The organism is Microbacterium sp. CH12i (assembly GCF_000685355.1).
GTDB lineage: Bacteria > Actinomycetota > Actinomycetes > Actinomycetales > Microbacteriaceae > Microbacterium.
In genome coordinates, this window is sequence record NZ_JHET01000007.1 from 227,409 (window position 1) to 342,751 (window position 115,343).

Annotated in this window: 87 protein-coding genes, 2 tRNA genes and 24 pseudogenes (2 of these 113 cut by a window edge); 69 read left to right on the forward strand and 44 right to left on the reverse strand. The window is 63.5% G+C overall.

Annotation, left to right across the window (positions count from 1 at the left end; genetic code table 11):
• The 31 genes and pseudogenes from DC31_RS09550 to pyk form a co-directional block, all read left to right on the forward strand.
• Window positions 1-240, forward strand: partial view of a DEAD/DEAH box helicase gene (locus DC31_RS09550; protein ID WP_051606694.1) — the 3' end only. The gene continues 3,033 nt to the left of window position 1, outside the view; the window shows 240 of its 3,273 coding nt (coding positions 3,034-3,273); its start codon lies off the left edge, out of view; the stop codon is at window positions 238-240.
• Between the two features lie 65 nt (window positions 241-305).
• Window positions 306-1,883 carry a Rieske 2Fe-2S domain-containing protein gene (locus tag DC31_RS09555; protein ID WP_036279342.1) on the forward strand — a complete coding sequence of 526 codons (1,578 nt, stop codon included), beginning with the start codon at window positions 306-308 and terminating at the stop codon, window positions 1,881-1,883.
• A gap of 86 nt (window positions 1,884-1,969) precedes the next feature.
• Window positions 1,970-2,500 (forward strand): bifunctional pyr operon transcriptional regulator/uracil phosphoribosyltransferase PyrR, encoded by a 531-nt coding sequence (pyrR, locus tag DC31_RS09560; protein ID WP_036279343.1) that lies wholly within the window; start codon window positions 1,970-1,972, stop codon window positions 2,498-2,500.
• Window positions 2,497-3,461 (forward strand): annotated as a pseudogene (locus tag DC31_RS09565) (aspartate carbamoyltransferase catalytic subunit). The gene pyrR and the pseudogene DC31_RS09565 overlap by 4 nt, the downstream one beginning before the upstream one ends.
• Window positions 3,458-4,760 (forward strand): annotated as a pseudogene (locus DC31_RS09570) (dihydroorotase). Before DC31_RS09565 ends, DC31_RS09570 begins: the two co-directional pseudogenes overlap by 4 nt.
• Window positions 4,757-5,266 carry a PH-like domain-containing protein gene (locus tag DC31_RS09575; protein WP_036279344.1) on the forward strand — a complete coding sequence of 170 codons (510 nt, stop codon included), beginning with the start codon at window positions 4,757-4,759 and terminating at the stop codon, window positions 5,264-5,266. The pseudogene DC31_RS09570 and the gene DC31_RS09575 overlap by 4 nt, the downstream one beginning before the upstream one ends.
• Window positions 5,263-6,405: a glutamine-hydrolyzing carbamoyl-phosphate synthase small subunit gene (gene carA, locus DC31_RS09580; protein ID WP_036279345.1), complete on the forward strand. Its 1,143-nt coding sequence runs from the start codon at window positions 5,263-5,265 to the stop codon at window positions 6,403-6,405. Before DC31_RS09575 ends, carA begins: the two co-directional genes overlap by 4 nt.
• A pseudogene (carB, locus tag DC31_RS09585) lies at window positions 6,405-9,727 on the forward strand (carbamoyl-phosphate synthase large subunit). The gene carA and the pseudogene carB overlap by 1 nt, the downstream one beginning before the upstream one ends.
• Entirely contained in the window at window positions 9,724-10,569 is an 846-nt protein-coding gene (gene pyrF / locus DC31_RS09590; protein WP_051606697.1) for an orotidine-5'-phosphate decarboxylase, read from the forward strand. The pseudogene carB and the gene pyrF overlap by 4 nt, the downstream one beginning before the upstream one ends.
• The gene (gmk, locus tag DC31_RS09595; protein ID WP_036279347.1) at window positions 10,562-11,467 is read left to right on the forward strand and encodes a guanylate kinase; all 906 of its coding nucleotides are present in this window, start codon (window positions 10,562-10,564) and stop codon (window positions 11,465-11,467) included. Before pyrF ends, gmk begins: the two co-directional genes overlap by 8 nt.
• 66 nt (window positions 11,468-11,533) lie before the next feature.
• Window positions 11,534-11,791 carry a DNA-directed RNA polymerase subunit omega gene (rpoZ, locus tag DC31_RS09600; RefSeq protein WP_036279349.1) on the forward strand — a complete coding sequence of 86 codons (258 nt, stop codon included), beginning with the start codon at window positions 11,534-11,536 and terminating at the stop codon, window positions 11,789-11,791.
• Window positions 11,792-11,805: 14 nt separating this feature from the next.
• Window positions 11,806-13,001 (forward strand): annotated as a pseudogene (gene metK / locus DC31_RS09605) (methionine adenosyltransferase).
• Window positions 13,002-13,023: 22 nt separating this feature from the next.
• A pseudogene (locus DC31_RS09610) lies at window positions 13,024-14,963 on the forward strand (primosomal protein N').
• Window positions 14,964-14,987: 24 nt separating this feature from the next.
• A pseudogene (gene fmt / locus DC31_RS09615) lies at window positions 14,988-15,903 on the forward strand (methionyl-tRNA formyltransferase).
• Window positions 15,900-17,401: pseudogene (locus tag DC31_RS09620) on the forward strand (RsmB/NOP family class I SAM-dependent RNA methyltransferase). Before fmt ends, DC31_RS09620 begins: the two co-directional pseudogenes overlap by 4 nt.
• Window positions 17,402-17,406: 5 nt before the next feature.
• A pseudogene (rpe, locus tag DC31_RS09625) lies at window positions 17,407-18,086 on the forward strand (ribulose-phosphate 3-epimerase).
• Window positions 18,083-18,346: a phosphoribosyl-ATP diphosphatase gene (locus tag DC31_RS09630; RefSeq protein WP_036279352.1), complete on the forward strand. Its 264-nt coding sequence runs from the start codon at window positions 18,083-18,085 to the stop codon at window positions 18,344-18,346. Before rpe ends, DC31_RS09630 begins: the two are co-directional and overlap by 4 nt.
• 37 nt (window positions 18,347-18,383) lie before the next feature.
• Window positions 18,384-19,223: an ATP phosphoribosyltransferase gene (gene hisG, locus DC31_RS09635; RefSeq protein ID WP_036279355.1), complete on the forward strand. Its 840-nt coding sequence runs from the start codon at window positions 18,384-18,386 to the stop codon at window positions 19,221-19,223.
• Window positions 19,223-19,984, forward strand: coding sequence for an imidazole glycerol phosphate synthase subunit HisF (gene hisF, locus DC31_RS09640; RefSeq protein WP_036279357.1), 762 nt, complete (start codon window positions 19,223-19,225; stop codon window positions 19,982-19,984). Before hisG ends, hisF begins: the two co-directional genes overlap by 1 nt.
• A complete protein-coding gene (gene hisI / locus DC31_RS09645) occupies window positions 19,981-20,361 on the forward strand; it encodes a phosphoribosyl-AMP cyclohydrolase (RefSeq protein WP_036279359.1) in 381 nt (126 codons plus the stop codon). Before hisF ends, hisI begins: the two co-directional genes overlap by 4 nt.
• Before the next feature lie 23 nt (window positions 20,362-20,384).
• On the forward strand, window positions 20,385-20,729 hold the full coding sequence (locus tag DC31_RS19930; RefSeq protein ID WP_268748234.1) for a Trp biosynthesis-associated membrane protein: 345 nt from the start codon (window positions 20,385-20,387) through the stop codon (window positions 20,727-20,729).
• A complete protein-coding gene (locus tag DC31_RS19935) occupies window positions 20,630-20,947 on the forward strand; it encodes a Trp biosynthesis-associated membrane protein (protein ID WP_268748232.1) in 318 nt (105 codons plus the stop codon). Before DC31_RS19930 ends, DC31_RS19935 begins: the two co-directional genes overlap by 100 nt.
• A 47-nt stretch (window positions 20,948-20,994) precedes the next feature.
• Window positions 20,995-21,225, forward strand: coding sequence for an HGxxPAAW family protein (locus tag DC31_RS09655; protein WP_036279362.1), 231 nt, complete (start codon window positions 20,995-20,997; stop codon window positions 21,223-21,225).
• 2 nt (window positions 21,226-21,227) lie between these two features.
• Window positions 21,228-21,999 (forward strand): annotated as a pseudogene (gene trpC / locus DC31_RS09660) (indole-3-glycerol phosphate synthase TrpC).
• Window positions 21,996-23,219: a tryptophan synthase subunit beta gene (trpB, locus tag DC31_RS09665; protein ID WP_036279364.1), complete on the forward strand. Its 1,224-nt coding sequence runs from the start codon at window positions 21,996-21,998 to the stop codon at window positions 23,217-23,219. Before trpC ends, trpB begins: the two are co-directional and overlap by 4 nt.
• On the forward strand, window positions 23,216-24,019 hold the full coding sequence (trpA, locus tag DC31_RS09670; protein ID WP_036279365.1) for a tryptophan synthase subunit alpha: 804 nt from the start codon (window positions 23,216-23,218) through the stop codon (window positions 24,017-24,019). The genes trpB and trpA overlap by 4 nt, the downstream gene beginning before the upstream one ends.
• Before the next feature lie 136 nt (window positions 24,020-24,155).
• Window positions 24,156-25,051: pseudogene (gene lgt, locus DC31_RS09675) on the forward strand (prolipoprotein diacylglyceryl transferase).
• A gap of 90 nt (window positions 25,052-25,141) precedes the next feature.
• Window positions 25,142-29,719 carry a glutamate synthase large subunit gene (gene gltB / locus DC31_RS09680; RefSeq protein WP_036279368.1) on the forward strand — a complete coding sequence of 1,526 codons (4,578 nt, stop codon included), beginning with the start codon at window positions 25,142-25,144 and terminating at the stop codon, window positions 29,717-29,719.
• A 67-nt stretch (window positions 29,720-29,786) separates the two neighbouring features.
• Window positions 29,787-30,263 (forward strand): annotated as a pseudogene (locus tag DC31_RS20530) (FAD-dependent oxidoreductase); the annotation flags it as partial.
• A gap of 56 nt (window positions 30,264-30,319) precedes the next feature.
• Entirely contained in the window at window positions 30,320-31,168 is an 849-nt protein-coding gene (locus DC31_RS20535; RefSeq protein ID WP_442921889.1) for an FAD-dependent oxidoreductase, read from the forward strand.
• A 65-nt stretch (window positions 31,169-31,233) separates the two neighbouring features.
• The gene (gene pyk / locus DC31_RS09690) at window positions 31,234-32,682 is read left to right on the forward strand and encodes a pyruvate kinase (RefSeq protein WP_036279369.1); all 1,449 of its coding nucleotides are present in this window, start codon (window positions 31,234-31,236) and stop codon (window positions 32,680-32,682) included.
• Between the two features lie 55 nt (window positions 32,683-32,737).
• Here pyk and DC31_RS09695 read toward each other — a convergent pair.
• Window positions 32,738-32,820: transfer RNA gene (locus DC31_RS09695), tRNA-Leu, on the reverse strand.
• Between the two features lie 101 nt (window positions 32,821-32,921).
• Here DC31_RS09695 and DC31_RS09700 point away from each other — a divergent pair.
• The gene (locus tag DC31_RS09700; protein ID WP_036279371.1) at window positions 32,922-33,542 is read left to right on the forward strand and encodes an ANTAR domain-containing response regulator; all 621 of its coding nucleotides are present in this window, start codon (window positions 32,922-32,924) and stop codon (window positions 33,540-33,542) included.
• Between the two features lie 66 nt (window positions 33,543-33,608).
• On the opposite strand, the gene DC31_RS09705 is transcribed toward DC31_RS09700, so the two are convergent.
• Window positions 33,609-34,016 carry a hotdog fold thioesterase gene (locus DC31_RS09705; protein ID WP_036279838.1) on the reverse strand — a complete coding sequence of 136 codons (408 nt, stop codon included), beginning with the start codon at window positions 34,014-34,016 and terminating at the stop codon, window positions 33,609-33,611.
• 63 nt (window positions 34,017-34,079) lie between these two features.
• Between DC31_RS09705 and polA the strand changes: the two genes are divergently transcribed.
• The 8 genes and pseudogenes from polA to DC31_RS09745 all read left to right on the forward strand — a co-directional run bounded on the left by polA (window position 34,080) and on the right by DC31_RS09745 (window position 43,229).
• Window positions 34,080-36,713 carry a DNA polymerase I gene (gene polA, locus DC31_RS09710; protein WP_036279374.1) on the forward strand — a complete coding sequence of 878 codons (2,634 nt, stop codon included), beginning with the start codon at window positions 34,080-34,082 and terminating at the stop codon, window positions 36,711-36,713.
• A gap of 35 nt (window positions 36,714-36,748) precedes the next feature.
• A pseudogene (locus DC31_RS09715) lies at window positions 36,749-38,424 on the forward strand (DUF885 domain-containing protein).
• A gap of 7 nt (window positions 38,425-38,431) precedes the next feature.
• Window positions 38,432-39,457, forward strand: a complete 1,026-nt coding sequence (locus DC31_RS09720) for an LLM class flavin-dependent oxidoreductase (RefSeq protein WP_036279377.1) — start codon at window positions 38,432-38,434, stop codon at window positions 39,455-39,457.
• On the forward strand, window positions 39,454-40,803 hold the full coding sequence (locus tag DC31_RS09725) for an MFS transporter (RefSeq protein ID WP_036279379.1): 1,350 nt from the start codon (window positions 39,454-39,456) through the stop codon (window positions 40,801-40,803). The genes DC31_RS09720 and DC31_RS09725 overlap by 4 nt, the downstream gene beginning before the upstream one ends.
• Before the next feature lie 44 nt (window positions 40,804-40,847).
• The gene (locus DC31_RS09730; protein WP_036279841.1) at window positions 40,848-41,594 is read left to right on the forward strand and encodes an SGNH/GDSL hydrolase family protein; all 747 of its coding nucleotides are present in this window, start codon (window positions 40,848-40,850) and stop codon (window positions 41,592-41,594) included.
• Between the two features lie 35 nt (window positions 41,595-41,629).
• Window positions 41,630-42,217: a membrane protein YczE gene (yczE, locus tag DC31_RS09735; RefSeq protein WP_235201425.1), complete on the forward strand. Its 588-nt coding sequence runs from the start codon at window positions 41,630-41,632 to the stop codon at window positions 42,215-42,217.
• On the forward strand, window positions 42,214-42,960 hold the full coding sequence (locus DC31_RS09740; protein WP_036279380.1) for a formylglycine-generating enzyme family protein: 747 nt from the start codon (window positions 42,214-42,216) through the stop codon (window positions 42,958-42,960). The genes yczE and DC31_RS09740 overlap by 4 nt, the downstream gene beginning before the upstream one ends.
• Before the next feature lie 68 nt (window positions 42,961-43,028).
• Window positions 43,029-43,229, forward strand: a complete 201-nt coding sequence (locus DC31_RS09745; RefSeq protein ID WP_036279382.1) for a DUF6458 family protein — start codon at window positions 43,029-43,031, stop codon at window positions 43,227-43,229.
• 12 nt (window positions 43,230-43,241) lie between these two features.
• On the opposite strand, the gene DC31_RS09750 is transcribed toward DC31_RS09745, so the two are convergent.
• Window positions 43,242-44,489 (reverse strand): MFS transporter, encoded by a 1,248-nt coding sequence (locus DC31_RS09750; RefSeq protein ID WP_152545401.1) that lies wholly within the window; start codon window positions 44,487-44,489, stop codon window positions 43,242-43,244.
• A 191-nt stretch (window positions 44,490-44,680) separates the two neighbouring features.
• Between DC31_RS09750 and DC31_RS09755 the strand changes: the two genes are divergently transcribed.
• On the forward strand, window positions 44,681-44,935 hold the full coding sequence (locus DC31_RS09755) for a hypothetical protein (protein WP_036279387.1): 255 nt from the start codon (window positions 44,681-44,683) through the stop codon (window positions 44,933-44,935).
• On the forward strand, window positions 44,932-45,369 hold the full coding sequence (locus tag DC31_RS09760) for a type II toxin-antitoxin system VapC family toxin (protein WP_036279388.1): 438 nt from the start codon (window positions 44,932-44,934) through the stop codon (window positions 45,367-45,369). Before DC31_RS09755 ends, DC31_RS09760 begins: the two co-directional genes overlap by 4 nt.
• 395 nt (window positions 45,370-45,764) lie before the next feature.
• Here DC31_RS09760 and DC31_RS09765 read toward each other — a convergent pair whose 3' ends face one another.
• Window positions 45,765-48,122 (reverse strand): ATP-binding cassette domain-containing protein, encoded by a 2,358-nt coding sequence (locus DC31_RS09765; protein WP_036279389.1) that lies wholly within the window; start codon window positions 48,120-48,122, stop codon window positions 45,765-45,767.
• A gap of 143 nt (window positions 48,123-48,265) precedes the next feature.
• On the opposite strand from DC31_RS09765, the gene DC31_RS09770 reads away from it, so the two are divergent.
• Window positions 48,266-48,868: an HdeD family acid-resistance protein gene (locus DC31_RS09770; RefSeq protein ID WP_036279390.1), complete on the forward strand. Its 603-nt coding sequence runs from the start codon at window positions 48,266-48,268 to the stop codon at window positions 48,866-48,868.
• 60 nt (window positions 48,869-48,928) lie between these two features.
• On the opposite strand, the gene DC31_RS09775 is transcribed toward DC31_RS09770, so the two are convergent.
• Complete coding sequence (locus DC31_RS09775) at window positions 48,929-49,693, reverse strand: SDR family oxidoreductase (protein ID WP_036279844.1); 765 nt, start codon at window positions 49,691-49,693, stop codon at window positions 48,929-48,931.
• 121 nt (window positions 49,694-49,814) lie between these two features.
• Here DC31_RS09775 and DC31_RS09780 point away from each other — a divergent pair, with 121 nt between their 5' ends.
• From DC31_RS09780 to DC31_RS09795, 4 genes and pseudogenes are all read left to right on the forward strand, one after another.
• Window positions 49,815-50,288 (forward strand): NfeD family protein, encoded by a 474-nt coding sequence (locus DC31_RS09780; protein ID WP_036279391.1) that lies wholly within the window; start codon window positions 49,815-49,817, stop codon window positions 50,286-50,288.
• Between the two features lie 8 nt (window positions 50,289-50,296).
• A pseudogene (locus DC31_RS09785) lies at window positions 50,297-51,228 on the forward strand (SPFH domain-containing protein).
• Window positions 51,225-52,025 (forward strand): glycerophosphodiester phosphodiesterase family protein, encoded by an 801-nt coding sequence (locus tag DC31_RS09790; RefSeq protein WP_036279393.1) that lies wholly within the window; start codon window positions 51,225-51,227, stop codon window positions 52,023-52,025. Before DC31_RS09785 ends, DC31_RS09790 begins: the two are co-directional and overlap by 4 nt.
• Before the next feature lie 113 nt (window positions 52,026-52,138).
• A complete protein-coding gene (locus DC31_RS09795) occupies window positions 52,139-52,510 on the forward strand; it encodes an RNA polymerase-binding protein RbpA (protein WP_036279396.1) in 372 nt (123 codons plus the stop codon).
• Here the strand turns inward: DC31_RS09795 and lnt are convergent.
• From lnt to DC31_RS09840, 9 genes are all read right to left on the reverse strand, one after another.
• Complete coding sequence (gene lnt / locus DC31_RS09800) at window positions 52,507-54,045, reverse strand: apolipoprotein N-acyltransferase (RefSeq protein ID WP_051606699.1); 1,539 nt, start codon at window positions 54,043-54,045, stop codon at window positions 52,507-52,509. The two genes, DC31_RS09795 and lnt, sit on opposite strands and share 4 nt — an antisense overlap.
• An 11-nt stretch (window positions 54,046-54,056) precedes the next feature.
• Complete coding sequence (locus DC31_RS09805; RefSeq protein ID WP_036279399.1) at window positions 54,057-56,531, reverse strand: DEAD/DEAH box helicase; 2,475 nt, start codon at window positions 56,529-56,531, stop codon at window positions 54,057-54,059.
• Window positions 56,528-57,289 carry a twin-arginine translocase subunit TatC gene (gene tatC / locus DC31_RS09810; protein ID WP_051606772.1) on the reverse strand — a complete coding sequence of 254 codons (762 nt, stop codon included), beginning with the start codon at window positions 57,287-57,289 and terminating at the stop codon, window positions 56,528-56,530. Before tatC ends, DC31_RS09805 begins: the two co-directional genes overlap by 4 nt.
• A 62-nt stretch (window positions 57,290-57,351) precedes the next feature.
• A complete protein-coding gene (gene tatA / locus DC31_RS09815; RefSeq protein WP_036279403.1) occupies window positions 57,352-57,603 on the reverse strand; it encodes a twin-arginine translocase TatA/TatE family subunit in 252 nt (83 codons plus the stop codon).
• Window positions 57,604-57,651: 48 nt separating this feature from the next.
• A complete protein-coding gene (locus DC31_RS09820; protein WP_036279404.1) occupies window positions 57,652-58,623 on the reverse strand; it encodes a helix-turn-helix transcriptional regulator in 972 nt (323 codons plus the stop codon).
• The gene (locus tag DC31_RS09825) at window positions 58,623-59,558 is read right to left on the reverse strand and encodes a helix-turn-helix transcriptional regulator (protein ID WP_235201426.1); all 936 of its coding nucleotides are present in this window, start codon (window positions 59,556-59,558) and stop codon (window positions 58,623-58,625) included. The genes DC31_RS09820 and DC31_RS09825 overlap by 1 nt, the downstream gene beginning before the upstream one ends.
• Window positions 59,443-60,585: an FKBP-type peptidyl-prolyl cis-trans isomerase gene (locus DC31_RS19420; protein WP_160173219.1), complete on the reverse strand. Its 1,143-nt coding sequence runs from the start codon at window positions 60,583-60,585 to the stop codon at window positions 59,443-59,445. The genes DC31_RS09825 and DC31_RS19420 overlap by 116 nt, the downstream gene beginning before the upstream one ends.
• Window positions 60,586-60,595: 10 nt before the next feature.
• A complete protein-coding gene (locus tag DC31_RS09835; RefSeq protein ID WP_036279406.1) occupies window positions 60,596-61,612 on the reverse strand; it encodes a tRNA (adenine-N1)-methyltransferase in 1,017 nt (338 codons plus the stop codon).
• Window positions 61,609-62,298 (reverse strand): HAD family hydrolase, encoded by a 690-nt coding sequence (locus tag DC31_RS09840; RefSeq protein WP_268748233.1) that lies wholly within the window; start codon window positions 62,296-62,298, stop codon window positions 61,609-61,611. The genes DC31_RS09835 and DC31_RS09840 overlap by 4 nt, the downstream gene beginning before the upstream one ends.
• An 87-nt stretch (window positions 62,299-62,385) precedes the next feature.
• Between DC31_RS09840 and DC31_RS09845 the strand changes: the two genes are divergently transcribed.
• Window positions 62,386-63,240, forward strand: coding sequence for a PAC2 family protein (locus tag DC31_RS09845; RefSeq protein WP_036279412.1), 855 nt, complete (start codon window positions 62,386-62,388; stop codon window positions 63,238-63,240).
• On the opposite strand, the pseudogene DC31_RS17625 reads toward DC31_RS09845, so the two are convergent.
• The 3 genes and pseudogenes from DC31_RS17625 to DC31_RS09860 all read right to left on the reverse strand — a co-directional run bounded on the left by DC31_RS17625 (window position 63,237) and on the right by DC31_RS09860 (window position 66,487).
• Window positions 63,237-64,239 (reverse strand): annotated as a pseudogene (locus DC31_RS17625) (IS481 family transposase). The gene DC31_RS09845 and the pseudogene DC31_RS17625 sit on opposite strands and share 4 nt — an antisense overlap.
• 96 nt (window positions 64,240-64,335) lie before the next feature.
• On the reverse strand, window positions 64,336-65,163 hold the full coding sequence (locus DC31_RS09855) for an undecaprenyl-diphosphate phosphatase (RefSeq protein WP_036279414.1): 828 nt from the start codon (window positions 65,161-65,163) through the stop codon (window positions 64,336-64,338).
• Between the two features lie 28 nt (window positions 65,164-65,191).
• Window positions 65,192-66,487 (reverse strand): M20/M25/M40 family metallo-hydrolase, encoded by a 1,296-nt coding sequence (locus DC31_RS09860; protein WP_036279416.1) that lies wholly within the window; start codon window positions 66,485-66,487, stop codon window positions 65,192-65,194.
• Window positions 66,488-66,597: 110 nt separating this feature from the next.
• Between DC31_RS09860 and DC31_RS09865 the strand changes: the two genes are divergently transcribed.
• Window positions 66,598-66,680, forward strand: a tRNA-Leu gene (locus DC31_RS09865).
• Between the two features lie 64 nt (window positions 66,681-66,744).
• Here the strand turns inward: DC31_RS09865 and DC31_RS09870 are convergent.
• Complete coding sequence (locus DC31_RS09870; protein ID WP_036279418.1) at window positions 66,745-67,842, reverse strand: VIT1/CCC1 transporter family protein; 1,098 nt, start codon at window positions 67,840-67,842, stop codon at window positions 66,745-66,747.
• Window positions 67,843-67,990: 148 nt separating this feature from the next.
• Window positions 67,991-69,733 carry a DEAD/DEAH box helicase gene (locus DC31_RS09875; protein WP_200872896.1) on the reverse strand — a complete coding sequence of 581 codons (1,743 nt, stop codon included), beginning with the start codon at window positions 69,731-69,733 and terminating at the stop codon, window positions 67,991-67,993.
• 81 nt (window positions 69,734-69,814) lie between these two features.
• Here DC31_RS09875 and DC31_RS09880 point away from each other — a divergent pair, with 81 nt between their 5' ends.
• Window positions 69,815-70,639 (forward strand): SGNH/GDSL hydrolase family protein, encoded by an 825-nt coding sequence (locus DC31_RS09880; protein ID WP_051606701.1) that lies wholly within the window; start codon window positions 69,815-69,817, stop codon window positions 70,637-70,639.
• Here the strand turns inward: DC31_RS09880 and DC31_RS09885 are convergent, their stop codons facing one another.
• Window positions 70,640-71,440: a TrmH family RNA methyltransferase gene (locus DC31_RS09885; protein WP_036279421.1), complete on the reverse strand. Its 801-nt coding sequence runs from the start codon at window positions 71,438-71,440 to the stop codon at window positions 70,640-70,642.
• A gap of 80 nt (window positions 71,441-71,520) precedes the next feature.
• On the opposite strand from DC31_RS09885, the gene DC31_RS09890 reads away from it, so the two are divergent.
• Together DC31_RS09890 and DC31_RS09895 are read left to right on the forward strand one after the other, a co-directional pair.
• Window positions 71,521-72,360: a Sir2 family NAD-dependent protein deacetylase gene (locus DC31_RS09890; protein ID WP_200872897.1), complete on the forward strand. Its 840-nt coding sequence runs from the start codon at window positions 71,521-71,523 to the stop codon at window positions 72,358-72,360.
• Window positions 72,357-72,941: a histidine phosphatase family protein gene (locus tag DC31_RS09895; RefSeq protein ID WP_036279427.1), complete on the forward strand. Its 585-nt coding sequence runs from the start codon at window positions 72,357-72,359 to the stop codon at window positions 72,939-72,941. Before DC31_RS09890 ends, DC31_RS09895 begins: the two co-directional genes overlap by 4 nt.
• Here the strand turns inward: DC31_RS09895 and DC31_RS09900 are convergent.
• The 5 genes and pseudogenes from DC31_RS09900 to DC31_RS09920 all read right to left on the reverse strand — a co-directional run bounded on the left by DC31_RS09900 (window position 72,938) and on the right by DC31_RS09920 (window position 78,896).
• A complete protein-coding gene (locus DC31_RS09900; RefSeq protein WP_036279429.1) occupies window positions 72,938-73,765 on the reverse strand; it encodes an HpcH/HpaI aldolase/citrate lyase family protein in 828 nt (275 codons plus the stop codon). The two genes, DC31_RS09895 and DC31_RS09900, sit on opposite strands and share 4 nt — an antisense overlap.
• Window positions 73,755-74,240 (reverse strand): MaoC family dehydratase, encoded by a 486-nt coding sequence (locus DC31_RS09905; protein ID WP_036279431.1) that lies wholly within the window; start codon window positions 74,238-74,240, stop codon window positions 73,755-73,757. Before DC31_RS09905 ends, DC31_RS09900 begins: the two co-directional genes overlap by 11 nt.
• Before the next feature lie 9 nt (window positions 74,241-74,249).
• Complete coding sequence (locus DC31_RS09910; RefSeq protein WP_036279435.1) at window positions 74,250-75,401, reverse strand: acyl-CoA dehydrogenase family protein; 1,152 nt, start codon at window positions 75,399-75,401, stop codon at window positions 74,250-74,252.
• Window positions 75,398-77,338, reverse strand: a complete 1,941-nt coding sequence (locus DC31_RS09915; protein WP_036279438.1) for an acetyl/propionyl/methylcrotonyl-CoA carboxylase subunit alpha — start codon at window positions 77,336-77,338, stop codon at window positions 75,398-75,400. The genes DC31_RS09910 and DC31_RS09915 overlap by 4 nt, the downstream gene beginning before the upstream one ends.
• A 5-nt stretch (window positions 77,339-77,343) precedes the next feature.
• A pseudogene (locus DC31_RS09920) lies at window positions 77,344-78,896 on the reverse strand (carboxyl transferase domain-containing protein).
• A 108-nt stretch (window positions 78,897-79,004) separates the two neighbouring features.
• Here DC31_RS09920 and DC31_RS09925 point away from each other — a divergent pair.
• Window positions 79,005-79,580 (forward strand): TetR/AcrR family transcriptional regulator, encoded by a 576-nt coding sequence (locus tag DC31_RS09925; RefSeq protein WP_235201427.1) that lies wholly within the window; start codon window positions 79,005-79,007, stop codon window positions 79,578-79,580.
• A 2-nt stretch (window positions 79,581-79,582) separates the two neighbouring features.
• Here the strand turns inward: DC31_RS09925 and DC31_RS09930 are convergent.
• The 3 genes and pseudogenes from DC31_RS09930 to pdhA all read right to left on the reverse strand — a co-directional run bounded on the left by DC31_RS09930 (window position 79,583) and on the right by pdhA (window position 83,042).
• Window positions 79,583-80,919: pseudogene (locus DC31_RS09930) on the reverse strand (dihydrolipoamide acetyltransferase family protein).
• Window positions 80,916-81,926, reverse strand: a complete 1,011-nt coding sequence (locus DC31_RS09935) for an alpha-ketoacid dehydrogenase subunit beta (RefSeq protein ID WP_036279445.1) — start codon at window positions 81,924-81,926, stop codon at window positions 80,916-80,918. The pseudogene DC31_RS09930 and the gene DC31_RS09935 overlap by 4 nt, the downstream one beginning before the upstream one ends.
• 1 nt (window position 81,927) lies before the next feature.
• A pseudogene (pdhA, locus tag DC31_RS09940) lies at window positions 81,928-83,042 on the reverse strand (pyruvate dehydrogenase (acetyl-transferring) E1 component subunit alpha).
• Between the two features lie 165 nt (window positions 83,043-83,207).
• Between pdhA and DC31_RS09945 the strand changes: the two are divergent.
• Window positions 83,208-83,681: an Lrp/AsnC family transcriptional regulator gene (locus DC31_RS09945; RefSeq protein ID WP_036279855.1), complete on the forward strand. Its 474-nt coding sequence runs from the start codon at window positions 83,208-83,210 to the stop codon at window positions 83,679-83,681.
• Here the strand turns inward: DC31_RS09945 and DC31_RS09950 are convergent.
• Window positions 83,653-84,587, reverse strand: a pseudogene (locus tag DC31_RS09950) (alpha/beta fold hydrolase). The gene DC31_RS09945 and the pseudogene DC31_RS09950 sit on opposite strands and share 29 nt — an antisense overlap.
• A 61-nt stretch (window positions 84,588-84,648) precedes the next feature.
• On the opposite strand from DC31_RS09950, the gene DC31_RS09955 reads away from it, so the two are divergent.
• Window positions 84,649-85,365 carry an exonuclease domain-containing protein gene (locus tag DC31_RS09955; protein WP_051606703.1) on the forward strand — a complete coding sequence of 239 codons (717 nt, stop codon included), beginning with the start codon at window positions 84,649-84,651 and terminating at the stop codon, window positions 85,363-85,365.
• A 79-nt stretch (window positions 85,366-85,444) separates the two neighbouring features.
• Here the strand turns inward: DC31_RS09955 and DC31_RS09960 are convergent, their stop codons facing one another.
• From DC31_RS09960 to glgA, 3 genes and pseudogenes are all read right to left on the reverse strand, one after another.
• Window positions 85,445-85,699: a type B 50S ribosomal protein L31 gene (locus tag DC31_RS09960; RefSeq protein ID WP_036279448.1), complete on the reverse strand. Its 255-nt coding sequence runs from the start codon at window positions 85,697-85,699 to the stop codon at window positions 85,445-85,447.
• An 86-nt stretch (window positions 85,700-85,785) separates the two neighbouring features.
• Window positions 85,786-86,571, reverse strand: coding sequence for an ABC transporter ATP-binding protein (locus tag DC31_RS09965; protein WP_036279451.1), 786 nt, complete (start codon window positions 86,569-86,571; stop codon window positions 85,786-85,788).
• Window positions 86,572-86,588: 17 nt separating this feature from the next.
• Window positions 86,589-87,772 (reverse strand): annotated as a pseudogene (gene glgA / locus DC31_RS09970) (glycogen synthase).
• Window positions 87,773-87,818: 46 nt separating this feature from the next.
• Here glgA and glgC point away from each other — a divergent pair.
• Both glgC and serB read left to right on the forward strand, forming a co-directional pair.
• A pseudogene (glgC, locus tag DC31_RS09975) lies at window positions 87,819-89,062 on the forward strand (glucose-1-phosphate adenylyltransferase).
• A 22-nt stretch (window positions 89,063-89,084) separates the two neighbouring features.
• The gene (gene serB / locus DC31_RS09980; protein WP_036279453.1) at window positions 89,085-89,720 is read left to right on the forward strand and encodes a phosphoserine phosphatase SerB; all 636 of its coding nucleotides are present in this window, start codon (window positions 89,085-89,087) and stop codon (window positions 89,718-89,720) included.
• Window positions 89,721-89,732: 12 nt separating this feature from the next.
• Here serB and DC31_RS09985 read toward each other — a convergent pair whose 3' ends face one another.
• Window positions 89,733-90,443, reverse strand: a complete 711-nt coding sequence (locus tag DC31_RS09985; protein WP_036279456.1) for a beta-ketoacyl-ACP reductase — start codon at window positions 90,441-90,443, stop codon at window positions 89,733-89,735.
• Between the two features lie 113 nt (window positions 90,444-90,556).
• Here DC31_RS09985 and DC31_RS09990 point away from each other — a divergent pair, with 113 nt between their 5' ends.
• The 3 genes from DC31_RS09990 to DC31_RS10000 are packed head-to-tail and all read left to right on the forward strand — an operon-like array spanning window position 90,557 to window position 91,925.
• A complete protein-coding gene (locus DC31_RS09990; RefSeq protein WP_081813796.1) occupies window positions 90,557-90,910 on the forward strand; it encodes a DUF3099 domain-containing protein in 354 nt (117 codons plus the stop codon).
• A complete protein-coding gene (locus DC31_RS09995; RefSeq protein WP_036279459.1) occupies window positions 90,907-91,104 on the forward strand; it encodes a hypothetical protein in 198 nt (65 codons plus the stop codon). Before DC31_RS09990 ends, DC31_RS09995 begins: the two co-directional genes overlap by 4 nt.
• Window positions 91,101-91,925, forward strand: a complete 825-nt coding sequence (locus DC31_RS10000) for an SURF1 family cytochrome oxidase biogenesis protein (protein WP_036279461.1) — start codon at window positions 91,101-91,103, stop codon at window positions 91,923-91,925. Before DC31_RS09995 ends, DC31_RS10000 begins: the two co-directional genes overlap by 4 nt.
• Window positions 91,926-91,985: 60 nt before the next feature.
• Here DC31_RS10000 and trmD read toward each other — a convergent pair whose 3' ends face one another.
• The 4 genes and pseudogenes from trmD to rpsP form a co-directional block, all read right to left on the reverse strand.
• Window positions 91,986-92,684, reverse strand: coding sequence for a tRNA (guanosine(37)-N1)-methyltransferase TrmD (gene trmD, locus DC31_RS10005; RefSeq protein ID WP_036279864.1), 699 nt, complete (start codon window positions 92,682-92,684; stop codon window positions 91,986-91,988).
• 20 nt (window positions 92,685-92,704) lie between these two features.
• On the reverse strand, window positions 92,705-93,325 hold the full coding sequence (gene rimM / locus DC31_RS10010) for a ribosome maturation factor RimM (protein WP_081813797.1): 621 nt from the start codon (window positions 93,323-93,325) through the stop codon (window positions 92,705-92,707).
• A 1-nt stretch (window position 93,326) separates the two neighbouring features.
• A pseudogene (locus tag DC31_RS10015) lies at window positions 93,327-93,558 on the reverse strand (RNA-binding protein).
• A gap of 5 nt (window positions 93,559-93,563) precedes the next feature.
• Window positions 93,564-93,995 (reverse strand): 30S ribosomal protein S16, encoded by a 432-nt coding sequence (gene rpsP / locus DC31_RS10020; protein WP_036279467.1) that lies wholly within the window; start codon window positions 93,993-93,995, stop codon window positions 93,564-93,566.
• A 210-nt stretch (window positions 93,996-94,205) separates the two neighbouring features.
• On the opposite strand from rpsP, the gene DC31_RS10025 reads away from it, so the two are divergent.
• Window positions 94,206-95,351 (forward strand): glutamate--cysteine ligase, encoded by a 1,146-nt coding sequence (locus tag DC31_RS10025; RefSeq protein WP_036279870.1) that lies wholly within the window; start codon window positions 94,206-94,208, stop codon window positions 95,349-95,351.
• 4 nt (window positions 95,352-95,355) lie between these two features.
• Here the strand turns inward: DC31_RS10025 and glpK are convergent.
• Both glpK and DC31_RS10035 read right to left on the reverse strand, forming a co-directional pair.
• Window positions 95,356-96,865: pseudogene (gene glpK / locus DC31_RS10030) on the reverse strand (glycerol kinase GlpK).
• A 109-nt stretch (window positions 96,866-96,974) separates the two neighbouring features.
• Window positions 96,975-97,940 carry a sugar-binding transcriptional regulator gene (locus tag DC31_RS10035; RefSeq protein ID WP_036279468.1) on the reverse strand — a complete coding sequence of 322 codons (966 nt, stop codon included), beginning with the start codon at window positions 97,938-97,940 and terminating at the stop codon, window positions 96,975-96,977.
• Between the two features lie 86 nt (window positions 97,941-98,026).
• Between DC31_RS10035 and DC31_RS19940 the strand changes: the two are divergent.
• A pseudogene (locus tag DC31_RS19940) lies at window positions 98,027-99,744 on the forward strand (FAD-dependent oxidoreductase).
• 150 nt (window positions 99,745-99,894) lie between these two features.
• Window positions 99,895-101,742 carry an alpha/beta hydrolase family protein gene (locus tag DC31_RS10045; protein WP_051606706.1) on the forward strand — a complete coding sequence of 616 codons (1,848 nt, stop codon included), beginning with the start codon at window positions 99,895-99,897 and terminating at the stop codon, window positions 101,740-101,742.
• A gap of 58 nt (window positions 101,743-101,800) precedes the next feature.
• On the opposite strand, the gene ffh is transcribed toward DC31_RS10045, so the two are convergent.
• Both ffh and DC31_RS10055 read right to left on the reverse strand, forming a co-directional pair.
• Window positions 101,801-103,351 carry a signal recognition particle protein gene (gene ffh, locus DC31_RS10050; RefSeq protein ID WP_036279469.1) on the reverse strand — a complete coding sequence of 517 codons (1,551 nt, stop codon included), beginning with the start codon at window positions 103,349-103,351 and terminating at the stop codon, window positions 101,801-101,803.
• A gap of 48 nt (window positions 103,352-103,399) precedes the next feature.
• Window positions 103,400-103,987 (reverse strand): TetR/AcrR family transcriptional regulator, encoded by a 588-nt coding sequence (locus tag DC31_RS10055; protein ID WP_036279876.1) that lies wholly within the window; start codon window positions 103,985-103,987, stop codon window positions 103,400-103,402.
• A gap of 78 nt (window positions 103,988-104,065) precedes the next feature.
• Here DC31_RS10055 and lipB point away from each other — a divergent pair, with 78 nt between their 5' ends.
• The 4 genes from lipB to DC31_RS10075 are packed head-to-tail and all read left to right on the forward strand — an operon-like array spanning window position 104,066 to window position 108,942.
• The gene (gene lipB, locus DC31_RS10060) at window positions 104,066-104,737 is read left to right on the forward strand and encodes a lipoyl(octanoyl) transferase LipB (RefSeq protein ID WP_036279473.1); all 672 of its coding nucleotides are present in this window, start codon (window positions 104,066-104,068) and stop codon (window positions 104,735-104,737) included.
• On the forward strand, window positions 104,734-105,720 hold the full coding sequence (gene lipA / locus DC31_RS10065; RefSeq protein ID WP_036279475.1) for a lipoyl synthase: 987 nt from the start codon (window positions 104,734-104,736) through the stop codon (window positions 105,718-105,720). Before lipB ends, lipA begins: the two co-directional genes overlap by 4 nt.
• Window positions 105,721-105,775: 55 nt before the next feature.
• Window positions 105,776-108,202, forward strand: a complete 2,427-nt coding sequence (locus tag DC31_RS10070) for a hypothetical protein (protein ID WP_036279477.1) — start codon at window positions 105,776-105,778, stop codon at window positions 108,200-108,202.
• Complete coding sequence (locus DC31_RS10075; RefSeq protein ID WP_036279480.1) at window positions 108,199-108,942, forward strand: GNAT family N-acetyltransferase; 744 nt, start codon at window positions 108,199-108,201, stop codon at window positions 108,940-108,942. The genes DC31_RS10070 and DC31_RS10075 overlap by 4 nt, the downstream gene beginning before the upstream one ends.
• On the opposite strand, the gene DC31_RS10080 is transcribed toward DC31_RS10075, so the two are convergent.
• The 3 genes and pseudogenes from DC31_RS10080 to smc form a co-directional block, all read right to left on the reverse strand.
• Window positions 108,926-109,426 carry a DUF2004 domain-containing protein gene (locus DC31_RS10080; protein WP_036279482.1) on the reverse strand — a complete coding sequence of 167 codons (501 nt, stop codon included), beginning with the start codon at window positions 109,424-109,426 and terminating at the stop codon, window positions 108,926-108,928. The genes DC31_RS10075 and DC31_RS10080 overlap by 17 nt on opposite strands.
• Before the next feature lie 21 nt (window positions 109,427-109,447).
• Window positions 109,448-110,323, reverse strand: a complete 876-nt coding sequence (ftsY, locus tag DC31_RS10085; RefSeq protein ID WP_036279484.1) for a signal recognition particle-docking protein FtsY — start codon at window positions 110,321-110,323, stop codon at window positions 109,448-109,450.
• 172 nt (window positions 110,324-110,495) lie between these two features.
• Window positions 110,496-114,046 (reverse strand): annotated as a pseudogene (gene smc / locus DC31_RS10090) (chromosome segregation protein SMC).
• 491 nt (window positions 114,047-114,537) lie between these two features.
• Between smc and DC31_RS10095 the strand changes: the two are divergent.
• Together DC31_RS10095 and DC31_RS19435 are read left to right on the forward strand one after the other, a co-directional pair.
• Entirely contained in the window at window positions 114,538-114,819 is a 282-nt protein-coding gene (locus DC31_RS10095) for a hypothetical protein (protein ID WP_036279488.1), read from the forward strand.
• A 17-nt stretch (window positions 114,820-114,836) separates the two neighbouring features.
• Window positions 114,837-115,343, forward strand: partial view of a GNAT family N-acetyltransferase gene (locus tag DC31_RS19435; protein ID WP_235201428.1) — the 5' portion only. 150 nt of this gene lie beyond the right edge of the window; 507 of the gene's 657 nt are visible here — the first part of the coding sequence; the start codon lies at window positions 114,837-114,839; its stop codon lies off the right edge, out of view.

Sequence of the window (115,343 nt, forward strand, 5' to 3'; positions counted from 1 at the left end):
TTCATGCTCGACCCCTGGTGGAACCCCGCCGCTGAGGCGCAAGCGGTCGATCGCACCCATCGCATCGGGCAGGACAAACAGGTGTTCGTCTACCGGATGATCTCGACCGGAACCATCGAGGAGAAAGTGTTGGCGTTGCAGCAGCGAAAGGCTCGCCTTTTCACTGCTGTACTCGATGACGAGGCGCTGTTCGCCCAGGCACTCACCGCAGACGACATCCGCGGACTGTTCGACGCGTGAGGCTGTCTGGGCGGGTGCGTATACGCGCCGGTTAGAATTGGGGCGTCCACTTCAGAAGGAGCACAATGCGGATCACGGGACTCGGCCACGCCGGAATGTTCATCGAGACGGTCGGCGGAAACATCATCTGCGATCCTGTGCTCGGTCCGTCATTCTTCGGCTCCTGGTTTCCGTTCCCCGACAACCGCGGCCTCGACTGGGAGCGATTCGGACGCGAAGCAGACTTCCTCTACATCTCGCACCGACACCGTGACCACTTCGACCCCGTGCTCCTCGAGCGCTACATCCGTAAGGACATCGAGGTGCTGCTGCCGGACTACCCGATCGATGACCTCGAAAAGGATATTCGTGCGCTCGGATACACGAACATCACGTACGCGCCCGCTGGCGAGGTGATCCAGCGCGGCGATCTGAAGATCATGATCACTCCGTTGCGCGCGCCGAGCGACGGGCCGATCGGTGACTCGTCGCTCAGCGTGGATGACGGTACCGCTTCGGTGCTCAACCAGAACGACTCGCATCCACTCGACCTCGACACGCTCCTGAGCTTCGGCAAGCCCGACGCCTACTTCACGCAGACGTCCGGCGCGATCTGGTGGCCGATGGTCTACGACCTGCCCCAGGACGCCAAGCAGAACTTCGCGCGGCTCAAGCGCGATGCGCAGAACAAGCGTGCGATGTTCTACATCGAAAAGGTTGATGCCCCGCACGTGTTCCCGATGGCGGGTCCGCCGATGTTCCTGCGTGATGACCTGTTCAAGTACAACGGCTTCGGGCTCGACAACGACTCGATCTTCACCGACCAGAAGCAGTTCTTGGCCCACCTCAAAGAGCAGGCGCCGCAGTATGACGGTCAGCTTTTCGTGCCGGGCACCGTTGTCGAACTCGACCATGCCGAACAGACGATTTCGCAGACGCTGTACACGGATGCCGAGATCGCACACATCTTCGATGAGAAATGGGAGTACCTCGAATCTCAGCGCGTCAGCCGTAAGGAAGAGGTGCATGCGGAGGAAGCCTCGCGTGCTGCGGTCATGCCTCCGGCAGAGATGATCGCTGAGCTGAAGGCCTGGTGGGAGCCGCTGCTGAAGAAGTCGCGCACGATCCGTCTTGGCGTCGGCGGGTGCGTACGATTCCAAATCGGTGAGCTCGATATGGTCGTCGACTTCCCACGGGCCAAGGTTCGCGAGTACGCGGGGGAGGAGTGCATCTATTGGTACACGATTCCCGCAGATCTCGTCTCCACGAACATTCGCGACCATGAGATCGACTGGTCGAACTCGATCTTCCTGTCGATGCAGTTCCAGGTCGGCCGCAGCGGCAAGTTCAATGAGTTCCTGACGACCTTCCTCAAGTGCCTCTCGGTCGACCGGATCGAGTACGTCGAAAACTGGTACTCCGAGCAAACCGACCAGACTGAAGATGCCGACATCGGTGACTGGGTCGTGCAGCGCCGCTGCCCTCATCTGCGTGCCGACCTGACCAAGACCGGCAAGGTCGACGAGGACGGCATCCTCACGTGCAGCATGCACGACTGGAAGTGGGACCTCAAGACCGGTCGTTGTCTGTCGACCAGCGGCCATCCGATCCGCGCGTCCAAGGGCGACGAACGCACTGACGCCGTGCTGCGCGCGGCTCCCTGAAGATGACCTCTCTGTCTTTAGCCCATAGACTGAAGAGAGTAAGCAACCTTTAACACCGTCCAGAGAGGCGGAGAAGGGAGCGGCGAATGAGCACGCGCACTGTGCTGCAAGAAGCCGATATCTCGCGGGCATTGACCCGTATCGCGCATGAGATCCTCGAATCCAACCGCGGCGCCGAGAACCTCGTTCTCCTCGGCATCCCCACTCGAGGAGTCGCTCTCGCAGAGCGCCTCGGAACGCTCATCAACGGCATCTCCGAGCGTCCGGTCGCCGTCGGCGCCCTCGATGTCACACTGTTTCGCGATGATCTCTCCAAGCATCCGACGCGTTCTCCGCGTCCGACCGAGATCCCGCACGGCGGCATCGACGGTAAGACCGTGGTCCTCGTTGACGACGTACTGTTCTCTGGTCGCAGCATCCGCGCCGCCCTCGACGCCATCCAGTCGATCGGGCGCCCCGCGGTGGTCCGCCTCGCGATACTCGTAGATCGCGGCCACCGTGAACTGCCGATCCGCCCTGACTTCGTCGGTAAGAACATCCCATCCTCACGGCAGGAGCGCGTCAATGTTCGCCTGCGCGAATACGATGGCGCCGAGGAAGTGACGATCGAAGCATGAGACACCTTCTCGACACTCACACGCTCGACCGCGAGGCCGCCCTTCGCATTCTCGATGTTGCGGAAGACATGTCCGACACGCAGTCGCGTGAGGTGAAGAAGCTTCCGACCCTGCGCGGCAAGACGGTCGTGAACCTCTTCTTCGAAGACTCCACTCGCACCCGCATCTCGTTCGAAGCCGCAGCAAAGCGTCTGTCCGCCGATGTCATCAACTTCGCGGCGAAAGGTTCCAGTGTTTCCAAGGGCGAAAGCCTCAAAGACACCGCGCAGACTCTGCAGGCCATGGGTGCGGATGCTGTTGTCATCCGCCACCACGCATCGGGCGCCCACGCACACTTGCGACCAGCGGCTGGATCTCCGCGGGCGTCGTCAACGCCGGCGACGGTACCCATGAGCATCCCACGCAGGCGTTGCTTGACGCGTTCACGATCCGTAAGCGTCGCTTCGGCGCCGACAGTCGCGGTCGCGATCTCGCCGGCATCCGAGTCGTCATCGTCGGCGACATACTGCACTCGCGCGTCGCGCGCTCGAACGTCTGGCTGCTCACCACGCTCGGCGCCGAGGTCACGCTTGTCGCGCCACCAACGCTGGTGCCGCAGAACGTCTCGCAGTGGCCGGGTCGCGTCCTCTACGATCTCGACGAGGCTCTTGCCGAGCAGCCGGATGCCGTCATGATGCTGCGCATTCAGCTGGAACGCATGAACGCCGCGTATTTCCCCAGTGAGCGGGAGTATTCCCGACGCTGGGGGCTGGATGATGTGCGTGCAGACACACTCCCGCGCGATAGCATTGTGATGCACCCCGGACCGATGAATCGTGGCCTGGAGATCTCCGCCAAAGCCGCGGATTCTTCGCGCTCTACGGTGCTCGAACAGGTCGCCAACGGTGTGTCTGTGCGCATGGCTGTGCTGTATCTGCTGCTTGCGGGAGATCGTAACGACGAACGAGGAGAAGTGAAGTGACTGAAACCCTCGTAATCACCGGGGCCGAGCTGCTCGGAGCCGAAAGCGCCGACATTGTGGTGGAGAACGGCATCATCGCCGAGATCGGCAGCGGGCTCAGCCGCAGCGGCGCCCGCGTCATCGACGCGCACGGGCTCGTCGCACTCCCCGGACTCGTCGACCTGCACACACACCTGCGTGAGCCGGGATACGAGGCATCCGAAACGATCCTCACTGGCACCAGGCCGCCGCCGCCGGCGGCTTCACCGCTGTCTTCGCCATGCCCAACACCTCGCCGGTCGCTGACTCTGCCGGTGTCGTCGAGCAGGAACTCGCGCTCGGCGAAGCAGCAGGTTATGCCACAGTGCAGCCCATCGGCGCTGTCACCGTTGGCCAGAAGGGTGAACGCCTCGCCGAACTCGGAGCGATGGCGACCTCACGAGCCAAGGTCCGCGTCTTCAGCGACGACGGCTTCTGTGTCTGGGATCCGCTCATCATGCGTCGCGCCCTCGAATACGTGAAGTCCTTCAACGGTGTCATCGCGCAGCACGCGCAGGATCCGCGCCTGACTGAGGGCGCGCAGATGAACGAGGGCATCGTCTCGGCCGAACTCGGGCTCACTGGATGGCCGGCGGTCGCTGAAGAATCGATCATCGCCCGCGATGTTCTACTCGCAGAGCATGTCGGCTCACGACTGCACGTCTGCCATCTCTCGACCGCCGGTTCGGTCGACATCATCCGCTGGGCCAAGAAACGCGGCATCAACGTCACTGCAGAGGTGACACCTCACCACCTGCTGCTGACCGATGAACTCGTTCGCGGCTATGACGCGCGCTACAAGGTGAATCCGCCCCTGCGTCGTGAAGAAGACGTCCTCGCCGTGCGCGAGGGACTCGCAGACGGCACGATCGATATCGTCGCGACCGACCACGCCCCGCATCCGAGTGAGAACAAGGCCTGCGAGTGGCAGCAGCTGCGAACGGAATGGTAGGGCTCGAGAGCGCGCTGCGCGTCGTTCATCAGTCGATGGTGCAGACAGGTCTCATCGGCTGGGCAGATGTGGCGCGTGTCATGAGTGCCGCTCCGGCACGCATCGGGCTGCTCGAAGGACATGGAACTCCGCTCGAAGTAGGACAGCCCGCGCAAATCACCCTCTACGACGCGTCGCGGGAGGGAACCTTCACGACCGCGGACCTCCACGGTCGAAGTGAGAACTCGCCGTATATCGGACGCGACCTGCCAGGACGCGTCGAGTGGACTATCCACCACGGGCGCGTCACGGTTGCCGCTGGTGCGGTCGTCGAGGATTTCAACGCATGAGTATGCGTGACATCGCGATCGCGATCACTATCGGAGTCGCGCTACTAATCTTGCTGTCGATGTTCCTGGCATGGCGAAGACGCCTCCGACGCGACAGCGTGCATGTCGCACCAATCGGCGTACCGGAGCATGCCGAGGTGCTCGCCCGGCACGAGGTGCTGTACGTGTCGACGACTCGTCACGATCAGCCACTCGAACGCCTGGCAATCGCCCCGCTTGCCTACCGTGCGCGGGGAGAACTCGCGGTCACGGATCGCGGTATCGCGCTCTGCCTCGACGGTACGCCCACGGTCTTCTTGGCCTCGGCGAACCTGGTCACCGTCGATCGCGCCACCGTCACGATCGACCGGGTCGTCGAACCCGATGGTCTCGTTCGGGTGGCCTGGAAAGTCGCCGATGGCACGACCGTCGACTCGTACCTCCGCCTCACCCGCGGCGACCCTCAGAACCTCATCTCAGATTTGCAGCGGCTCATCCCCGCGAACGACACAGGAGCCACGTCATGACCCTGCCTGCCCCCGCCGTCCTCGTCTTGGAAGACGGCACCCGCTACCCCGGGCGCGCGTATGGCGCACAGGGAACCACCCTCGGCGAGGTCGTCTTCTCGACTGGAATGAGCGGATACCAAGAGACCCTGACCGACCCGTCGTACGCCGGGCAGATCGTCCTGCAGACCGCACCCCACATCGGTAACACCGGCATGAACGACGAAGACCCGGAGTCTCGTCGTATTTGGGTCGCCGGTTACATCGTGCGCGACCCCTCACGCGTGGTCTCCAATTGGCGTGCCACCGAGTCGTTGGATGACGCCCTCGTTCGCGATGGGATCGTCGGCATCAGCGGCATCGACACTCGTGCGATCACTCGCCACATCCGCTCCGCGGGCTCGATGCGCGGCGGGATCTTCTCCGGCGCGGATGCCGCGCTCGACAGAGGGGAGCAGTTGCGAGTTGTGCAGCAGGCTCCGGAGATGAGCGGACAGAACCTGTCTGCACAGGTATCGGTCGATGTCGTCGAAGTAACCACGGCAATCGGACAGCGCGTGGGCAACCTCGCAGTCCTTGACCTCGGCGTAAAAAGAGCGACGATCGACAACCTCGCCGCCCGAGGCTTCGAGGTGCACGTACTGCCTCAGAACTCAACGATCGACGACATCCGCGCAATCGACCCCGTCGCCGTCTTCTACTCGAACGGCCCAGGCGACCCCGCCGCCTCCGACGATCACGTCGCTCTGCTGCGCAACGTACTCGACGACGGCCTGCCGTTCTTTGGCATCTGCTTCGGAAACCAGTTGCTCGGCCGCGCCCTGGGACTCGGAACCTACAAGCTCCCCTTCGGTCACCGCGGGATCAACCAGCCGGTGCTCGACAAGACCACGGGCAAGGTCGAGATCACAGCACACAACCACGGCTTCGCAGTGGAGGCTCCGCTGGAGGGCAGCTTCGACAGCCCGAACGGCTACGGCAAGGTCGAAGTCAGCCACATCGGTCTGAACGACAACGTGGTCGAGGGTTTGCGAGCTCTCGATATCCCGGCATTCTCGGTGCAATACCACCCAGAGGCAGCCGCCGGCCCGCACGATGCCAACTACCTCTTCGACCGTTTCCGCGACCTGGTCATCGCTACTGAGAAGGATGCCAAGTAATGCCAAAGCGCGACGACATCAACTCCGTCCTCGTCATCGGATCTGGCCCGATCGTCATCGGCCAGGCCTGTGAGTTCGACTACTCCGGAACCCAGGCGTGCCGTGTGCTGCGCGAAGAGGGCGTCCGCGTCATCCTCGTCAACTCCAACCCCGCGACGATCATGACCGACCCCGACTTCGCCGATGCGACGTACATCGAGCCCATCACCTGGCAGGTAATCGAGACGATCATCGCGAAGGAACGTCCGGATGCGATCCTCCCCACCCTCGGCGGCCAGACGGCGCTGAACGCGGCGATTGACCTCCACAACCACGGCATCCTCGAGAAGTACGACATCGAACTCATCGGAGCGAACTTCGAGGCGATCAACAAGGGCGAAGACCGCCAGATCTTCAAGCAGCTCGTCCTCGACGCTGGCGCTGAAGTGGCGGCATCCCGCATCGCTCACACGATGGACGAGGTGCTGGCGGCTGCCGGCGAGCTCGGCTATCCGCTCGTCGTACGCCCTAGCTTCACCATGGGAGGCCTCGGATCCGGATTCGCCTATGACGAGAAGGACTTGCGTCGGATGGCCGGTGCAGGGCTGCACGACTCGCCCACCAACGAGGTGCTCCTTGAGGAGTCGATCCTCGGGTGGAAGGAGTACGAGCTCGAGCTCATGCGCGACACGGCCGATAACACGGTCGTCGTCTGCTCGATCGAGAACGTCGACCCGGTCGGCGTCCACACCGGCGACTCCATCACGGTTGCTCCGGCTCTGACTCTCACCGACCGCGAATACCAGAAGCTGCGCGACATCGGCATCGACATCATCCGCGCGGTGGGCGTTGACACCGGTGGCTGCAACATCCAGTTCGCGATCGACCCCGCAGACGGACGCATCATCGTCATCGAGATGAACCCGCGCGTGTCACGCTCGAGCGCTCTCGCATCGAAGGCGACCGGGTTCCCGATCGCGAAGCTCGCCGCCAAGCTTGCGCTCGGCTACCGTCTCGATGAAATTCCCAACGACATCACCGGGGCGACGCCCGCGAGCTTCGAGCCCACGCTTGATTACGTGGCCGTCAAGGTACCGCGGTTTGCTTTCGAAAAGTTCCCGGCTGCCGACACGACGCTGACCACCACCATGAAGTCCGTCGGTGAAGCGATGGCGATCGGCCGCAACTACACCACGGCACTCCAGAAGGCGCTCCGCTCGCTCGAGAAGCGCGGATCCAGCTTCCACTGGGGCGACGAAGAGCGCTCTGTCGAAGAGCTCCTCGAGATCTCCAAGACGCCGACAGACGGTCGCATCGTTGTCCTGCAGCAGGCGCTCCGCAAGGGAGCCACTGTTGCTCAGGCCTTCGAGGCCACGGCGATCGACCCGTGGTTCATCGACCAGATGGTCCTCATCAACGAGGTCGCCGAGACCGTGCGCACCGCCGATGAACTGGATGCTGCAACGATCCGCTACGCGAAAGAGCACGGCTTCTCCGATGTGCAACTCGCACAGCTCCGCGGTATCGACGAGGCAGAGGTGCGCGCCATCCGCCACAGCTTCAACATCCGCCCGGTGTACAAGACCGTCGACACGTGTGCGGGGGAGTTCCCGGCACTGACCCCGTACCACTACTCGAGCTATGACTTCGAGACCGAGGTGGCGCCCTCAGAGCGCACCAAGGTCGTCATCATCGGCTCTGGCCCCAACCGCATCGGCCAGGGCGTCGAGTTCGACTACTCGTGCGTGCACGCCTCGTTCGCGCTGTCCGACGCCGGCTACGAGACTGTGATGGTCAACTGCAACCCGGAAACGGTCTCGACCGACTACGACACCTCCGACCGGCTCTACTTCGAGCCGCTCACGCTGGAAGACGTCCTCGAAGTGCTTGACGCTGAGGCCGCCAGCGGCACGATCCTCGGTGTCGTCTGCCAACTCGGCGGCCAGACGCCGCTGGGGCTCGCGAAGGGCATCGAGGCCGCGGGATACAAGGTTCTCGGAACCAGTCCCGCCGCGATCGACATCGCTGAGGAACGCGAACTGTTCTCGCAGCTCCTCAACTCCGCTGGCCTCATCGCCCCGCGTCACGGCACGGCAATCGACGCGGACGGTGCGGTCGTCATCGCCGAAGACATCGGCTATCCGGTGCTCGTTCGCCCGAGCTTCGTGCTCGGCGGACGCGGCATGGAGATCGTCTACGACACCGACAGCTCCGTGACTACTTCGTGCGCACGGCAGGCGAAGTCATCGTCGGTCCTGGTACGCCCCTGCTCGTCGACCGTTTCTTGGACGATGCGATCGAGATCGACGTCGACGCCCTGTACGACGGCGACGAGCTCTACATCGGTGGAGTCATGGAGCACCTCGAAGAGGCTGGCATCCACTCCGGCGACTCGAGCTGCACGCTGCCCCCGATCTCGCTGGGTCGCAGCGACATCGACCGCGTGCGGGTGGCGACACTCGCTATCGCCGAGGGAGTCGGCGTACGCGGACTCCTGAACGTGCAGTTCGCGATCAGTGCCGGCGTGCTCTACGTGATCGAGGCGAACCCGCGCGCCAGCCGCACCGTGCCGTTCGTCTCAAAGGCGCTCGGCATTCCGCTGGCGAAGGCTGCAAGCCGCATCATGGTCGGCGCGACGATCGACGAACTGAAGAACGAGGGATTGCTCCCGATGTCCGACGGTTCGCGTGTGCCGATGGGTGCGCCGGTCGCGGTCAAGGAAGCAGTGCTTCCCTTCAAGCGCTTCCGCACCAAGGAAGGCAAGATCGTCGATTCCGTGCTCGGCCCGGAGATGCGCTCCACCGGCGAGGTCATGGGAATCGACAAGGACTTCCCCACGGCGTTCGCGAAGAGCCAGGCCGCAGCCTACGGTGGAATGCCAACCTCGGGTACGGTCTTCATCTCGGTGGCTGACGCCGACAAGCGCGCCGTCATCCTGCCCGCACACCGGCTGCAGCAGCTGGGCTTCAACCTGATGGCCACCGAGGGCACCGCCGAGATTCTCTCGCGCAACGGCATCGCGGTCACGATTGTCGCAAAGTACAGCGAGACGCAGGATGGCGGCGGACAGAACGTCGTCGACCTCATCAACGACGGCATGATCGACATCGTCGTAAACACGCCTTCCGGTGGGGCTGCACGTGCGGACGGTTACGAGATTCGCGCCGCAGCAGTGGCAGCCGATAAGGCACTGTTCACCACGATGGCGGTGCTGGGCGCAGCCGTCAGCGGTATGGATGCGGCCGACGAGGGCTTCGAGGTCAGGAGCCTGCAGGAGTACGCCATCGACCGCCAGGAAGCACTGTCTGCAGAGGCGGCTCGGGCTTTAGAAGCGGCACGGTGACTGTGAGGTTCGGCGAGCGGGTCAGGGCGGCGCTTCACGAGCGGGGCCCGCTGTGTGTGGGCATCGACCCGCACCAGTCCCTGCTGCAGTCGTGGGGGCTGGAAGACTCTGCCGCGGGCGTCCGCGAGTTCGGGCTTCGCACCGTGGATGCCGCGGTAGGGCGGGTCGGGCTCGTCAAGCCTCAGGTGTCGTTCTTCGAGCGCTTCGGCTCCGCAGGATTCGCCGCGTTGGAAGATGTGATGGGTGCGGCGCGGGATGCCGGCCTGATTGTGATCGCCGATGCGAAGCGCGGCGACATCGGCACCACGATGGATGCCTATGCCGCAGCCTGGCTCACGCCTGGCTCGCCTCTGGAAGCGGATGCGCTCACCGTGAACCCATTCCTTGGCGTCGGCACGCTACACAGCACATTCGAGCGTGCGGAGTCGAGCGGGAAGGGTATCTTCGTGCTTGCAGCGACGAGCAACCCCGAAGCCGGCTCCGTGCAGCAGGCGCGCTCCGAGGCGGGCGCGACGGTGTCCGCCGAGATCGTCGACGACGTCAGTGCGTACAACGTGCGCACGACCGCCGCCGGCAATTGGGGGAGTCTCGGATTCGTGATCGGCGCGACCGTGGACTGGGCCGATGCCGGCCTCACGCACTTCGCCCCGCCGGCGCCCATCCTGGCTCCCGGTTTTGGAGCCCAGGGTGCTGGTCCCGCCGACCTCGGCACTCGTTTCGGCGCGAACGCCTCAATGGTCATCGCATCGGAGAGCCGCAGCATCCTGTCTGGTGGACCGAATGGGCTGATCGCAAGAATTGATGAACGCGTCGCCGCGTATCAGGAGGCACTGAATGTCTGAACGTCGCATTCCCGAGGTCGACCGCGCCGCGGCAGCCCGTCGTGCCGTCGAACGACGGCGAGAGCGTGCCGCGCTGAAGCGTGACCTCACAATGCGCGTGACAGCTCCGCAGGTCGTCGCGAAGCGAGCCTTCGACGATGCCGACTCCGTGTGCGGGTCCATGCGCATCACCGATTTCCTTCTTGCACTGCCTGCAATCGGCGTCGGCAAGCGCGACACGATCCTGAGCGATCTCGAAATTTCGCCGGTCAAACGTCTCGGCGGGCTCGGCGTGCGCCAGCGCGTGAGCCTGCTGAACTGGCTCGACACCCGATTTCCCGTGCAGCATCCGCGCGCGGGGCGAAGCCGCCTGCTGGTGCTCGCTGGGCCCACTGCCGTCGGCAAAGGCACGGTCGCCGCGCACATTCGCGAAAACAACCCAGAAATCCACCTCTCCGTCTCAGCGACCACGCGCAAGGCGCGTCCAGGGGAAACCGACGGCGTGCACTATTACTTCGTAGACGACGCCGAGTTTGATCGACTCATTGCCGATGGCGAACTGCTCGAATACGCGGTCGTGCACAATCAGTCCCGTTACGGCACTCCGCGCGCGCCAATCGATAAGGCCCTGGCTGCAGGCAAGACCGTGCTGCTCGAGATCGACCTGCAGGGCGCCCGCCAGGTGCGTGCAGCAGAGCCTTCCGCGACGCTGATCTTCCTACTGCCTCCGTCATGGGATGAATTGGTGCAACGGCTGGTTGGGCGCGGCACCGAAGACGAGGCCGAACGCTCCCGCAGATTACGCACCGCGAAGGTCGAATTGGCCGCGCAAAGCGAGTTCGATCACCTCATCGTGAACGAAGACGTCGCCGCTGCTGCTCGCGAGGTCGTAGAATTGTCTGAGGCGACTGCGCGCTGAGCGTTTCTGCGCGCCCGCCGTTTCGACTTTAGCGACGATCTTGTCGCCTGATCAGGAGGTCTCACCATGGCCGGACATCACACCAAGGGCATTATCGACCCGCCGATCGACAACCTGCTTTCCAAGGTTGACTCGAAGTACGAACTGGTCATCTACGCGTCCAAGCGCGCCCGCCAGATCAACGACTACTACTCCGACCTGCACGAGGGCAACCTCTTCGACAACGTTGGCCCGCTCGTGGACTCGTCCGTTGAAGACAAGCCGCTCACGATCGCGCTTCACGAGATCAACGAGGACAAGCTGCGCCTTCGCCACGTCGAGTGAAGGCAGCCTCCTCGATGAGCGCACTTCGTCTTTTCACTTCTGAATCGGTCACCGAGGGCCACCCCGACAAGATCTGCGACCAGATCTCGGACAGCATCCTCGACGGGCTGATCGCCAAAGATTCCGGTTCACGCGTCGCTGTGGAGACTCTTGTCACCACAGGACTGGTTCACGTGGCCGGCGAGATCCGCACTGAGGCCTACGTCGATATCCCGACCATCGTTCGCGAGGTCGTGAACAGCATCGGCTACACCTCGAGTGACACCGGTTTTGACGGCGACTCCTGCGGCGTCAGCGTCTCAGTGGGCGAGCAGTCTACCGATATCGCGCACGGTGTCGACCAGGCACAAGAGCAGCGTGACGGTTCTTCGGTCGACGCGCTCGACAGCCTCGCGCCGGCGATCAGGGCATCATGTTCGGCTTCGCGACCGTAGAAACGCCCGAGCTGATGCCGATGGCAGGTCACACTGCACACCGGATCGCCGAGCGTCTCACTGAAGTTCGACGCTCTGGTGAGCTCGATTTTCTCCGGCCAGACGGCAAGACGCAGGTCACTCTCGGTTACGAGGGTTTCGTTCCGAAGACGATCGACGCCGTTGTCCTCTCCACGCAGCACCGTCCGGACATCTCTCAGGAAGAGCTCAAGGAGCAGGTACGCCGTCTGGTCATCGACCCCGTGCTGGAGAGCACGGGGCTGGAGATGCCCTCGGACGATCGCTACTTCATCAACCCTGCTGGCCCCTTCGTGACCGGCGGGCCGAAGGGCGATGCCGGCCTCACTGGTCGTAAGATCATCATCGACACCTACGGCGGCGCTGCGCGCCACGGCGGTGGCGCGTTCAGTGGGAAAGACCCCTCGAAGGTCGACCGCTCCGGCGCCTACGCGATGCGTTGGGTCGCCAAGAACGCGGTAGCTGCCGGCCTCGCAGATCGCCTCGAAGTGCAGGTCGCGTACGCGATCGGAGTGGCACGTCCGGTTGGACTGTATGTCGAGACCTTCGGTACCGGACGCGTCGACGACGAAGTGATCACGAATGCGATCCGTGAGGTCTTCGATCTGCGCCCGCAGGCGATCATCGAGCAACTCGATCTGCTGCGCCCGATCTATCGTCAGACTGCCGCCTACGGGCACTTCGGACGCGAACTTCCCGACTTCACGTGGGAGCGGACCGACCGCGCCGACGAGTTGCGCCGCGCCGCAGGGCTGTGATGCGTTCGCGCGGAGCGCGGCGATGAGCCGGCGCATCGCGCGGGTGCAGCTCGACTCCCCGCTGCCGCAACTGGATCGCCTATTCGACTACGCGGTCCCTGAAGAGCTCGGCGAGGTGCCGACTGGCGTACGCGTGCGCGTGCCATTGCGCACGGCCGGAAGACTCATCGACGCCTACGTCGTTGAGCTTGCAGAAGAGAACGACGCCCAACGAGCGCTTTCGGCGATTGACAGCGTAACCTCCACCGCCCAGGTGTTGCCGGATCGGCTGTATCGTCTTGCCCGTCGGACGGCGGATCGGGCTGCAGGATCGGCATCCGACATCCTCCGACTCGTCATCCCAAAACGTCAGGTGCGCGTCGAAAAGGCATGGACAGCGGATGCCGCCACCCCCGTTCCGACCTCGGAAGCGGTGGAACGAGCAAATTCGGTGCTTGCCGAGTACGAGGGACTCACCGCGCTGCTGGATGAGAGCGAACGCGGGGCTGTCGAGGCGATCCCGGGCATCCGCGACGACGTGCTGCGCTGGACCGAGCTGTTGGCCGCATCGGCAACCAGGATGCTGGCGGAGGGTCGCTCAACGATCATCGTCGTCCCCGATCACCGAGATCTTGATCGCTTGCTCGCAACTTTGCAGACGATGCTGCCCGCCGAGGCAATCGTCCGGCAAGACTCGCGGCAGACGAACCCCGATCGCTATCGGGCTTTCTTGCGCTCCCTGGAGGATGCACCCTGCGTTGTGGTCGGCAACCGCTCGGCGGTCTACGCACCGGTGCAGGCGGGGCTGGTGGCTATCTGGGACGACGGTGATCCGCTACTCGGAGAGCCCCTCGCGCCGTATGTGAACGCCCGCGATGCCGCTCTTCTCCGCCAGGAGCAGGAGGGGTCAGCGCTGCTCCTGGTAGGGCACACTCGCACCACCGATGCCGAGCGCCTCGTGATGCACGGGTGGCTCAAAGACATCCACGCCACCCGACGCGTGCTGCCCAAGGTTGCGCTCAGCACTCCGCAGGAGATGGAACAGGCCACCCAGCGGGTGCACTCCAGTGCGTTCGCCGCCGCGCGTAAGGCCAGCGAAGAGGGGCCGGTGCTGGTTCAGGTATCACGCCCCGGCTTCTCGCCGACCCTCGTCTGCGCCGAATGCCGTGCGCCAGCGCGGTGCATTCCCTGCGGCGGCCCGCTCGCGCCCGGCATCGCGGTGCCGTCCCGATCTGCGGATGGTGCGGCCGCTCCGCACAAGCCTGGACGTGCCCGGCCTGCTCGTCCACGAAACTGCGTCTCGCGTCATCCGGAAGCGAGCGCACCGCTGACGAGCTCGGCCGCGCGTTCCCCGGCGTTCGGGTGATCATCGCTGATAGCGCGCATCCCGTCGAGCACGTGTCAGCGAAGCCTGCTCTCGTCGTTGCGACGCGTGGTGCAGAGCCTCTTGCCGAGGGCGGATATCGGGCCGTGGTGCTGTTGGACGGGCCACGGATGCTGCAGGCACCGGACCTTCGCGTCGGCGAATCGTGTCTGCGGTGGTGGTCGAATGCGGCCGCCCTGGCAGCACCTGGAGCGCCCATCCATCTGGTCGGTGTCGACGGACCGGTCGGCCGAGCCTTCGCCACCTGGAGCCAGGCCAGCTATGCCCGCTCCGAACTGGAGTCCCGCGCGCCGCTGCACATGCCGCCAGCCACCCGGGTCGCGCTGGTCGAGGGTATTCCGGCATCCGTCGAGCGCGCGCTCTCGGCACTGCGTGAACTGCCGCTACCGAGTGACGCGGTCCTCGGCCCGGTTCCGATTGAACCTGACGAAGGCCGAGTCCGTGCGCTGGTGCGGTTCGAATATGCAGCGGGCGCCACCGTTGCCACGACCCTTCGAGCGGTGGTTGTCGCCGAGGCTGTCAAACGGCGTCGCGGCCGCGCGCAGACCAATCGGAGCCCGCTCTCACTGCGGCTCGATATCCTCGATCCTGAGCTTTGACCTCAATCCATCCGGAGAACCTTTATGCGCCTTGTCTTTGCCGGCACACCGGCAGCTGCAGTTCCTACTCTGCGAACCCTCGCGATCTCGCACGAAATTGTCGCGGTCGTCACCCGTCCCGACGCGCCGCTGGGGCGCAAGCGCGTGCTCACGCCCTCTGCTGTTGCGCAGGCCGCCGAGGATCTGGAATTGCCGATCATCAAGCGCCCGCTTGGACGAAGAAGCGACCGGCCGCATTGCGGCGCTTCGACCCGAACTGGGTGTCATCGTCGCCTACGGCGGACTGGTGCGCGAGCCGCTGCTGTCGACCCCGACCCACGGCTGGATCAACCTGCACTTCTCGATGCTGCCGCAGTGGCGTGGCGCCGCCCCCGTGCAGCGCGCGCTGATCGCTGGGGATGCAGAGCTGGGTGCCACCGTCTTTCAGCTCGTACCCGCGCTGGATGCGGGCGACGTGTTCGCCGCGCGTACGGTCTCGGTGCCGGCAGATGCCACCGCTGATTTTGCTCTCGATGTTCTCGCGCACGACGGCGCAGGCCTCACTGCCGAGGTCATTGCGGGCATTTCGGCAGGCACGGCTGTCGCCCACCCGCAGGTGGGGGAAGTGTCGGTCGCTCCGAAACTCAACATCGACGACGGGTTGTTGGACTGGTCGCTTCCGGCAGAGCAAGTCTTCGCTCGGTTCCGCGGTGTGACGCCAGAGCCAGGCGCCCACACGACGGTGGGCGGGCTGAGCGTGAAGATCCGCGCGGCCGCTCTTGCAGAGACAGAAGAAGTGCTGCCGCCGGGCGAGATCTTCGCCACGAAGACCTCGCTGCTGATCGGCACAGCGACGACACCTCTTGCAGTCACGCGAGTGCAGCCCGCCGGAAAAGGCCCGATGAACGCCACCGACTGGTGGCGCGGCGTGCGCGACGAAAGGCTGCGGGCCGGCGCATGAGCGAAAAGCAGCAGCGCCACTCTTCGACGCCTCGCACCTCAGCGCCAGACGCAGCCCGTCCTTCGCAACGTCGCCCCGCACGCACAGTCCAGCCCGCGCGCCGCGTGGCCTACGACGTGCTGCGGGCAGTGAGCGACTCTGATGCCTACGCGAACCTTCTGCTGCCCTCTGCAATTGCCACCGCGGGATTGTCGCCCCAGGACGCCGGTCTCGCCACCGAACTGACCTACGGAACCCTCCGCCGTCGCGGCACATATGACGCGATCATCGCGTCTGCTGCAGGACGCCCGGTCGATGAGATCGACTCAGCCGTGCTCGACGCTCTTCGCTCGCCACGCATCAGCTGCTGGCGACCCGGGTAGCCTCGCATGCCGCCGTCAACGAATCTGTGAACCTCGTTGCGTCTGAGGTAGGGAGAGGGCCGTCGAGCTTCACCAATGCGGTGCTCCGCCGCATCTCGCGCGATACCCCGGGCGAGTGGCAGGAGCGCATTGAGGAAGAAGCTCGGTCCGACGATGAACGACTTGGCCTGCGCACTGCGCATCCGGTGTGGATCATTCGTGCGCTTCGACGTGCGCTCATGGCTGAGGGGCGCGTCGACGAGCTAGAAGCGCTCCTGGAGGCCGACAACGTCTCACCGGAGGTGACGCTGGTGGCGTTGCCGGGCCTAGCCGAGCGTGGCGCGCCGGAGCGCCCGTACGCCCCGACGGCGTTCGGATCTCCGGGGGGAGATCCGCGGCAGATCATCGCCGCGGCGGGCGGTACTGTGCGGGTACAGGACGAGGGCTCGCAATTGGTCGCCCTCGCCCTTGCCGCGGCTGCACCCATTGCAGCGGGGGAGCGGTGGCTCGACCTCTGCGCCGGTCCCGGGGGGAAGACAGCGCTGCTCGCCGCGATTGCGCGACAGCATGATGTGACGCTCGAGGCCAACGAGGTGATCCCCGCCCGTGCGGGGCTGGTGCGCAAAGCGCTCAAAGCCGTGCCGGGTGAGGTTATCGTGCACGAGCAGGATGGGCGCATCCTCACGAGTGCGAAAACCGCACAATTCGACCGCATTCTGGTCGATGCGCCGTGCACCGGCCTCGGCGCGCTACGCCGTCGCCCGGAGGCCCGGTGGCGAAAGACACCCGCAGACGTCGCCCAACTCGCTCCGCTCCAAGAGCAGCTGCTCGCCGGTGCTCTCGACGCTCTGAAGCCCGGCGGCATCGTGGCGTATGTGACCTGCTCGCCGCATCTCGCCGAGACCACTGGTGTGATCACCGAGGTGCTGCGCACCCGCACCGACGTCACAGAGCTCGATGCCGGTGCCGTGCTCAACCGAGTGGCAGAGCATCCCCTCGACCTGGCATCAGATGGTTCGGGTCGGGTGCAGCTCTGGCCGCACCGCCACGGTACCGACGCCATGTTCCTCGCGCTCCTGCAGCGCACAGAATCGCCAGAGCGCACAAAGTCGCCAGAACCCACAGAGTCGCCAAAACGCAAACCCAAGGGAGAATGACCACAATGACTCTTCCCCGCGCACCGCGCATCAACCCCAGCATCCTCGCAGCTGATTTCGTCAACATGCAGGCCGGTCTCGATCGCATCGCAACCGCTGACTTCGCTCACGTCGATGTCATGGACAACCATTTGTGCCGAACCTCACCTTCGGTCCGCAGATGGTCGAGCGCATTCAGGCGACGAGTCCGATCCCTCTTGATGTGCACCTCATGATTGATGATCCCGACCGATGGGCTCCTGGCTACGCAGAGCTGGGCGCCGCGAGCGTCACCTTTCATCTCGAGGCAGCCGGCGACCCGATCGCGCTCGCACGGCGGCTGCGGTCCATCGGCGCACGCGCCGGAATCGCGCTCAAACCCGGAACTGCGGGCGAGAGCCTCTACGACCTTTTCGACGAGTTCGATCAAATCCTCGTGATGACGGTCGAGCCTGGCTTTGGCGGACAGGGATTCATGCCGGAAACTATGCCGAAGCTGCGTAACCTTGTGGATCACGCGCGCAGCCGAGCGTCAAATGTCTGGTTCCAGGTCGACGGCGGCATCACCGATGACACCATCGCCCAGGCGGCAGAGGCAGGAGCCGACACCTTCGTCGCCGGATCCGCCGTCTACGGCGCCCAGAACATTGAAGCGGCGATCACCGGGCTTCGAGAGCGCGCGCGAGCCGCTAGCCTTGAAGCGTGAAGACTTTCGACGAGCTGTTCGCTGAGCTCAGTGTCAAGGCCGAGACCCGCCCCGCCGGGTCCGGAACCGTCGCCGAGCTCGACGGCGGTGTGCACACAATCGGCAAGAAGATTGTTGAAGAGGCTGCCGAGGTCTGGATGGCTTCGGAGTACGAATCGGATGCCGCGGCCGCCGAGGAGATCTCGCAACTGCTGTACCACGTGCAGGTGATGATGATCGCGAAGGGGCTCAGCCTCGAGGACGTCTACCGACATCTCTGATGCGCTCCGCCCCTTTCCTCTGACTTGAAAGAATCTCATGCTGCGCATTGCTGTTCCCAACAAGGGCTCGCTCGCCGAGACCGCCGCCGAAATGCTCGCGGAGGCCGGTTACATCGGCCGCCGCGACTCGAAGACCCTGCACGTCATTGACACGCAGAACGATGTCGAGTTCTTCTTCCTGCGTCCGCGCGACATTGCCACCTACGTGGCATCCGGTGCTCTGGACGTCGGAATCACCGGGCGCGACCTGCTGCGCGATGTTCCACAGCAAGCACGTGAAGTGCAGGCGCTCGGATTCGCGCACTCGACGTTCCGCTTCGCAGCACCTGCGGGCAAATACTCCTCGATTGAAGATCTCGCGGGCGCGCGCGTCGCTTCCGCATACCCGGGATTGGTCGATGTGTTCCTGCGCGAGCACGGGGTCGAAGCAACTCTCGTGCCGCTCGACGGCGCCGTGGAATCAGCGGTTCAGCTCGGAGTGGCAGATGCCATCGCGGATGTCGTAGAGACCGGCACCACGCTGCGTCAGGCGGGACTCGAAATCTTCGGTCCGGTCATCATCGAATCTGAGGCTGTACTCATCAGTCGACCTGGCGACGCCGAAGGAACCGACAAACTGCTCCGCCGTCTTCGCGGGGTGATCGTTGCACGCCGTTACGCGCTGCTCGACTACGACCTTCCGGTTGAGTTTGTGGAAAAGGCCGTGGCGATCGCACCGGGTCGCGAATCGCCGACGATTTCACCGCTACAGGATCAGAACTGGGTTGCTGTCCGCATCATGACCCCGCGCAAGGGCATCAACAAGGTGATGGACGATCTCTATGAGCTTGGCGCCCGCGCCCTGATCGTCACCGCAATCGACGCCGCGAGGCTCTGATGACGCTCACGAGTCGTGTCATTCCGTGTCTCGACGTCGCCGCAGGGCGCGTCGTGAAGGGAGTGAATTTCGAGAATCTGCGTGACATGGGCGATCCCGTCGAACTCGCCGCGTACTACGCGGCCCAGGGCGCTGACGAGATCACCTTCCTCGATGTGACCGCAACCGTTGATGAGCGCGCCACCACCTACGACGTCGTGCAGCGGACGGCGGAAAACGTCTTCGTTCCGCTCACAGTCGGCGGGGGAATACGCAGCGTCGAGGACGTGGCGCGGTTGCAGGGCGTTGGCGCCGACAAGGTCGGTGTGAACTCCGCGGCGATCGCCCGCCCAGAACTGATCGGCGAGATCGCCGACCGGTTCGGGTCTCAGGTGCTCGTGCTCTCGCTCGACATCAAGCGGGCACCGACGACGCATTCCGGATTCATCGTGACGACCCACGGCGGCCGTACAGCGACCACGCTGGACGCCTTGGACTGGGCCCGCGAAGCGATCGAACGTGGTGCAGGGGAGTTGCTCGTCAACTCCATCGACGCAGACGGCACCCGCGACGGCTTCGACCTCGAACTCGTCCGGCTCATGCGCGAAGTCTCCTCTGTGCCGGTCATCGCCTCTGGCGGCGCCGGCGCCGTCACCGACTTCGCCCCGGCGATCAAAGCGGGTGCGGATGCTGTGCTCGCCGCCAGCGTTTTCCACTCGGGAGCGCTCACCGTAGGCGATGTCAAGGATGCGATGCGCGCAGAAGGGATCCTCGTTCGATGACCGATCTCGACGCTCGTATCGCACAGGTCGTCTGGAACGCCGACGGACTCGCTCCTGCCATCGTGCAGCAGTGGGATACCCGCGAGGTCTTGATGCTCGCGTGGTTGGATGCCGAGGCACTGCGCCGAACCTTGACGACCGGACGAGTCACCTACTGGTCGCGCTCACGTCAGGAGTATTGGCGTAAGGGGGACACTTCCGGAAATATCCAGCGCATCCACGAGGCGCGATTGGACTGCGACGGAGATGCCATCCTGCTGCTTGTCGATCAGACCGGACCCGCCTGCCACACCGGAACCCGCACATGCTTCGACGCCGCCGACCTCGAAGCCGTCGATGGCATTGGCTCGAGTCACGCGGAAGACGGTACCGAGTGAGTGTGATGAGTCGCGGTCGCAGTATGTCCGTCCTCGGACTCCTGCTCGCCGGTGGTATCGGGATCATTTCCTCGACACAAACCTGGCTGACCGTAGCTCGAGCAGACGGCGGCGAACCGATCCTCGTTCCCGGCGCCGACGCACTCCCTCTGCTCGCCCCCCTGAGCCTCGCGATGCTTGCGCTAGGAGCGGCCCTGGCGCTGGTTGGTCCGGTGCTGCGGTACGTCTTCAGCACCCTAGCGCTCCTCGGTGGCGGCCTCCTCACCTGGTGGACAGCCAGATCCTTGTCACGGTACCGGTGTCTGCGGTTGCACCCGTCGTCACCGAGACCACCGGTCTTGCCGGGAGCACTGCCGTCAACGATGTGATCGGCACGATTACGCCCACGTTCTGGCCGGTGCTCGCTCTCATCGGGTGGGTTCTGCTGCTCATCGCCGCGGTCTTCGCTCTCGTCTCGGCGAACCGCTGGAAGACCGGCGGCAAACGCTACCGCACCGAGAACGCGGCACACGTGAGCGCTGACGGACCGGTAGACGCCATCGATTCTTGGGATGACCTGTCGCGCGGCACTGATCCCACGCAGTGACCCGGATAGACTGAATGCAACACCCCCAGACCGCCCCGGAGGAGAACATGACCAACTCGATCGCAGACCCTGGCCACGGACACTCGCCGGCGGCGTGGACCGCTGTGGTGGTCATGCTCGTCGGCGTCGCTGCCGCAACGCTCGCTTTCTGCCTGGGAGAGCCCACTTTCGTGTGGATCTCTGTCGGCATCATCGTCGTCGGCGCGCTTCTCGGCCCGATCCTGGCCAAGGCCGGGTGGGGTGTGAACGGCCCCAAGTACTCGCCGAAGGGCCACTAATGGTGCTCGCCGACCTCACGGCCGGCGCAGTCGAGGACGCCGAGCGTCGCGCGGAAACACGTCCGCTCGCAGACGTAGAAAAGGCAGCTCTCGCTCGACCCGCCGCTAAGGATGCTCGTGTCGCGCTGGCTCCCGCCGCGCAGGTAAAGATCATCGCCGAGGTAAAGCGTGCGAGCCCTTCGCGTGGCGCCCTCGCCGAAATCCCTGACCCCGCACACCAGGCATCGCTCTATGAGACCGGGGGAGCCTCCGCGATCAGCGTGCTCACCGAAGGTCGTCGTTTCGGCGGCAGCTCGCCGATCTTGAGGCGGTCACCGCTCGCGTCTCACTGCCCGTGCTGCGCAAGGATTTCATAGCCACCCCGTACCAGGTGCTCGAGGCGCGTGCCGCTGGCGCCGACCTTGCCCTTTTGATCGTCGCGGGCATCGAGCCCAAGGTACTGAAAGAGCTGTTCGCCCTCATCACCGAACTCGGCATGACGCCGCTCGTCGAGACTCACTCGGCCGACGAGCTTGAAGCCGCGATCGACCTCGGCGCTCCGCTGATCGGCGTGAACGCTCGAGACTTGAAGACACTGGAACTCGATCGTGACCTTTTCGGCCGATTGGTCGATCGGATCCCCTCGGATGCGGTGAAGATCGCAGAGTCTGCCGTGATGGTCCCCGCGGATGTCGCACACTATCGTTCCGCGGGCGCGATGTTGTACTGATCGGCGAGGCGCTGGTTACCGGCGACCCTGTCGCCACTTTGAAAAGCTTCCTGGAGATGCAATGAGTCTGCGCGCGCAGCCCGGGCCGTTCTTCGGCGAATTCGGCGGCCTGTTTATGCCCGAGTCGCTGATGGCGGCAATTGATGAGCTCACTGTTGCCTATCAGCAGGCCATCGTCGATCCGGAATTCCGTGCTGAACTCGCGCACTTGCTCAGCTCGTACGCCGGACGCCCATCGGCCCTCACCGAGGTGAAGCGCTTCGCAGAGCACGCCGGAGGTGCACGGGTCTTCCTCAAGCGTGAAGACCTCAACCACACCGGTAGCCACAAGATCAACAATGTTCTCGGGCAGGCGCTTCTCACGAAGCGACTCGGCAAGACCCGCGTGATCGCCGAAACCGGTGCCGGTCAGCATGGCGTCGCCACTGCGACCGCCGCCGCGCTGTTCGGCTTGGACTGCACGATCTACATGGGTGAGGTTGACACCGAACGCCAGGCGTTGAATGTCGCCCGGATGCGTCTGCTCGGCGCTGAGGTCGTCCCGGTCACCACGGGTTCACGAACCCTCAAGGATGCGATCAACGACGCGTACCGCGACTGGGTCGCCACCGTCGAGTCGACAAACTACATCTTCGGCACCGCAGCGGGGCCGCATCCGTTCCCCGCGATGGTTCGTGATTTCCAGAAGATCATCGGCGAAGAGGCCCGTCAGCAGCTGCTGGATGAGACCGGTCGCCTGCCTGACGCGGTCGTCGCCTGCGTGGGCGGCGGGTCGAACGCGATTGGCATGTTCGATGCGTTCTTGGATGACGCCGACGTGAAGCTCTACGGTGTCGAGGCAGCCGGTGACGGCATCGACACCGAGCGGCACGCCGCGTCGATCGAGCGCGGACGTCCCGGTGTGCTGCACGGCGCGAGAACATACCTGCTCCAGGACGAAGATGGCCAGACGATCGAGTCGCACTCGATTTCGGCGGGTCTCGACTACCCGGGTGTCGGACCAGAGCACTCCTGGCTCGCAGACATCGGTCGTGCGCAGTACATCCCTGCCACCGACGATGAGGCCATGCAGGCACTCCGTTTGCTGAGCCGCACTGAGGGCATCATCCCGGCCATCGAATCGGCTCATGCTCTGGCGGGTGCAATGCGTATCGGCCAAGAGCTCGGACCGGATGCCATCATCGCCGTGTGCCTTTCCGGGCGCGGTGACAAAGACATGGACACTGCCGCGCGCTATTTCGAGCTCTATGACGAAGAAGCTGCTAACTCGGAGGAACAGCGATGAGCCGGGTAGAAGCTGCTCTGCAGAAAGCGCAGGACGCCGGGCGCGGTGCGTTCATCGGCTACCTCCCGGTCGGTTTTCCCGATCTTGAGACCAGCATCCAGGCAGCGATCACGCTCGCCGAGAATGGCGCAGACGTCATCGAGCTCGGACCGCCATACAGCGACCCCGTGATGGATGGCCTGGTCATCCAAGAAGCGACGCAGGCCGCACTTGCCGCTGGTTTCCGCATGCGGGATTTGTTCACCGCCGTCCGGAGGATCACCGCAGCCACCAACGTCCCTGTCGTCGTGATGACGTATTGGAATCCGGTAGTGCAGTACGGCGTCGATCGTTTTGCCGACGATCTGCTGGCTGCGGGCGGCGCGGGCCTCATCACGCCAGACATCACGCCTGAATCTGCAGGGGAGTGGATTGCCGCAAGCAAGCGAACTGGGCTTGACCGTATTTTCCTGGCCGCTCCCACATCGAGCGACGAACGCCTCGATCTGGTCGTGAGCTCGTCGACGGGCTTCGTCTACACGGTGTCCACCATGGGAATCACCGGCGAGCGGGCCGACCTCGACCAGGCCGCACGCACGCTTGTCGCAAGGCTCCGTGCTCACGGCGCGCACCGTGCGTGCGTCGGCATCGGAATTTCTACCGCCGACCAGATCGCTGGAGTCGTCGATTACGCGGACGGCGCGATCGTCGGAACAGCACTGGTTCGCGCCCTTCGCGACGGCGGTCTCGAAGCCCTCGCCGACGTCACAAGAACACTCGCTGCCGGCACATCGTCTGCAGTCCCTTCACACGAGAACTAGAATCGCACTCATGCCTCTCGCGCTTCACAGCACCTTCACTGGCGTGCTCACCAGCATTCCGAGCCCTCCGGTCAGCTACATCGATCTCGGACCGCTGAGAATTCATTTCTACGCGCTCTGCATCATTGCGGGCATCATCGCCGCCACGTTGTTGACGAACTACCGTCTCACCAAGCGCGGAGCCGAGCCGTGGGTTGTCATCGACATCGCCATCCTTGCCGTACCGCTCGGCATCATCGGCGCACGTATCTTCCACGTGCTGACCCACCCGAACTTCTACTTCGGGCCGGACAAGAACACCTGGAACCCCTTCGAGCCCGGGTCTGTCTGGGCGATCTGGGAGGGCGGCATCGCGATCTTCGGTGCGCTCCTCGGTGGTGCTGTTGGCGCGTATCTGGGCTGCAAGTGGACCGGCATCCGCTTCTGGAGCTTTGCCGACGCCTCGCACCCGGTCTCTTGCTCGCGCAGGCGTTCGGTCGCTTCGGTAACTGGTTCAACCACGAGCTGTACGGACTCCCGACCAACTTGCCCTGGGGATTGGAGATCGAGTCAGATAACGCCGCGTTCCCACCCGGACTCGCCGAAGGCACGCTCTTTCACCCGACATTCCTTTACGAAGTCATCTGGAATGGTCTCGGCGTTCTCTTCATTCTCTGGATCGGTCGTCGCCTGCAGCTGCAGTGGGGCAAGGTCTTCGCCGTGTACCTCATTTGGTACAGCGCTGGCCGTATCCTCTGGGAGTCGATTCGCATCGACCCGAGCGAGATTATCCTCGGCCTCCGCAGCAACGTGTGGGCAGCGATTCTCGGCGTCGTGGTTGGCATCGCGATCCTCATCATCCAGACGCGCCGACACACCGCACGGGAAGCTACGCCTTACGCACCGGGACGCGCTCGGAAGGATGTTGATGCTGATGTACAATCGCAGAACAATCTCGATGAATTCGTCGACGTGAGCGAGCCTCCGGTCGAAGTCACCGCCGGAGCCCCTGCCACAAGCGCCGCTCCTGCAGACGAGTCAGGCTCCCGATAAGCCTCACTCGCCGAGTGAAGAATCCACTGCACTGAACGAGCGGGCCGACGTCGTCCCCGGTGTCACTTGACTATCTGAGGACGTTAACGGATGTATTTCCAGCCTCCCTACGGCGCATCTGGCGCTTACCCCCCGAAGCAGGGCATGTACAACCCGGCATTCGAAAAGGATGCCTGCGGCCTGGCCATGGTCGCAACCCTCCGGGGCACCGCCGGCCACGACATCATTGAGCTTGCTCTGGAGTCGTTACGAAATCTCGAACACCGCGGTGCCATCGGCTCCGATTCGGGCACCGGAGACGGTGCCGGCATCCTCACCCAGATGCCAGACGCATTCTTGCGTGAAGTCACCGGCTTCGAACTCCCCACGGCAGGCGAATACGCCGCCGGTCTCGCTTTTCTCCCGCTGCAGGCGGGGGAGCGTCGCACCCAAAAGGCGGGTGTCGAAAAGATTGCGCGCGAAGAGGGCCTCACTGTCCTCGGCTGGCGCGTTGTGCCCACTGCCAACGAGAACCTCGGCAAGCTTGCCGATGAGGCTCGTCCAGCTTTCGAGCAGCTTTTCGTGGCGACCAATCCCGCTCCGGGTGACGGCGAACGTCTTTCCGGTATCGCGTTGGACCGCGTCGCATACCGTCTGCGCAAGCGCGCCGGGCATGAGCTCGGCGCATATTTTGTCTCGCTGTCCAGCCGCACTCTTGGCTACAAGGGCATGGTCACGACGCTTCAGCTCGAGCCGTTCTACCCTGACCTCCAGGACGAACGATTCACCTCTGAGCTCGCTGTCGTGCACTCCCGCTATTCCACGAATACCTTCCCGTCGTGGCCGCTAGCTCAGCCGCTGCGGATGCTGGCACACAATGGCGAGATCAACACTGTTGGTGGCAACCGCAACTGGATGCGCGCCCGACAGTCTCAGCTCGAGTCCGAGATGCTCGGCGACATCAAGCCGTTGCTGCCGATCTGCACGCCAGGGGCCAGTGACTCGGCATCCTTCGATGAGGTGCTTGAGCTGCTGACCTTGACCGGTCGCAGCCTGCCGCACGCCATCATGATGATGGTGCCTGAGGCATACGAAAAGCAGACCGACCTCCCACCGGAGCTGCGTGCCTTCTACGAGTATCACTCGAACCAGATGGAGCCGTGGGATGGGCCGGCAGCGCTGATCTTCACGGACGGCACGCTCGTCGGTGCGACTCTTGACCGCAACGGTCTGCGACCTGGCCGCTGGACAGAGACCACCGATGGATTAATCGTTATCGGCTCGGAGACCGGTGTGCTCGAGTTCGAGCCGGAGCGCATCAAGCGCCGCGGACGCCTGCAGCCCGGCAAGATGTTCCTCGTAGATACCGCCGCTGGTCGCATCGTCGAAGACGACGAGATCAAGCACGATCTCGCCACCATGCACCCCTGGCAAGACTGGCTCGATCAAGGCGCTGTCCGCCTCGCCGACCTGCCGGAACGCGAGCACATCGTGCACCCGCCGGCATCCATCACCCGACGTCAGCGCACCTTCGGCTATACCGAAGAAGAAGTGCGCATTCTTCTCACCCCGATGGGCCAGAATGGTGCCGAGCCGCTCGGCGCGATGGGGTCCGACACCCCGATCGCTGTGCTCAGCGAGCGACCGCGACTGCTGTTCGACTACTTCACGCAGCAGTTCGCGCAGGTGACAAACCCGCCGCTGGATTCCATCCGAGAAGAGGTCGTCACGAGCCTCGGTCTCGGTCTCGGGCCGGAGGGCAACCTGCTGAGCTGGGGCCCAGAGCACACTCGCACGGTCACTCTCGATTTCCCGGTCATCGACAACGATGAGCTGGCGAAGGTGCGCCATATCGATAAGGCGCTCGAAGGGCGCTCGTCGGTCACGCTGCGCGGCCTTTATCACTTCGACGCCGGCTCGCACACGATGCAGGAGCGCCTTGATGAGATGTGCGCCGAAGCCGATGAGGCGATCGCGCGTGGCGCGGAGTTCATCATCCTGTCGGATCGCGACTCGAATAAGGACCTCGTGCCGATCCCGTCGCTGCTGATGGTTTCGGCGATCCATCACCACCTGATTCGGCGTGAGAACCGAATGAAGGTCGGTCTGGTCGTCGAAGCAGGCGATGTCCGCGAGGTTCACCACGTCGCGACGCTGATCGGCTACGGCGCATCTGCCGTCAACCCCTATCTCGCGATGGAGACAGTCGAGCATCTCGTGCGCACCGGCTTCATCACCGGAATCTCGCCCGAAAAGGCCGTACGCAACCTGATCTACGCGCTCGGCAAGGGTGTGCTGAAGATCATGTCGAAGATGGGCATCTCCACCGTGTCGTCATACGCCGGAGCGCAGGTGTTCGAGGCGGTCGGCCTCAGCCAGAAGCTCATCGACGCGTACTTCACCGGCACAGAGTCGAAGCTCGGTGGAATCGACATCGAACACGTCTTCGCTGAGAACCAGGCGCGTCACGACTATGCCTACCCCGAGGATGCCGCGGCTCGCGCTCATGAGCGACTGTGGACAGGCGGCGAGTACCAATGGCGCCGAGATGGCTCGCCGCACCTGTTCAACCCTGACACCGTGTTCCGGCTGCAGCATTCCACGCGTACCCGCCGCTATGACATCTTCCGTGAGTACACGAAGCTCGTCGACGATCAGGCGGCAGAACTCAAGACGTTGCGCGGACTGTTCACCCTGCGCACCGGCGCCAACAGATCGGTGCCTCTCGATGAGGTCGAACCGGTCAGCGACATCGTGAAGCGGTTTTCGACCGGCGCGATGAGCTACGGCTCAATTTCGAGCGAGGCGCACGAGACGCTGGCGATCGCGATGAACCGCCTGGGCGGCAAGTCAAACACCGGCGAAGGCGGCGAAGACACCGATCGTCTGCTTGACCCTGAGCGTCGCAGCGCGATCAAGCAGGTTGCCTCCGGTCGTTTCGGCGTGACAAGCCTGTACCTGACTCAGGCCGATGACATTCAGATCAAGCTCGCGCAGGGCGCCAAGCCCGGCGAGGGCGGCCAACTGCCACCGGCGAAGGTGTACCCCTGGGTGGCGCGCACGCGTCACGCGACCGCCGGCGTCGGGCTCATCTCGCCGCCGCCCCACCATGACATCTATTCGATCGAAGATCTCAAGCAGCTGATCTTCGACCTGAAGAGAGCGAATCCCAACGCGCGCATCCACACCAAGCTGGTGAGTCAGTCGGGTATCGGTGCCGTCTCCGCGGGCGTCGCGAAGGCACTCAGCGACGTCATCCTGGTCTCGGGCCATGACGGCGGCACCGGTGCGAGCCCGCTGAACTCGCTCAAGCACGCGGGCACCCCGTGGGAACTCGGGCTCGCCGAAACGCAGCAGACCCTGATGCTCAACGGCATGCGGGACCGCGTTGTCGTGCAGGTCGACGGGCAACTCAAGACCGGCCGCGACGTCATCATCGGCGCGCTGCTCGGCGCGGAGGAGTTTGGTTTCGCGACGGCACCACTGGTGGTGAGCGGCTGCATCATGATGCGCGTCTGCCACTTGGACACCTGTCCAGTCGGCGTCGCCACACAGAACCCGGCGCTGCGGGAGCGTTTCACCGGCAAGCCGGAGTTCGTCATCAACTTCATGGAGTTCATTGCCCAAGAGGTGCGCGAACTGCTTGCAGAGCTCGGATTCCGCTCACTCGATGAGATCATCGGGCGCGCCGACCTCATCGAGGCGAACGCCGCCATCGAGCACTGGAAGACCGATGGGCTGGATCTCTCGCCCATGCTTGAAGGACCTGTCTTCCCGGCATCCGAGCCGCGCCGCAGCGCCCGCAAGCAGGAGCACGAGCTCGACAAGCACTTCGACGTCCAGCTGATCGAGATGTCGCAGGAGGCGCTGAACGAGCGCACCCATGTCGTCATCGATCTCCCGATCCGCAACACTGAACGCGCAGTCGGCACGATGCTCGGTCACGAGGTCACCGCACGCTTCGGTGCGGCCGGACTCGCGCCGGAGACGATCGACATCACGCTCCGCGGCACCGCGGGCCAGTCCCTCGGCGCATTCCTGCCCTCCGGCATCATCCTGCGACTCGAAGGCGACGCCAACGACTACGTGGGCAAGGGCCTCTCCGGCGGCGACATCACGATTCGTGCAGCGCGCGGTTCGCACATCACCCCCCATGAGAACGTGATCGCCGGAAACGTCATCGGTTACGGAGCGACCTCAGGCACGATGTACATTTCCGGAGTCGTCGGGGAACGGTTCCTGGTGCGAAACTCCGGGGCGACGGCCGTGGTCGAAGGGGTGGGCGACCACGCACTCGAGTACATGACGGGCGGTGTCGCGGTGATTCTCGGATCGACCGGACGAAACCTGGGTGCCGGAATGTCTGGCGGCGTGGCGTACGTGCACGGGCTTGTCACGGACAAGGTCAACCAGCAGTCTCGTGAGAGCGGGGAACTGCGGTTGGAGGCTCTCGACCGGGCCGATCTCGAGGTACTCCGCGGCCTGCTCACCGAGCATGCAGAGCGCACGGCGTCTCCGCTCGCCACCGAAATGCTGGTGGACTTTGACGCCGTCGCATCCGAATTTGTGAAGGTGTTGCCGCGTGATTTCGCCGCAGTACGCACCATGCGCCAGGAAGCGGAGGCAGACGGGCTCGACCCGGATGGCGATGTTGTCTGGAGCAGAATCCTGGAGGTGACTGGTGGCTGACCCCAAGGGCTTTATGAAGGTGACAGAGCGGGAGCTGCCCGCTCGCCGTCCCGTCCCGGTCCGAATCATGGACTGGAAAGAGGTCTATGAACCGGGCGACAAGGCGGTGCTGCGCCGTCAGGCTGGCCGGTGCATGGATTGCGGTGTGCCGTTCTGTCACGCTGGCTGCCCGCTCGGCAATCTAATCCCGGAGTGGAACGATCTCACTTGGCGCGGAGAAGACCGCTCGGCAATCGAGCGGCTGCACGCCACGAACAACTTCCCGGAGTTCACGGGCCGGCTGTGCCCTGCCCCCTGCGAGAGCGCCTGCGTGCTGGGAATCAACCAGCCTGCCGTGACGATCAAGCAGGTAGAGGTTTCGATCATCAACGAGGCGTTCGCTCAGGGCTGGGTCGAACCAGAACCACCGGAACGTCTCACCGGCAAGACCATCGCCGTCGTCGGTTCGGGTCCCGCAGGCCTCGCTGCCGCACAGCAGCTCACGCGAGCCGGGCACACCGTCGCCGTGTTCGAACGCGACGATCGTATTGGCGCCTGCTGCGCTACGGCATCCCGGACTTCAAGATGGAGAAGAGTCACATCGAGTCGCGCCTGCGTCAGATGCAGGAAGAGGGAACCCGCTTCCGCGCTGGTGTCGAAATCGGTAAGGACATCAGCTGGACTGATCTGCGCGCACGATACGACGCGATTGTTGTCGCGACTGGCTCGACTGTCCCACGTGACCTGGCTATCCCCGGGCGCGACCTGGATGGCGTGCACTACGCGATGGAGTACCTCGTCGAGTCGAACCATGCGGTCGCCGGCGATGGCGTACAGAACCAGATCACCGCCGAGGGCAAGCACGTCATCGTCATCGGCGGCGGCGACACCGGAGCCGACTGCATCGGCACCGCGCATCGTCAGGGCGCACTCAGCGTGACGAATCTCGCGATCGGCGTGCAGCCGGGCGAAGATCGCCCGGATCACCAGCCGTGGCCGATGATGCCCACCATCTTCGAGGTGCAGTCCGCCCATGAGGAAGGCGGGGAGCGCCATTACCTGGCATCCACTGTCGAGTTCCTCTCCAATGATGCGGGCGAGGTACGCGCACTGCGCGTCGCCGAGACGGAATACGTCGACGGTCGCCGCGTCCCAAAGAGTGGCACCGAGCGCGAGATTCCCGCAGACCTCGTGCTGATCGCGATGGGATTCACAGGACCAGAGCAGGATAGCTTCACCGAGGATACCCATCCGCAGGTGACCGACCGCGGTTCTTTCCGCCGCGACGAGTCCTACGAATCCACCGTCCCGGGTGTATTTGTTGCCGGTGACGCCGGTCGTGGGCAGTCACTTATCGTGTGGGCGATTGCAGAAGGTCGCGCGGCCGCTGCGAGCGTCGACCGCTTCCTGATGGGCGAGACGGTACTTCCTGCGCCAGTACGACCCTCAGATGTCGCGATTGGGCTGTAGCCCGCGTAGGCTGGCTGCGGCACCGTCGCCAGTTCGTTCCTTTCCCTTTTACCCTGGAGAATCTGTTGAGACGCGCGAAAATCGTCGCCACGCTGGGCCCGGCCACCTCCACCTACGAGAGCGTCCGCGCCATCATCGAAGCGGGGGTCGACGTCGCCCGACTGAACCTCAGCCACGGTGACTATTCCGTTCACGAAGCCAACTACGCAAACGTCCGTCGTGCCGCAGACGACGCGGGGAAGGCTGTAGCCATCCTCGTCGACCTGCAGGGGCCGAAAATCCGGCTCGGAAAGTTCGAAGCCGGCCCCTACGATCTCGCAGTGGGCGACATCTTCAAGATCACCACCGAAGACATCATCGGCAACCGTGAGATCTGTGGCACGACCTTCAAGGGTCTGCCAAACGATGTCAAGGCTGGCGACTTCCTCCTCATCGATGACGGCAAGGTCCGCGTAGAGGTCGTCGAGACGGATGGCACCGTCGTCACCACGCGCGTCATCGTCGCCGGTGCTGTGTCCAACAACAAGGGCATCAACCTGCCCGGTGTCGCCGTCAACGTTCCTGCGTTGAGTGGGAAGGACGAGGCTGACCTTCGCTGGGGCCTGAAAATCGGTGCTGACCTCATCGCGCTGTCGTTCGTCCGCAACGCCGAAGACGTCGACCGCGTGCACGAGATCATGGCCGAAGAGGGCGTGCGAGTGCCCGTCATCGCCAAGATCGAGAAGCCTCAGGCCGTCGACAACCTCGAAGAGATCGTCATGGCGTTCGACGGCATCATGGTCGCTCGTGGCGACCTCGGCGTGGAACTCCCACTCGAGGCCGTGCCGATCGTGCAGAAGCGCGCGGTCGAGCTTGCGCGTCGCAACGCCAAGCCGGTCATCGTGGCGACTCAGATGCTCGAGTCGATGATCTCCAGCCCGGTACCGACACGCGCCGAGACCTCTGACGTCGCGAACGCCGTCCTCGACGGTGCAGACGCTGTCATGCTCTCTGGCGAGACGAGCGTGGGGGAGTACCCCATCGTTGTCGTCGAGACCATGGCGCGGATCGTGGAATCCACTGAAGAGCACGGCCTGGAGCGCATCGCGCCCCTCACCGCCAAGCCGCGCACCCAGGGTGGCGCCATCACCCTCGCAGCGCTTGAGGTTGCCGACTTCGTTGAGGCGAAGTACCTGTGTGTGTTCACGCAGTCTGGTGACTCGGCACGCCGCCTGTCGCGTCTGCGTTCGCGAATTCCGATGCTCGCGTTCACGCCGGACCCCGACATCCGGCGCCGCATGGCGCTGACGTGGGGTATCCGCTCGACGCTCGTCGAGGCAGTGCAGCACACCGACCTGATGTTCCTTCAGGTCGACGAGCACCTGCTGAAGAACAAGCTGGCGGAGGTAGGGGATCGGGTCGTTGTGATCTCCGGTTCCCCTCCCGGAATCGTGGGTTCTACCAACGACATCCGCGTCCACAAGGTCGGGGATGCTGTGAATGGTGCAGCGCCGATCTATCAGGCTGCCGTCTGATCTGATCGCATGAAGAAGGCCCGGGGCTCACGCCCCGGGCCTTCTTCGATTTCTGTGCCGGCGGTGGGACTCGAACCCACACGTCCTTTCGAACAAAGCATTTTGAGTGCTCCGCGTCTACCATTCCGCCACGCCGGCTCACGTGTCGCGTCTACGACTTTAGCGCAGGATAGATGCTCGTTCCGCCCATTGCCGCTGCCTGGGCCTTGGTACAGGACGCTCTCCCCTAGAATGGATATGTGACCGAGCAAGAACAGACCGAGCAGCCCACGTCATCCGCCCCGCGACGCGTTGTCGTCGCCGAAGATGAGTCGCTGATCCGTCTCGACATCGTCGAGATCCTTCGCGACAACGGCTACGACGTCGTTGGAGAAGCCGGTGACGGTGAAACGGCTGTGGCTCTCGCCACGGAACTGCGCCCCGACCTGGTGATCATGGACGTCAAGATGCCCCTGCTCGATGGCATCAGCGCGGCCGAGAAGCTGCACAAGGGCAACATTGCCCCCGTCGTGCTGCTCACCGCTTTCAGCCAGAAGGAACTCGTCGAACGCGCAAGCGAAGCGGGCGCCCTGGCTTACGTTGTGAAGCCCTTCACTCCGAACGATCTGCTTCCCGCGATCGAAATCGCCCTTGCCCGGCACGAGCAGATCATCACCCTCGAGGCCGAGGTTGCCGACATGGTCGAGCGCTTCGAGACCCGCAAGCTCGTCGACCGCGCCAAGGGCCTGCTCAACGAGAAGATGGGGCTCACCGAGCCCGAGGCATTCCGCTGGATCCAGAAGGCTTCCATGGACCGCCGTCTCACCATGCAGGACGTCGCGAAGGCCATCATCGAGCAGCTCGCGCCCAAGAAGGCGTGATCACTCTCGGAAGCGGTATCCGCCTCCGAGAGCTTGCATCCGGATGCAGCGAATCCTGACAGACGCCTAAGAGGCGGGGAAGTCCTTGATCATGTTCGTGATGCGAATCGTCGAGCAACGCCGTCCCTGATCGTCGCTTACGGCGATCTCGTGCACAGCAACGCTGCGGCCCAAGTGGATCGGCGTGCACACGCCGGTGACAATGCCCGAGGTCGCAGAACGAGTGTGCGTGGCGTTGATGTCGACGCCGACGGCGAGACGGCCAGGGCCTGCATGCAGGTTCGCGGCCATCGAGCCCAGCGACTCACCCAGAACAACGTACGCACCGCCGTGCAGGAGACCAACCGGCTGCGTGTTGCCTTCGACTGGCATCGTCGCAACAGCGCGTTCGATCGTGAATTCGATGAACTTGATCTCCATCTTTTCGGCCAAAGCGCCCATGCCTCGCTGTGCGAGCCATTCCAGCGGGGTCATCTGTGTGGTCTCGATCACGTGTCCTCCTCAGCGCGTGTCCGTCGTCCTCGTTAGGCTGACAGGGTGACGGACTCCGCAAAGCCTACCCTCATGGTCGTCGACGGCCATTCTCTCGCCTACCGTGCGTTCTTCGCGCTCCCGGTCGAGAATTTCACCACCAAAGACAATCAGCACACCAATGCGATCTACGGCTTCTTGTCGATGCTCGTCAACCTCATCAAGGCTGAGCAGCCGACGCACCTCGCGATCGCCTTCGACACCTCACGGCACTCCTTCCGTACGGACGAATACCCCGAATACAAGGCGACCCGTTCCGAATCGCCCCAAGAGTTCCGTGGCCAGGTCCCGCTTCTCCAAGACGTCCTCGCTGCCATGTCGATCCCCGTGCTGACAAAGGAAGGTATCGAGGCCGACGACATTCTCGCGACCCTCGCCGCGCAGGGCGCTGAGGCGGGATTCAATGTGCTGGTCGTGTCCGGCGATCGCGATACTATCCAGCTCGTCACGGATGACGTGACGCTTCTTTACCCGTCCGTGCAGGGCGTCTCGCAGCTCAAGCGTTACGACCCCGCCACGGTTCAGGAACGCTACGGCGTCAGGCCGGAGCAGTACCCCGATATCGCCGCTCTGGTGGGCGAAACCAGCGACAACCTGCCAGGTGTGCCGAAGGTGGGGGAGAAGACAGCAGTCAAGTGGCTCACCCAGTTCGGCAGCCTCGACGAACTACTCGAACGCGCCGAAGAGATCAAGGGTGTCGTCGGCGGCAATCTCCGCGATCATATGGATGCTGTGCGCCGCAACCGCAGGCTCAACCGCCTGCTGACCGACGTCGAACTTCCCGTCGCGCCCACAGATCTCGCCGTCGCGCCGATCGATGCCCAAGCCGTCCGCGATATTTTCGCGCGCCTGGAGTTCCGAACCCTTCTGCCACGCGTCTTCGACGCCGTCGGAACGGGTGACGAGTCTGTGCACGATGAGCCTGCCGTACCGCTGCCTGACCCTGTCGAGGTGTCGGTCACCGATCTTGTGCAGTGGCTCAAATCACAGACCATCGAGACTGCGCTCACTCTCGTGACAGCCGGCGGCGCGATTTCGCGCATTGGCGTTGCGACAGCCACCGAGCTGCGTGAGAGCGACTGGAGCGCAGCCACCGCTGATGCACTCCGCCCCTGGCTTGAGTCCGACGCCGCCAAGGTCATGAACGATGCCAAGCCGCAGGTGAAGGCGTTGCTTCGTGCGGGCATCCGCATCGGCGGATTGACGTACGACACGACGCTGGCTGGCTGGCTGCTGCGTCCGAGCTTCCCAGACAAGACACTCGCGCACCTTGTCGATCGCTACCTCGATGAGAAACTGCCGGAGGCCGATCCCTCGCAACTCGTACCAGAGACCGATGGCGCGACGCCGTCGCAAGAAGCCTGGTTCACCCTCCGGGCTGCGGCCGCCCTGCGCGACGCACTCCCAGAGCCAGTCGCAACAGTACTCACCGACGTCGAACTGCCCACGCTGCTTGTCCTCGCAGACATGGAGGTCGCGGGAGTCGCGGTCTCGCACGAGGTGCTCTCCACCTTCTCGGGCGAACTTGCCTCCCGCACCGAGGGCATTGCGACCGAAGCCTTCGCGCTCGTCGGCCGCGAGTTCAACCTCGGCTCGCCCAAACAGTTGCAAGAGGTGCTGTTCGAAGACCTGCAGCTGCCCAAGACCCGGAAGACCAAGACGGGCTACTCCACGGATGCTGCGGTGCTCGCCGATCTGCAGGACAGCAATCCGCACCCTTTCCTTGACCTCTTGCTGCAGCACCGCGAGGCGACGAAACTTCGTCAGATCATCGAGTCGCTCGACGCCGCGATCGGCGAGGATCATCGCGTTCACACCACCTACGTCCAGACCGGCAGCCAGACCGGGCGTCTCTCCAGCACCGACCCGAACTTGCAGAACATTCCGGTGCGTACCGAAGAGTCGCGTCGCATCCGGAGCGCATTCGAAGTAGGCGAAGGCTTTGAAACGCTCCTCACCGCCGACTACTCGCAGATCGAGATGCGAATCATGGCGCATCTATCCGGCGACGAAGGACTGATCGAGGCGTTCAACAGCGGCGAAGACCTGCACCGTTTCGTCGGTTCGCGTGTGTTCGGGGTCGAGCCGTCTGAAGTCACCTCGGCGATGCGCACCAAGGTGAAGGCGATGTCCTACGGACTCGTCTACGGGCTCTCTGCGTTCGGCCTTTCCAAGCAGCTGCGCATCGAGCAGTCCGAGGCCAAGAAGCTGATGCTCGAGTACTTCGCTCGCTTCGGCGCCGTGCGCGACTACCTGCGCACTTCGGTGCTGAAAGCGAAAGAAGTCGGATACACCGAGACGATCTTCGGCCGCCGGCGCCCGTTCCCTGACCTCACGAGTCCGAACCGGGTGCTGCGTGAAAACGCCGAGCGCGCTGCGCTCAACGCTCCGATCCAGGGCAGCGCGGCCGACATCATGAAGATCGCGCTCTTTCAGATTCACGACGATCTGAAGAAGGCTGAACTCCGCTCCCGCGTGCTGTTGCAGATCCACGATGAGCTCGTGCTCGAAGTCGCGCCGGGGGAGTGGGATGCCACCGAGCAGATCGTGCGCGCGCGCATGGCGAATGCCGCCGATCTCACCGTGCCGCTCGATGTGCAGGTCGGCCGAGGCCGCGACTGGAACGAGGCCGCACACTAGAGCGGCGCAACCGCCACGGCACTACGCTGAAGGGCATGACGACTACCCCTCGCACACCCACAGCGATCGACAAGATCGCCGAAGAGTGGGTCGACACCCTCGCCGTTCTTGAGCCAACGCTCGGCACGTACATTGGCCGCAACGACGTCAACGACCGCTACGGCGATCTCAGTCCCGACGGCCATGAGCAGTATGCGGCAGAGGTGCGTAAAACCCTCGGCGCGCTCGACGCTGTATCCCCGGCTGATTCGGTCGACGAAGTCACCAAGCAGACTTCGGTAGCGAGCTCCGGCTCGACCTCGAGTTCCACGACGCGCAGTGGCACCTCCGCGACCTCAACGTGATCGCATCCGCTGCGCAGGACATCCGCCAGGTTTATGACCTCATGCCGACATCAACCGTCGACGACTGGTCCGTCGTCGCCACGCGTCTCGCGGCTGTGCCCAACGCACTCCGCGGGTACACCGCGACACTTCAGGAAGGCATCTCGCGCGGTATTACTCCCGCACGCCGTCAGGTCCTTGAGGTTGCCGGCCAGATCACCCGCTACACGGCAGACGACGGGTTCTTCGCAGAATTCGTCGCCGATGCGACTCCGGATGAAGGGGACCTTCCGGCTTCTCTCGCCCGCGAGCTTGCGAACAGCGCTTCTGCTGCCCGCGTCGCCTACGACGAGCTGCGTCAGTTCCTCACCGGAACCCTGGTGCACGCGGCATCCGATGTTGACGCCGTCGGACGCGATGTCTACGCGCTGCATTCCCGCCGCTTCCTCGGTGCAGAAATCGATCTGGACGAGACGTACGAATGGGGACGCGAAGAACTCGCCCGTATGGTCGCCGAACAGACCGCGATCGCGAACGAGATCCTGCCGGGCGCATCCGTCGAAGAGGCCGTCGCCCACCTTGAGGCTGACCCCGCTCGCAAACTCCACGGCACCGATGCTCTCCGGAAGTGGATGCAGGAAACGAGCGACCGCGCCGTGGCCGAGCTGGGTGCAACGCACTTTGATATCCCCGAGCAGATCCGCACGCTCGAGTGCATGATCGCGCCCACGCAAGAGGGCGGCATCTACTACACCGGCCCGACAGACGACTTCTCTCGGCCTGGACGCATGTGGTGGTCAGTGCCTGAGGGAGTCACAGAGTTCGACACATGGCGTGAGCTCACGACCGTTTACCACGAGGGCATTCCCGGTCATCACCTTCAGATCGGCCAGGCGGTATACAACCGTGCCGAGCTGAACTCTTGGCGCCGGTTGCTGGCGGGTACGTCCGGGCATGCAGAGGGCTGGGCGCTCTACGCGGAACGGCTTATGCAGCAGCTCGGCTATCTTGATGATCCGGCCGACCGATTGGGCATGCTTGATGGCCAGCGCATGCGCGCAGCGCGTGTCGTGCTCGACATCGGTGTGCACCTCGGAAAGCCACGCCTCGACGGCACAGGCACCTGGGACGCGGACTACGCGCTCGAGTTCATGCGCAAAAACGTGAACATGTCGGATGAGTTCGTGCAGTTCGAGGTCAACCGCTACCTGGGTTGGCCAGGCCAGGCGCCGTCGTACAAGGTCGGTCAACGGATTTGGGAACAGGTCCGCGACGCGTACCAGGCCCAGCAGGGTGACGCTTTCGACATCAAGCAGTTCCACAAGCGTGCGCTCGATCTCGGAGGTGTCGGTCTCGACACCCTCCGCACGGCACTGATCACCAAATAGAGGCAACATGGAACTCGAATTCGGGCTGGATACCTTCGGCGATATCACCCGAGACGCCAACGGGAGTCTGCTGACGGCGGCGCAAACCATCCGAAACATTGTCGCGCAGGCAGAGCTCGCTGACCGCGTCGGCGTGGACTTCTTCGGCGTCGGCGAGCATCACCGGGTCGAGTTCGCAGTTTCGGCGCCTGAGATGGTGCTGGCTGCGATCGCCTCGCGCACCGAGCGCATTCGCCTCGGGACGGCAGTAACGGTGCTTTCCTCGGATGACCCGGTGCGGGTGTACGAGCGCTTCGCGACGTTGGATGCCGTGTCAAACGGCCGCGCGGAGGTCGTACTCGGCCGTGGATCGTTCACCGAATCGTTCCCACTGTTCGGCTATGACCTCAGCGATTACGAGGCGCTGTTCGAGGAGAAGCTCGAACTGTTTGTCGAGCTTCTGAAAGAAGAGCCAGTCACGTGGTCGGGGACGATGCGTGCCGGTCTCACCAACGCCAATGTGTTCCCCAAAACGGAGAAGGGGCTTCGTACCTGGGTCGGAGTTGGCGGAAGCCCGGAGTCCGTCGTTCGCGTCGCGAGACACGGTCTGGGATTGATGCTCGCCATCATCGGCGGTCCGGCTGCCCGTTTCGTGCCGTTCGTTGAGCTGTATCACCGCTCGATCTCAAGCTTCGGCACACCAGAGCATCCGATCGCGGTTCACTCGCCAGGTCATATCGCGGACACCGATGAGGAAGCCTGGGATGCTGCCTACTCAGGTTTCGAGGCGATGAACAACACCATCGGCAAGGAACGCGGCTGGCCCTCGTACAACCGTGCGCGCTTTCAGAACGATGTGGGTTCCGCGGGCGCGATCTACTCAGGCTCGCCCGAGCGCGTGGCACAGAAGATCGCCGACACGGTGCGCACACTCGGCATCGGCAGATTCGATCTGAAGTACGCCACCGGCACGCTCGGCCACGAGCAGATGATGCGCAGCATTGAGCTGTACGGCACCGAGGTGATCCCGAGAGTCCGGGAGCTGCTCGCATGACCGACGCCGTCCCCAGTCAGTCGTCGCTGGCGGCGCGTCTTGACAATCTGCCTTTCTCGCGCCGTCATATGCGGCTGCTCACCGGCTCCGGAGTCGGCTGGGCGCTCGACGCGATGGATGTTGGACTGATCTCTTTCATCCTCGCCGCGCTCGCGCAGCAGTGGGATATCACGAAGACCGAGAGCGGCTGGATCGCCTCGGTGGGATTCATCGGGATGGCGCTCGGTGCCAGCCTCGGCGGACTACTGGCTGACCGATTCGGACGACGTCAGGTGTTCGCCATAACGCTGTTGATCTATGGCATCGCCACCGGTGTGAGTGCGCTTGCCGGCGGCGTCGCCATTCTGCTGGTGCTGCGTTTCTTCGTGGGGCTCGGCCTCGGTGCAGAACTCCCCGTTGCGTCAACCTATGTGAGCGAGTTCGCGCCGGCACGCATCCGTGGACGGTTGATCGTGATCCTCGAAGCTTTCTGGGCAGTCGGCTGGACGGCCGCAGCACTGATCGGGTACTTCGTGATCCCGGCATCCGACGACGGCTGGCGATGGGCATTCGCCCTCGGAGCCGTTCCGGCGGCCTACGCCCTCTTCGTGCGCTGGGGGCTCCCCGAATCACCCCGCTGGCTCGCCTCGCGCGGACGCATCGCCGACGCAGAGCGAATCGTCGCCAAGTTCGAAGCCGACGCGGACGTCGCTACTAAGCCCGCGATCCGCAGACAACCAGTTTCGCCTGCGATCGCGATGACCGCCGGCGCGCGGCTGAGTACCCTGCTGTCGACGGAGTTCAGAGTTCGAACAGTCTGCATCTGGCTGGTGTGGTTCTGCGTCAATTTCGCCTATTACGGTGCGTTCATCTGGATTCCGAGCATCCTTGTCGACGCCGGGTACGACCTGGTGCGCTCGTTCGGGTTCACGCTGGTGATCACTCTCGCGCAACTGCCCGGATACGCGGTGGCTGCGTGGCTGATCGAAGTGTGGGGACGACGCCTCACGCTCTCGGTCTTCCTCGTTGGCTCGGCCGTTTCAGCAGTATTCTTCGGCAATGCGAGTGGCGAGGCAGCGATCATCGGCTCTGGCATGGCGCTGTCATTCTTCAACTTGGGCGCCTGGGGCGCACTGTATGCCGTCACACCGGAGATTTATCCGACTTCGCTACGTGGCACTGGGGCGGGCTGGGCCGCTGGTGTGGGCAGGATTGCGTCCATCATCGCTCCGCTGCTGGTACCCGTGCTGTTAGCCGCCGGGGGAGCGCCACTGCTGTTCGTGATCTTCGCGGGGTTCTTCCTTGTCGCGGCAGCCGCTGCGTGGGGGCTGGTAGATCGAGGCGGTCAGCCTCTCGACGATCGGTGACCTCCGGGGCTGCCGTGCAGGAATAGGCTGGGCCAGTGACTGGTGTGAAATTTGTGGCTATCGGCGACTCGTTTACAGAGGGTGTGGGCGATGAGTTGCCCGATGGCCGCGCGCGCGGCTGGGCCGACATCGCGGCGCAGGGCTGGGCGGATGCCGCGGGCCACCCCATCCAGTACGCCAATCTCGCGATCCGGGGAAAGCTCGCCTGGCCGATCGTCGAGGAGCAACTCGAGCCAGCGCTCGCACTGAACCCGACGCACCTCTCGTTCAACGGGGGAGGCAACGACATGCTCCGGCCACGGACGAATGTCGAGCACATCGCAGACACCTTCTCGCGAGTGCTGCGTCGATGCGATGAGCAGGGTGTGAGTGTCATCCTGCTGTCCGGTGCAAACCCGTCCGGACAGCTCCCGCTGGGCTCGCTCGTCCAGCGGCGCGGCGATGAACTCTCCGCAGCGGTGCTGCGTCGTGTGGCCGACCGACCAGACGTCGTGCGAGCGCTCAACTGGCCCGATCGAGAGCTTTCCACCGGTCGATACTGGTCAGACGACCGCCTGCACATGAACTCCGCAGGGCACCATCGCGTTGCCGCGCGTGTGCTGCACGCTCTCGGATATGAGCCTCCAACAGAATGGTGGGCTCCCGGCGTGCATTCTCCCGGTGCACCGGGTGGATTCGCGTACTACCGACAGCACGTTGGCCCGTGGGTGCGTCGGCGAATGACTCGCACGTCATCCGGTGACGGACGTACGGCAAAGTACCCCGCGTGGGTCGAACGGGTTCCGCAGTGACTGCGGTGCGGGGGCGTCGGCTTCCGCGTCGTTGGGTGCAACTTTTGATCGGCCTGTTCCTCTATGGAATCGGAATCGCATTTATCGTTCGCGGCGAAATCGGTGCCGCTCCGTGGGATGTGCTCTCACAGGGGATCGCCCGCCATGTGCCGTTGAGCTTCGGCGTGATCACGATCCTGGTTAGTGTCGTCGTGCTGGTGCTGTGGCTCCCACTGCGTCAGCGGTTCGGCATCGGGACCGTGCTGAATGCGCTTCTCGTTGGGCCCTCGGCCGATGTGGGACTAATGCTGATTCCGCCAGGGCAACCGCTGTGGCTTCGCATCGCATTTTTCGTGATCGGCTTGCTGGTGCTCGCGGCCGCCACAGGTCTCTACATCGGTGCGCACTTCGGTCCCGGACCGCGAGATGGTCTGATGACCGGTCTACACAACCGCACTGGTTGGCCGATCTGGATCGTGCGCACGGGGCTCGAGGTCACGGTCGTTGCTATCGGCTGGGCGCTGGGCGGCAACGTCGGGCTGGGCACACTGACATTCGCACTGCTGGTCGGGCCGCTGTGTCAGTACTTCATGCGGATTTTCGCCGTCCCATTGGGAGATGAGACGGAGCGAGTGCGCAAATGAGCGACTTCGAGTTGGCGCGAGTCGGGGCTGGTTCGGTCACGCTGCATGACGCACGACGGAACCAGCATCGAACGGTCGACCTCGAAACCTTCGAGATCGGTGTGTATGCCGTCACGGAAGAGCAGTTTGCCGAGGTACTAGGTATTCCCGCCGAACATCCACGTCGTCCCGCCCGCGACCTGAGTTGGCTGCGTGCCGTGCGCTTCTGCAACGCGGCATCCGAATGGGAGGGTTTGGACCCGGCCTACAGCTTCAATGGTGACGAAATCACCTGGCACGTAGATAGCGACGGGTACCGGCTGCCGACTGAAGCAGAGTGGGAATATGCGTGCCGTGCCGGGTCGACCGGAGCGCACTATGGCCCGCTTTCTGAGATTGCTTGGACAAGTGCGGACGGTGTTAGCTCACCACAGAACATCGGTGGAAAGCTGCCGAACCTGAACGGACTCTTCGACACCCTTGGCAATGTATGGGAGTGGTGCTGGGATTTGCTCGACCCGGCGCGCTATGACGAATATCGTGTTTTCCGTGGGGGCGGTTTCGCCGACGATGCCTGGAGCGTTCGCGCTTCGGTACGTCGCGGGGGAGCGCCGCGCATGCACCACGAGGATGTCGGGATGCGGTTGGCCCGCGGCGGCTTCGACAGCGCGGATGCCGCGCAGGGATGGTCTGCGGCGGCCGACCGCGAACGCGCGGTTTCGGATGAAGCGCTGCCGTCAGGTTGGACGCCGAGACGCGGCTGAATGCGGGTGCGCCGTGGCGGATCCCCGCAGCTCTTGCTCTGCGGATCAATTCCTGGCATTGTCTGACCATGGGTATTGGCACAGGAATCGCATTGTTCGTGATCGGAGCCATCCTCGCGTTCGCACTGAACGTCGAGGTCACATGGCTAGATCTCAATCTCGTCGGATACATCCTGATGGGAGCCGGGGTGGTCGTCTTCATCATTTCGCTGATTCTGGTCGCGCGGCGCCGTCCGCGCGGCGTCCCCACAGACGACACCAGACTATAAGCGCGAAGGGTCTCAGGAACGGCGACGTTCTGGATCCAGCCCGATGCGGATTCGTGTGTGCTTGCGTTCAATGAGGATGAAGGTGGCGCCCACCAGCCAGATCGGAACCTGCGCGAGGAATGCGAGGCGGAAAGCTTCCAGCGAGTAGGTGTCCGGGGTGCCTGCGCCTTGAAGATCGAGTGCCAAACCGATCAGGAAGATCGCGATGAGCGCGGATATGAAACCGCCACCGTTCGTGAGCCCCGTCGCAGTGCTGAGCCTATGCGCAGGATTGTGCGTTCTGGCGTGGTCGAACGCAATCATCGATGCGGGTGCACCGGTGGCGAGGGCGACCGCCAGAGCGTAGAGCATCCAGAGCGGTGCCGGACCCGACTGGAGCAGGATCACGATCCAGGCGATCATCTGAATCGCCACCGCGGGAAGCACGAGAGCGATGGATCGCTGATTCGGCATGCGACCAGATAGGTTTCCGATGATCGGGCCGAGAATCATTCCCGCAACGACATATGTCGAGATGATAGTCGCAGCTTGCGCAGTAGAGACACCCTCGCCTGTGGTGAGGAACGGCATTCCCCAGAGCAGCACGAAGGCGGTTCCCGCGAACGGCGTGGTGAAGTGCGACCAGAACGCCAGTCGTGTTCCAGGATGGGCCCAGGCCGCGCGGATGCCGACACCAGTGTCGATTGCAGACGTCACGACTCGCACGACACCGGTGTCGGTGTTGACGGTGACGTCCGCGTCGAGCTCTGGTGGGCGGTTGCGAATGACGGCCCAGACAAGGATGGCGAAAAGGATGCCGAGGGCGGCGATGCTGCCGAAAGTGATCGTCCAGGTAGTCGAGTGCAGGAGCGCAGCGAGCGGGATCAGCGCAACAAGTTGCCCCGCTTGTCCGATCACACCCGTGAGCTGCACCATGACCGGCCCTCGCTGCGCTGGGAACCAGATGGCGATGAGACGCAATACTGCGGGGAACACCGCGGCGTCGCCCGCGCCGAGAAGGATGCGGGCGACGATCGTGATGCCGATGCTGGGGGAGATGGCGATGGTGAGTTGTCCGAACGCCATCAGGATCATGCCGATCGTGATGATAGGACGCGCGCCATACCTATCGAGCAGCACACCGATCGGTATCTGCATGCCGCCGTATACGGCAAGCTGCACCACCGCGAATAGAGACAGAGTCGAAGCATCCGCCTGAAAACGCTCCGCTGCGTCCACCCCGACGGCTCCGAGAGACGTGCGGTTCGCGACGGCGAGCATATATGCGGCGACGCCGACCGACCAGATCAACCATGCACGCCAGCCGGGCGTGGCAATGGGGGAGAGGTTCTGAGTGCGCACCTTTCAACGCTACTCCGGCATCGCTGCCCTGCGGTCGGTGGCGCTGGCGATCGCGCGGAGAGGAGTGATTGATAGCAGATCATCTTCCAGTTTGATGCTATGCTATCAAAATGCGAACGACAGTTACGCTCGATCCTGACTCCGAGGCGCTGGTTCGCCGTCTTATGGCTGAACACGGCATCTCGTTCAAGCGTGCACTCAACGATGCAATTCGCGGAGGAATGAGCGCCACGGCGTCGCGCAGCAAACGCAGCACTCGTGTGCGACACATGGGGGAGCCCACATTCGATCTCGATCGCGCACTCAGCCTCTCGGGCAATCTCGAGGATGAGGAAGTCATCCGAAAGATGCGGATGGGGAAGTGAGAGTCGTCGATGCCAACGTCCTGCTCTACGCGGTGAATGCAGACGCACGCCACCATGATCGTGCGCTCGAATGGCTCGACCGTGCACTTGCGGGCGAGGATACCGTCGGCTTCAGCTGGATCGCGCTCATCGCCTTCGCGCGTCTCTCGACCCGTGCCGAGATCTTCACGGCGCCGCTCTCACCTGCAGAGGCAATGAATCAGATCGATGAGTGGATCAGTGCTCCGGGTGGACGTGTTCTTCACCCGGGCGAGCGGCACCTCGGCATTCTGACAGGGCTTCTGGAGGATCTCGGCACAGCCGGGAACCTCGTCAACGACGCACACTTGGCAGCGCTGGCCATCGAGCATCGTGCGACTGTCGTTTCGTACGACAACGACTTCTCGCGCTTTACGCGGGCGCGTTGGTCAACACCAGACGATCTGCTGAAGTGATGCTCGCGGTGGCATCCAATCTCAACATGTCAGCTTCAAACTGACATAATGTGCATTATCGGCTTATCTCAATCACGTGGAGGATGAGGTATCTGCAACCGTGAGCCCACCTTGCAGCCAGGCTTCCAGCAGGCTCTTATCGCCGCTCACCGCCAGCACATCGACGAGTCAATGCGAGCTGCGCGTTCAGCAGCCGTCACGGCGGCGTGAGCTTCAACGAACGTCACACGCGACGTGACAACCTACGATGCGCCATCCCACAACGCGCGACACTGATCTTCGCTCTCCTCACTAATAAGCATTGGCACGATGCTTGAGGTATCGAAGTACCCGATCAACCTCGCATCTCGTTGACCAGCTCACTGAGGTGGCGCACAGAACGTCAGGCGCGAACCTCAGGCGCGAACGTAAGCGGCGAGGTACTCGCCTGTCAGCGTTGACTTATCAGCGACCAAGTCCGCCGGTGTCCCCTCAAACACCACGCGCCCACCGTCATGGCCAGCGCCGGGCCCGATATCGACAATCCAGTCGGCGTGCGCCATCACCGCCTGATGGTGCTCGATCACAATCACCGTCTTTCCGGCATCCACCAGACGGTCCAAAAGTTCGAGGATCTTGTCGACATCAGCGAGATGCAGACCCGTCGTCGGCTCGTCCAGAACGTACGTGTCGCCCTTCTCCCCCATCTGAATTGCGAGCTTCACGCGCTGGCGTTCACCGCCAGACAGCGTAGACAAAGGCTGTCCAAGCGAGAGATAACCGAGACCGACATCCTCTAATCGTCCAAGGATCGCCGCTGCCGCCGGCAGCTTCGCGTCACCCTCTGAGAAGAAGACGCGCGCCTCCGCTACCGGCAGATCAAGAACTTCGGTGATGTCTTTGCCACCCAAGGTGTACTGCAGCACATCCGCCTGGAAGCGCTTACCGCCGCAGTCTTCACACAGCGTTTCAATCGTGTCCATGAATCCGAGTTCGGTGATGATGACGCCTGCGCCCTTACAGGTAGGGCAGGCGCCCTCTGAGTTGGCGCTAAACAGCGCAGGCTTCACACCATTAGCCTTCGCGAATGCCTTTCGGATCGGCTCAAGCAAGCCCGTGTATGTCGCGGGATTGCTGCGACGTGACCCTCTGATCGCCCCCTGATCAATCGCGCTCACGCCTTCACGCCCAGAAACCGAGCCATGGATCAACGAGCTCTTCCCTGAACCTGCCACTCCGGTAATAACCGTCAACACACCCAGCGGAATATCGACATCAACGTCTTGAAGGTTGTTCGCGGTCGCGCCACGTACTTCAATGGCGCCGTGCCCGGATCGCACCTGGGTCTTCAACGATGCGCGGTCATCGAGATGGTTGCCGGTGAGTGTGCCACTGGCTTTGAGCCCCTCGACCGAGCCTTCGAAACAGACACTGCCGCCCGCGCTACCTGCCCCAGGACCGAGGTCGACGACGTGATCTCCGCTCGCAATTGTCTCTGGCTTGTGTTCGACAACGAGCACCGTGTTGCCTTTGTCACGCAATTTCAACAAAAGAGTGTTCATGCGCTGGATGTCGTGCGGATGCAGGCCGATCGTCGGCTCGTCGAAGACGTAGGTCACATCGGTGAGAGACGAGCCGAGGTGTCGCAACATCTTGATGCGCTGCGCTTCTCCCCCAGATAGCGTTCCCGACGGCCGGTCCAGGCTGAGGTACCCGAGCCCCAACGTCACGAACGCATCGAGGTTGGCGCTGAGTGCGTCTAACAACGGCGCTGCGTGCGGCAGCTTCAGCGCGCCTACCCAGTCGGCCAGATCGGTCACTTGCATGCGACATGCATCCGCAATACTCACCCCATCGATCTTCGAGGAGCGTGCGCCTTCTGTCAGCCTGGTGCCGTCACATTCCGGGCACGTCGCGAAGGTCGCAACCCGCTCTACGAAAGCGCGAATGTGAGGCTGCAACGCATCGAGATCTTTAGTGAGCATCGACTTCGTGATCTTGGGGATGAGGCCCTCATAGGTCATGTTGATGCCGGAGATCTTGACCTTGGTCACTTCGCCGTAAAGGAAGAGTTGGCGCTGCTTCTCGGTGAAATCAGCGATCGGCTTGTTCGCCGGGTAGAAACCAGATTGCGAGAAGCCCTTCACCATCCAGCCGTCCGCTGTGTAACCCGGCACCATGATGGCGCCGTCATCCAGCGACTTGGATTCATCGATGATCTGGGCGAGGTCAAGGTCAGATACCGCTCCCCTGCCTTCGCATCGGGGGCACATCCCACCGAGATAGATCGCATCCTTCACAATCTTCTTCTCGCCGCTCGCGCCCGTCATGACACCGCTGGCCTTCTGCGTCGGAATGTTGAACGAGAACGCCGTCGGACCGCCGATATACGGCTCCCCCAGCTTGCTGAACAAGATACGCAGCATTGCATTCGCATCTGTGACCGTGCCTACAGTCGATCGAGGGTTAGCGCCGAGTCGTTCCTGGTTGACGATGATCGACGTGGTGAGCCCCTCGAGCACATCAACATCAGGACGCGGCACCGATGGCATGAATCCCTGCACGAAGGCGCTGTAGGTCTCATCGATCATCCGACGGGATTCAGCCGCAATGGTGTCAAACACCAGCGAGCTCTTCCCCGATCCTGACACTCCCGTGAATACAGTCAGCCGGCGTTTGGGGATATCGACGCTGACATCTTTGAGGTTATTCTCACGCGCACCTTGCACGCGGATCAGGTCATGGGCGTCAGCAAGATGAGTCGTATCAGACATCTTCAACCTTCGTGGGATCATCAGGCGGGACCGAAGTGGCGAAATGCCGTTCCGATCCTGCCACGAACCGGCGACACTGCGGAGGAACTGAGCGCTACGCTGAGCACATCCCTCACAGGACCTTCACAGAGAGGCTCCACACCATGTCTGAAACCCTCACCGAGGCAAAGTCCCTTTTCAAAACAATCCGCGTGACCTTGGCAATTTCCGGCGCCATCGCACTAATCGCAGGAATCATTCTGCTGGTGTGGCCCCTTAAGACGGCCGTACTCGTGACGGGCATCGTCGCGTCCTATCTGATTGTCGCCGGTATCGTCTACGTCGGGCTCGGAATCTTCTCCGGCAAGAAGGGTGGTTGGGCGCGCATCGGACACATCGTCCTCGGCTTGCTCTATATCGCGGCGGGAATCATCGCATTCCTGAATCTCCAGGCAGTCACCGTCACGCTGGCCTTCATCACCGTCATCTTCATCGGCATCAGCTGGATCGTGGACGGCGTTGTCGCACTCACCCTGCTCCACAAAGACGGTTCGAGGGCGTGGACCATCATCTACGCGATCCTCAGCATCATCGCCGGCATCATCGTCATCTTCTCGCCGCTGCTCGCGGCGGTTGCACTGTGGTGGATCCTGGGCATCAGCCTTGTCGTGCTCGGCATCATCCAGATCGTCCGTGCCATCACGCTTGGTCGCGACGAGAAGGCAGCCACGGCCGCGTTCGCGTCAAGTGGCACTCCTGCCGCATAAGTCCTTAGTGCGTCGAATGGCCCCGTCCCGCGATAGCGGACGGGGCCATTCGAGTACCACCTACTCCGCGACGAAGTCGCTCGTGTCGCCGACGAGTCGGGTGTTGTCTGCGGGTACCGGCTCGACGGCAGCAAGTGCAACCTCGGCGGCGAATTCTGCCACGTTGTAGAGCTTGCCCGCTGACTCGCGGCGCTCGGCGATCGCGCCGGGGTTTGCGCGCTCGAGCAGCGTCGCGGTGATCGTTCCTTCGATCATGTCGCCGGAGACGACGGTGAAGCCGATGCCCTTTTCTGCGAGTGATGGAACAAGTTCGCGCAACGCATCCTCGCCAGCACGCTTCGACAGAGCGACCGGCTCGTACTCCGGCATCGTCTTGGTCGTACGAATGAAATGTGCCTGATGGCTGGTCACGAAAATTACTCGTGATCCTTCGCCGAGCAGTGACAGTGCGGCGTTGAGGACGCTGAGCTGTGCATCGCGGTTGAGCGTGAGAGCGTAGTCCGCGGCCATGCCAGATTCCATGCCGCCGGAAGCATTCAGCACGAGCACGTCGATGTGTCCGTACTCGGCACGGACCTGTTCCATCATTTCGGCGACAGATGCTGGATCCGTGAGGTCTGCTCCGACGACGAGCGCGCGTCCACCGAGTTCACGAAGCTGAGTGGCGAGCTTCTCGGCACGCGGTGCTTTGTTGCGGAAGTTGATGACGACGTCTGCGCCGGCCTCAGCAAAGTAGCGGACGGTATCTGCGCCAACGCCCCGCGAAGAGCCGGTAACAAGAGCAACTTTTCCGGCGAGGGAACCTGCGGGAAGAACGTCGGACACGGTGACTCCTTGTGGTGCGTGGAATGCCGCGAAAAAACGCGGCCACATCACCTTATCAATGCGCTTTCCAGACCCCGGTAACGTCACAGCCGCGTGGTAGGTTGACGGCAAAGGAGGACACATGAATGACGCATCTGTCTTCATCGATCTGGTTGGCGAGTGGGCGTGGATCGGCTGGCTCATCCTGATCGCGGTGTTCCTCGTGATCGAAATGCTCAGTCTCGATTTCACGTTCCTTATGCTGGGCCTCGGCAGCGCCGTTGGCCTGCTCACCGGTCTGTTCGGGCTGCCGGTCTGGGCGCAGCTGATCATCGCTGCCGCAGCGGCCGCTCTGTTCATCCTCGTCCTGCGGCCTCCGCTATTGAAGCGGCTCCATCGTGGTGAAGATCCGACGAAGTCTAACGTCGACGCGCTCATCGGCCTCCGTGGCACAGCGCTCGACGAGATCACGCAGATCTCGGGTCAGGCGAAGCTCCGCAACGGAGATACATGGACGGCCCGCTCGGAATCTGCCATCGCCATCCCCTCTGGCGCCCCGGTTGCGGTATCCGCGATCAACGGTGCGACCGCCATCGTCCGTCCCGTAAACGACTAGGAGACACCGTGAACGAATCCTCGTTCATCCCCACCGCAATCGGATGGATTCTCGCCATCGCGGTCATCATCTTCGTGGTGGTGACTGTCGCACGGTCCATCCGGATCATTCCGCAGGCCACCGCTGGCGTCGTCGAACGCCTGGGCCGCTACCACAAGACGCTCATGCCGGGTCTGAACATCCTCGTGCCTTTCATCGACCGGCTTCGTCCGCTCATCGACATGCGCGAGCAGGTCGTGTCGTTCCCGCCGCAGCCGGTGATCACCGAAGATAACCTGGTCGTCTCGATCGACACGGTCGTCTACTTCCAGGTGACAGACGCTCGCGCCGCGACATATGAGATCGCGAACTATCTCGGTGCTGTTGAGCAGCTCACGACCACCACCCTCCGAAATGTCGTCGGTGGGCTGAACCTCGAAGAAGCTCTCACCAGCCGCGACAACATCAACGGGCAGCTGCGCGTAGTCCTCGACGAGGCCACCGGAAAATGGGGTATTCGCGTTGGACGTGTCGAGCTCAAGGCCATCGACCCGCCCCTCTCGATCCAGGACTCCATGGAGAAGCAGATGCGCGCCGAGCGTGACCGCCGCGCCGCGATCCTGACCGCCGAGGGAACAAAGCAGTCCGCGATCCTCGAAGCAGAGGCGCCCGCCAGGCAGAGATTCTTCGCGCCGAAGGCGACAAGCAGGCTGCAGTGCTGCGCGCACAGGGTGAGGCCGAAGCAATCCAGAACGTCTTCACTGCCATCCACCAGGGTGCCCCGGACGACAAGCTGCTTGCGTACCAGTACCTGCAGATGTTGCCGAAAATCGCCGACAGCGAGTCGAGCAAACTGTGGATCATCCCGAGCGAGCTCACCGAGGCGCTCAAGGGAATCGGCAGTGCGTTCACGCCGCGCCCCGGCACCGAACAGCCTCCGGCTGGCACTCCCGGCGCGTGACGCACCCGTTCTTCTCCAAGACACGGCATCCTCGAGTTTTCGCTCATCGCGGTCTCGCGTCGGCGACGAACGATAATTCGACGGGCCCAGACGCAAAAAACGGCGGCTCGACGGTGTGGGAAAACACCGCTGCCGCATTCGCTGCTGCGCATGCCGTGGGCGCCGAGTACATCGAGACCGACTGCAGGGTTACGGCCGATGGCGACGTCGTGCTGTTTCACGACGAGACGCTGACGCGCCTGTTAGGCATTGATCGTCTCGTCGCTGAAGTGCGCACCGCCGAACTTGCCGAGCTTCTCGCGCCACACGGTGGCCTGCTCACCGTCTCGGAGATGCTCGAGATGTTCCCCGACATGCGCTTCAACATTGATGTGAAAACGGATGCCGCAGCCGCTCCCCTGGGCCCGATCGTCGCCCCGCACTCGCACCGAGTGCTCCTGACTAGTTTTTCGGATGCCAGGCGCAGACGCGCCGTTGGCGCGGTGATGGATGCCGGGGCCGAGGTTCGCCCTGCGACCTCTGCGGGGCAGCAGAGCATGATCTGGGTCCGGCTGCTCAGCATGCTTCGCCTCTCTCCCCAGCGCGTGCTGCGCGACATCGACGCACTGCAGATACCGGAGCGCTACGGGCGCGTGAAGGTGCTGACGCCAGCGCTGCTGCGCGCGGCACACCGTCACGATGTCGAAGTGCATGTGTGGACGGTGAACGATCCCGAAGACATGCAGCGGCTGATCGCTGCCGGTGCCGACGGCATCGTCACAGATCGCGCTGACATCGCTGTGAAGACCCTCTTCTGAAACGGGCCTTCACAGGGCTGAGATTCGACTGTGAATACCCGCGAGGTTCTGCCCGCGTTGAGCAGGTGCACAGGCGAGAGCGGTATACCTGACAACGACGAGAGGACCACAAAATGGCAGATCGCAGCCTGCGCGGCATCCGACTCGGCGCCCAGAGCCTACAGAGCGAAGAGGGCGTCGTTTTCATGGAACGCCGCGAAACAATTTACAAGTGTGATGTGTGCGAGCACGTGACCACCCTGATGTTCTCGGCAGAAGCCGAGCCGCCGCAGACGTGGGAGTGTCGTTCGTGCGGCGCAGCCGCAGTCCTGCGGGTCGATGGTGAGCGCATCACGCCGGACGCCACCGACGAGAAGGTCGCCCGCACTCACTGGGACATGCTTCTTGAGCGTCGTTCGCGTGCAGAGCTGGAAGAGCTTCTCGAAGAGCGTCTCGCATTCGTCCGCGCACGTCGCGGCGCCGGAGAAGAGAAGATCGGCGCTTAGCGTCGACGACGGGCGCGCCACCACCCGATAACAAGCGCGCCCAGGCCGCCCCAGAGCAGCAGCTGCTGCAACCAGGGCCCTAGGATAACTCCCGCTGTGAGGCCGGAGCGCAGCTCGACATCTTCGAGCATCGCTCCGGCCTCGTCCGCGTTAAGGGACGCGATTGTTGTCCCATCCGGCCGAATGATCTGGCTGGTGCCGACGGTGGAGACGTTGACGACGCTACGGCCGGTTTCGATCGCACGCATGCGGGCAAACGCGAGTTGCTGCAGGTTCTCGTCGGTGCCGCGGAAGTCTGCGTTGTTGGTCTGGAACACCAGCACTTGCGCGCCGCCGTGCATCCCCTCAGCAATGACGTCGTCGTAGATCACGTCGAAGCAGATCGCGAGGCCTACCATGACGCCGTCCACGTCGATCAGCGGCGGGTTCGTGCCGTGGGAGTACTCGCGCCCGATCAATCCGATCAGGTCGGGAACGATCGCGTTGTAGAAAGCGCGGTCTGGTACGTACTCGCCGAAAGGTACCGGGTACCGCTTGTCGTGAATCTGCTCGGCAGTGCCGTCCTGAGTCCAGAGCATCGACGTGTTGAAGTATTCGTCCCCACGGCCAGTGGCGGCGTTAGCGAGGAGTGGCGCATCGATGCGCGACGTGATCATCGTCATGCGTCGTGCGAGCGTCGCATCCTGGAACGGGTCGCTGTCCAGCCCGCCTTCGGGCCAGACCAACAGATCCATATCTTGGCCATACAGCGGCTCGGTGGCCTCCGTCTGGGCCTGGATGACCGCGTATGGTTCCCGTTCGTCAAAATAGCCGTTGGGGCCATTGCCCTGCACCGCGCCGATGCGCATGGTTCCGGCGGGAGTCGTCGGGAACGCCGGAGTCACCAACAGGAGGAGGATGAGCGCCGCTGGCACGAGCAGCCGCACGGGCCGCCGCCACAGCCGGAGACGAACGCTCTCGACCAGCATCGCCACCGCGAACACAATCAGGAAGCTCAGACCGCTGACGCCGACCCACGAGGTGAGCGCGGCCAGCGGGCTCTCCGACTGCGTCATGCCCAGGCGCGCCCAGGGGAACCCTGTGTAAGGCCAGGAGCCGAGGAAGAGCTCTTGCCCTACCCAGAGCGCTGCGACGACTGCGGGGAGCCCTAGGAGGCGCCCCAGCGTCCCGGGAAAGGCCTGTGGAAGCCACCGGTACGCCAGTGCGATCAGTATCACCGCGACAGCCGTCAGGGCGGCCTCCAGCAGCGCAAGCGCTGCCCACGGAATGACTCCGAGGTAACGCGAAGTCCAGGAGACGAGCAGGAAGTAGAACACCGCACCGTAAACGAACCCGACCAGTAACGCTCCCCCGGCCCGCCGCCCGATCAGAGCGAGCAACAGCAGCGCGACGGAGGGAAACGCCAACCACCACACGCTGGCAGACGGGTACGCAAGATCCATGAGGAATCCGGCCACCGCTGCCACGGGGACGGCGAACCAGAGTGGCAGGAGTGGGCGGAGCCGGCGCGCTGGGTCGGCGGAGGGTGATCGCATCCGTCTCATTCTCACATTGAGGAGTACGCGACGATGCCGCGACGCACACCGTCCAGGGCGTGCCGGGCAGTGCGAGCGATCTCGCCATCTTCGGCGACGATCGAAAGCTGATCGAGCAGATCAATCGTCTGCTTTGCCCATCGCACGAAGTCGCCGGCTGCCATATCGGCATCAACGAGGACGCGATCAAGCAGTGCGCCGCGCGCCCAAGAGTGCATCGCCCCCGCAAGACCAGCCGCGAGCGGCTCAGATCCTGGCAACTGGTGATCTTGTTCGAGATCGTCCAACTCTGCCCAAAGCTCAGTGGTTTTCTCATACGCAGCACGGAAGGCGCCGCGCGGCAGCCCACGCTCGCCCGAGTTAGCTTCATCTCGTCGCGGCTCGTAGACGAGGCAGCACGCCATCGCCGCAAGCGATGGCGCATCCAGACCCTTCCAGAGTCCCTGGCGCAGCGACTCCGCGACGAGCAAATCGCGCTCTCCGTAGATGCGGCGCATCGTGCGGCCGGCATCCGTCAGCGTGGTCCCGTCACCGTCGCCGTTGACATAGTCGAGCGTCGCGAGCACGTCGACGACACGATCGAACACTCGCGCCACGGTTCCGGTGCGGGTCTCGATCTGCTTGCGAGTGCGGTCGGTCTGCCGCTTGAGATTCCAGTAGCGCTCCGCCCAGCGAGCGTGAGCTTCACGATCGGGGCAGCCATGGCAGGCATGCCGTTGCATTCGCGTGCGCAGACCTTGGATGCGCTTCAGCCGCTTCTCACGTGCCACGCGCGGTGCGTTCGAGTCCTGCCGATTCTTCTTCTCGAGGTCGCTGAGTTCGCGGCGGACGCCGGCGTAGTCGAGGAAGTCGCCGCGCTCGCACACCATCGCGCTGAGGTAACCGGTGAGGGACGTTTCTGCCTCGCGTACCTGGCGGGCAAGGCCCACCACCGCGCGATCTGCCTGGAACTGGGCAAACGATGATTCCAAGACCTGGCGCGCCCGCGCGCGACCGAACATGTCGATCAGATTGACGGCCATGTTGTATGTGGGTCGGAAGCTGGAGTTCAGCGGGTACGTGCGACGCGACGCGAGCGCGGCAACCGCCTGCGGGTCCATGCCTTCGGTCCACTGCACCACTGCGTGGCCTTCGACGTCGATCCCTCGCCGTCCGGCACGCCCGGTGAGCTGGGTGTACTCCCCCGATGTGATGGCAACGCGTGCTTCGCCGTTGAACTTCTCCATCTTCTCGAGCACGACGGTGCGTGCCGGCATGTTGATGCCGAGCGCGAGCGTTTCCGTCGCGAAGACCACCTTGACCAGCTTGCGCCGAAACAGCTCTTCGACGACTTCTTTGAAGGCGGGCAAGAGGCCTGCGTGGTGCGCGGCGATGCCGCGCTCGAGGTTCTCTACCCATTCGAAATACCCGAGCACTCCGAGGTCTTCGTCCTGAAGATTTCGAGTGCTCTCCTCAACCAGGCCGCGAATCTCGGCGCGTTCTTCTGGCGACGTCAAGCGGATGCCGGAACGCCGCACCTGTTGCACTGCAGCGTCGCAACCGACGCGGCTGAAGATGAAGAAGATCGCCGGCAGCAGGTTGGTGCGCTCCAACAGTTGGATGACGTCTGGACGGTCCATCCGCTCGATGCGCTGCGCATTGCTTGCGCGCACCGGGCGGCGTCCTCCGCGCTGCGCGCGAGGGCCTTGACGACCCGCGTGCCGCGCGCTTGTCGTCGCCTGGGCGCGCCGGTTGCTGTCGTAGTTCGATCCGGTAAAGGAGCGGATTCGCATCAACTCCTGATTCACCTTCGCCGTGGCAATTCCGGCTCGATCATCGAACAGCGGCAGCAGATCATCACGTACGAGCACGTGCTGCTCGAGCGGTACCGGCCGGATTTCCGAGACGATGACCTCGGTATCGCCGCGCACGGTGTCGAGCCAGTCGCCGAATTCTTCGGCGTTCGAAACCGTCGCGCTCAGAGAAACCAGCCGCACCTGCGACGGCAGGTGAATGATGACCTCTTCCCATACCGCCCCGCGGAACCGGTCAGCTAAGTAGTGCACCTCATCCATGACGACGTAGCGCAGATCGTTCAGCGCCGCAGAGTCGGCATAGATCATGTTTCGCAGTACTTCGGTCGTCATGACGACGATGCGCGCGTTGCCGTTGATATTCGTGTCGCCGGTGAGCAGCCCCACCTGGTCAGCGCCGTAGACATCAACGAGTTCACGGAACTTCTGGTTCGACAGTGCCTTCATCGGCGTCGTGTAAAACGCCTTGTCTGCGGGTGTCTGCATCGCAAGGTGAATCGAAAATTCCCCGACGATCGTCTTACCAGCACCAGTAGGGGCCGCCACGAGTACGCTGTGTCCGCGCTCGAGGGCGTGGCATCCTTCAATCTGGAACGGGTCAAGGTCGAACTTCTGTCGTGCTGCGAACGCTTTCGTCTCTGGATGCGAAGCCCCGTCGCGCGCGGCAGCGTAACGCTCGGCCGGGGAACTCATTCGGCGACGTCCGGCAGGAGGCCTTCGGCCTTCAAGCGCTTGTTCTTTCGCCGGTCGAACAGCATCGACAGGCCGGCTGCTGCGAAGAACAGCACGACCAGGATGCCTGCCAGCATCAGCATGCTGACGACGTCCGCTGCGGGTGTCGCAAGAGCAGCAAACACCGTGGCGAGCAAGACAGCGACACGCCACCCCTTGATGATGGCCAGCCCAGACATGATCCCGGCGACGTTTAGTGCCACGAGGAAGACCGGCAGAACGAAGGACACACCGACCACGAGCATGAGTTTCAGGCTGAAGTCGTAGAACAGCTTCGCGTCGTAGAGGTTGTTCGCGCCCTCCGGCGTAAACGTCGCCATAAGTTCGATCACATGTGGCACGACGAGAGCGCCGACGTAGCATCCTGCGAAGAAGAGCGGGATTGCTGCCGCGACGAAACCGATCGTGTATCTGACCTCTTTGCGGGTGAGACCCGGCATGATGAATGCCCAGATCTGCCATAGCCACACGGGTGCCGCCAGGAAAATTCCGAGCGAAAAGGCAATGCGCATCCGCAGGTCGAAGGGCGAGGTCACGGAGGAAAACGTCAAGCCCACGAGGTCATCACCACGCTCGGCGGCGATCCTTTGAACCGGTTCAGTGATGAAGGCGATGACGGGGTCGGAGAGAAAGAATCCCAGGATCATCGCGACGACCAGTGCGGCCGCGGAAATCATCAGCCGTCGGCGCAACTCCACGAGGTGGGCGCCGAGCGACATGCGGCGTTCATTGCGTGGCTTGTCACTCGCGGCCGACTGCTTGTCGAGCGCGGTCACAGTCGTCAGGAAGTGGTGTTGCGGCTATCAGAACCCGGCGTCGCGCCCGGCTCTGAGGATGTCGTGGTGGTTGTGACGTCTGCCACAGCCTGTTCAGACTTACCGTCTTCTTCCTTCATGGCCTTCATCTCACCTTTGAAGACGCGAGCCGACTGTCCCATGCTCTTGGCCAGCGCCGGCAGCTTTGCAGCGCCGAACAACAACAGAATGACGAGTACGAGTACGAGCAGATGCCAACCGGTCAATCCAGCCATGATTCCCTCCAGGGATCGAAGTCTTTGTGCAGTCTACCTGCGGCAACCTTTCTACGGGCGTCGATAGAGGGCGAGTCCGTCCGCAGCCCAGTCCTTCGTCGCTGTCCGCGCGACCCCAGGATCCTGAACGACAAGTTCACCGCCGAAGCGGCCCGCGAGGCGTTTGATACTCCGCGGATCCGCCATCCGGATGCGAACCGTCGTAACGCCATCGTGGGTCTCGGCATTGTCGGCGCGGAGATAGTCACCGAGAAGTGGCACGAGACGCTCGGGAAGCCGGACGGTCACCTCGTCGTCATCGCCGAAAGTGGTGAACCCCTCGGGCAGGGTGTCGTCGGCGTGGGTGATGGGGATATCGGTGAGTTCCGGGGCGCTCACGCGATCGAGATGGAACGTACGCATCGCCTGGCGCAGGTGACACCAGCCCTGCAGATACCACTGGCCGTTGGTGATCAGAACCTGCACCGGATCGACCGTGCGGATAGTGGCCGCAGCATCCGGCGCCTGATAGCGGAACGAGACCGCTACTTGGCTGCTCAGCGCATCTGCGACGACGTCGCGCACCGCATCAACCGCGCTGGGGACGATGACCACGTCGGCCGGAGCATCCGCCGCCGCACGCGAGAGCTTGGCGAGCAGACCCGCCACCAGACCGGAATCAGAAATCGCTGGCACGGCAGCGACCATCTGCAGACCTGCCAGCAGAGCAGCGGCTTCGCGAGCAGTGAATCGCGGCACCCGACGCAGACCGACGTCGTTCGTGATCTCGATGATGTCTTCTTCATCGAGCAAATCCCAGTTGATGTCGAACATCTCGTGCGGCTGTTGCCAATATCCGCCCTCACCGGGCAGACCAATGACCGTGAGCTTCTCGACCATGCTGCGCATGTCCGCGACTGTGATGTTGAATTCGCGGGCGGCATCTTCCAGGGAGACCTGTCCGCGCTCGATCAGGTACGGCACGAGTGTGAGGTAGGCGCGCACGCGATCTGCCGCGAGAAGTGGCTTCGGCTGTTCTGCCATCACGACTCCGCTCCCCCACTATGCGTCGCGACAATCGCAGTAAGACGCGCGACGACCGCATCACGAAGCAACTCTGGTTCAACTACCCGCACCTCCGGGCCATAGGAGGCGATCTCGTCAGCGAAGATATGCACGTCGACGAAGGGCACGCTGAAGCCCTGAACCTCTGCGGTCGCACGACGACCGAGCCGAAGGGCAGCTTCCGTCCCTGGCGTGATTTCCAGAAGTGCAGTGTTTCGGGCAGCGACAGCCTCGAGGCCGGCAAGGGCACGGTCGCCGGCGCCGTCACGCAACCCGGGGTCGAAGGTCTTCTTCGTCACGGTTACTGCGCCAATGATGCGGCTCAGCAAGAATGTGCGTTCGTCATCAGCGTCGACATCAATGCCGTAGACATGCCAGCGTGCCTCATAGTCGAGGAGCGCGAGCGGCTCCATCTGACGCCGCCGGGGAGACTGCTCCCCCGGCTTCAGATACTCAAAAGTGACGATCCTGCAGGTCTCAATGGCGTTCTGCAGAGGCGCGAAGCTTTCTTCTCGCGTCGTGATGCGCGGCGCAAAGCCGATGATCGGCTCGTCCCCGTCGATACCCAGTGCGCGGATCTTGCGTACGCCGGCTTGCGCGTCGGCAGACGACGACTCCGCGCTCCACACGCTGCCTGCGAGCCGCAGCACAGCAAGCTCGGCCGCGCTGAATTCGAGGTCGGCCGGAAGATCGTATTCCGCTTTCGGGATGCGATACCTGGCCTCCCGAAGATCGTTCGGGTCGCTGGAGTCGCCAATCGTCTCGATTGGAACGCCGAGGGTACGTAATTCGTCCTTGTCACGCTCGAACATCTTCTCGAGAGCATCCGTCCGCGCGCCTGCTTCTGCACGTTGGCGGTACCCGGAGATGTTGTCGAGGATCTGTTGCTTTGTGAGCCCGATCTCCGTAGCCATCAGCGCCACGACGAGATTCGTCAGGCGTTCCTCGGGAGGGATCCGGGTGGCCATCACTGTTGCGGAGCAGCAGGCGGGTCGATACCGAGGATGTCGACGACGAATACGAGTGTCGCATTCGGCGGGACGGCTCCGGAGCGGCCTCTTTGTACCCGAGCTCAGGCGGGACGACGATCAGCACCTGCGAGCCGACGGTCTGACCGATCAGCCCCTCACTGAAGCCGGGAACGACGCCGGAGAGGGGGAAGCTCGCTGCCCCGCGATCCCACGACGAGTCGAAGACTGTCTTCTCGTCCCACGTCACACCGGTGTAGTTGACGAGCACGGTGTCGTCCTTGGCGATCTTCTCGCCCGCGCCCTTGATCAGCGTCTGAATCTGAAGGTCTTTGGGCGGCGCACTGTCGGGAACGATGATTCCGGGTCGTCCGTCTGGCGCACGCACGACGGTAGGCATTCCGCCTGCGTCGTTGAACTGCAGCGCGCCGTCGGCCTTGGCCGGGTACACCTTGACCACGTCAAACACTGCGATTACCGCTTCGTCAGCTTCAAGTTTGAAGCCTGCGAGGTTCTGCGCGCCGAAGTCTTCAGGAGAGATCACCGAAAGAATGCGGGAGCCTTCGGTGGCGCACTCGAGCGCGGTTCCGAATGCGGGCACTCGCTGGGCCCAGTAGTCGACGCTGACAAGCTGTGCCGCGTCCTGATCGTATGCAGTTCCTACAACTGACTTGCCGGTCTTGCCCGAGAACAGTTCGAACTCAACGACCGCGCTCTGCGTCGGGCTCGTGAGCGCGGGGCCATCACCGACGATCACGTCGCCGAAAGCACTCTTCTGCGCCCCAATCGGCGTGAACACCTCGACATCGGGCTTGGTACCGATGTCACCAGTCACTGTTGCGAGGTCCTCGATGCCGCTTGTCGATGCGGCACGGTCACACGCCGCACCGTCGTATGTGGACGGCGCAGCGCACCCGGTCAGGGCGACGAGGGCGAGGCTGAGTGTGGCCAGAGCGGCAGACGTTTTACGCACGCGTTCCAGTCTATTGCGAACGTTGCTCTGAGTCGCGCGATGCCGCGGCCGAGAGAGCGCCATCAGCCGCTTTTGTGGCTTCACGGACGCGCTTGCGCAGGTTCTTATCGGTGATTTCACGATCGCCGACAGCTCCGGGGGTCCACTGCTCCACGTCGTCGTCGCCATAGCTGGACTTCGATGCACGACGCTTGACTTCCGGTGCGATGGTGTCCGGTGCGAGTCGCCGCGCGGTCAGGAGGAAGCCGGTGTGCGCGACCATTCGGTGATCGGGGCGCACGGAGAGGCCTTCGACATGCCAGCCCCGCACCATCGTCTCAGAGGCATCGGGGTCGGTGAACATACCCGTTCCGCGGATGTACTCAGCGACGCGCGACAGTTGCGTGGCTGTCGCGATGTAGCAGAGCACCACACCGCCCGGAGTGAGAGCATCGGCCACGACATCCATGACCTCCCATGGTGCGAGCATGTCGAGAACGACGCGATCAACAGTGCCGGCGGGCAATTCGGCAGGAAGCGCGTCGAGCAGGTCACCGACGATGACCTGCCAGGTTTCGGGGGTCTTGCCGAAGAACGTCGTGACGTTTGCTTTGGCGACCTCAGCAAAGTCTTCGCGCCGTTCGAATGACACCAGCCGACCATCGCTTCCCACTGCACGCAGCAGCGAAAGCGAGAGCGCACCAGAGCCGACACCGGCTTCAACAACGGTCGCGCCGGGGAAGATGTCTGCCTGCATCACGATCTGAGCGGCATCTTTCGGATACACGATTGCAGCACCCCTGGGCATCGACATCGCGAAGTCGCGAAGCAGCGGGCGCAGCACCAGGTACTCGTGACCTGCGCTGTTGACTACAACAGAGCCGTCCGGCAACCCGATCACATCACTGTGCTTGAGTACACCGTGGTGGGTATGCAGTTCACCGTCTGGACTCAACGTCGTGGTGTGCATCCGGTTCTTGGGGCCGGTGAGCTGTACGCGATCGCCCTCACGGAATGGACCGCTGGCTCGCGTTGACGCGAGGCTCATCGCAACGACTCCACAGCCTGTGCCGCCTTCGTCGTGGCGTAGAGGTCAATAATGTCTGAGGCGGTACGGCCCTCAAGCGTCGGCCAGAGAGCGTGCGCTCCAAATCCGTCCAACGGAATCATGTGCGGCACGCCGAGTGTCACGGCGCCAGACGCGATGCCCGCGCGCAGCCCTGTGCCGGAGTCCTCGATCACGAGAGCTTCCTCGATGTCGATGTCCAACAGCGCCGCCGCCTGCAGATACGGCTCTGGGTGTGGCTTGGGATTGAGCACATCATCACCTGCGACGATGTGCTCAAAGGCGTCGAACTCGATGAGGTCGACCACGCTGAGCGCCATCCGCCGCATCGACATCGTCACCAACGCCGTACGGATTCCGGCCGCATGCAGATCTCTCAAAAGTTCTTTGGCTCCGGGCCGAAACGGCACACCCTGTGTGATCAGGGCGGTGCGCACATCATCCGTGAGCTTTGCGACAATCGCTTCCGGCTCCATGTCGACACCGACAGCGCGAAGCAGCTTCGCGCTGTCGAGAAGCCCGCTGCCAACGAGCTGCAGCGCCTGCTCGTGCGACCAGCTGCCCCCGAACGATTCCACCATCGCGGTCTCCGCCGCCATCCAATACGGCTCGGTATCCACCAGTGTTCCATCCATGTCCCAGAGGACTGCGCGCGGCTTTTGACTCACCGCACCATGCTAGCCCGCGTGTGCGCACACCCCAGGCGCGGACTAGCTGGAGGGGTACTCGCGTTTCGCAACTGGAAGGAGAACTCGATGGATGCGCTGGGAAATCGCATTGTCGTCGTCGCCTTCGATGGTTGGAACGATGCCGGAGAAGCGGCAAGTGGCGTCATCGAAGTGCTGCGCGAGGGCTCTGACTACGAGCTCGTGCACTCGGTGGACCCCGAGCAATACTTCGACTATCAGTACACCCGCCCGTCCTCGAAGATGGACGCCACCGGACACCGCGAACTCCGCTGGCCAGAGGCCGCACTGTGGCGCCCGTCCGAGCCGCCGACCGATGGCTCCCCTGAGTTCTGGCTCCTCACGGGAGTAGAGCCCGCACGCACCTGGCAGGCATTCGCGAATGAGTTCATCGACGTCGCGTTGCGCGATGATGTGACCGGGTTCCTCACGCTCGGCGCCATGCTCTCCGATGTTCCACACACCCGCCCGATCTCGATCTTCGCCGCGAGTTCCAACGAGCAGGTCCGCGAGGCGCTCAGCGTCGAGCGCTCGCTCTACGAGGGGCCGGTCGGTATTCTCAGCGTCTTCGAGCACTTCGCCGAACAGGCCGGCATTCCGACTGCGAGCCTGTGGGCAAGCGTGCCGCACTACGTCGCCACCGCGGCGCCCTCCCCGAAGGCGACTCTCGCTCTGCTCGATCGGCTGCACGAACTCACCGGCGTCGATGTTCCCCGCGAGCGGCTGCGCACCGAAGCTGCAACGTGGGAGGTTTCGATTGACGCGGCCGCCGCCGATGACGAAGAGATGACCGAGTACATCCACCAGCTGGAGCGCACCAGAGACACCTGGGACTCCCCCGAAGCATCCGGCGATGCCATCGCGCAGGCCTTCGAGCGCTACCTGCGTCGCCGAGGCGATGGCCCCGGCGACCACAAGCGCTAGGTGTACTTCCCCGTGAGGTTGTGAACGCGTTCTGAGGGGGTCTTGCCGCCGATGCCGGTGTGGGGTCTGTGGTGATTGTAGTGATGGAGCCAGGTCTCGTAGGCGGCGGCTCGCTCGGATTCGCTGGCGTAGGGTCTCGCATATGCCCACTCGACGGCGAGGGTCCGGTTGAATCGCTCGACTTTCCCGTTGGTCTGCGGCCGATACGGTCTGGTCCACTTGTGCTTGATGGTTTCGCCGAGCGCGGCAGCGAACGCGTGGGGATCGGTAGCAGGCGCCGTTGTCGGTCATCACCGCGGTCACGGTCACGCCGAGGCTGGCGAAGAACGCGTTCGCACGAGTCCAGAACCCGGCCGCGGTCTCCTTGCGCTCGTCGTCGAGGATCTCCGAGTACGCGACACGTGAGTTGTCGTCCACGGCATGGTGCAGGTATCGGTAGCCGCGGGATTCTGCCCCGCCGGCACGGGTGGCTTTGCCGCGGACGACGCCGGCAGCGCGGTCCTGGGCGGATCCGCGGCCGTGGACCCGCCATCCCCCGCCGTCGGGGATGCGGCCCTGCTTCTTGATGTCCACGTGCACCAGCTGGCCCGGTGAAGCGACCTCATATCGTTTCGGTGTCGACTTACGCACCGGCAGCCCGGTGGCCTGATCGACGTGAGTCAGCTTCGGCATGCCATATCGGGCCAGCACACGCCCGACCGTCGAGCGATGCAACCCCAGGTGATACGCGATCCGGTGCGGGCCCCACCGGCGCGTGAGCCGCAACGCGACGATGCGCCGCTCGGTCTTGCGTGGCAGCTGGCTCGGTGACCTCCGCGGCCTCGAGCTGCGGTCCGTCAGCGGCAGCCCAGCCCGACACCGATCCACCCACCGTTTCGCTGTCGCCGGCGAGCACTGAAACCGTTCCGCAGCGCGGCGAAGCGACCATCCATCCTGAGTTATCAACAGGGCAAGGCGCCGGCGCCCCTCAGGAGTCAACGGAGCATTAGCGTGTGTCATGGAGACCTCCGGTTTAGAGATGCGAGTGTGGTAACCCACATCCTTGCCGGAGGTCTTCCCTATGTCACGCGTTCACAACCTCCCGAGGAACTACACCTAGGCCGCGATCACTCCGGTTCCCAGCAGGATCAGCAGCGTCGCGCCCAGCAGGATGCGGTAGATCACAAACGGCAAGAAGCTGTGCGTAGAGATCCATTTCATGAAGAATGCGATCACGCCCAGCGCGATGACGAAGGCGATGCCGGTTGCCGCAACCGTCTCTCCCATGGAGAAGTACTGATCCGGCGCGTCCCAGCTCTTGAACACCTGGTAGAAACCACTGCCGAAGACAGCAGGAATCGCGAGCAGGAACGCGTAACGGGCTGCGGCGGCACGCTCATAGCCCAGGAACAGCCCCATCGTGATGGTGCCACCCGAGCGCGAGACACCGGGGACGAGCGCGAGAGCCTGCGCAAGGCCGAACAGGATGCCGTGCGGGTAGGTCAGCTGGTCGAGCTTGCGCCGCTTGGCACCCACGTAGTCGGCGACTCCTAGCAGGATGCCGAACAGAATCAGCATCGAGGCGACGAGCCACAGTGAACGCAGCACCGTTTCGATCTGGTCTTGGAAGACCAGGCCCAACACCACGATCGGGATGCTGCCGATGATGATCAGCCACCCCATCCTGGCGTCAGGGTCATTGCGCGGAAGCTTGCCGACGAGCGAGCGGAACCAGTGGCTCACGATGCGGGTAATGTCGCGCCAGAAGAAAACCACGACAGCCGCTTCGGTACCGATCTGCGTGATCGCCGTGAATGCGGCGCCGGGATCCTCACCCGATCCGAGGAACGAGCCGACGATGCGCAGGTGCGCGCTGGACGAGATCGGGAGGAACTCGGTGAGTCCCTGGATGACGCCGAGAAACAGCGCTTCGAGCAGGTGCATGGAGGGCCTTCTGAGTTAGGGAAACACGTCAGTACGTGCGCAGCAGATCGGTCAGAACCTGCTGACCAAAGACAAGTGATTCTACTGGTACTCGCTCGTCAACTCCGTGGAACATCCCCGTGAAATCGAGATCTGCCGGGAGTCGCAGCGGCGCAAAGCCATAACCGGTGATGCCGAGCGTGAACAGCGCCTTGTTGTCGGTGCCTGCACCGAGCAGATACGGGATGATGGGGACGCCGGGGTCGTGGCGGCCGAGGCTCTGCACCATCGCATCGACGAGACCGCCCTCGAAGGGCGTCTCCATACCGATGTCACGAACGACCGTCTCGATCACGATATCGTCGCCCACGATTCGTTGCAGCTCTGCAAGCACTTCATCTTCGGTTCCCGGCAGCACGCGAACGTCAATGAGCGCCTCGGCACGCTCGGGAATCACGTTGTGCTTGTATCCGGCGGTGAGAGCGGTCGCGTTGGCGGTCGTCCGGAAAGTCGATCGCAAGAACGCCTCAGCGGGGCCGGATGCCGCGGCAAGCGCATCCGGATCATCCACGGAACGACCAGTCAGGTCACTGAGCCCGCGCAGCAACGCTTCTGTGGTGGGTGTCAGTTTGATCGGCCACTGCGTGCGTCCGATCGCGGCGACCGCTTCGGCGAGTTTCACAACTGCATTGTTGTCGTGCAGCCGGCTGCCGTGCCCCGCGCGCCCCTTCGCGACGAGGCGGATCCAGATCAGCGCCTTCTCGCCGACCTGCAGTAGATAAGCACGGCGGTCGTCGACCGTGATCGAGTAGCCGCCCACCTCACTGATCGCCTCGGTCGCACCGGCGAACCAGTCCGGACGATCTTTGACGACGAGCGCCGAGCCCTCGACACCGCCGTTCTCCTCATCAGCGAAGAAGGCCAGGATGAGGTCACGTTCCGGCTGATCGCCCGAACGCAGGATGTCTGCCACTGAGGTGAGGATCATTGCGTCCATGTTCTTCATGTCGACAGCGCCACGACCCCAAAGCATCCCGTCACGTACCTCGCCCGCAAATGGGTCAACGCTCCAGTCTTCTGCCATCGCTGGAACGACGTCGAGGTGCCCATGCACGACGAGCGCCGGCTTGCGCGGATCCCGACCAGGAACTCGGGCCATCACGTTGGTTCGTCGTGGGATCGGCTCGTAGTACACCGGTGTGAGCCCGATGCCCTCCATGTAGGCACCCACGTACTCTGCCGCTTCGCGTTCGCCCTCGGCTTTGCCGCCGCCAAAGTTCGAGGTGTCGAAACGGATAAGGTCCTGTGCGATGCGCACGACCTCCGGATGCTGTGGCTCAACCATGTGTCCAGGCTACCCAAGCCTGCGGCACGCCCGAGGTGTCCCTTCGGTTCGATGCGGACTGTCGAGCATGGTAATGTTTTTCTTCGGTCGGCAACGACCTTTCATCACCTGCGCGGGTGGCGGAATGGTAGACGCGCTACGTTGAGGTCGTAGTGCCCGTAAGGGCGTGGGGGTTCAAGTCCCCCTCCGCGCACAAGATGAGAATGGCCCGGATCCGCAAGGATCCGGGCCATTCTTCTTGCTCGCAGTCTCGCCGATTAGACGGCACCGACGCCGAAGGCGAGACCGAGCGCATGGGTGATCGCGGCGGCTCCGAACCCGATCGCGAGCTGACGCAGCGCGCGTCCGAGCGGTGGGCCTCCGGAGAGGATGCCGACCATCGCCCCGGTGCCGAGCAAGGCAGTACCTACGAGCACGAGTGCGACGATGACCGCAGCGATGCCCTGGAGACCGAAGATCCACGGCAGCACCGGGATGATCGCTCCGGACGAGAACAGCAGGAAGCTGGAGATCGCAGCCGACCAGTCGGTACCCACGATGTCGTGGTCGGCGCCGGCGTGCGCACGAATCGGGCCGGTGGCGGCCCGACGCACACCTTCCTGAGCTGCCGTGATGATCCGGCGTGAACGCGCCAGCGCTTCTGCCTCGTCGACGCCCCGCGCACGGTACACGAGCGCCAACTCGTTCTCATCGATGTCGAGATCACCGGCAGACAACGCGGCATCCTCATTCGCCTCCGTCGAGGCGAGCAGCTCACGTTGAGACCGCACAGATACGAACTCGCCTGCGCCCATCGACAGCGCTCCTGCCAGCAGACCAGCGATTCCGCTGAAGAGCACGAAGCCCGGGCCCACCCCGGTGGCACCGATACCGAGGACAAGAGCCAAGTTGCTGACGAGCCCGTCGTTCGCGCCGAACACCGCGGCACGGAACGAACCGGACAGTCGTCGTCGACCACGCGCCGCGAGTCCGCGCACGACCTCTTCGTGGATCTTCTCGTCCGCCCGCATAGCGGGGGTCGCGTACTGCTCGGCGTCGTAGGGCGAGCGGCCTTCTGCTGTCTGCGCGAGCACAAGCACGAAGATCGATCCGAAGCGTCCCGCCATCCACCCAAGCGACCGTGAGCGGATGCCTGCCTTCGGAAGCCGGGCCGGCTCGCCACCGAGTAGATCAAGCCAGTGCTGTTCGTGTCGGCGCTCTGCGTCGGCGAGGCTCTGCAGAATCTCTTTTTCTTCACCCGACTTGCGGCCGGCCAGCTTCTGATAGACCAACCCCTCTGCGCGCTCCTCGACGAGATAACGCGCCCAGCGGCGGCGATCAGCTGCGGTCGGCTCTGCGGCTGCACGCGCGGTCATAAATCCTCCATGATGCGGTGAACAACCCGTATTCGGGCACGATCAACGCTAGCTAGGCTGCGGAGGCCAGAACGCCGAAAAGCGGGGATTGCCAGCATTTCGGGACTCCTAACCCTTCGACGGGCTCAGGGGCCGGAGCGGACACGGCCTAGGTGCGTACGCGCTTACGGAGTACCTCGATGCGCGACTGCAACTGCGTCACCGTCGCCTGTGCGACTGCCGGCCCGCCGCAGATACGACGCAATTCGGCGTGCACGGCACCATGCGGCTCGCCTGCCTGCCGGGCGTAGAGCCCGACGAGGCTGTTCAGCAGTTGGCGTTGCTCGCGCAGGGTGCGGTGCAGCGGCGCCGGGAGGGTCGTTGTGACTTCAGGCCCGGCTTCTGCTTCTCGTGCCTCACGAAGCCGTGCCTGACGCGTCTGGCGCTGCATGAGAAGCTCGTGGACGTGCTCGGGCTCGAGCAGGCCAGGAAGGCCGATGAACTCTTCTTCTTCAGGCGTTCCGGGCTCAGCGAGCTGCCCGAATTCTTGTCCTTCGAAGACGACGCGATCGAAGTGCGCCAGCGACGAGATCGCCTGATAGCTGAACTCTTGGGTCAGCGCGTCGGATGTTTCTTCCTCTCGATTCGCACTCTCCAGCAGCGAATCATCGAGCCCGTCATCGTCTTTGCTCTGTCGATCGAGGGCGTGATCGCGCTCCTTCTCCAGTTCGCTCGCGAGGCCCAGCAGAATCGGCACATTCGGGAGGAAGATGCTCGCGGTCTCACCACCGCGGCGGGCACGCACAAAACGGCCGATCGCCTGGGCAAAGAACAGCGGTGTCGATGAGGAAGTCGCATACACACCGACCGCGAGGCGCGGCACATCGACGCCTTCGGACACCATCCGAACGGCAACCATCCAGCGGCTGCCATCGGTGCTGAATCTTTCGATTCGCTCAGATGCTGCCGCTTCGTCAGAGAGCACGATCGTGGGGCGCTCACCAGTGAGGCTGTGCAAAATCTTCGCGTAGGCGCGGGCAACCGTCTGATCCGTTGCGATCACGAGGCCCCCGGCATCCGGGATGTGGTGGCGAATCTCGGTCAGACGGCGGTTTGCGGCCGACAGTACCGCCGGCATCCACTCGCCTTCGGGGTCAAGCGCCGTGCGCCAGGCCTGAGAGGTGACGTCTTTGGTATTGTCTTGCCCGAGATGCGCTTCGAGTTCATCGCCCGCGCTGGTTCGCCAGCGCATCTTGCCGGAGTACATGTGAAACAACACCGGTCGGACGACACCGTCAGCGAGGGCGCGACCGTAGCCGTAGTTGTAGTCGGTGGTGGAGATTCGGCTGCCCGATTCGTCTGGCGCGTAGACGACGAACGGAATCGGCGCAGTGTCGCTGCGAAAAGGCGTGCCCGAGAGCAGTAGACGTCGCTTGGCGGGGCCGTAGGCATCCCGGATCGCGTCACCCCAGCTGAGAGCGTCACCACCGTGATGCACCTCGTCGAGGATCACCAGGGTCTGCGCATCTTCGGTCAGATGGCGGTGCACTGAGGACTTCGCAGCCACCTGCGCATAGGTGACGACGGCGCCGTGATACTGGCGCGAGGGCGCCCAATGACTGTTGCGGAAGCGCGGATCGAGGCGAATACTCACCTTGGCAGCCGCATCCGCCCATTGGGTCTTCAGATGCTCGGTCGGGGCCACCACGATAATGCGGTTCACCTCGCCGATTTTGAGCAACTCGACAGCAAGCGTCAGCGCGAAGGTTGTCTTTCCTGCACCCGGCGTCGCAGCAACCAGGAAATCGCGCTGATCCCGCTCGAAGTACGCGTTCAGCGCCTCCCGTTGCCAAGCGCGCAGCTTGTCAGCTGTTCCCCAAGGGGCACGCTGGGGATAGGACGGAGAGAGCATCGAATCAAGCGTAATCGGTGCCGGGGACATCAGGCGCGCGGTACCTATGGAGCACACTACTCGGCCAGGTAGGCTCGTTCCGTGCCAAATAACCCGGACGTGCCCATCGACGTACTCAACGCCCCGGCGCACCCGTGGCGTCGCTTCGTCGCCATCGGCGACTCGTTCACAGAGGGCATCGGTGATCCTGATCCCGCTACGCCCGATGGGCATCGTGGCTGGGCTGATCGGGTGGCAGAAGTTTTGTCGCAGCAGGTCGACGACTTCGCCTACGCCAACCTGGCTGTCCGAGGAAAGCTGATTGCTCAGATCGCCGCCGAGCAGATCGAACCGGCTGTCGCGCTGCGCCCCGATCTCGTCTCGCTCTGCGCGGGCGGTAACGACGTCATCCGGCCGGGTACTGATCCGGATGCGACCGCCGCGCAATTCGAGGATGCTGTGGTGCGCCTCGCGTCGACCGGGGCAACCGTCCTGGTCTTCACCGGCATCGACACCGGGTTCACACCTGTGCTCCGACGATTTCGAGGCAAAGTCGCCATCTACAACGAAAATATTCGAGCCATCGCCGAGCGTCACGACTGTGTCGTCGCTGATCAGTGGGCGCTCAAGACTGTGCAGGACTCGCGGTTCTTCGCGGATGACCGTCTGCACTACAACGCCCTCGGTCACCACGAAGTTGCACGAATGGTGTTGCGCGCGCTGAACGTGCCGAACGGCCTTCAGGCCATGCAGCCCGATCCGCTACCCATCCGCACCTGGCGTGAGGCCCGCGCCGGAGACCTTGGCTGGGCACGCGAGCATCTGATGCCCTGGGTGCTGCGACGGTTGAATCATCAGTCCTCTGGTGACCACATCGCCGCGAAGCGCCCGGATGCTGCTCCGTTCGTGTTTCCGAAGCCGGAGTAGTCAGCGAGACAGCGCCCACAAGGCGACAGCGGCGGCAGAGGCGACGTTCAGCGAATCCACTCCCCCGCGCATCGGGATCGTGACCACGGTGTCGGCACTCTCGAGTGCGGTCGAGGAGAGTCCATCGCCCTCTGTGCCGAGGACCAGCGCGATCTTTTCCGGCCGCGCGGCGGCGTACACGTCCAGCGGCACCGACTCGTCGCTCAGTGCGAGCGCCGCGATCCCGTAACCAGCTGCGTGCAGCTCTGCCGTGGCATCCGACCAGTCAGCAAATCGTGCCCACGGCACCTGGAAAACGGTGCCCATGCTCACTTTGACGCTGCGACGATAGAGCGGATCTGCGCAGCGCGGCGAGACCAGCACCGCATCAGCTCCGAGGCCAGCCGCAGCGCGAAATGCAGCGCCGACGTTGGCGTGCTCGATCAGATCTTCGAGCACGAGCACGAGACGCGCATCGCGCACGATCTCAGCCACCGACGGCTGCACCGGCCGGTGCATCGATGCGAGTGCACCACGGTGCACGGCGTATCCGGTGACCTGCTCGGCGATCTCGTCGGGGACGACATACACCGGGATATCTGTGGCGCCGAGGATCTCTTCGATCCCGGCAACCCAACGGCGCTGCGTCAACACCGAACGAGGGTTGTGCCCCGCGGCGACCGCGCGCGCGATCACCTTCGCGGACTCCGCGATGTAGAGGCCGCCCTGCGGCTCCTGAACGCGACGCAACGCCGTATCGGTGAGATTCCGATAGTCGGCGAGACGCGAGTCTCCCGCGTCGGTGACATGCTCCACGTGCATGCTGACAACTCTGCCATCTTGTACCGTCCTGGCTGGAGCGCTGACGTTGGGCACGCCGTAGACTCGCTCAGGGAGGTTTGGTGAGTGTGACGACCAGCGCTGAGCTGTCAGCCGGTATTGCGAAATCCGCCGACCTTTTGCGGGGCCGAAAGATCGCGCTCCTCACCGGTGCCGGAATCTCCACCGACTCCGGCATCCCCGCCTACCGGGGCGAAGGTGCGCGTACTCGAGCCGATCCGATGACCATCCAGCGTTACCTCGCGGATGAAGCCGCTCGGCGACGTTACTGGCTCGGCGGGCATCTCGGCTGGCGTGCGTTCGCCGCCGCCGAGCCGAACGCCGCGCACATCGCACTCGCGGAGATGGAGCGCGACGGGATCGTCTCCGGCGTCATCACACAGAACGTCGACGGCCTGCATCTGCGCGCCGGAAGCGCCCGCGTGATCGAGGTGCACGGCACCATGCGCCGCGTCGTCTGCCTGCAGTGCGGACAGGTCTTTGACCGGCGTGATGTCGCGACGCAGATCGAGAGTCTCAATCCCTGGCTCACCGTCCCGGAGAGCGTCGCACTCAACCCGGATGGCGATGTCGCCCCGGAAAGCATCGATGCTTTCGTCGTGCCGAACTGCACGGTGTGCGGCGGCATGCTGAAACCCGACGTGGTCTTCTTCGGCGAATATGTGCCCGGGGACCGATTCCGCGCGGCCGAATCACTGCTTCGCGCGAGCGACGCCCTGATCGTCGCCGGCTCATCACTCGTCGTCAACTCCGGTGTACGTCTGGTCGAACGCGCCCGCCGCCGCAGCATCCCGATGATCATCGTCAATCACGAGCCGACGCGCGCGGACGCCTGGGCGCATGTGACGCTCGCCGGCGGAACCGGCGACGTGCTCCCCGCCCTCCAGGAGCTCTTGCAGTGACCCACATCACCCTCGTCCGCCATGGTCAGACCGACTGGAACCTCGCCCGCAGAATCCAGGGATCAACAGACATCCCGTTGAACGACACCGGGCGCGATGACGCCCGCAGTGCTGCAGCCCTGCTCGCCGACGGCACGCATCACGTGATCTATGCGAGCCCGCTTGTCCGCGCACACGAGACGGCCAAGATCATCGCGAGTGAGCTCGGTATGTCTGATCCCGAGATAACTCACGGCATGCGCGAACGCGAATTCGGGCAAGCCGAGGGGCTCCTCGTCAAGGAGTACATGTCCGCCTACGGCGACTGGTTGAGCGCGCCTCCCGGCGCCGAGACGATGGAAGAGGTGCGCGATCGTGCGCTCGCTGCCCTCGACGTCATCTCCGAGCAGTCGCGTCGGCGGTCTGCTCCGGTCGCCGAGTCGGTGATCGTCGTCACGCACGGTGGAGTGATCCGCTCCTTGCTCAACCATGTCTCCAGTGGCACGCTGCCGCGCGAAGGCGAACCGCTCCGCAATGGTTCAGCCCACCGATTCGAAGCGTCACCCGGCGGGCTTCGGCTTCTGGATGCGGTAATCCACTAGCGCGAATGCGCCACCACCGAGCGTGCGTGGCGGAGCACTGGTTCGTCGATCATCCGCCCGCGGAATCGGAAGACGCCGCGCTCCCCCTCCGCGGCGGCCAGCACGTCATGCGCCCACGCTGTCGTTTTGGCATCCGGTTGATACGCCTCGCGGATGACCGACACCTGATTCGGGTGGATGCACGCGGTGGCGCTGAAACCGGATGCCGCGGCATCCGCCGCCTCTTGCGCGAGGCCCTTCGTATCGTCGATATCGATGTGTACGGCGTCGATCGCAGCCTTACCGTGCGCACCGGCTTCAAGCAGCACCTGGGAGCGCGCGTATCGGGCGACATCACGGTAGCGGCCATTCGTCTTGCGGCTCGAGGTTCCGCCGAGGGAAGCGACCAGATCCTCCGCCCCCCACATCATCGCAACGACTCGCGGGTGAGCGGCGATCAGGCGTGCATTGCTGATTCCTTTCGCGGTTTCGCAGAGCGTGATCAAAGAGAACCGGTCATCAAACACATCGAGGGATGCCGCATCTTCCGTCTTCGCGACCATGACGGTGCGAAAGGGAGATTGCTGGAGCATCGTCAGATCGCGTTCGAACTCGTCCGTGTCTGGCGCGTTGACGCGAACGATCACCCCCGCGGGATCGAGCGTTGATGCAGCCACGTGCTCGCGCGCGCTCGCTTTGGCAGCGGGAGCGACAGCATCCTCCAGGTCGAGGATCACCGCATCGGCACGTTCGAACGCCTTCCCAAATCGCTCAGGGCGATCTGCGGGACAAAAGAGCAGTGCTGGACCTGCAGCCCAGTGGGCAGCGTCCTCGTCAAACGGCATCCGTTGTCTCCTTCGGCAGGCAGTGCACCAGCGCGGTCCGTGTGGCCTTCGCGACGATCAGGTCGTTCTGGTTGCGACCGATGTGCGCGATCGTGCAGATCCCCTGTCCTGGGCGTGAGGACGATAACCGCTTCTCGGTGATCGTGCTCTCGGTGTACAGCGTGTCGCCCGCGAACAGCGGATGCGGAAACGCAATGTCCCCGAGCCCGAGTTGAGCGACCAGCGTGCCCTGGGTGAGTTGGGCAACCGACGCGCCAACCATGGTCGACAGGGTCCACATCGAGTTCATCAGACGCTGCCCGAACTCTTGAGTATCAGCGAATGCCGCATCCAGGTGAAGTGCCTGAGTGTTCATCGTGAGCGTCGTGAACAGCACGTTGTCGGCCTCGGTGGCAGTCCGCCCCGGACGGTGCAGGTAGCGCACCCCCACCTCAAACTCTTCGTAGTACAGCCCGCGCTGAATGATGTCGGTCATGCTGCCACGCTACCCGGCGAGGCCCAGCGCACGCGCGATGACAAGCAGCTGCACTTCGGTGGTGCCCTCGCCGATCTCGAGGATCTTCGAGTCGCGATAGTGACGTGCAACCGGGAACTCGTTCATGAACCCGTTGCCGCCGAAAATCTGGGTAGCGTCGCGGGCATTGTCCATCGCTGCGTCGCCGGCGACGAGCTTCGCAATCGCGGCCTCTTCACCAAACGACTTGCCCGCATCGCGGAGGCGTGCGGCGTGGTGCCACGCGAGACGTGCGGTGTGCACGCGAGCCCGCATCCGCGCGAGCGTGAACTGCGCGTTCTGGCGAGTGCTCAGCGCGCTGCCGAAGATTGTGCGGCTCTTGGCATATTCAACTGCTGCCTCCAGGCATCCCTCGGCAGCGCCAGTCGAGAGCGCCGCGATCGCGATGCGCCCCTCGTCGAGAATGCTGAGGAAGTTCTTGAAACCCCGCCCCTCTTCTCCGAGCAGGTTCGCCGCAGGGACGCGCGCACCGTCGAAGGTCAACGGGTGCGTGTCGGAAGCATGCCAGCCGACCTTGTCGTACGGTGCCTCGACGGTGAATCCGGGCGTGCCGTTCGGGACGATGATCGTCGAGATCTGTTTGCGTCCGTCTTGCACCGCTGTGACAGCCGTCACTGTGACGAAACGAGTGATGGGGGTGCCGGAGTTGGTGATGAACTGCTTCGACCCATCGATCACCCACTCGTCGCCCTCACGCCGCGCCGTCGTGCGCGTCGCGCCCGCATCGCTGCCGGCCTCTGGCTCCGTCAGGCCGAAACCGGCCAGTGCGCGCCCTGCCAGTAGCTCGGGCAGATACTCGGCCCTCTGCTCGTCGTTGCCGAAACGGAAAATCGGCATGGCGCCCAGGCTCACGCCGGCCTCGAGTGTGATTGCGATCGACTGGTCGACGCGCGCGAGTGCCTCGATCGCGAGGCCGAGCGCCATGTAGTCGCCACCCTGGCCGCCGACATCCTCGGGGAACGGGAGCCCGAACAGACCCAAGTCTCCCATCTGGCCGACGACATCCATCGAGAGCGTGTGCGTCCGATCGGCTTCATATGCCTGCGGTGCGACAACAGTTTCGGCGAACTCACGCACCATCGCGCTGAGTTCGCGCTCTTCTGTACTGAGATCTGCGGTCATGGCGTTCCTCCATCATTGCTGTTCGTCGTCGGTATGGATGTGTGTGCTGAGACGGACGCGACCGGCTGGTCACGTCGCATCTGATCGCCGAGCGCGACCAGAAGGTGCACCGTGCCGTCGTGCGGAGCGAGCACCGGGTGCTCCATCTTCATCGCCTCGATCGATACGAGCGCCTGTCCGGCGGTGACCGTCGCGCCGTCTTCGACGTGCACAGCGACAACGGTTCCGGGCATGGGTGCGCGCGCCTCGGGGCTGGTCTCTTTCGCGACCGGATGCTGCGCAGCGAGGCGCCGTTGCATCCGCTGTCTACGGGTCAGGGTGCGAAGCCGCGCGCTGCGGCCGCCCTCGGAGACCCAGATCGCACCGTCGGCGTCGGTGGCGGCGCTGGCACTCCCCGCCGAAGCATCCGGTGCCTCCAACACCTCGTCAGCATCGGTGAGAAACGTCCTGCCACCCACGTTGGTATCAACGAGTCCGTCCCACACCTGCCCGGCCCGGCGAGAAACAGTTTGCTGCATGAGACCCATGTTCTGACGGTGTGTCTCATGCTGCAACTGATGTTTCGCGGCGACGAGCATGCGCGCGGACACAGGCGCGGCCACCACAGGCAACAGCGTCTCGATCAAGCCCGTGTCGAGGTCGCCGCTCACGACGCGCTCATTCGTGCAGAGTGCACGCAGGAAGGCGATGTTCGTCTCCACGCCGAGCACGACCGTCTGCGCGAGCGCCTCGTCGAGACGCGCCAACGCGGTTTCACGGTCCGGTCCGTGCGCGATCACCTTGGCGATCATCGGATCGTAAAACCCCGTGACGACGCTCCCGCTCTCAATCGCGGCATCCACTCGCACCCCCCGCGGCGGAGTGAACAGCAGAATATGACCGGTCGACGGCAGAAAACCGCGCTCAGGAGATTCTGCGTAAATCCGCGCCTCAACCGCGTGACCGCTCAGCGTCGGCACAGCGGGAACGGCCCCTCCGGCTGCGACGTCGAGCTGCAGCGCGACCAGGTCAAGTCCCGTGACCGCCTCCGTCACCGGATGCTCCACCTGCAGACGCGTGTTCATCTCGATGAAGAAAAAGTCTTCGGGTGCGTCGGCGTCGACGAGAAACTCGACCGTGCCCGCGCCGACGTAAGAGACGCTCTCAGCCGCGCGCACCGCAGCGTCGAACAGGCGCTCCCGCATCCCGTCGGGCAGCCCCGCCGATGGTGCTTCTTCAATGACCTTCTGGTGACGACGTTGCAGCGTGCACTCGCGCTCGCCGAGTGCGATCACCGTGCCGTGCTGGTCGCCGAACACCTGCACTTCGATGTGGCGCGGGCGCCGAATCAGTCGTTCCAAGATGAGCGAGTCGTCACCGAAGGCAGACGCCGCGACACGACGAGCGGATGCCAGCGCTGCACCGAGTGCGCTCGCCTCGGTGACTACTTCCATGCCCTTGCCGCCGCCACCCGCGCTGGGTTTCACCAGTAGCGGGTAGCCGACCTCAGACGCACGCGTAGCGATCTCGCCATCGGAGAGCCCCGCGGCGTTGAATCCCGGCACTACCGGCACGCCCCGCGCTTCGACATGATCGCGTGCAGTGGCTTTATCGCCCATGATTTTGAGGGCCTCGATCGAGGGGCCGATGAAGACGATACCGGCGTCAGCGCAGGCCGCAGCCAACGCGACGCTCTCCGAGAGGAACCCGTAGCCGGGGTGGATCGCCTGCGCGCCGGTCTCTTTCGCCGCTCGGATCACGGCATCAACGTTGAGATACGACTCTGCGGCGGGCGCGGGTCCGATCAGCACCAACTCGTCGGCTTCACGAACGTGGGCGGACGCGGCATCCGCCTCGCTGTACACGGCAATGCTCCGCTGGCCACGCTCTCGCAGTGTCCGAATGATGCGACGCGCGATCTCGCCACGGTTGGCGACCAGGACCGATGGTTTGTTCATGTCATTCACATCCTGAAGAGGCCGAAGCGCGGCTCTGGCAATGGGCTACGGGCAATGACGTCGAGGGCAAGCCCCAGCATGTCTCGGGTGTGTTCTGGATCGACGATGCCGTCGTCCCAGAGGCGAGCGGTGGCGTAATACGGCTCGCCCTGCGTCTCGTACTGGGCGCGGATGGGCTCTTCGAATGCAGCACGTTCGTCAGCGCTCCAACCTTCCCCACGGGCGGTGAGCTGGTCTTCCTTCACTGTTGCGAGGACGGAGGCTGCCTGATTGCCGCCCATCACCGAGATGCGGCTCGCGGGCCAGGTCCATAGGAATCGCGGCGAGTAGGCCCGGCCGCACATCGAATAGTTCCCGGCGCCGAACGAGCCGCCGATGATCACGGTGAGCTTCGGGACGCGTGTGGTCGCCACGGCGGTCACCATTTTGGCGCCGTCCTTCGCGATGCCTCCGGCTTCGGCATCCGAACCCACCATGAACCCGGTGATGTTCTGCAAGAAGAGCAGAGGGATGCCGCGCTGATCGCACAGTTCGATGAAGTGCGCACCCTTCAGTGCTGACTCGCTGAACAGCACGCCGTTGTTCGCGACGATGCCAATCGGATGCCCGTGCAGCCGCGCAAAACCAGTGACCAAGGTCGTACCGTATTCACGCTTGAACTCATGGAACGTGTCGGCGTCGATCAGACGCGAGATAACCTCGTGCACGTCATACGTAGCGTTGACGTCGACGGGGACGACGTCGTACAAACTGGATTCTTCCGCCGGACGAACGGATGCGACGACTTCCCACGCTGGCTGGGCAGGAGCGGGAAGCGTGGCGACAATGTCGCGCACGATCTCGAGGGCGTGCTCATCGTCGTCGGCCAGGTGATCCACCACGCCGGAGCGACGAGCGTGCAGCTCTCCCCCGCCGAGATCTTCAGCGCTCACGATCTCTCCGATCGCGGCCTTCACAAGCGGAGGCCCTCCCAAGAAGATCGTGCCCTGATTACGGACGATCACCGTCTCATCGCTCATCGCTGGCACGTACGCGCCACCGGCAGTGCACGAGCCCAACACTGCAGCGATCTGTGGGATACGTTCCGCGCTCATCCGCGCCTGGTTGAAGAAGATGCGGCCGAAATGCTCGCGATCGGGGAAGACCTCATCCTGCTTTGGCAAGAACGCCCCACCAGAGTCGACCAGATAGAGGCAAGGCAAGCGGTTCTCGAGTGCGATCTCCTGCGCGCGAAGATGCTTCTTCACCGTCATCGGGAAGTAGCTGCCCCCCTTCACAGTGGCGTCGTTGCACAGAACCATCACGTGGCGCCCGTGCACGAGACCGATTCCAGCGATCACCCCGGCGCGGGCGCCTCTCCGCCGTACAATCCGTCGGCGGCGAGCGGTGCGATCTCGAGGAACGGACTGCCTTCATCGAGCAGGCGCTCGATTCGCTCACGTGGCAAAAGCTTGCCGCGAGCGACGTGACGTTGCCTGGATGCTTCCGGCCCGCCGAGCGCGGCCGTGGCCAGTCGCGCGTGCAACTCAGTGGCCAATGCCTCCTGGGTGGCTGACATTATGACGTCCTCCTCGACTCACGCACTGGCACTCACCGTGACTTTTCGGTTACTGTGCACTAACCCGACAATTTAGGTTAGCGAGCGTTAACTGAAATGACAACCCCTATGACCGCGCGCGATCGAGCCAAGGCCGAGCGCGCAGACTCGCTGTTGCATGAAGCCGCGCGCCTGTTCGCCGCACGTGGATATTCGGGTGTCAGCCTCGAAGACATCGGCGCCGCCGTCGGAGTCTCCGGTCCGGCCGTGTATCGGCATTTCGCGGGCAAACAAGCGCTGCTGGGCGCAGTGCTCGTGAATGTCAGTGAACAGCTTGTCAGCGGCGGCAGCGACGTCGCATCGGGTTCGTCGGACGATACAGAGCGGATGCTGGAGCTCATCGGCTTTCACGTTAATTTCGCGCTCACCCATGCTGATGTCATCCGCGTGCAGGACCGCGATCTCGCACATCTCAGCGAGGATGATCGAGCCGAGGTACGCCGCCTCCAGCGCACCTACATAGAGCTCTGGGTCTCCGCACTCTACCCCCTGCGCGCGGCACCAGTAGACGAACTGCGACTGCGCGTGCAGGCGTGCTTCGGACTCATCAACTCCACACCGCACAGCACGCGCAGCCACTCTCGATCGAAGAAAGCCACGGCAGAGATTCTTACTGCGATGGCCTACGCCGCCCTCGTCGCCTGACTTCAGCGCAATAGCATCGCCCGACCTGGCTCCTCCAGAATGTCCGCGATGTCCTTCACGAACCGCGCACCCTCCGCGCCGTCGACAATCCGGTGATCAAAGGAGAGGCTCAGCGTCATCACCTGACGAAGCGCAATCTCACCGCGGTACTCCCACGCATCCGACGCACAGCACCGGTCGCGAGGATCCCGGACTGCCCAGGCGGCAGAATCGGCGTGCCAGCGTCGATGCCGAACACTCCGATATTGGTGATCGAGAACGTCCCGCCGGCGAGCTCTGCCGGGCTTGTCTTTCCCGCGCGTGCTGTCGCTGTGAGCGCGCTCACAGCATCGGCGAGTTCGGGAACCGTCATCTGCTCGGCGTCGCGGATGCAGGGAACGATAAGCCCGCGCTCCGTCGCCGCGGCGATACCCAGATTCACATAGTGCGGCTGGACGATCTCGCCCGCTTCTTCATCCCAGCGCGAGTTGAGTCCGGGTGTGCGACTCAGCGCAAGACACACCGCCTTAGCGACGACGACGAGCGGGCCGATGCGGTGCTCCGTGAGCGTGCGATCCGCACGAAAACTCGCGATGAGATCCATCGTCGCTGTGACGTCAACAGTGTGGAATGTCGTCACGTGAGGCGCGGTGAAGGCGCTCTGCACCATTGCGGCGGCGGTGTGCTTGCGGATGCCGCGAATCGGAATCCGCGTTTCACGTTCGCCCGCCGTGGGAATGGTAGCCGGGCGAGCCGCTGGAACGTCCGCACGCGCGCCGACGCGCTCGGCGTACGCTTCGATGTCGGCACGTGTGATGGCGCGTTCGCCGACCTCGGCGGCGACGAGCACGATATCGATCCCGAGTCGCTTCGCATACGCTCGCACCGGCGGCGTCGAGCGCGGACGCTCCCCCTGCTCGGCGGGCGCGGGGGCGTCGTGGAGTACGTCATGGGGCGCAGCCTCAAGAACTGCGGTGTCTGCCACCGGAGCCGTTGCACCCACCCGACGGGCGCGCCGTGCGGGACGACCCGTGGCAGAAGGTGCCGCGCCATATCCAACCAGATTCGGTGGAGTCTTCTCCTCCGCCGCTGCACCCGTCGGAGCATCCGCAGGCGCAGCACCCACCACATCGAAAGCGATCAGCGGTGCGCCGACGGCAACTGTCTCACCGGCGTCGGCGTGCAAAGTCGACACGGTGCCCTCATATGGCGAAGGCAACTCGACGATGGCCTTGGCAGTTTCGACCTCGGCAAGCGTCTGGTTCAGCGTCACGGTGTCGCCGGGCGCGACGAGCCACTGCACGACCTCTGCCTCGGTGAGTCCCTCACCGAGGTCTGGCAGGCGGAATTCTTCGATCATGATTCGGCTCCCGTCAGACTGTTCGGCCGGTCAAGCACGCGGTCGACGGCATCGAGAATCCGATCAAGATCCGGGAGGTGAAACTTCTCCAGCTTCGCTGGCGGGTACGGAATGTCATGCCCGGTGACGCGCAAGGGCGGCGCTTCAAGGTATTCGAAGCAGCGCTCTGTGATGCTCGCGATGACTTCGGCCGCGACGCCAGCCTCACGTGCGGCTTCGTGCACAACGACGACACGTCCGGTGCGGCGGACGGATGCTGCGACGGTGTCGTAGTCGATGGGCGAGATCGAGCGGAGGTCAATGACCTCCAGCGACACGCCATCGTCGTCGGCAGCAGCCGCGGCATCCAGAGCCGTCGAAACCATCGCCCCGTAGGTGATGACCGTCGCGTCAGAGCCAGAGCGGGCCACCCGAGCGACCCCCATCGGAGGCGCATCGGCGAGCGAAGCATCCAGATCGACCTCGCCCTTGTGGTGATACAGACGCTTCGGCTCGAAGAAGATCACCGGGTCGTCAGAGGCGATCGCCTGCTGTAAGCAGCGAAAGGCATGTTCGGGATTCGAGACTGCGATCACGCGGAGACCCGCGGTGTGCACGAAATATGCCTCCGGTGACTCGGAGTGATGCTCGGCCGCGCCGATGCCTCCGGCCCAGGGGATGCGAATGGTGATCGGCATTTTTACACGACCCTGCGTGCGGTAATGCAGCTTTGCGACCTGCGAGACGATCTGGTCGAAGGCCGGATAAACGAAGCCATCAAACTGAATCTCTACGACTGGGCGATACCCGCGGTATGCGAGGCCGACGGCAGCACCGACGATGCCTGACTCCGCAAGCGGGGTGTCAATCACCCGTGCCGCCCCGAATTCGTCGAGCAACCCATCTGTGATTCGGAAGACACCGCCGAGTTTTCCGATGTCTTCACCGAGCAGCACGACCTTCTCGTCGTCGCGCATGGCCTTTCGCAGGCCGGCGTTCAAAGCCTTGCCGAGAGTGATCTGCGACATCTCAGACCGCCTCGAGTGTGGAGAGGTACGCCGCGTACTCGTCACGCTGACGCGCGATTCCGCAGTGCGGTTCGGCGTAGACGCCGTCAAACACGGCGAGAGGTTCGCGCGTCACCATGCCGAGGCACGCGGCGCGCATCTCTCGCGCCATGACGTCGGCATCCGCCTGCGCCGCCGCAACATGCTCTTCGTCAAGCTCACCAGCCGCGCGCAGGTGCGCTTCCAAGCGTGCGATCGGGTCGCGAGTGCGCCACGCTTCGAGCTCCGCGGGGTCGCGGTAACGGGTGGGATCGTCAGACGTAGTGTGCGGACCCATCCGGTAGGTGACCGCTTCGATGAATACGGGCCCCTTACCGGCACGTGCGTGCGCCAGCGCCCAGCGCATCGCTGCCAGGCATGCCAGCACATCGTTGCCGTCGACGCGGAGGCTCGGGATGCCGAAGCCAGGCGCACGACCCGCAATCGGATACTTCGACTGCACTGCAACCGGCTCGGAGATCGCCCAGTGGTTGTTCTGGCAGACGAAAACGACCGGCACTTGGTACGACGCGGCAAAGACCATCGCCTCGTTCACATCGCCCTGGCTCGTCGCGCCGTCACCGAAGTAAGTGACAGCGACCTCGGGTGCTTTCTCGAGCTTGATGCCCATGCATAGCCGACAGCGTGCAACGTCTGCGCACCGATGATGATCTGCAACGGCGCGATGCGTTTCTCGATGGGATCGAAGGGAGCGCCTTCCTCGCCGCGCCACACGCGTACGAAGTCGCCCGGCTGCGCGCCGCGTGCGTAGATGACGCCGGTCTCGCGATAGCTCGGGAAGACGAAGTCGATCGGGTCGAGCGCACGCGCTGTACCGATCTGTGCGGCTTCCTGGCCATTGCAGGGAGCCCAGAGGCCGAGCTGTCCCTGACGCTGCAACGCCACGCCTTCGGCGTCAATGCGGCGGAGGATGATCATGTCGCGGTAGAGCGCGCGCAGCTGCGCGGCATCGACATCGGCGACGAACGGATCGAGATCGGGGTTCTTCTGACGAGTTCCGTCCGGGGCGAGAATTCGCTCGGTGAGCTCGAGATCCTGCGTGGTGTCTGCGATCGGGGTGGTCTGCGGTGACATCATCGTCCTCCTGTCAGGTGGCTCCCTCGTGAGGAGTTGCACGCCTGCACCGACATCATCATCGGATACCTCGAGGGTACGTCTGTTGATCAGCACGCTCAAGCATTCCGCGAGCAATTGAGCATGTTGCCCACTTATCGCCCACCGCCACTGCTAATCTTTGGCACTATGTCAGCTCTGGACCGTGTCGACCTCGAACTCCTCGCCGCGCTTGCCGATGATCCGCGCACGACCATCGTCGCGCTCGCCGAGGCACTCGGCCTTTCCCGCAACACCATCCAGGCGCGGATGGCGAGACTCGAGCAAACAGGGGTGTTCCTGTCCTATGAGCGCTCTTTCTCCCCCGAGGTGCTCGGCTTCCCGCTGCAAGCCTTCATCAACATCGGCCTGCGACAGATCGACCTCCCCCGAATCGTCAACGAACTCTCACGAATTCCAGAGGTCGTGCAGGCGCACGGGCTGAGTGGCTCGATCGACATCCTCGCCCGCGTCGCGTGCCGTGACGCACGTCACCTCTTCGACACGGATGCCCGAATCCTCTCGATAGAGGGAGTCGAGCGCACGGAGACATCACTGGCAATGGGAGAGATCATCCCCTTCCGCGTAGCGGGACTTATCGGCCTCGCGCGACGGGAATCCTGAGGAATCGACGGATCGCTCCCGCGGCTTCTGCGGGAGTCTCGTAGTGGATGAGATGGCCGACGTCGGCAATTTCGACGAGCTCAGCATCGGGGAACATCCCGGCGAGGCGCCGTTCGGCCTCGATGGGAGTGATGTCGTCCTTCTGTGCGGCCACCAGGAGCGTGGGTACGTCGATACTTGGCGCGAACGCCCGCACATCGTTTGACACGCTCGCAACGAAGGCATCCCGCAGCACATCCCGATCGGCGAAATCCGAGAAATAGGTATCGTGCTGGTCGTGAATGAAACGACGAAGCGTCGGGTCGTTCGTCTTGGCCATCGTGACACTCATGATGCGCACAACCAGGTTGTTGCGCAGCAGGGCAGTGCCGAGCGTGGCCGGCAGCTTCGCTCCTAAGTCGTAGTAGAGCACCGCGAGCCGTGTCATCAGGCCCTTTGGGCCTTCCAGCGCGGGGGCACCGATCGGATTGAGGAGGATGAGTCGGGGCGTCTCCAGCCCACCGGCGACCGCTGCCGACGCACGATGGACCCGAATGAGTGGCCGAGTATCACGGCACCTGGCGCAACAGCTGCGGTGAAATCGCGCAGCCAGCCGGCGTACTCCTCAAGATCATGTGTGCGTCCGGGAATCGGTTCTGTTTCGCCGAACCCTGGCAGGTCTGGTGCGATCACCCGCACTTCGGGGAGATAGGCGAGCACCGGCTCTAGCCCGTGATGGTCGCCTCTAAAGCCGTGGACGGCAATGACGGTGGTGACGTCACTCTCGGCCCGTGAGTCGCTCTCGACCCCGGAGCCCGTCGAAGGGCCGTACACCCAGTAAACCGTCGTGCCGCCACGAACTTCGACCTCACGCCGCTCGATCGGAAGGCGGCTCAGCCGCTCAGCGTAAGGCGAGTACACGGGCATGCGTCCAGTCTACGGGCGAGCCTAAGACGCGTTGTCCGAGGCCCTCTCTAACGTGAGGTTCATGACAATCGATCTGGAACTTCCCGGCTGGCTCAGTCGCGTCGGCGTCTTCGATCTCGAGACAACCGGAGTCGACGTCACGGTTGACCGCATCGTCACTGCGCATGTTGGCGTGCTCGACGCGAAGGGGCATCAGATCGCCGCGCGCTCCTGGCTCGCCGACCCCGGCGTTCCTATCCCGGATGGTGCTGCTGCAGTCCACGGCATCAGCACCGAACACGCGCGCCGCGACGGCCGGGTTGCTCGCGAGGTCGTCGAAGAAGTCACCGAGTCTCTGCGGGCGCTCTTTGCACAGGGTGTGCCCGTCGTCGCGTACAACGCCTCCTACGATTTCTCGCTGCTCACCCACGAATGCCTGCGCCACGGCATCCGTCCGTTGGATTCTCCCGGACCAATCATTGATCCGCTGGTGATCGACAAAGCTGTCGATCGGTATCGCAAGGGGAAGCGCACGCTCGAAGTCGTCGCCGCGCATTACAGCGTTCCGTTAGACGGCGCGCATGAAGCGGCCGCCGACGCGATTGCCGCAGGGCGCGTTGCACAGGCGATCGCAAGGGCATTCCCGCTCGCGGCTACCGCCCACGAGTTGCATACGCAGCAGATCGGTTGGGCACGCACACAGGCGGAGAGCCTGACGGAGTACTTCATCCGCATCGGGCGGCTTGACCCCGAAGAAGCGCTCGACGGCGCGTGGCCGGTTCGCGATGCACCCGCTTAATGCTGACGTTAAATGCAGACGCGATAGAAACGACGAAAGGCCCCGCACAATGCGGGGCCTTTCGTGCTGCGGGAGCTGCTTACTTGCTGCCGCCAAAGCCCTTGAAGCGCTGGTTGAACTTCTCGACACGACCGGCCGAGTCCATGATGCGCTGCTTGCCCGTGTAGAACGGGTGCGAAGCCGAGGAGATCTCGACGTCGATGACGGGGTACTCGACGCCGTCGAGCTCCATCGTCTTGTCGCTCGTAACCGTCGAGCGGGTGAGGAAGGTCTCGCCCGAGCCGAGGTCGCGAAACACGATGTCCTTGTAGTCGGGGTGAATGTCAGTCTTCATGCGGAATCCTTGGCTTGCGGGGTACGTACAGAAATGAAGTCAGAGGGTGCAGATGCACCAAGGGTCAACTCTAGCAGATCTTACGGTCAAGACGTGGCGCGCGCCGCGTAGCGGCCGCCGTCGACGTTCAGCACAATCGGCATGCCGAACGCCTCGGTGAGGGCATCCGCCGTCAGAGTTTCTTCGATCGGACCGGCTGCGACGATAGCGCCGTCACGCATCAGGAGCACATGCGTGAACCCCACCGGAATCTCTTCGACGTGGTGAGTGACCATGACCATGGCCGGAGTGGTCGGTGAGGAGGCATAGCCGCTGAGGAGGCTGAGAAGCTCTTCACGCGCACCCAGGTCAAGCGACGCGGTCGGCTCGTCGAGCAGCAGCAGCTCAGGGTCGGTCATAACGGCTCGTGCAATCTGCACGCGCTTCTGCTCGCCATCGCTGAGGGTTCCGAACGTGCGGTCAGCCAGGTGATCGAGCTTCCACTCCCCCAGCACACGCAGCGCGCGACGCTCGTCGATGTTCTCGTACTGCTCGTTCCACCGCCCCATCACCGAGAATGCGGCAGTGAGCACGACGTTCAGGACGGTCTCGTCGCTCGGGAGCTGCTTCGCCATCGCTGAGGATGCGAAGCCGATCCGCGGACGCAGTTCGAAGACGTCGGTACGCCCGAGCGTCTCGCCGAGAACCGTAACGGTTCCCGCGGTGGGGTGCATGAGGGTGTCTGCCAACTGCAACAGGGTTGTCTTGCCCGCACCGTTCGGTCCGAGCACCACCCAACGCTGATCATCTGCGACCTGCCAGGTCACATGATCGACGATATTGCGCCCGTCACGGCGCACGACAACATCAGTGAAATCAAGAGCACTCGGCATACCCCCAGCCTATCCGCTCAAGAGGTGAGCTCTGCGTAGAGCGCCCGCGTGGTGTCGGCAATCGCACCCCAGCTGAACTCTCGCGTCGCGCGGTCACGGCCAGCTGCGCCGTATGCCGCCGCGCGCTCTGGGTCCAGCGCGACTTCGGTGAGTGTGCGAGCCAGGTCCGCGACGTAGCGCTCGGGGTCGACGGGAGTCCCTGTTCCGTCTTGCACCTGTTCGATCGGCACCAGCCGGCCGGTGATGCCATCATCGACAACCTCCGGAATGCCTCCGGTCGCAGTGCCCACAACAGCGGCCCCGCATGCCATGGCTTCGAGGTTCACAATGCCGAGGGGTTCGTACACCGAAGGACAGACGAACGTCGTGGCGGCGGTGAGAATCGCCGAAAGCTCGTCCCGTGGCAGCATCCGCTCAATCCAGATGACCCCGTCGCGGGTCTGCTGCAGAAGCCGCACACCTTCCTGTACCTCCGCCATGATCTCGGGCGTGCTGGTGCTCCGGCACAGAGCACCAGTTGCACTTCAGGTGGCAGTTGCGCCGCGGCGCGCAGCAGATACGGCAGACCCTTCTGGCGCGTTATCCGGCCCACGAAGACCACGGACGGGCGGCTCGGGTCCATACCGATGCTCGAGAGGAACGCGGCATTCTGAACCGGGCGCCAACGCTCGACATCGATGCCGTTGTGGATGACGCGCACCCGGGCAGGGTCAACCTGCGGGTAGCTCCGCAGAATGTCGGCGCGCATGCCTGCGGACACCGCAATGATCGCGGCGGCGTTCTCGTAGGCAAGCTTCTCGATGCCACTCGATACGGCGTAGCCCCCACCGAGCTGCTCGGCCTTCCATGGACGAAGCGGCTCGAGGCTGTGGGCAGTGAGCACATGAGGGATGCCGTGCAGCTGAGATGCGATGTGTCCCGCGAAGTTCGCGTACCAAGTGTGGCTGTGCACGAGGTCGGCTCCGGCGACGTCACCCACCATCGCAAGGTCTGTTCCCAGCGTCTGTATTGCGGGGTTTGCAGAGGCAAGCTCGGCGGGCGTGCGGTAGGCACGGGTGCCTGCCTCATCGCGATCTGCACCGAATGCACGCACCTGGACATCGATTGATTCACGTAGCGCAGAGACGAGCTCTGCAACGTGCACGCCGGCCCCTCCGTAGATCTCCGGTGGGTACTCCTTGGTAATCATGTCGACTCGCATGACTGAACGCTAGTACAGCGACGCGTTCGGGATCTATGGTGGAGCCATGGCGGTCCCAAAGAAGGTTTTCGGAATCATCCTCGCCGGCGGCGAAGGCAAACGACTCATGCCCCTCACAGCAGATCGGGCAAAGCCCGCTGTGCCCTTCGGAGGCCAGTATCGGCTGATTGACTTCGCGATATCGAATCTGATTAATTCCGGGCTGAGACAGGTCGTGGTCCTCACCCAGTACAAGTCGCACAGCCTCGACCGGCACATCTCGCAAACGTGGCGGATGTCCGCCCTGCTTGACTCGTATGTGACTTCGGTTCCTGCCCAGCAGCGGCTGGGGAAGCGATGGTTTTCGGGTTCAGCCGACGCAATTCTGCAGAGTCTGAACCTCGTCAATGACGAGAAGCCCGACATCGTGATTGTGATCGGCGCCGACCACGTCTACCGGATGGACTTCCGACAGATGCTCAAGGCGCATATCGCATCCGGCGCGAAGGCGACGGTCGCCGGCATCCGCCAGCCGATCGCGCTTGCGAACCAGTTCGGTGTCATCGACGCGGATCCGGATGGATCTGGACGCATCCGCGCGTTCCTGGAGAAGCCGGCAGACCCCGAAGGTCTGGTCGATTCTCCGCATGAAGTGCTCGCATCGATGGGTAACTACATCTTCGATGCCGACGCGCTGATCGAGGCTGTCGAAAAGGATGGCGAGATGCGACCTCGAGCCACGACATGGGCGGCGACATCATCCCGTACTTCGTCGATCGCGGTGAAGCCGGCTACTACGACATGAAGCAGAACGACGTGCCAGGTTCGTCGCCGCGCGATCGTGCGTACTGGCGCGACGTGGGGACGATCGATTCGTTCTTCGACGCGCACATGGACCTGATCTCGACGCTCCCGATCTTCAACCTGTACAACACCGCGTGGCCGATCCGCACGCAGAGCGTGAACGCCCCGCCGGCGAAGTTCGTCCGCGATGCCGTCGGTCGCATCGGCAACACGATCGACTCGATCGTCTCGCTGGGTTCGGTGCTGTCTGGTACACATTTGGAACGCAGCGTCGTCGGTCCAGGAACGCTCGCTGCAGGGGGTTCGACAATCACCGATTCGGTGCTGTTCGACCATGTTCACGTCGGCCAGGGCGCCCGCATCCACCGCGCAGTGCTCGACAAGAACGTCGTGCTCCTCGATGGCGCAACCGTCGGGGTCGACCGTGAACGCGACATTGAACGAGGGTTCACGGTGACAGAGTCGGGCATCACGGTCGTGGGCAAGGGCGTGCAGGTCGAGCGCTGAGCTGCGCGCTACGCTCGATCGCGTGACCACTGCGCGCTTCCTCATCGTCCTCGATGCCGATTCCACACTCATCCGCAACGAGGTGATTGAGCTTCTTGCTGATGAAGCAGGTCGCCGCGCGGAGGTGCAGGCTGCCACTGAGTCCGCGATGCGCGGTGAAATCGACTTCGCCACGAGCTTGCGTTCTCGCGTCGAGGCTCTCGCCGGAGTGTCCGTCGACGCCTTCGAACGCGTACGCGTGCGGATTGAGCCGACGCCGGGTGTGCGCGAGCTCACAGCAGCCGTGCACGCACGTGGTGGTGTCGTCGGAGTCGTCTCTGGCGGCTTCCACGAGATTCTTGATCACATCGCGCCGGAGCTCGGTGTCGACCGTTGGCGTGCGAATCGTCTCTCGATCGCCGACGGCATACTCACCGGTCGTGTCGACGGCGAAATCGTGGATGCCGCGGCGAAGGCGCATTCGCTGCAGGAATGGGCAGTCGAACTCGAGGTGCCCCTTCGCGCAACCATCGCGATCGGCGACGGTGCCAACGACCTTCAGATGATGGCTGTGGCTGGCCTCGGCCTGGCCTTCAACGCGAAGCCCGCTGTGCGTGACGCAGCAAGTCTCGTGATCGGGCCACAAGACCTCAGTGAGGTCATCGCCCTGCTCCCATGAGTCAGGTGAAGGTCAGTGTCCCATTCCGAGACCGCCGTCGACGGGGATGACAGCGCCTGAGATATAGGCGGCGTCATCGCCAGCAAGCCAAGTGACGACACCAGCGACTTCATCGGGGGTGGCAAAGCGCCCGGCCGGAATGCTGGCCTTGTATTGCTTCTGAGTCTCTTCCGGAAGCTCAGCGGTCATATCGGTTTCAATGAAGCCGGGGGCCACCACGTTTGCCGTGATGCCCCGTGCGCCCAGTTCACGCGTGAGCGAGCGGGCGAAACCGACCAGGCCGCTTTTGGAGGCTGAGTAGTTCACCTGTCCGGCTGAGCCGTACAACCCGACGACACTCGAGATCAGAATCACACGGCCGAACCGGGCGCGCAGCATCGCCTTCGATGCGCGCTTGACGACGCGGAATGCGCCGCCCAGGTTAGTGGCGACAACGCTGTCGAAGTCATCTTCGCTCATACGCATGAGCAGAGTGTCCTTCGTGATACCGGCGTTCGCGACTACGACTTCCACCGGGCCGAGCTTCGCTTCGACCTCGGTGAACGCGGCGTCAATGGACGCAGCATCCGTCACGTCAGCACGTACGGTGAGCGTGCCCTCCGGGCCCTCACCGCTGCGTGCCGTGACGGCCACACGATACCCGTCACGAACGAAACGTTCAGCGATGGCTCGACCGATACCTCGGTTGCCACCGGTGACGAGGACGACGCGTTCTGAACTCATAATTCTCACTCCAAGGGCGCTCGGTCAGGGCTCGAGCCATCCTATCGGGGGCGTCTACGTGAGTGGCGGCGTAGGCGGCCATCGCACTCGCCGCGGCGTAGGCTGGAGGCATCGTGAAACACGTCCGTCATGCACCCGCTGTAACCTCCCTGCCGCAGGCTCCGCAGGATGAGGCGACGGCGCGCGTGCGCCGATACTGGATCACAATGGGCATCCGCATGGCCTGCTTCGCGCTCACCGTGCTCGTGACGCCTTATGGCTGGTACACCTGGGTATTCGCTATCGCCGCGGCGGTGCTGCCCTACATTGCAGTCGTCTTCGCCAATGCGGTCAGCCCCACGGCGACGCCCGGAGCCGAGTCGCCGACCCAGCAGCTGACGGCCCCGCCCTCGCAAGAAACTCTCGACACCGGCGCGGACCCGAACGTCATCACGATCCAGGAAAAGCCCACGGACGGCGAGCAGTGACCGCCGAGACCAAGTGCTCGCGGGCTGGATGCCACAGCTCCGCAACACAGCAAGTTGTTTGGCGCAATCCGCGCATCCACACGGCCGACCGCGAGAAGATCTGGCTGGCCTGCGACGATCACGTCAAGTTCCTGCACGACTATCTCGCCGCACGTGGCTTCCCCGTGACTGTGCGTGAAGGGCTGCCGACGTGAACAACCGTTTGGTGCGGTGGGGCGTATATGTGCTCATCGCCATGGGCTTCGCTGTTGCGTGCGCCTTTCTTTCGAACTGGCAGTTCGATCGGAACGAGGGCCGTGCAGAACAGATCGCGCTGGTCGAGCAGAACTACGATGCACAGCCAGCACCACTCGCCGATCTGATCGGTGCGGACGGCGCACTCGATCCCGCGGACGAGTGGCATCCCGCTCTGCTTCGCGGCGAGTACCTCGTTGACGATCAAGTACTGGTGCGAAATCGTCCGCATGGCGGCACCAGCGCCTTCGAGGTCCTGGTGCCATTCCGCGACCTCGATGGACGCATCTTCATCGTTGACCGCGGATGGGTGCCACCTGGAGAAGGCGCGAATCCCGATGTTGTGCCCGCGCCGCCGACGGGAACCGTCGAGGTCATCGTTCGGCTCCGCCCGGGAGAAGCGCTCCCGGCCTCGGGGCGCAGCGCGCCCGAAGGTCAGCTTCCGACAATCAACCTCCCCAGCATGGCCACGCTGATGGGAACAGAAGTCATCACCAGTGCATATGGGCGCATGGTCAGTGAAGACCCGTCGGCAGAGACCGGGCTTGGAGGTTTCGAGTCGCCCACCGATGACCCTGGCCCGCACTTGTCGTATGCGATCCAGTGGATCCTGTTCGCGATCATGGGTTTCATCTTCATCGCATACATCATCCGCACTGAAATCCAGAAACACCGCGAAGAAGCCGAAGGCCGCCCAGTAGCGGTGAAGAAGACGCGACAGCGCGATCACGACGCAGATGCCGAGGACGAACTCCTCGACGACGTCGACGCGCGCGTCTGACTCAGCCAGCCTCGCGCGCCCCACCGATGCCGAGGGCAATGAAGAAAAGCGTGAACGTACTCAGTCCGAGAGCAAATCAGGTCGACGCTGGCGAGTGCGTTCAAGTTGCTGTTCGCCTCGCCATTTCGCGATCGCGCCGTGGTTTCCGCTGAGCAAGACGTCGGGCACGGATCGATCGCGCCAGGCGGCTGGTTTCGTGTACGAGGGGTACTCGAGAAGCCCGTCCTCGTGCGATTCTTCGACGAGGCTCTCCGGGTTGCCGACGACGCCGGGAATCAGGCGACCGACTGCCTCGATCATGGCCATCGCCGCGACTTCCCCGCCGTTGAGGACGTAGTCGCCCAGGCTGACCAAACGCACCTCGCCGAGGGATGCTGCGTACTCGAAGACGCGCTCATCGATGCCCTCGTAGCGTCCGCACCCAATAATGATGTGCTCACGCGCCGCGAAATCGCGGGCGGTCTTCTGTCGGAATAGTTCTCCGGCCGGCGACGGGAAGATAATGGTGGGTCGGTCGACAGCCTCAGGACCAGAAGAAGCAAGGTCGTCGAGAGCAAGAGCCCAGGGCTCAGGCTTCATGACCATGCCTGCTCCCCCGCCATACGGGGTGTCATCGACGGTGCGATGCCGGTCGCCCGCCCAGTTGCGCAGGTCATGGATTTGCAGGTCGAGTAAGCCTGTCGCGCGGGCTTTGCCGAGCAGCGACAGCGTCAGCCCGTCAAAGTACGACGGAAAGATAGAGACGACATCTATGCGCATGCGTTGATCGTAGCGATCGCTCACTCGGCGGCGGCGTCGCCCTCAGCATTCGCGGGTGCATCATCACCGGTGCTGTCATCCGCAGTCTCGGCGTCGGGCAGATCCTCGAAGAGCCCGGCCGGCGGCGTGACAGTTACTCGACCGGCTGCGACATCCACCGACGGCACGATCGCCTCGACGAACGGAACCATGATCTCGTGCTCGCCTGTCTTGACGATCAGCAGGTCTTGCGCGGGCATGTGCTCGACCCGGACGACCTGGCCGACGATTTGCTCGTCGCGGTAGACATCGAGCCCGACAAGTTGGTGGTCATACCAGGCGTTGTCTTCTGGCTCGTCAGTATCCTGGTCGATCCAGAGGATCGCGCGGACGAGACCCTCGGCGCCTTCACGGTCCTCGACATCGTCGAAGAACACAACCGGATGGCCGTTCATTACTCGGTACTCGCGCACTTTGGCAGATTTACCGTGCCACTCAGATGCCTCTGGCACCTGCAACGTGAACTCGGCTCCTGTGACGAATCGTCGCTCTGGATTGTCGGTGTACAGCTCTAGCTTGAGCCCGCCTTTGAGACCATGGGCCTTGACAAGGCGCCCGACCCGTAGCTGGTTCTTACCCTGGTTACGGTCTTTCAACACCACGTCAGTCGTCCGCGACGTCGACGCGAACACGACGCCCGTCCGCGAGAGCGGTGATGAGCGTACGCAGAGCTTTTGCGGTGCGGCCACCGCGCCCGATCACACGCCCCCCGGTCGTCGGGGTGCACGCGCACCTCGAGCAGGTCGCCTCGCGGCGACGTGGAAGCGGAGATCTGGACATCCTCAGGGTGATCAACGATCCCCTTGACGATGTGTTCGAGCGCGGCGGCAAGCACAGCGATTATTCTGCGTCGGCGGCGGGAGCCTCAGCGGCCTCCGCGTCGGCAGCGGCGGGAGCCTCCTCTGCAGGAGCCTCCTTCTTCTCAGCCTTCGGCTTCACGACGGACTTCTTAGCCGCGTCGATCTCGAACGGAGCCTTCGGCTCGCGCACCTGAACGGTCGACTTGGCGTCGGGGTCGCCCTTGAACTTGCCCCAGTCGCCCGTGAGCTTCAGAAGGGCAGCAACCTGCTCGCTCGGCTGCGCTCCGACGGAGAGCCAGTACTGTGCGCGCTCGGAGTCAACCTCGATGAACGAAGGCTGCTCGGTGGGGTGGTACTTGCCGATCTCTTCGATGACACGGCCATCGCGCTTGGTGCGCGAGTCAGCAACGACGATGCGGTAGTACGGCGCACGGATCTTGCCCATGCGCTTGAGACGGATCTTAACAGCCACGATTCTCCTGAATTGTGTGGAAAGTAAACGAACTGATCGCCTGGAGAGTGGGGTGCACAACCCGGCGGAAGCTCAAATGGGTGGACGCGATCCGGATAGAGGGTCGAGAACGTCGTCCGACCTTCTATTCTGCCAGATTCCGGGGCCAGTCGCGAAACGAGACCGGAAGCATGCCCCCGTGTCGCGAAGTCTGCATGTCAGACTATGCACGTGACTCAAGAATTTGCCGACTCGCCTCGCTCGACTGTGGGGTTGGAGTGGGAGATCATGCTCGCTGATCCGGAGACCGGTGATCTCGTGGGACGGGCACCCGAGCTGTTGGATGCACTGGAGGATGAGAGTGCTCCGGAGCGCCATACCGTCACGGGTGAACTACTCACCAACACGATTGAAGTTACCAGCGGAGTAGGTGAGTCCGTCGCGCACGCCATTGGCGACATCAGCAACGCGATCACTGCGGTGCGCGCTGCCACCGATCCCGCCGGCGTCGAGTTGCTCTCCGCCGGCAGCCACCCATTCGCACAGTGGTTTGATCAGCAGGTCACTGATAAGTCGCGCTACCACAACCTCATCGAGCGCACCCAGTGGTGGGGGCGCAACATGATGATCTGGGGCATCCACGTGCACGTCGGCGTCGAGGATCGCGACAAAGTCTTCCCGATCATCAACGCACTTACCGCGTATCTTCCGCATCTGCAGTCGCTCTCGGCATCGAGCCCATTCTGGGCCGGTGAGCGCACCGGATACGCGTCGAACCGTGCGCTCGTCTTCCAGCAACTCCCCACCGCAGGACTCCCCTGGCCGCTGCACTCCTGGGCCGATTTCGAGGGTTACCTCGAAGACATGGTCCACACCGGTGTGATGGCAGACGCATCCGAGGTGCGGTGGGACATCCGTCCCGCGCCGCGATGGGGCACTATTGAGGTGCGCGCGTGTGATGGCCTTTCCACGCTCACAGAGCTCGCCACGGTCGGAGCCTTCGTCCAGGTACTCGTCGAGCATTTCTCCCGCCTGCTCGACGAGGGTGAAACGCTGCCGACGATGCCGGCATGGTTTCACCGCGAGAACAAGTGGCGCGCTGCCCGCTATGGTCTTGAGGCGCGCGTGATTGTCGATGCCGACGGCACTCAGCGGCTCTTGCGCGAGCATCTTGCCGAGATTGTTGCCACGCTGACGCCGGTGGCGAAGGATCTCGGCTGCGCGACCGAGTTCGCGGGCGTCATGACGATTCTCGATAGCGGCGCAAGCTACGAGCGTCAGCTCGCAATCGCGGATGCCTCGTCCGGAGACTTGCACGCGGTTGTGCACCACCTCATCCACGAGTTCCGCTCGGGACCCGTGGCTCCGGTGGTCTGAGCGGTTAGTCCTCTTCGACCCAGTCGAACGTGCGGGTCACGGCTTTCCGCCAGCGCGCCAGGCGCTTCTCACGCTCAGCGTCATCGATCTGCGGTTCCCACCGCTCGTCTTCACTCCACATAGAGCGAAGCTCGTCCACGTCTTTCCAGACACCGACGGCAAGACCGGCCGCGTATGCCGCGCCGAGAGCTGTCGTTTCGATAACGGCTGGGCGGATGACGGGAATGCCCAGCACATCCGCCTGAAACTGCATGAGTGTCGTGTTGCCGACCATTCCACCGTCGACCCGCAGCTCCTTGAGTGCATCGCCGGTTTTGGCATCAGTGTCAGCGATGACGGCATCCAGAACTTCACGAGTTTGAAAGGCAACGGCCTCCAGCGCCGCACGAGCGATGTGCCCCTTGTTCGCGAAGCGCGTCAGGCCGAGAATCGCGCCACGCGCGTCCGGGCGCAGTAGGGCGCGACAAACCAGAAAACGCGGGCACGATGTAGACGCCGCCGTTGTCCGGCACGCTCAGCGCGAGTTCTTCCACCTCAGATGATTCCGAGATCAGGCCCAGGTTGTCGCGCAGCCATTGCACGAGTGAGCCCGTGACGGCGATCGACCCCTCGAGTGCATAGCGAGGGGCGTCATCGCCGAGCCGATAGGCGACCGTCGTGATCAGTCCGTTCTTGCTCTCAACGATGTCTTCCCCCGTGTTCACGAGGAGAAAGTTTCCGGTGCCGTAAGTGTTCTTCGACTCGCCGCGGTCGAAGGCCGCCTGTCCGAATGTGGCTGCCTGCTGGTCTCCGAGGATCGATGCGATCGGAATGCCGTCGAGCGCAGTGCCAACAGTGGTGCCATAGGTCTCTGAGGAAGAACGAATCGCGGGAAGCATCGCGCGCGGCACTCCAAACGCTTCGAGCAGCGTGTCATCCCAATCGAGCGTGCGCAGATCCATCAGCAGGGTGCGGCTCGCGTTCGTCACGTCTGTGGCGTGCACTCCACCCTCGGGTCCCCCGGTCAGGTTCCAGAGCACCCAGGTGTCCGGCGTGCCGAACAGCAGCTCGCCGTCTTCCGCGCGCTTCCTCGCGCCGTCGACGTTGTCGAGCACCCAGGCGATCTTGGATGCCGAGAAATAGGTGGCGAGCGGAAGGCCTGTCGCATCGGCAAAGCGACGCACGCCACCGTCAGCTGCGAGCTTGTCGATCAGCGGCTGGGTGCGGGTGTCCTGCCAGACGAGGGCGTTGTGGATAGGCTCACCGGTCGCGCGATCCCAGACGATGGCCGTCTCACGTTGATTGGTGATGCCGATCGCCGCGACGTCAGAGGCATCGATGCCGGCCGTCTCGACAGCCTCGTCGATAACCGCCTGGGTGTTCGTCCAGATTTCCGCCGCATCATGCTCAACCCAGCCCGCCTGAGGGAAGATCTGCGCGTGCTCCCGTTGACCGGTGGCGACGACCTTGCCCTTCGCGTCGAAGACGATGGCGCGTGTGCTCGTGGTGCCCTGATCGATGGCGACGATGTGCATAAGTGTTCTCTCCAGCCGATGACGGCGTTGTCTGCTTTGCACGACAGCCTAGAAGACGACGGAGGCCCGGTTTGCCCTGCCTGCACGAACGTGCAGGCGCCGCGGCGTCTCAGGCGTCGACGAGTTGCTCGGCGAGATGTTCGTCCAGCACAAGATCGGTGATGAGACGAGTGGCGATTGCTCCGCGCAAACTTGGGAGCTTTTGAACGCCAGAGACGACGCAGATACGGCGAGATGCCCTGCCCAGCACTCCGAAGGCAGGACCGGTCGCCCGATTGTTCAGTTCAATGTCCTTCCAGCTGCCGTCTTGCCGGTAGAAGACAGTCGCGATGTCACCGACGATCTTCTCGTCACGCAGGCTCCGGTAGTCACTGCGCTCGAGATAGCCACCGATGTACACCCGGCTCGGCACCTCAGCGAAGGGCGAGCCGAGACCGAAGAGGATGACGTCGGCACGCGCCTGCAGATCCAGCACCCGACGCGTGCTGCGCTCGCGCCACATCGCCTCTTTCGTCACAGGATCGTCAAAGAAGGCCGGCACCGGAAACTGCTGGATGCTGGCGCCAAACGACTGACCGAAGCGGTGCAGGATCTCACTCGCGTAGTCCACCCCGCTCGTGAACGTATTTCCCGCGCCGTTGAGCTGCACGACGGTCGAGTTGTGTGTTTCTTTCTTGGGCAGATGCCTGCTGATGGCATCCAAAGTCGATCCCCATGCGATACCGAGCGTCATATTCGAGTCGAAGAAGAGCGGTAGCAGGCGCGCGGCGCTCATGGCGACCCGCTCGAAGCGCTCGACATCCGAGAGTCCCTGAGGCGTCGGCACGACGTGCGCGGCGATACCGAAACGCGCACGGATCGCCTCTTCGAGACGCAACTCCTGGCCCTGTGGCGGGTGAATCTGAATCTCTACGAGGCCGGTGTCGCGTGCGTGGCTGAGCAGACGCGACACCGAGGAGCGCGAGGTGGCCAGTTCGCGAGCGATGGCATCCATCGTCATGTCCTGCATGTAGTACATCTGCGCCGCGCGCAACGCCGCGGCGGCTCTCGGGTCGCCTAGCGACGAATCGCTCATCTTTCCCCCTCTGCACGTTCGTTCACGTTGGTTGCGCGATTGTGCTGACCGGCCCAGACTATATCAAGAGCAACCAAGGAGAAACGATGAGCGCTACCAACATCACCCCCATCGAGCGAGAGAGTGTCCGAGCTGCTCGAGAGAGCGCACGAACCAGCGTCGTGATCATTGGCGCCGGGATCAACGGTATCTCCGCATTCCGAGATCTCGCCATGCAGGGCATCGATGTGCTGCTCATCGAGCGCGACGACTTCGCCTCCGGTGCAACAGCAGCATCAAGCCACATGATTCATGGCGGCATCCGTTATCTCGAGAACGGCGAGTTCCGGCTCGTCAAGGAGTCGGTGCAGGAGCGCAATGGCCTGCTGAAGATCGCGCCGCACTATGTGAAGCCCCTTGAGACAACCATCCCGATCTACTCGACGTTCTCCGGTATCTTCGCCGCTCCCCTACGTTTTCTTACGCACAAGCAGGGCAAACCGCAGGAGCGCGGCGCGTTCCTGATCAAGATCGGATTGACGCTCTACGACACATTCTCCCGCGATGGCGGCAATGTGCCGCGACACCGCTTCCACGGTCGCAAGAAGTCGCTTCAGCAGCTGCCGAAACTTGACCACGACATCAAGTACACCGCCACGTACTACGACGCTTCCGTTCATGACCCAGAGCGCCTCGCTCTCGACGTGCTGCGCGATGGCGATGCTGCTCACTCGGGTGCACATGCGCTCAACTACGTCGAGGCCATCGGTCTCGACGATGAAGGCGTTTTGTTGCGTGATCGCGAGACCGGTAACGAGTTCCATGTTGCCGCTGACGTCGTCGTGAACGCATCCGGCCCGTGGACCGACCTCACAAACGAGGCGCTCGGCACTGATACCGCATTCATGGGCGGCACCAAGGCTCGCACATCGTCCTCGACCACCCCGAGCTCCTTGATGCGACGGCCGGCCGTGAGATCTTCTTCGAGCACTCCGATGGCCGTATCGTCCTGATCTACCCGCTCAAGGGCCGGGTGCTGGTTGGCACGACCGATCTCGAAGCTGATCCGCGCGAGCCTGCTCGGTGCACCGAGGAAGAAGTGCAGTACTTCTTCGACCTGATCCGGCACGTCTTCCCCACGATTGAGGTCGACCGTTCTCAGATCGTCTACCGCTACTCCGGCATCCGTCCGCTCCCGCACCACGATGAGACAGCCCCCGGGTTCGTGTCGCGCGACTACCGCATCGAGCGCCGAAAGGATGCCGGCCTGCCCGCTGTCTTCAGCCTCGTCGGCGGCAAGTGGACGACGTTCCGTGCACTCGGTGAGACCCTTGCCGATCAGGTGCTCGCTGAGCTTGGTCGACAGCGCCTCGTGAGCACCGTTGGCGTGCGCATCGGCGGTGGCAACGCATACCCGCGCACCGCACGTCGGAGGATCGAATGGCTGCGAGAGAACGTCGGCGACACTCAGCGCGGCCGCGTGCTCTTCACCCGGTACGGCACACGTGCAGCTGACGTTGCGGCGTTCCTCGCAGAGGCGGATGACGCGGCCGTCGTCGGGGACGCGCTCTCGACGCGTGAACTGCTGTGGATGGTCGAGAACGAATTCGTCCGCCACGTCAGCGACGTCGTCTTCCGTCGCACTGACCTGGCTTTCACCGGGGATGCCGACGCCGCCGCCATCACCGCGATCGCTGAGGCTCTCGCACCTGTGCTGGGCTGGAATGCTGAGCGGATCTCAGCAGAGATTGATGGCGCACTCACGGTGCTCGCCGAGGCCCACGGTGTCGATTCAGATGAATCGAAGTCACACGCAGCAGGGTGATCTGAGCCACCCGCGCACGTTTGTGCAGATTCCACCTTTCTCCACCCTCGGGCCGTTAACGGTGCCATACGCTCGGGCCGGGGTCCACGTCTTGGATTCCCAGGGTTTCCTCAGGGTCACCCCCAACCACCTTCATAAAGGAGTGAACGGATGAAGATCGGACTTCTTCGCCGGAATGCGTTCTGGCTCGCGTTGTCGCTTGTCCTCTGCCTCGTCTCGGCAGTCGGGGCATCTATCGTGCAGACGGCTGCGGGGACCGTGACGGTAAAGGATCTCCAGTGGGAGACATCCTCTGGCCGCACCTTGAATGCACTGCTGTTCGTACCGGACAGCGCCACCGCTGATAACCCAGCGCCAGCGGTCGTGGTCAGCCACGGTTGGTGGAACAACCGCGAGATGCAGGACGCGAACTACGTCGAACTCACTCGTCGTGGTTTCGTTGTTCTCTCCATCGACATGTACGGCCACGGCAACTCGGATCCCCTGCCCGCGGACGAGCTCGAGGTTGGCGGCACGGGACTCTACGACGGCGTCAAACTGATCGCTGACCTTCCCTACGTCGATACATCGCGAATCGGAGTCAGCGGCCACTCGAACGGAGCGCGCGCCGCGAACTTCTCGATCGTTATTGACAACGAGGCTGACAAGCCGCTGATCGCCGCCGTCTTCCTCGTCGACAACGAGGCGATGTACACCGATGCGGATGGCGCCTACGCCAACCTCTACGGAACACGCGACGTCGGTCTTGTTGCAGACCAGTACGACGAGTTCTTCTTCCGCAGTTACGACGCGGAGGGCAACGTGCTCACCCCCCCGCGGGAGTTCGCCACCACCCCGAACGCACAGTCCTTCCTGAAATTTGGCACCGACCCTGCTGACGGCGAAACCCGCGATGTCGACACGGTCTACACGGAGTCAATCGACGGTGAAGACGCCATCCGTATTCTGCACACGCCAGCACAGACGCACCCCTGGGGGACGATCTCGAAGTACACGGTGGCTGATCAGGTGGAGTTCTTCGACACCACACTCGGCGCTCCGAATTCCTTCGAAGCCACCTCGCAGGTTTGGCAGATCAAGGAATTCTTCACGGCACTCGGCCTGATCGGCTTTGGCATATTCCTCGTCGCCTTCACCCGTGCACTTCTGTTCACCCGCGCATTCGCCGGGCTTCGAACAACCGGTCTCGCGGCGGCGCAACCGGTTGGACGTCGCGGACAGGCGTGGTTCTGGGGCGGACTCATCGTCTCGACAGTGATCTCCGCGTGGTCGTACGTGTGGCTCAGCCAGCAGCCGTGGCTCAATGGGATCGTCTTCAATGCCGTCCCAAATATCGTGCCAACCGGTTCCGTGTACTTCATCGCCGTGTGGGCTGCAATCAACGGTGTAGCCGCAATCATCATCATGGCGCTCTCGTACTACCTATTCGGAAAGAAGAACGGGGTTCGACTTCGCGAGATGGGGATCTTCCCCGGTTGGATGAAGCTCTTGCAGAGTGCGGGGCTTGCGCTCGTCGTCACGATCGCCGCATTTGGTCTGGTGTTCGTCGCAGACTATTTCTTCAAAACCGACTTCCGGCTCTGGGTCATCGCGTTGAAGTGGTTCCCTCAGGACAAGATTTGGTACGCATTCTTCGTTCTGCCATTGTTCCTCGTGTACTTCGTGGCGAACTCGATCGCGCTCAACGTATTCAACCGTTTCACGCTCGGCGGCAAGGAATGGCTCAACACTGCTGCGCTCGCACTGTTCAACGCGCTAGGTCCGATCGTGCTCGTTATCGCACAATATGTGACGTTCGCCTCGTCTGGTCACTTGATACCCGGTTTCGCCGGTATCGCGAGCATTTGGTTGTTCCCCGTCGTTGTGATCCTCGCAGTGACGGCGATCATCTCGCGCAAAATCTACCGAGAAACGAACAACCCGTACATCGCGGGCTTCATCAACGCGGCGGTCGTCGCGATGATGGCGGTGTCTAACTCACTCGTCATCACATACTGATCCACGCAACGAAGGATGCCCCGAACCTCACGGTTCGGGGCATCCTTCGTGTTTGGGCTCAGCCCTTGCCGAAAAGCTTCTGAATCTCGGCGAGGTCTGCCTCAGTAGGTGCCTTCTGACCGCCGAGCCCGAACCCTGACCCGGTCGGTGCTTCAGTCGGAAGTCCGGCATTCTCCGCAGCGCGCTTGGCCGGGTTGCCGGATCGAGAGACGCTGCTGCTCTTGCCCTTCTTGCCGCGCTTCGAAGAGGCGCCGGGGCGTCCCATACCGGGCATCGACCCCATCCCTGGGATGTTCGGAGTGCCGCCACGGGCGACGGTCTTCATCATCTTCGCTGCCTGATCGAACCGCTGCACAAGCTGGTTGACGTCGGTGACGGTCATGCCGGAGCCCTTAGCAATACGCGCACGACGTGAGCCGTTGAGCACCTTGGGGTTCTGTCGCTCCCCCGGCGTCATCGAACGGATGATCGCCTCGGTGCGATCGATCTCCTTCTCATCGAAGTCTTCGAGCTGCTGCTTCATCTGGCCCATACCCGGGAGCATCCCGAGCATCTTCTTCATCGAGCCCATCTTCTTCATCTGCTGAAGCTGGCCGAGGAAGTCCTCAAGCGTGAACTGATCGGTCGCAAACTTTTCGGCGACCTTCATCGCCTCTTCTTCATCGAAGGCCTGCTGGGCCTGCTCGATGAGTGTGAGGATGTCGCCAAGGTCGAGGATGCGGCTCGCCATGCGGTCGGGGTAGAACGGTTCGAGATCGTCAAGGCCTTCACCTGTGGAGGCGTAGATGATCGGACGGCCGGTGATCGATGCGACCGAAAGCGCCGCCCCACCACGCGCGTCGCCGTCGAGCTTGGAGAGCACGACACCCGTGAAGTCGACGCCTTCCTGGAAGGCCTTCGCTGTGCTGACGGCATCCTGGCCGATCATCGCGTCGATGACGAACAGTACTTCATCCGGGTTGACGGCCTTGCGAATGTCGGCTGCCTGCTTCATGAGCTCAGCGTCAACGCCGAGGCGTCCGGCGGTGTCAATGATGACGACGTCGTGCTGCTGACGGCGGGCGTACTCGACGCCATCGCGCGAGACCTTGACGGGGTCGCCGACGCCGTTCCCGGGCTCGGGTGCGTAGATGGTGGCACCGGCCTGCTCGGCGACGACCTGCAGCTGGTTCACCGCGTTCGGGCGCTGGAGGTCAGCTGCGACGAGGAGCGGAGTGTGGCCGTCCTTCTCGAGCTGCTTTGCGAGCTTTCCGGCGAAGGTGGTCTTACCCGATCCCTGCAGGCCGGCGAGCATGATCACGGTCGGCGGTGTCTTGGCGAATTCCAGTCGACGCTGCTCGCCGCCGAGGATGCTGACGAGCTCCTCGTTGACGATCTGCACGACCTGCTGTGCCGGGTTCAGCGCTTTGCTGACTTCGTCGCCGAGTGCACGTTCGCGCACCTTCGCGGTGAATTCCTTCACGACGACGAGCGCGACGTCAGCATCGAGCAGGGCGCGTCGAATCTCGCGCACGGTGCCGTCGACGTCGGCCGCGGTGAGCTTTCCCTTCGTGCGAAGGTTGCGGAAAGTCTCGGTAAGCCGATCGGAGAGCGTGCCAAAGGTAGCCATGGTGCTCTCGATTCTACGCGAGCGGATGCGGATGCCGCGGCAGTCGCGTCAGCCGCGCCACGGCAGGTCATGGATAGCGACGACTGCTTCTTGGAACAGCGCCTCTGGGGTGCCATGTCCGGCGCCTCGCTCCGCCCACACGCGTAGCGAGGACAGCACCGCCGCGGCATACGCGGCACCGAGGATTTCGGCACGGATCGCACCGATCGAGCTGCGCCGCGCAGCATCCGCAATCCCGGCAGCGAGGCGCGCGTGACGAAGACCAGTGTCGCGTTCCAGCTCCATCTCCAGCCCCATCGCCGTCGCGTTTCGCAGGGCGAGAGCAAGTGGATCGGGGGCGAAATCACAAACGACGGCGTCCAGGATTGCGCGTACGCCCGAGCCTCCGACCACTATGTCAAGAGCTGCGAGCTGTTCCAACGCCTTGTCGATCCTGGCATCTAGGCCCGACCACAGCACGTCGCTCTTGGATGCGAAGTAGTTGAAGAAGCTGGAGCGGCTTACGCCCGCCCGCTGAGTGATGTCAGCGATCGACGTCGCGTCGTAACCCTGCTCGAGGAACAGCTCGCACGCCGCCTCAGCGAGCGTCTCTCGCGAGGAAGCGCGGGGGCGTCCTGCGCGAGGTTCAGTCTTCATCTGTTCACCGTACCGCGCGTGCATTCCAATCGCGTCAATACGTTGTTAGACTCAATCCAACAATGGCGAAAGGCGATCATGCTGGACATACTCACCCCGGGCCTCGCACCGACCTATGTTCCCTACCTCGACGGATGGGAGTTACAACGCAGCATCCACGCCGAGGTAGTCGCAGGCACTCGGCCCGACACGCTCATCCTTCTCGAGCATGAAGCGGTGTACACGGCAGGCAAGCGAACCGAACCACAGGAGCGCCCGCAAGACGGCACGCCAGTCGTTGACGTCGACCGGGGCGGCAAGATCACCTGGCACGGGCCGGGCCAACTCGTCGGCTATCCGATCGTGCGGCTGCCGGAGCCGATGGATGTCGTCGCCCATGTGCGCCGCCTGGAGCGAATCCTGATCGACATTCTGCGCCCGCTCGGCGTAGACGGCTATCAGGTCGAGGGCCGGAGCGGGGTCTGGGTGCGCCGCCCACTCTCCGAAGACAAGCTCGCCGCGATCGGCGTCCGCGTGCAGCGCGGCGTCACGATGCATGGCTTCGCGATCAACTGCGACAACTCGCTGGCAGGCTTCCGAGGAATCATCCCGTGCGGGATCTTGGATGCTGGCGTGACGACGGTAAGCGAAGTGGTCGGAGCCGACGTCTCCCCCGCAGACATCCTCGACGCCGTGACCGAAGCATTCGTGGCGGAGTACTCGGCGCCTTTCGACAACTCGGCGCCTTTGGCTAGGGAGGTTGCCGCATGAGCGCTCCCGACGGTCGCAAGCTGCTGCGTCTCGAGGTCCGCAACGCCGAGACCCCCATCGAACGCAAACCGGAATGGATCAAGACCAAAGCGAAGATGGGGCCGGAATACACCGCCCTGCACTCCCTCGTGAAAGAGGAAGGCCTGCACACCGTCTGCCAGGAGGCCGGCTGCCCCAATATCTTCGAGTGCTGGGAGGACCGCGAGGCGACCTTCCTCATCGGCGGCTCCCAGTGCACCCGTCGCTGCGACTTCTGCCAGATCGATACCGGCAAGCCTGCCGACTACGACACTGACGAGCCGCGCCGCGTCGCCGAGAGCGTGACACGCATGGGCCTGCGCTACGCAACGGTGACCAGCGTCGCCCGTGATGATCTGGCTGACACGGGTGCGTGGCTGAACGCCGAGACTGTGCGGCAGATCCACGCACAGAACCCGAACACCGGGGTCGAGCTGCTCGCGAACGATCACAGCGGAGACCCTGCGTACCTCGGGCAGATCTTTGACGCGCGCCCTGAGGTGTTCGCACACAATGTCGAAACGGTGCCGCGCATCTTCAAGCGCATCCGTCCTGCCTTCCGTTACGAGCGGTCGCTCGACGTGCTGACGCAGGCCCACAACGCCGGTCTCATCACCAAGTCGAACCTCATCCTCGGCATGGGCGAAGAGCCTTCCGAAGTCATTGAGGCTCTGCAAGACCTCCACGATGCCGGATGCGACATCATCACGATCACGCAGTATCTGCGTCCGACGCCGCGGCATCTGCCCGTCGCGCGCTGGGTGAAGCCAGCCGAGTTCGTGGACTTCAAAGAGGAAGCTGAGCAGATCGGATTCCTCGGTGTGCTCGCTGGTCCGCTGGTGCGCTCGTCGTACCGCGCCGGACGCCTCTGGGCGCAGTCCATGATCTCGAAGGGGCGCGAGATCCCCGAGCATCTGGCGCACATCGCCGAATCCGCAGACCTCGGGTTCGCCCAAGCGGTCTAAGCACTCGATACCTCTCGGTGCGCCCCCTACACTGGTCGGCATCGAGAGGAGCATCGTGGACAGCGACGACCGGATGCCGACAGCGTCCGTTTTCGCGTCTGTCGATGTCGACGCGGATGATGCGCGGCAGTGGATCGCCGACAGGCTCCATGGACAGGCCGAGCGTGACGATCCGGTAGCTCTGAGCGTCGAGCAGCGCGGCGATCTCGCACTTCTCCTGAGTGGGACGTGGTGGGAGGCGATCTTCGAGCAGGAAGCCGGCGACGGCGAGGATCCGCGCGACATGCTCAAGCGAGCGCTTCCCGCCGTCGTACGAGCGGCCAGCTGGCTTCCCTCAGGTGGGCTGGTCCTCGCGCTCTATCTGCGCAACCTCGTCAACAGTGCATGGGCGCTGACGTGGGACCATGAGATCCTCGCAGCAGCGATCCGAATCTCCTGCGCCGAAGCCGCGAAGACACGTCAGAATCGGGACGATTGTCTATCGCGGCTGGGTTGGCGGCTTCTCGAGTTCCTATTGCTCGAGTTTCGTGTCGAGACCGCGCTGCTGTCTGGACGCCTGGACACGGTGACGCGCGCCGCAGACGATGCCGTTCACGCCGCGACCGATATTGTCGAGGCTCTCATCAGCCTCGACAATGAGCCGGACGACGCCCATGCCGCACGAGGACGCACCGTGCTCGTGCGCGAGGCGACAAACGAACTCGTCTACTACCGCACCGTCCGCGACGGCGCACGGCTTGCCCAACGGATGTTCGAAGGGCGGGTGCCGGATGCCGAGGCCGAACTGGCACGCCTGCACGCGGACATTTCTCGCACGCCGTTCAACCCGGTCGATGGAAGTGAGCTCCGCGGCCACTTGACCGCGATTGGAGCTGTCTGCGCCGCGCGGGACCGAGACCGTGTACATATCGACGAGGGCCGCGTGCGGTTCGTCTTCCCCTTCGGAGTCCACAGCCGCCACCACAAGACCCACCAGAACATCACAGAATCCCTGCTCCAGGCTGTGGAAGGACGCCGCGCGCGTAGGGAGACATTGGGCGGGATCTCAATCGCTAACGTGCGAAGACGCCTTGATCTCAGCGACGTTTGGCAGGGCACCGACAACTTCGGACGCGGGTACCGTGGCGCGACGGTCGAACTCGCGGATATTCATGTCGAGCATCCGCACCTCGACCTCGCAGCGCAGATCGTGCGCACGCGAATCCAGCTCTCGCACCTCGGTAACAACGCAATCATCTTTGAGATCGACCTGGCCGATACGCCCGCGCATCGCGTTGCAGAGACCATTCATCTCGCCACTCCAGCCTTCGGTGACCTGCATGAGATATCTGACCTGCTCCGGATGCATTGTGCCGGCAAAACACTGTCCGGCATCCCTCAGGTCGTTGAGGCAATTCTCGATGACATTCGCGGAGCCACGGCGGATGCGGCATTCGCTGCGCGCGAAGGTTCGTTCGGGGTGATCACGACCGTACTGGCCGCGTCCCGCATCGGATCTGACACACGCACACCGCTCACTTCAGCGGACGAGTTGCTGGATCTCTGGGGCAACCAGCCGCTCATTCACCCGCTGCCCAGTGGAGCGGCGAGCATCGCAGACTGGACGATGTACGACGTAGACGCAATCAGCACCTGGTCGTTGCTGCATCTGAACAACGAGGTCCTCGCATCTAATAGCAACGTCTCGCTGTTGGCGAGCCTGGGCTCGCCTGACTTCGCGGTGCAGGATATCGAGAGCTTCCTTCAGTTCGCACACAGCATGCACGGCATGTACCAGGGATGGCAGGACACAATCCGCTACTACGCGGAGGAGATTGCACAACTCCTCCGCGACGCGGAAATTCTTCTCTCCCGATCGGATCTCACCGCCGAGGCTGCCGAGACCAGAACAGGCGCGATCAACGAGCTGAACGAGCTGGTCGGCCGCGTCGAGCGCACCGAGCTATCCCTTCAGTCGTTCGTGCAGTCGAACGAGGCGATCATGCTCTTCATCGAATCGCCGACGATCGTGACCTCTCCACCGCTGCGCGTTGATCTGGACACCGTGCTCACGTCGAACGGGTACGCCAGACTGCGCGACGGATTCACCCGCGCGGTGCGGGATGTCTTGGGCACACGCCTCCAGCCGCTCCTCGAGGTCGTGCATCGCCGAATGGCGCAGACCTTCGCCGCAGAACAAGAGGTTCGTGCCCGTGAGCAGCGCGAGTACGAGGTTGAGTTAGAGCGAAAGCGCGATGACCGAGAGCGACGCAACGCCCGCTTCCTCGAGCTCCTCGGTGCCGTGTTCACTGTCGTGGGTCTGGCCGGGCTCGCTTCTGTCCTTCAGGCGGGCCACCCGGAATGGGGTGCCGGCGAAGCATGGGTGCTTTTCGCTGCAGTGCTGGGCCTCGCATGTCTGACCGGCATCCTTCTCGCAACCGTCACGCGCAGCAATCGCTCCGAGGGTCGCCGAAAATGGCGCAAACGAGATCGGCCCGAATGACTGCCGCAGAAGACGCGCCAGTCCCCGTCGTCGATCCCACGATCGATCCGGCACTGCTGCGCCGAGTGCACGCTGAGGTGCTCGAACCGAACTTCCCTGCGACCGAGCTGACGGCTCTCGACGAATTCGTCTCCGCAGCACTCGATGGGAAGCTGGACGTCCTCGTCGCACACGCAGGTCACACTCCCCACGGCGCCATCAGCGGTGCCATCGTGGGTGAGAGATTCGGGCCAGCGCTCCTTATCGCATGGCTCGCGGTGACCCCCCAACAGCGCAGCTGCGGCATTGGTTCCGCGCTTTTGGCCGCCGGATCGGCACGCTGGATATCTCTGCCTGGGGTGGAGTTGGTGCTCGCCGAAATCGAGCGCCCAGATGTGCACCGCACCCACGAGCAGTTCGGGGATCCGCAGCGACGACTTGAGTTCTACACGCGGGCCGGCGCGGGAGCTCTCGTCGTCCCGTATTACCAGCCGCCGATCGGCGCGGGGATGCCACGGGTGCGCGGACTGCTCCTCACCGTCATCGCGGCGGCGGCGCCCACTCCGATTCCACGCACGCTCACCGTGGGAGAGACCGCAGTTGTCCGCGACTTGATCGAGGCAACTATGGGGTCAGCGGCCATGGCAGACGAGGAGACCGCAGCAGTATTCGCCGCCATCGAAGATCCAGCCGGGCTTCGGCTCATACCGCTCGCTGACTACGGCGACATCCCCTATGAGGCAGTCAGTCCGCACTCATGACGGACTGCACAGTGCCGTCGGATGCCAGATTAACCAGCAGCACCTCGTCGGCATCTTCTGAGTCGAGTGCGTACTCCAGCACAGCGAAGGGCTCGGAGCCACCGTGCTCGTCGGCGAGGATCGTCATGCTCACCAGGCGCAGAGAGCGGATGATGTCGACTGCGGCGTCACCGCTGACGTCAACGAGCACCTCGTCCAGTTCGTTGCCGTAAGACGCCTGCTGCTGCAGGATGTACTCGGTCACTTCGCTGGTGCGGTCATCCACTTCGGCGAGCATGCCGCGCCGTGCCGTGTCATCCACGTCTTCTAATCCGGAGATAAGCGACGCTGCAATATCAAGCGCGTCCTGTGATACGTCGTCTTGATCAGGTGCGGTGAGGTCAACCGTCACCATCTGATCGCCGAGGTCTACCGTCTCAGACCAGAAAATCGATCCGTCCGGCCCCGACGAGAGAAGCCCGAAGTAGTCGTGTTCGATCGCCATAACGCTATGAAACCAGTCCAATCACTGCCCGACAAGGGATGCGACGAAGACGTGCGGTGTAAATCCGGTGAGGTCGTCGATTCCCTCGCCTTGACCAAGAAGTTTTACGGGGATGCCGGTGCGCTCCTGAACGGCGAGAACGAAGCCGCCCTTCGCTGAACCGTCGAGCTTGGTGAGCACGAGTCCGGTGACCCCGGCGTGCTCGAGAAACGCCTCCGCCTGCATGACGCCGTTCTGGCCGGTGGTCGCATCCAGCACGAGCAGCACCTCGCTGATCGGGGCCTTCTTCTCGATCACACGACGGATTTTCGACAGCTCGTCCATCAGCCCACCCTTGGTGTGCAGGCGACCCGCGGTGTCGATGATCGCGATCTCGATGCCTTCGCGCTGTGCGAACTCCACCGTCTGGAATGCGACGGATGCCGGATCCTGCCCTTCCTGCTGGGGGCGAACAATCGCTGCTCCCCCGCGCTGGGCCCAGGTTGCGAGCTGATCAACAGCGGCCGCGCGGAATGTGTCCGCAGCACCGACAACAACGCTGCGCTGGTAGCCGCGCAGGAACTTGGTGAACTTGCCGATCGTCGTGGTCTTACCGACACCGTTGACGCCGACGACCAAGACGACGGCCGGGCGCTCGGTGAGCTTGAGCGTCGTGTCGAACTTCGCAAAGTGCTCTTCGAGCGTTTCGCGCAGCATCCGGTGCAAGTCCTGGGGATCAGTGGTGCGGAACCGGTCGACCTTCTCGCGAAGCTCTTCGACGATGCGCTCAGAGATGTCGGGACCGAAGTCGGCTGTGATCAGCGCTGTCTCCAGGTCTTCCCACGTCGTCTCATCGATCGTGGGCTTGACGAACATGCCGCGCAGTGCGCGACCGAGGGACCAAGACTTCTCCGCCATGTCTCCAGCCTACGGCCCGCTAGCTCCCAAGACGCCGGATGCTGGGTCGACCCCGCGGGAAAACCCGGACCAAGTGGCGTGCCGTCGGCGTGTTCGGGCGCGACACACCGGGGCGCGAACGAATGGTCCTGGTTTTCCGGTATTGGGCGGCGAACCAGGCGGATGCTGTGGCTCAGGCGGATGCCGCGGCGCGGTCGCCGACCCGCTGTCCTACGACGGCGGAGACGCGTCTTGGCGCATTGAGACGCCGTACAGTGCGTCGGCGATCTCCATCGTGCGCTTCTGGTGGGTGATGATCAGCAGCTGTGAGCTCTCACGCAGCTGTTCGAACACTGTCAGCAGACGGCCGAGGTTCGCGTCATCGAGGGCAGCCTCCACCTCGTCGAGAATGTAGAACGGGCTGGGGCGCGCCTTGAAGATTGCGACCAGCAGTGCCACCGCTGCAAGCGACCGCTCGCCGCCCGACAACAGCGAAAGCCGCTCGATCTTCTTACCAACCGGCCGAACCGACACTTCGATTCCGGTGGTGAGCATGTTGTCCGGATCGGTGAGCGAGATACTGCCTAAGCCGCCGGGGAACAGCAGCGGGAAGACTTCGCCGAACGCCTGCCTCGTGTCTTCGAAGGCGCTCGAGAAGATCGTCTGCATGCGCTCGTCAAGGTCGCCGATGATCGTCAACAGATCCTGTCGGGTCTGCGTCAGGTCAGCGAGTTGCTCAGTGAGGAACGCATGCCGCTGTTCGAGTGCGGCGAACTCCTCCAGGGCCAGCGGGTTCACCCGTCCGAGCTGAACGAGCTTGCGGGACGCCTCAGCAAGGCGACGTTCCTGCACCCGTCGGTCGTAGGCAACAGCGGTGGCATCAATTCCATCGACTGCCTCGGGGTCGGCATCAGCGAGCGGGTCTCGCGGCACTGCCTGATCCGGCCCATATTCCGCAACGAGAATATCTTCGTCGAGTGCGAGCTCCGAAGCTACGCGCTCCAGCAGACTCGTCAGGTGGAGCTTCTTCTCGTGGATCTGCAGTTCGAGCCCGTGCACGCTCTCGGTGAGGCCAGACAGCCGCTCACGCAGCGAGGTTTCCTGCGCGCGGAGCGCGGTCAGTTCTTCATTCTGCGCGGACCGGGCGTTCTCCGCTTCGCTGAGGCCGACCCGCGCCTCAGTGACTGACCGATCGAGCGAATCGAGAATGCGCGGAAGCTCAGCCGCCACACCAGTCGCTGCTTCTCGCTGCGCCCGCCGAATAACAGCACGTCGTGCAGACTCCACAGCGGCATCCCGCTCCTGCTCTCGCTGACGTTCAAGACTGGCAACCCGCGCCTGCGCCGAACGTACCCGCTCACGAAGAGTCTCGATCTCGAGCCGAGCACGCACCTCGCTCTCGCGGGCAATTTCCAGAGTCTCCAGAAGACCGTCGCGAGCCGAGGCATCGAGCACCGGACGAGGCGTCGCCTCTGCGGTTTCGAGTTTCGTCTTTGCCGCAATTGCCGAAGCCTCAGCATCCGCCACTGCAGCCTGAGCCTGAGCCAGGCCCGTTTCGAGGCGCTCACACTCGGCCACAGCCGACTCATGCCGCACAGTAACCCGGTTGAGCTGTTCAGCATGCGTCGCGAGCGCCGCATCGTGTTCACGCAACGATCGAAGAGCGTCTTTCGCGTCACGACGGGTTACTTCGACCCGCTCCGATGCCTCCTCGCGCGCTTCACGCAGCGAGTCCACGATCACACCTACCTCGGTCAGACGCTCGGCGGCGGCATCCCGCTCTGCGGTGAGCTCCAGCCGTGAGCGCTCTCCACCCGAACCGGTGCGAAGCGTCTGCGCGGTGACAACATCACCACCCGTCGTGACGATGGTGACGGCAGTGTCGCCGAGCGCGTCGAGTGCTGCCCGTGCCCTGCGCGCCGCATCGAGATCATCCGCGATGAGTACGTGCGACAGCACGCCCAAGATTCCGTCCGGAGCGGTGACTACAGACGTCGCCGGAGTAACACCCGGGACCTCTGGAAGCGTCACGGCGGGTCGCAGAGCGTCCGCCAAAACGAAGTCGACGATCCCCCGCTGCTGCTCTACCGATTGTGTTGCCAGCGCGAACGCAGCATCGGCATCATCAACGAGCACACCTTCGGCAAGTGAGCCCAGCACGGCTGAGATGGCGGCCTCGAATCCTGCCTTGACCTGCACGGCGTCGCCAACGAGGCCGCGCACTCCTGCAGCACCGGACTTCACAACTTCGGCAGCACCACCCGAGAGCGACAGCGCACTGCTAAGGGCTGCGGCTTTCGCGGTCAGTGCCCCTGCTTCACGCTCAGCCTCGTGCAGGCGCTCGCGTAATGCTTCCCGCTCTGCCTCCGCAGCGGTGGCCTCGCGTTGAGCCGTCTCGTAGGCGGCGGCGTGCTCGGCCGCGCTGCCCTCAGGCGCCTCGGCATCATCGATCTGTTCCAGCGCATCGGCAGCTTCTCGGCGCCGCTCGTTGGCAGCCTCGAGAGCGTTCTCCTGGCGGAGTACAGCGCCGCGCACGGCGGCGAGAGCGGATGCTGCGGCTTCAGCTGTTCCTCGCAAAGCGCTCAGGCGCATGTCGTGCTCAGACACGAGCGCGCTCTGCTCGGCGATGTCCACGTCGAGCGTGTCGAGTTCGGCGCGCGCGTTCACAACCTCGCGACTAGCCGATGCGGCGGCATCCTGCGCATCGCCGAGCCCGGCAGAGATATCGGTGATCTCATCCTTGGCCTCATCGATCGTCGCCTGTGTCACGGTCACCGCGGTGACAGCGGCATCATCTTCCTCGGAACCGAGAAGAGCGAGACGCTGGTTCGCGAGGGTGAACAGCGACCGCATCCGCTCTTGTGCTTGTTCAAGCCCGAAAGTCACGCGACGCGCCTCGTCAACGGCTGCCGAGTTCTGATCGGCTTCGAGCTTCGCGATGCCGGCACGCACCGTGTCTGACTGGTCGGTGAGCACGAGCCGCTCGGTGTGGCGTTCCTGCTCGGTACGCGTGTGGTCAGCGAGGGCAGTGCGGAGGACAACCACGTCGTCAGCGAAGATCCGCGCTTTCGCATCACGGACGACCGCGGCAATGGTCTGCGCTTCGCGGGCGATCTCAGCCTGGCGTCCGAGCGGCTTGAGCTGTCGGCGAATCTCACCGGCAAGGTCGCTGAGGCGCGTGAGGTTGGCCTCCATCGCGTCGAGTTTGCGGAGCGTCTTCTCTTTGCGGCGGCGGTGCTTGAGGATGCCGGCTGCCTCTTCGATGAAGCCGCGACGTTCTTCAGGTGATGCCTGCAAGACGGTATCGAGTCGCCCTTGGCCGACGATGACGTGCATCTCGCGGCCGAGACCCGAGTCGCTCAGCAGCTCTTGAACGTCGAGAAGTCGGCAGCTTGAGCCGTTGATCGCGTAATCGCTGGATCCGTTGCGGAACAGCGTGCGGCTAATCGTGACCTCGGCGAACTCGATCGGCAGAGCACCGTCACTGTTGTCGATCGTGAGTTGCACTTCGGCGCGACCGAGCGGACCGCGGGTCGATGTTCCCGCGAAGATGACATCTTCCATCTTGCCGCCGCGAAGAGTCTTCGCACCCTGCTCGCCCATCACCCAGGCGAGTGCGTCGACGACGTTCGACTTGCCTGATCCGTTTGGTCCGACGATGCAGGTCACGCCAGGTTCGAAGACAAAACTCGTGGGTTGCGCGAACGACTTGAAGCCCTTGAGCGTCAGGCTCTTCAGATGCATGCGGGCACCACTCGTCCGGGGAGAATCACGCCCACACGCTATCGGAATCACGCGCAATTCACGGCATCCCGCGCGGTGGATGCGCCGATCACTGACCATCGCGACACGCCGCAGATAGACGAAATCCTTGACGCACGCTGTCTTGACGCACTAACTTTGCAAACCGGATCGCTCACGAAAGGAGGACGCTCATGATTACCGCAAAGCACATCGAATCGGCCACTGGCTTCGATACGACGCGCACTGCAGTTGAGATGTCTTCTGTCTTCGGCATCCGACTCAGCGCTCTGTCGTAGAACCACAGCCCGAGATTTTTTGGCCCGTAGTGGCCACCCTCCGCCGGTTCTCCCCGCTGTCCGCATCGGTCGATATCTTCTTCGACCCTCTGCATCCCACGGCGATGTCTCCATTCCGAGACCTCTCGCCCGCGCCCCGATCATCCCGGACTCTGCGCGCAATCCCTTTCAGACTGACCAGAAACGAGCACTCTCGTGAGTACCCCCACGCTGCTTCGCAGCACTGCCCACCCGCCATGTCCTGAGGAACAGGAAGTCCTCGAAATCACGGTTCCGACCGACCGAAAGACGCTCGCATTCACGGAGCGGATGTCGCTGCGCCTCGGCCTCTGGCTGCTACTTCGGGCCCAGCACCCAAGGCGCACGCCGCCGCCAATGACCCACGAGGAAATGGTTCGGCTTTTCGAAGCCCGCCACACCAGCGAGCGTGAGGCCATGGCCATGCTCACCTTCGACATGCAGCGCTACCTGCGCTGAGGTTGGGAGAACTTCACATGAAGGAAGAGACGACGATCACAGAGATGGTGATCCCCCGCACGCTGGACGCATCGGATGCCAGCGAGTTCACGACGATGGTCGACCTTGGCAACATGCAGGCCGCGCTGGATGCCGGAATCGATGACCTCGCTGAACCCCCCGACGCGTTGCTGCCATCCTGGCTCGATCGCACCGACCGCACCCATCGCGGCTACGTCGCTCGGCGTTCTGGCGAGATCGTCGGCATCGCGTCGTTCGCTATGGCGAATCAAGCAGGCACAGTGACCGCCGAGACGGAAATCACCGTGCTCCCCGCAAACTGGGGCGCAGGTGTCGAGCAGGCCCTCATGGACCGGGTCGAACAAGAGGCGCGGGCACAGGGAGCGCGCACGCTGCAGACTTGGACCTTGCACCGGGCCGCGTCGTCCGATCGAATGCTGATTCCCGCGACGGGTTGGGGTTCAGTGCCGATGACCGCGCTGAGCGAGCTGCTGCTATCGAATGGTTTCACTATGGAGCAGGTG

Excerpts from the sequence above, each read along its gene's own strand:
- DC31_RS10075 (WP_036279480.1), top strand. The coding sequence starts at position 108,199 with ATGACTGCCGCAGAAGACGCGCCAGTCCCCGTCGTCGATCCCACGATC.
- tatC (WP_051606772.1), bottom strand. The coding sequence starts at position 57,289 with ATGTCGCTCGGCGCCCACCTCGTGGAGTTGCGCCGACGGCTGATGATT.
- DC31_RS09955 (WP_051606703.1), top strand. The coding sequence starts at position 84,649 with ATGACAATCGATCTGGAACTTCCCGGCTGGCTCAGTCGCGTCGGCGTC.
- DC31_RS09935 (WP_036279445.1), bottom strand. The coding sequence starts at position 81,926 with ATGTCGCAGATCACTCTCGGCAAGGCTTTGAACGCCGGCCTGCGAAAG.
- DC31_RS09985 (WP_036279456.1), bottom strand. The coding sequence starts at position 90,443 with ATGAGTTCAGAACGCGTCGTCCTCGTCACCGGTGGCAACCGAGGTATC.
- DC31_RS09860 (WP_036279416.1), bottom strand. The coding sequence starts at position 66,487 with ATGGTTGAGCCACAGCATCCGGAGGTCGTGCGCATCGCACAGGACCTT.
- DC31_RS09900 (WP_036279429.1), bottom strand. The coding sequence starts at position 73,765 with ATGCCGTTTGACGAGGACGCTGCCCACTGGGCTGCAGGTCCAGCACTG.
- DC31_RS09750 (WP_152545401.1), bottom strand. The coding sequence starts at position 44,489 with ATGCTCGCCGTCGCGAACCGCACGTCTCTCGGAGCCGTCGGGGTGGAC.
- DC31_RS09795 (WP_036279396.1), top strand. The coding sequence starts at position 52,139 with ATGGCAGATCGCAGCCTGCGCGGCATCCGACTCGGCGCCCAGAGCCTA.
- DC31_RS09745 (WP_036279382.1), top strand. The coding sequence starts at position 43,029 with ATGGGTATTGGCACAGGAATCGCATTGTTCGTGATCGGAGCCATCCTC.
- DC31_RS09960 (WP_036279448.1), bottom strand. The coding sequence starts at position 85,699 with ATGAAGACTGACATTCACCCCGACTACAAGGACATCGTGTTTCGCGAC.
- DC31_RS09875 (WP_200872896.1), bottom strand. The coding sequence starts at position 69,733 with ATGCTCTCTCCGTCCTATCCCCAGCGTGCCCCTTGGGGAACAGCTGAC.
- ffh (WP_036279469.1), bottom strand. The coding sequence starts at position 103,351 with ATGGCTACCTTTGGCACGCTCTCCGATCGGCTTACCGAGACTTTCCGC.
- trpB (WP_036279364.1), top strand. The coding sequence starts at position 21,996 with ATGAGTCTGCGCGCGCAGCCCGGGCCGTTCTTCGGCGAATTCGGCGGC.
- hisF (WP_036279357.1), top strand. The coding sequence starts at position 19,223 with ATGACGCTCACGAGTCGTGTCATTCCGTGTCTCGACGTCGCCGCAGGG.
- DC31_RS10080 (WP_036279482.1), bottom strand. The coding sequence starts at position 109,426 with ATGGCGATCGAACACGACTACTTCGGGCTTCTCTCGTCGGGGCCGGAC.
- DC31_RS09835 (WP_036279406.1), bottom strand. The coding sequence starts at position 61,612 with ATGAGCCTCGCGTCAACGCGAGCCAGCGGTCCATTCCGTGAGGGCGAT.
- DC31_RS09725 (WP_036279379.1), top strand. The coding sequence starts at position 39,454 with ATGACCGACGCCGTCCCCAGTCAGTCGTCGCTGGCGGCGCGTCTTGAC.
- DC31_RS09910 (WP_036279435.1), bottom strand. The coding sequence starts at position 75,401 with ATGACCGCAGATCTCAGTACAGAAGAGCGCGAACTCAGCGCGATGGTG.
- pyrR (WP_036279343.1), top strand. The coding sequence starts at position 1,970 with ATGAGCACGCGCACTGTGCTGCAAGAAGCCGATATCTCGCGGGCATTG.
- hisG (WP_036279355.1), top strand. The coding sequence starts at position 18,384 with ATGCTGCGCATTGCTGTTCCCAACAAGGGCTCGCTCGCCGAGACCGCC.
- DC31_RS09825 (WP_235201426.1), bottom strand. The coding sequence starts at position 59,558 with ATGGCTACGGAGATCGGGCTCACAAAGCAACAGATCCTCGACAACATC.
- DC31_RS09915 (WP_036279438.1), bottom strand. The coding sequence starts at position 77,338 with ATGAACAAACCATCGGTCCTGGTCGCCAACCGTGGCGAGATCGCGCGT.
- trpA (WP_036279365.1), top strand. The coding sequence starts at position 23,216 with ATGAGCCGGGTAGAAGCTGCTCTGCAGAAAGCGCAGGACGCCGGGCGC.
- DC31_RS09925 (WP_235201427.1), top strand. The coding sequence starts at position 79,005 with ATGACCGCGCGCGATCGAGCCAAGGCCGAGCGCGCAGACTCGCTGTTG.
- rpoZ (WP_036279349.1), top strand. The coding sequence starts at position 11,534 with ATGGCCGGACATCACACCAAGGGCATTATCGACCCGCCGATCGACAAC.
- DC31_RS09820 (WP_036279404.1), bottom strand. The coding sequence starts at position 58,623 with ATGGCAGAACAGCCGAAGCCACTTCTCGCGGCAGATCGCGTGCGCGCC.
- DC31_RS09720 (WP_036279377.1), top strand. The coding sequence starts at position 38,432 with ATGGAACTCGAATTCGGGCTGGATACCTTCGGCGATATCACCCGAGAC.
- DC31_RS09805 (WP_036279399.1), bottom strand. The coding sequence starts at position 56,531 with ATGAGTTCCCCGGCCGAGCGTTACGCTGCCGCGCGCGACGGGGCTTCG.
- DC31_RS09575 (WP_036279344.1), top strand. The coding sequence starts at position 4,757 with ATGAGTATGCGTGACATCGCGATCGCGATCACTATCGGAGTCGCGCTA.
- DC31_RS10035 (WP_036279468.1), bottom strand. The coding sequence starts at position 97,940 with ATGAGCGATTCGTCGCTAGGCGACCCGAGAGCCGCCGCGGCGTTGCGC.
- DC31_RS19930 (WP_268748234.1), top strand. The coding sequence starts at position 20,385 with ATGTCCGTCCTCGGACTCCTGCTCGCCGGTGGTATCGGGATCATTTCC.
- lipA (WP_036279475.1), top strand. The coding sequence starts at position 104,734 with ATGAGCGCTCCCGACGGTCGCAAGCTGCTGCGTCTCGAGGTCCGCAAC.
- DC31_RS10045 (WP_051606706.1), top strand. The coding sequence starts at position 99,895 with ATGAAGATCGGACTTCTTCGCCGGAATGCGTTCTGGCTCGCGTTGTCG.
- DC31_RS09780 (WP_036279391.1), top strand. The coding sequence starts at position 49,815 with ATGAATGACGCATCTGTCTTCATCGATCTGGTTGGCGAGTGGGCGTGG.
- gltB (WP_036279368.1), top strand. The coding sequence starts at position 25,142 with ATGTATTTCCAGCCTCCCTACGGCGCATCTGGCGCTTACCCCCCGAAG.
- carA (WP_036279345.1), top strand. The coding sequence starts at position 5,263 with ATGACCCTGCCTGCCCCCGCCGTCCTCGTCTTGGAAGACGGCACCCGC.
- hisI (WP_036279359.1), top strand. The coding sequence starts at position 19,981 with ATGACCGATCTCGACGCTCGTATCGCACAGGTCGTCTGGAACGCCGAC.
- DC31_RS09755 (WP_036279387.1), top strand. The coding sequence starts at position 44,681 with ATGCGAACGACAGTTACGCTCGATCCTGACTCCGAGGCGCTGGTTCGC.
- DC31_RS09870 (WP_036279418.1), bottom strand. The coding sequence starts at position 67,842 with ATGACCGCGCGTGCAGCCGCAGAGCCGACCGCAGCTGATCGCCGCCGC.
- DC31_RS09555 (WP_036279342.1), top strand. The coding sequence starts at position 306 with ATGCGGATCACGGGACTCGGCCACGCCGGAATGTTCATCGAGACGGTC.
- gmk (WP_036279347.1), top strand. The coding sequence starts at position 10,562 with ATGTCTGAACGTCGCATTCCCGAGGTCGACCGCGCCGCGGCAGCCCGT.
- ftsY (WP_036279484.1), bottom strand. The coding sequence starts at position 110,323 with ATGGCGGAGAAGTCTTGGTCCCTCGGTCGCGCACTGCGCGGCATGTTC.
- DC31_RS09945 (WP_036279855.1), top strand. The coding sequence starts at position 83,208 with ATGTCAGCTCTGGACCGTGTCGACCTCGAACTCCTCGCCGCGCTTGCC.
- DC31_RS09885 (WP_036279421.1), bottom strand. The coding sequence starts at position 71,440 with ATGCACGTGGAGCATGTCACCGACGCGGGAGACTCGCGTCTCGCCGAC.
- DC31_RS20535 (WP_442921889.1), top strand. The coding sequence starts at position 30,320 with ATGCAGGAAGAGGGAACCCGCTTCCGCGCTGGTGTCGAAATCGGTAAG.
- DC31_RS09705 (WP_036279838.1), bottom strand. The coding sequence starts at position 34,016 with ATGACCCCGCTGGAATGGCTCGCACAGCGAGGCATGGGCGCTTTGGCC.
- DC31_RS09740 (WP_036279380.1), top strand. The coding sequence starts at position 42,214 with ATGAGCGACTTCGAGTTGGCGCGAGTCGGGGCTGGTTCGGTCACGCTG.
- trmD (WP_036279864.1), bottom strand. The coding sequence starts at position 92,684 with ATGCGCATAGATGTCGTCTCTATCTTTCCGTCGTACTTTGACGGGCTG.
- DC31_RS09770 (WP_036279390.1), top strand. The coding sequence starts at position 48,266 with ATGTCTGAAACCCTCACCGAGGCAAAGTCCCTTTTCAAAACAATCCGC.
- DC31_RS09965 (WP_036279451.1), bottom strand. The coding sequence starts at position 86,571 with ATGCCGAGTGCTCTTGATTTCACTGATGTTGTCGTGCGCCGTGACGGG.
- DC31_RS09765 (WP_036279389.1), bottom strand. The coding sequence starts at position 48,122 with ATGTCTGATACGACTCATCTTGCTGACGCCCATGACCTGATCCGCGTG.
- DC31_RS09855 (WP_036279414.1), bottom strand. The coding sequence starts at position 65,163 with ATGCACCTGCTCGAAGCGCTGTTTCTCGGCGTCATCCAGGGACTCACC.
- DC31_RS09655 (WP_036279362.1), top strand. The coding sequence starts at position 20,995 with ATGACCAACTCGATCGCAGACCCTGGCCACGGACACTCGCCGGCGGCG.
- DC31_RS09845 (WP_036279412.1), top strand. The coding sequence starts at position 62,386 with ATGGATGCGCTGGGAAATCGCATTGTCGTCGTCGCCTTCGATGGTTGG.
- DC31_RS09905 (WP_036279431.1), bottom strand. The coding sequence starts at position 74,240 with ATGACCGACATCATTCAGCGCGGGCTGTACTACGAAGAGTTTGAGGTG.
- lnt (WP_051606699.1), bottom strand. The coding sequence starts at position 54,045 with ATGCGATCACCCTCCGCCGACCCAGCGCGCCGGCTCCGCCCACTCCTG.
- lipB (WP_036279473.1), top strand. The coding sequence starts at position 104,066 with ATGCTGGACATACTCACCCCGGGCCTCGCACCGACCTATGTTCCCTAC.
- DC31_RS10055 (WP_036279876.1), bottom strand. The coding sequence starts at position 103,987 with ATGAAGACTGAACCTCGCGCAGGACGCCCCCGCGCTTCCTCGCGAGAG.